The 109,999-nt window shown below is 70.8% G+C and carries 106 protein-coding genes, 10 pseudogenes and 1 riboswitch (2 of these 117 running past the window's edge); of the genes and pseudogenes, 56 read left to right on the top strand and 60 right to left on the bottom strand.

All coding sequences use genetic code 11. The features are described 5' to 3' along the window. Window positions 1-321 carry the 5' end (the start) of a TetR/AcrR family transcriptional regulator gene (locus tag ACYUED_RS42965; protein WP_491289813.1) on the bottom strand. It extends 360 nt beyond the left edge of the window, so 321 of the gene's 681 nt are visible here — the first part of the coding sequence; it begins with the start codon at window positions 319-321; its stop codon lies off the left edge, out of view. Between the two features lie 98 nt (window positions 322-419). On the opposite strand from ACYUED_RS42965, the gene ACYUED_RS42960 reads away from it, so the two are divergent. Beyond that, a complete protein-coding gene (locus ACYUED_RS42960; protein WP_491289812.1) occupies window positions 420-983 on the top strand; it encodes an NAD(P)H-dependent oxidoreductase in 564 nt (187 codons plus the stop codon). 153 nt (window positions 984-1,136) lie between these two features. Here ACYUED_RS42960 and ACYUED_RS42955 read toward each other — a convergent pair whose 3' ends face one another. Then, window positions 1,137-2,039: a LysR family transcriptional regulator gene (locus ACYUED_RS42955; RefSeq protein WP_491289811.1), complete on the bottom strand. Its 903-nt coding sequence runs from the start codon at window positions 2,037-2,039 to the stop codon at window positions 1,137-1,139. 114 nt (window positions 2,040-2,153) lie between these two features. On the opposite strand from ACYUED_RS42955, the gene ACYUED_RS42950 reads away from it, so the two are divergent. Then, a complete protein-coding gene (locus ACYUED_RS42950; protein ID WP_491289810.1) occupies window positions 2,154-2,381 on the top strand; it encodes a hypothetical protein in 228 nt (75 codons plus the stop codon). A 287-nt stretch (window positions 2,382-2,668) separates the two neighbouring features. On the opposite strand, the gene ACYUED_RS42945 is transcribed toward ACYUED_RS42950, so the two are convergent. Beyond that, window positions 2,669-3,649 (bottom strand): ArsR/SmtB family transcription factor, encoded by a 981-nt coding sequence (locus tag ACYUED_RS42945; protein ID WP_491289809.1) that lies wholly within the window; start codon window positions 3,647-3,649, stop codon window positions 2,669-2,671. Between the two features lie 56 nt (window positions 3,650-3,705). Between ACYUED_RS42945 and ACYUED_RS42940 the strand changes: the two genes are divergently transcribed. Beyond that, window positions 3,706-4,989 carry an MFS transporter gene (locus tag ACYUED_RS42940; RefSeq protein ID WP_491289808.1) on the top strand — a complete coding sequence of 428 codons (1,284 nt, stop codon included), beginning with the start codon at window positions 3,706-3,708 and terminating at the stop codon, window positions 4,987-4,989. 194 nt (window positions 4,990-5,183) lie between these two features. Here the strand turns inward: ACYUED_RS42940 and ACYUED_RS42935 are convergent, their stop codons facing one another. Next, on the bottom strand, window positions 5,184-5,309 hold the full coding sequence (locus ACYUED_RS42935; protein WP_491289807.1) for a hypothetical protein: 126 nt from the start codon (window positions 5,307-5,309) through the stop codon (window positions 5,184-5,186). Between the two features lie 62 nt (window positions 5,310-5,371). Next, window positions 5,372-5,911: a 2'-5' RNA ligase family protein gene (locus ACYUED_RS42930; RefSeq protein WP_491289806.1), complete on the bottom strand. Its 540-nt coding sequence runs from the start codon at window positions 5,909-5,911 to the stop codon at window positions 5,372-5,374. Window positions 5,912-6,019: 108 nt separating this feature from the next. On the opposite strand from ACYUED_RS42930, the pseudogene ACYUED_RS42925 reads away from it, so the two are divergent. The 5 genes and pseudogenes from ACYUED_RS42925 to ACYUED_RS42905 all read left to right on the top strand — a co-directional run. Further along, window positions 6,020-6,118, top strand: a pseudogene (locus tag ACYUED_RS42925) (site-specific integrase); the annotation flags it as partial. Between the two features lie 226 nt (window positions 6,119-6,344). Further along, window positions 6,345-6,479 carry a hypothetical protein gene (locus ACYUED_RS42920; RefSeq protein WP_491289805.1) on the top strand — a complete coding sequence of 45 codons (135 nt, stop codon included), beginning with the start codon at window positions 6,345-6,347 and terminating at the stop codon, window positions 6,477-6,479. Beyond that, window positions 6,476-7,666 carry a CaiB/BaiF CoA transferase family protein gene (locus ACYUED_RS42915; protein ID WP_491289804.1) on the top strand — a complete coding sequence of 397 codons (1,191 nt, stop codon included), beginning with the start codon at window positions 6,476-6,478 and terminating at the stop codon, window positions 7,664-7,666. The genes ACYUED_RS42920 and ACYUED_RS42915 overlap by 4 nt, the downstream gene beginning before the upstream one ends. A gap of 11 nt (window positions 7,667-7,677) precedes the next feature. Further along, window positions 7,678-7,914: pseudogene (locus ACYUED_RS42910) on the top strand (acyl-CoA dehydrogenase family protein); the annotation flags it as partial. Further along, window positions 7,907-8,653 (top strand): GntR family transcriptional regulator, encoded by a 747-nt coding sequence (locus ACYUED_RS42905; RefSeq protein ID WP_491289803.1) that lies wholly within the window; start codon window positions 7,907-7,909, stop codon window positions 8,651-8,653. The pseudogene ACYUED_RS42910 and the gene ACYUED_RS42905, both read left to right, overlap by 8 nt. Window positions 8,654-8,790: 137 nt before the next feature. Here ACYUED_RS42905 and ACYUED_RS42900 read toward each other — a convergent pair whose 3' ends face one another. Continuing rightward, window positions 8,791-9,498, bottom strand: a complete 708-nt coding sequence (locus ACYUED_RS42900) for an SDR family oxidoreductase (RefSeq protein ID WP_491289802.1) — start codon at window positions 9,496-9,498, stop codon at window positions 8,791-8,793. Window positions 9,499-9,599: 101 nt separating this feature from the next. Here ACYUED_RS42900 and ACYUED_RS42895 point away from each other — a divergent pair, with 101 nt between their 5' ends. After that, window positions 9,600-10,439 (top strand): helix-turn-helix transcriptional regulator, encoded by an 840-nt coding sequence (locus ACYUED_RS42895; RefSeq protein WP_491289801.1) that lies wholly within the window; start codon window positions 9,600-9,602, stop codon window positions 10,437-10,439. Between the two features lie 210 nt (window positions 10,440-10,649). Here ACYUED_RS42895 and ACYUED_RS42890 read toward each other — a convergent pair whose 3' ends face one another. From ACYUED_RS42890 to ACYUED_RS42875, 4 genes and pseudogenes are all read right to left on the bottom strand, one after another. Beyond that, complete coding sequence (locus ACYUED_RS42890; protein WP_491289800.1) at window positions 10,650-11,612, bottom strand: class I SAM-dependent methyltransferase; 963 nt, start codon at window positions 11,610-11,612, stop codon at window positions 10,650-10,652. 88 nt (window positions 11,613-11,700) lie between these two features. Beyond that, window positions 11,701-12,340 (bottom strand): annotated as a pseudogene (locus tag ACYUED_RS42885) (alpha/beta hydrolase); the annotation flags it as partial. A gap of 29 nt (window positions 12,341-12,369) precedes the next feature. Continuing rightward, complete coding sequence (locus tag ACYUED_RS42880; RefSeq protein ID WP_491289799.1) at window positions 12,370-13,254, bottom strand: fructosamine kinase family protein; 885 nt, start codon at window positions 13,252-13,254, stop codon at window positions 12,370-12,372. Between the two features lie 36 nt (window positions 13,255-13,290). Further along, complete coding sequence (locus ACYUED_RS42875) at window positions 13,291-14,379, bottom strand: hypothetical protein (RefSeq protein ID WP_491289798.1); 1,089 nt, start codon at window positions 14,377-14,379, stop codon at window positions 13,291-13,293. A 93-nt stretch (window positions 14,380-14,472) separates the two neighbouring features. Between ACYUED_RS42875 and argG the strand changes: the two genes are divergently transcribed. Then, window positions 14,473-15,927: an argininosuccinate synthase gene (argG, locus tag ACYUED_RS42870; protein WP_491289797.1), complete on the top strand. Its 1,455-nt coding sequence runs from the start codon at window positions 14,473-14,475 to the stop codon at window positions 15,925-15,927. 93 nt (window positions 15,928-16,020) lie between these two features. Here the strand turns inward: argG and ACYUED_RS42865 are convergent, their stop codons facing one another. The 3 genes from ACYUED_RS42865 to ACYUED_RS42855 all read right to left on the bottom strand — a co-directional run bounded on the left by ACYUED_RS42865 (window position 16,021) and on the right by ACYUED_RS42855 (window position 18,051). Further along, on the bottom strand, window positions 16,021-16,671 hold the full coding sequence (locus tag ACYUED_RS42865) for a phosphoribosyltransferase (RefSeq protein WP_491289796.1): 651 nt from the start codon (window positions 16,669-16,671) through the stop codon (window positions 16,021-16,023). A 104-nt stretch (window positions 16,672-16,775) separates the two neighbouring features. Further along, window positions 16,776-17,201 carry a CBS domain-containing protein gene (locus ACYUED_RS42860; RefSeq protein ID WP_491289795.1) on the bottom strand — a complete coding sequence of 142 codons (426 nt, stop codon included), beginning with the start codon at window positions 17,199-17,201 and terminating at the stop codon, window positions 16,776-16,778. A 325-nt stretch (window positions 17,202-17,526) separates the two neighbouring features. Next, a complete protein-coding gene (locus tag ACYUED_RS42855; protein ID WP_491289794.1) occupies window positions 17,527-18,051 on the bottom strand; it encodes an NUDIX hydrolase in 525 nt (174 codons plus the stop codon). 88 nt (window positions 18,052-18,139) lie between these two features. Here ACYUED_RS42855 and ACYUED_RS42850 point away from each other — a divergent pair, with 88 nt between their 5' ends. Beyond that, a complete protein-coding gene (locus tag ACYUED_RS42850) occupies window positions 18,140-18,838 on the top strand; it encodes an acyltransferase (protein WP_491289793.1) in 699 nt (232 codons plus the stop codon). A gap of 54 nt (window positions 18,839-18,892) precedes the next feature. Here the strand turns inward: ACYUED_RS42850 and ACYUED_RS42845 are convergent, their stop codons facing one another. The 4 genes from ACYUED_RS42845 to ACYUED_RS42830 form a co-directional block, all read right to left on the bottom strand. Next, complete coding sequence (locus ACYUED_RS42845; RefSeq protein WP_491289792.1) at window positions 18,893-19,399, bottom strand: MarR family winged helix-turn-helix transcriptional regulator; 507 nt, start codon at window positions 19,397-19,399, stop codon at window positions 18,893-18,895. Window positions 19,400-19,477: 78 nt separating this feature from the next. Further along, window positions 19,478-21,100 carry an MFS transporter gene (locus tag ACYUED_RS42840; protein WP_491289791.1) on the bottom strand — a complete coding sequence of 541 codons (1,623 nt, stop codon included), beginning with the start codon at window positions 21,098-21,100 and terminating at the stop codon, window positions 19,478-19,480. A 21-nt stretch (window positions 21,101-21,121) separates the two neighbouring features. After that, the gene (locus ACYUED_RS42835) at window positions 21,122-21,667 is read right to left on the bottom strand and encodes a hypothetical protein (RefSeq protein WP_491289790.1); all 546 of its coding nucleotides are present in this window, start codon (window positions 21,665-21,667) and stop codon (window positions 21,122-21,124) included. 125 nt (window positions 21,668-21,792) lie between these two features. Beyond that, entirely contained in the window at window positions 21,793-22,446 is a 654-nt protein-coding gene (locus ACYUED_RS42830) for a TetR/AcrR family transcriptional regulator (protein ID WP_491289789.1), read from the bottom strand. Between the two features lie 463 nt (window positions 22,447-22,909). On the opposite strand from ACYUED_RS42830, the gene ACYUED_RS42825 reads away from it, so the two are divergent. Next, on the top strand, window positions 22,910-23,389 hold the full coding sequence (locus ACYUED_RS42825; RefSeq protein ID WP_491294697.1) for an ATP-binding protein: 480 nt from the start codon (window positions 22,910-22,912) through the stop codon (window positions 23,387-23,389). 91 nt (window positions 23,390-23,480) lie between these two features. Here ACYUED_RS42825 and ACYUED_RS42820 read toward each other — a convergent pair whose 3' ends face one another. The 8 genes and pseudogenes from ACYUED_RS42820 to ACYUED_RS42785 all read right to left on the bottom strand — a co-directional run bounded on the left by ACYUED_RS42820 (window position 23,481) and on the right by ACYUED_RS42785 (window position 28,722). Beyond that, the gene (locus ACYUED_RS42820) at window positions 23,481-24,104 is read right to left on the bottom strand and encodes a PadR family transcriptional regulator (protein ID WP_491289788.1); all 624 of its coding nucleotides are present in this window, start codon (window positions 24,102-24,104) and stop codon (window positions 23,481-23,483) included. A gap of 24 nt (window positions 24,105-24,128) precedes the next feature. Continuing rightward, a complete protein-coding gene (locus ACYUED_RS42815) occupies window positions 24,129-24,938 on the bottom strand; it encodes an SGNH/GDSL hydrolase family protein (protein ID WP_491289787.1) in 810 nt (269 codons plus the stop codon). Between the two features lie 125 nt (window positions 24,939-25,063). After that, window positions 25,064-25,843: an SDR family NAD(P)-dependent oxidoreductase gene (locus tag ACYUED_RS42810; protein WP_491289786.1), complete on the bottom strand. Its 780-nt coding sequence runs from the start codon at window positions 25,841-25,843 to the stop codon at window positions 25,064-25,066. Window positions 25,844-25,924: 81 nt separating this feature from the next. Continuing rightward, a pseudogene (locus ACYUED_RS42805) lies at window positions 25,925-26,185 on the bottom strand (oxidoreductase); the annotation flags it as partial. A gap of 222 nt (window positions 26,186-26,407) precedes the next feature. Next, window positions 26,408-27,073, bottom strand: coding sequence for an SDR family NAD(P)-dependent oxidoreductase (locus ACYUED_RS42800; RefSeq protein WP_491289785.1), 666 nt, complete (start codon window positions 27,071-27,073; stop codon window positions 26,408-26,410). A gap of 49 nt (window positions 27,074-27,122) precedes the next feature. Then, window positions 27,123-27,551, bottom strand: coding sequence for a cytidine/deoxycytidylate deaminase family protein (locus tag ACYUED_RS42795; RefSeq protein ID WP_491289784.1), 429 nt, complete (start codon window positions 27,549-27,551; stop codon window positions 27,123-27,125). 21 nt (window positions 27,552-27,572) lie between these two features. Beyond that, window positions 27,573-27,674, bottom strand: a pseudogene (locus ACYUED_RS42790) (transposase); the annotation flags it as partial. A gap of 112 nt (window positions 27,675-27,786) precedes the next feature. Beyond that, a complete protein-coding gene (locus ACYUED_RS42785; protein ID WP_491289783.1) occupies window positions 27,787-28,722 on the bottom strand; it encodes a LysR family transcriptional regulator in 936 nt (311 codons plus the stop codon). 143 nt (window positions 28,723-28,865) lie between these two features. Between ACYUED_RS42785 and ACYUED_RS42780 the strand changes: the two genes are divergently transcribed. Together ACYUED_RS42780 and ACYUED_RS42775 are read left to right on the top strand one after the other, a co-directional pair. Continuing rightward, complete coding sequence (locus ACYUED_RS42780; protein WP_491289782.1) at window positions 28,866-30,107, top strand: MFS transporter; 1,242 nt, start codon at window positions 28,866-28,868, stop codon at window positions 30,105-30,107. A 92-nt stretch (window positions 30,108-30,199) separates the two neighbouring features. After that, window positions 30,200-30,799 carry a cysteine hydrolase family protein gene (locus ACYUED_RS42775; RefSeq protein WP_491289781.1) on the top strand — a complete coding sequence of 200 codons (600 nt, stop codon included), beginning with the start codon at window positions 30,200-30,202 and terminating at the stop codon, window positions 30,797-30,799. Window positions 30,800-31,261: 462 nt separating this feature from the next. Here the strand turns inward: ACYUED_RS42775 and ACYUED_RS42770 are convergent, their stop codons facing one another. Continuing rightward, window positions 31,262-32,281, bottom strand: coding sequence for an aldo/keto reductase (locus ACYUED_RS42770; protein WP_491289780.1), 1,020 nt, complete (start codon window positions 32,279-32,281; stop codon window positions 31,262-31,264). 188 nt (window positions 32,282-32,469) lie between these two features. Between ACYUED_RS42770 and ACYUED_RS42765 the strand changes: the two genes are divergently transcribed. Next, window positions 32,470-33,060 carry a TetR/AcrR family transcriptional regulator gene (locus ACYUED_RS42765; RefSeq protein WP_491289779.1) on the top strand — a complete coding sequence of 197 codons (591 nt, stop codon included), beginning with the start codon at window positions 32,470-32,472 and terminating at the stop codon, window positions 33,058-33,060. Window positions 33,061-33,450: 390 nt separating this feature from the next. Continuing rightward, window positions 33,451-35,598 (top strand): RNA polymerase recycling motor ATPase HelR, encoded by a 2,148-nt coding sequence (helR, locus tag ACYUED_RS42760; protein ID WP_491289778.1) that lies wholly within the window; start codon window positions 33,451-33,453, stop codon window positions 35,596-35,598. A gap of 3 nt (window positions 35,599-35,601) precedes the next feature. On the opposite strand, the gene ACYUED_RS42755 is transcribed toward helR, so the two are convergent. Continuing rightward, window positions 35,602-36,228, bottom strand: coding sequence for a TetR/AcrR family transcriptional regulator (locus ACYUED_RS42755; RefSeq protein ID WP_491289777.1), 627 nt, complete (start codon window positions 36,226-36,228; stop codon window positions 35,602-35,604). A gap of 87 nt (window positions 36,229-36,315) precedes the next feature. Between ACYUED_RS42755 and ACYUED_RS42750 the strand changes: the two genes are divergently transcribed. Continuing rightward, window positions 36,316-37,248: an SDR family oxidoreductase gene (locus ACYUED_RS42750; protein ID WP_491289776.1), complete on the top strand. Its 933-nt coding sequence runs from the start codon at window positions 36,316-36,318 to the stop codon at window positions 37,246-37,248. Between the two features lie 286 nt (window positions 37,249-37,534). Here the strand turns inward: ACYUED_RS42750 and ACYUED_RS42745 are convergent, their stop codons facing one another. The 3 genes from ACYUED_RS42745 to ACYUED_RS42735 are packed head-to-tail and all read right to left on the bottom strand — an operon-like array spanning window position 37,535 to window position 40,090. After that, window positions 37,535-38,767, bottom strand: coding sequence for a beta-ketoacyl-[acyl-carrier-protein] synthase family protein (locus tag ACYUED_RS42745; protein WP_491289775.1), 1,233 nt, complete (start codon window positions 38,765-38,767; stop codon window positions 37,535-37,537). Next, window positions 38,764-39,024, bottom strand: a complete 261-nt coding sequence (locus ACYUED_RS42740) for an acyl carrier protein (RefSeq protein ID WP_266530577.1) — start codon at window positions 39,022-39,024, stop codon at window positions 38,764-38,766. Before ACYUED_RS42740 ends, ACYUED_RS42745 begins: the two co-directional genes overlap by 4 nt. A gap of 46 nt (window positions 39,025-39,070) precedes the next feature. Continuing rightward, window positions 39,071-40,090, bottom strand: coding sequence for a 3-oxoacyl-ACP synthase III family protein (locus ACYUED_RS42735; RefSeq protein ID WP_491289774.1), 1,020 nt, complete (start codon window positions 40,088-40,090; stop codon window positions 39,071-39,073). 185 nt (window positions 40,091-40,275) lie between these two features. Here ACYUED_RS42735 and ACYUED_RS42730 point away from each other — a divergent pair, with 185 nt between their 5' ends. The 5 genes from ACYUED_RS42730 to ACYUED_RS42710 all read left to right on the top strand — a co-directional run bounded on the left by ACYUED_RS42730 (window position 40,276) and on the right by ACYUED_RS42710 (window position 45,450). Then, the gene (locus ACYUED_RS42730) at window positions 40,276-41,211 is read left to right on the top strand and encodes an alpha/beta fold hydrolase (RefSeq protein ID WP_491289773.1); all 936 of its coding nucleotides are present in this window, start codon (window positions 40,276-40,278) and stop codon (window positions 41,209-41,211) included. Further along, window positions 41,205-41,588 carry an AMP-binding protein gene (locus ACYUED_RS42725; RefSeq protein ID WP_491289772.1) on the top strand — a complete coding sequence of 128 codons (384 nt, stop codon included), beginning with the start codon at window positions 41,205-41,207 and terminating at the stop codon, window positions 41,586-41,588. The genes ACYUED_RS42730 and ACYUED_RS42725 overlap by 7 nt, the downstream gene beginning before the upstream one ends. Then, on the top strand, window positions 41,531-43,051 hold the full coding sequence (locus ACYUED_RS42720; RefSeq protein WP_491289771.1) for a purine-cytosine permease family protein: 1,521 nt from the start codon (window positions 41,531-41,533) through the stop codon (window positions 43,049-43,051). Before ACYUED_RS42725 ends, ACYUED_RS42720 begins: the two co-directional genes overlap by 58 nt. 340 nt (window positions 43,052-43,391) lie before the next feature. Continuing rightward, window positions 43,392-44,399: an esterase/lipase family protein gene (locus tag ACYUED_RS42715; protein WP_491289770.1), complete on the top strand. Its 1,008-nt coding sequence runs from the start codon at window positions 43,392-43,394 to the stop codon at window positions 44,397-44,399. Between the two features lie 154 nt (window positions 44,400-44,553). Next, complete coding sequence (locus ACYUED_RS42710) at window positions 44,554-45,450, top strand: LysR family transcriptional regulator (protein ID WP_491289769.1); 897 nt, start codon at window positions 44,554-44,556, stop codon at window positions 45,448-45,450. Window positions 45,451-45,533: 83 nt separating this feature from the next. On the opposite strand, the gene ACYUED_RS42705 is transcribed toward ACYUED_RS42710, so the two are convergent. Beyond that, window positions 45,534-46,310: an oxidoreductase gene (locus ACYUED_RS42705; protein WP_491289768.1), complete on the bottom strand. Its 777-nt coding sequence runs from the start codon at window positions 46,308-46,310 to the stop codon at window positions 45,534-45,536. Window positions 46,311-46,775: 465 nt separating this feature from the next. Here ACYUED_RS42705 and ACYUED_RS42700 point away from each other — a divergent pair, with 465 nt between their 5' ends. Continuing rightward, window positions 46,776-47,819: a ferritin-like domain-containing protein gene (locus ACYUED_RS42700; protein WP_491289767.1), complete on the top strand. Its 1,044-nt coding sequence runs from the start codon at window positions 46,776-46,778 to the stop codon at window positions 47,817-47,819. A 195-nt stretch (window positions 47,820-48,014) separates the two neighbouring features. On the opposite strand, the pseudogene ACYUED_RS42695 reads toward ACYUED_RS42700, so the two are convergent. Then, window positions 48,015-48,539: pseudogene (locus tag ACYUED_RS42695) on the bottom strand (methyltransferase family protein); the annotation flags it as partial. Between the two features lie 210 nt (window positions 48,540-48,749). On the opposite strand from ACYUED_RS42695, the gene ACYUED_RS42690 reads away from it, so the two are divergent. Beyond that, window positions 48,750-49,994 carry an alpha/beta hydrolase family protein gene (locus ACYUED_RS42690; protein ID WP_491289766.1) on the top strand — a complete coding sequence of 415 codons (1,245 nt, stop codon included), beginning with the start codon at window positions 48,750-48,752 and terminating at the stop codon, window positions 49,992-49,994. A gap of 42 nt (window positions 49,995-50,036) precedes the next feature. On the opposite strand, the gene ACYUED_RS42685 is transcribed toward ACYUED_RS42690, so the two are convergent. Beyond that, on the bottom strand, window positions 50,037-52,712 hold the full coding sequence (locus ACYUED_RS42685; protein ID WP_491289765.1) for a discoidin domain-containing protein: 2,676 nt from the start codon (window positions 52,710-52,712) through the stop codon (window positions 50,037-50,039). A gap of 91 nt (window positions 52,713-52,803) precedes the next feature. Here ACYUED_RS42685 and ACYUED_RS42680 point away from each other — a divergent pair, with 91 nt between their 5' ends. The 3 genes from ACYUED_RS42680 to ACYUED_RS42670 all read left to right on the top strand — a co-directional run bounded on the left by ACYUED_RS42680 (window position 52,804) and on the right by ACYUED_RS42670 (window position 56,420). Further along, the gene (locus ACYUED_RS42680; RefSeq protein ID WP_491289764.1) at window positions 52,804-53,853 is read left to right on the top strand and encodes a LacI family DNA-binding transcriptional regulator; all 1,050 of its coding nucleotides are present in this window, start codon (window positions 52,804-52,806) and stop codon (window positions 53,851-53,853) included. Window positions 53,854-54,199: 346 nt separating this feature from the next. After that, entirely contained in the window at window positions 54,200-54,778 is a 579-nt protein-coding gene (locus tag ACYUED_RS42675) for an IS607 family transposase (RefSeq protein ID WP_491289763.1), read from the top strand. Further along, a complete protein-coding gene (locus ACYUED_RS42670; RefSeq protein WP_491289762.1) occupies window positions 54,771-56,420 on the top strand; it encodes a nuclease/transposase family protein in 1,650 nt (549 codons plus the stop codon). Before ACYUED_RS42675 ends, ACYUED_RS42670 begins: the two co-directional genes overlap by 8 nt. A 196-nt stretch (window positions 56,421-56,616) precedes the next feature. On the opposite strand, the gene gap is transcribed toward ACYUED_RS42670, so the two are convergent. From gap to ACYUED_RS42650, 4 genes are all read right to left on the bottom strand, one after another. Next, window positions 56,617-57,615, bottom strand: coding sequence for a type I glyceraldehyde-3-phosphate dehydrogenase (gene gap / locus ACYUED_RS42665; protein ID WP_491289761.1), 999 nt, complete (start codon window positions 57,613-57,615; stop codon window positions 56,617-56,619). A gap of 132 nt (window positions 57,616-57,747) precedes the next feature. Beyond that, window positions 57,748-58,704 carry a GlxA family transcriptional regulator gene (locus tag ACYUED_RS42660; protein WP_266592115.1) on the bottom strand — a complete coding sequence of 319 codons (957 nt, stop codon included), beginning with the start codon at window positions 58,702-58,704 and terminating at the stop codon, window positions 57,748-57,750. 134 nt (window positions 58,705-58,838) lie between these two features. After that, window positions 58,839-59,567 (bottom strand): SDR family oxidoreductase, encoded by a 729-nt coding sequence (locus ACYUED_RS42655; protein WP_491289760.1) that lies wholly within the window; start codon window positions 59,565-59,567, stop codon window positions 58,839-58,841. Window positions 59,568-59,665: 98 nt separating this feature from the next. Further along, window positions 59,666-60,334: a nitroreductase gene (locus ACYUED_RS42650; RefSeq protein ID WP_491289759.1), complete on the bottom strand. Its 669-nt coding sequence runs from the start codon at window positions 60,332-60,334 to the stop codon at window positions 59,666-59,668. 147 nt (window positions 60,335-60,481) lie between these two features. On the opposite strand from ACYUED_RS42650, the gene ACYUED_RS42645 reads away from it, so the two are divergent. Then, window positions 60,482-61,132 carry an FMN-dependent NADH-azoreductase gene (locus ACYUED_RS42645; protein WP_491289758.1) on the top strand — a complete coding sequence of 217 codons (651 nt, stop codon included), beginning with the start codon at window positions 60,482-60,484 and terminating at the stop codon, window positions 61,130-61,132. Window positions 61,133-61,192: 60 nt separating this feature from the next. Here ACYUED_RS42645 and ACYUED_RS42640 read toward each other — a convergent pair whose 3' ends face one another. From ACYUED_RS42640 to ACYUED_RS42600, 9 genes are all read right to left on the bottom strand, one after another. Next, window positions 61,193-61,678 (bottom strand): MarR family winged helix-turn-helix transcriptional regulator, encoded by a 486-nt coding sequence (locus ACYUED_RS42640; protein WP_491289757.1) that lies wholly within the window; start codon window positions 61,676-61,678, stop codon window positions 61,193-61,195. A 235-nt stretch (window positions 61,679-61,913) separates the two neighbouring features. Continuing rightward, complete coding sequence (locus tag ACYUED_RS42635; RefSeq protein WP_491289756.1) at window positions 61,914-64,250, bottom strand: glycosyl hydrolase family 95 catalytic domain-containing protein; 2,337 nt, start codon at window positions 64,248-64,250, stop codon at window positions 61,914-61,916. Between the two features lie 96 nt (window positions 64,251-64,346). Continuing rightward, window positions 64,347-65,111: a sugar phosphate isomerase/epimerase family protein gene (locus ACYUED_RS42630; protein WP_491289755.1), complete on the bottom strand. Its 765-nt coding sequence runs from the start codon at window positions 65,109-65,111 to the stop codon at window positions 64,347-64,349. Continuing rightward, window positions 65,108-67,051, bottom strand: coding sequence for a DUF2264 domain-containing protein (locus tag ACYUED_RS42625; RefSeq protein WP_491289754.1), 1,944 nt, complete (start codon window positions 67,049-67,051; stop codon window positions 65,108-65,110). Before ACYUED_RS42625 ends, ACYUED_RS42630 begins: the two co-directional genes overlap by 4 nt. Before the next feature lie 56 nt (window positions 67,052-67,107). Next, complete coding sequence (locus ACYUED_RS42620; protein WP_491294696.1) at window positions 67,108-68,088, bottom strand: hydroxyacid dehydrogenase; 981 nt, start codon at window positions 68,086-68,088, stop codon at window positions 67,108-67,110. Window positions 68,089-68,135: 47 nt separating this feature from the next. Then, window positions 68,136-69,032 (bottom strand): carbohydrate ABC transporter permease, encoded by an 897-nt coding sequence (locus ACYUED_RS42615; RefSeq protein ID WP_491289753.1) that lies wholly within the window; start codon window positions 69,030-69,032, stop codon window positions 68,136-68,138. After that, window positions 69,029-70,006, bottom strand: a complete 978-nt coding sequence (locus tag ACYUED_RS42610) for a carbohydrate ABC transporter permease (RefSeq protein ID WP_491289752.1) — start codon at window positions 70,004-70,006, stop codon at window positions 69,029-69,031. Before ACYUED_RS42610 ends, ACYUED_RS42615 begins: the two co-directional genes overlap by 4 nt. A 9-nt stretch (window positions 70,007-70,015) precedes the next feature. After that, window positions 70,016-71,329 (bottom strand): ABC transporter substrate-binding protein, encoded by a 1,314-nt coding sequence (locus ACYUED_RS42605; protein WP_491289751.1) that lies wholly within the window; start codon window positions 71,327-71,329, stop codon window positions 70,016-70,018. 137 nt (window positions 71,330-71,466) lie between these two features. Beyond that, window positions 71,467-72,555, bottom strand: a complete 1,089-nt coding sequence (locus tag ACYUED_RS42600; RefSeq protein WP_491289750.1) for a LacI family DNA-binding transcriptional regulator — start codon at window positions 72,553-72,555, stop codon at window positions 71,467-71,469. Window positions 72,556-72,880: 325 nt separating this feature from the next. Between ACYUED_RS42600 and ACYUED_RS42595 the strand changes: the two are divergent. Next, a pseudogene (locus ACYUED_RS42595) lies at window positions 72,881-73,123 on the top strand (Rieske 2Fe-2S domain-containing protein); the annotation flags it as partial. A gap of 218 nt (window positions 73,124-73,341) precedes the next feature. Here the strand turns inward: ACYUED_RS42595 and ACYUED_RS42590 are convergent. The 3 genes from ACYUED_RS42590 to ACYUED_RS42580 all read right to left on the bottom strand — a co-directional run bounded on the left by ACYUED_RS42590 (window position 73,342) and on the right by ACYUED_RS42580 (window position 75,546). After that, the gene (locus ACYUED_RS42590) at window positions 73,342-74,151 is read right to left on the bottom strand and encodes an SAM-dependent methyltransferase (RefSeq protein WP_491289749.1); all 810 of its coding nucleotides are present in this window, start codon (window positions 74,149-74,151) and stop codon (window positions 73,342-73,344) included. Window positions 74,152-74,430: 279 nt separating this feature from the next. Beyond that, window positions 74,431-74,676 (bottom strand): DUF397 domain-containing protein, encoded by a 246-nt coding sequence (locus tag ACYUED_RS42585; protein ID WP_491289748.1) that lies wholly within the window; start codon window positions 74,674-74,676, stop codon window positions 74,431-74,433. A gap of 3 nt (window positions 74,677-74,679) precedes the next feature. Then, entirely contained in the window at window positions 74,680-75,546 is an 867-nt protein-coding gene (locus ACYUED_RS42580) for a Sco1979 family transcriptional regulator (RefSeq protein WP_491289747.1), read from the bottom strand. A 474-nt stretch (window positions 75,547-76,020) separates the two neighbouring features. Between ACYUED_RS42580 and ACYUED_RS42575 the strand changes: the two genes are divergently transcribed. The 6 genes from ACYUED_RS42575 (at window position 76,021) to ACYUED_RS42550 (ending at window position 80,015) form a co-directional block, all read left to right on the top strand. Continuing rightward, complete coding sequence (locus tag ACYUED_RS42575) at window positions 76,021-76,575, top strand: ATP-binding protein (RefSeq protein ID WP_491289746.1); 555 nt, start codon at window positions 76,021-76,023, stop codon at window positions 76,573-76,575. Next, complete coding sequence (locus ACYUED_RS42570; RefSeq protein ID WP_491289745.1) at window positions 76,572-77,174, top strand: DUF6624 domain-containing protein; 603 nt, start codon at window positions 76,572-76,574, stop codon at window positions 77,172-77,174. The genes ACYUED_RS42575 and ACYUED_RS42570 overlap by 4 nt, the downstream gene beginning before the upstream one ends. 103 nt (window positions 77,175-77,277) lie before the next feature. Further along, window positions 77,278-77,772 carry a peptidylprolyl isomerase gene (locus ACYUED_RS42565; RefSeq protein WP_491289744.1) on the top strand — a complete coding sequence of 165 codons (495 nt, stop codon included), beginning with the start codon at window positions 77,278-77,280 and terminating at the stop codon, window positions 77,770-77,772. 194 nt (window positions 77,773-77,966) lie between these two features. Beyond that, a complete protein-coding gene (locus ACYUED_RS42560) occupies window positions 77,967-78,803 on the top strand; it encodes a class I SAM-dependent methyltransferase (protein WP_491289743.1) in 837 nt (278 codons plus the stop codon). A 101-nt stretch (window positions 78,804-78,904) separates the two neighbouring features. Then, window positions 78,905-79,342 (top strand): glutaredoxin domain-containing protein, encoded by a 438-nt coding sequence (locus ACYUED_RS42555; protein WP_491289742.1) that lies wholly within the window; start codon window positions 78,905-78,907, stop codon window positions 79,340-79,342. An 82-nt stretch (window positions 79,343-79,424) separates the two neighbouring features. Next, the gene (locus ACYUED_RS42550; RefSeq protein WP_491289741.1) at window positions 79,425-80,015 is read left to right on the top strand and encodes a histidine phosphatase family protein; all 591 of its coding nucleotides are present in this window, start codon (window positions 79,425-79,427) and stop codon (window positions 80,013-80,015) included. A 125-nt stretch (window positions 80,016-80,140) separates the two neighbouring features. Here ACYUED_RS42550 and ACYUED_RS42545 read toward each other — a convergent pair whose 3' ends face one another. Further along, complete coding sequence (locus tag ACYUED_RS42545; protein ID WP_491289740.1) at window positions 80,141-80,362, bottom strand: CbtB domain-containing protein; 222 nt, start codon at window positions 80,360-80,362, stop codon at window positions 80,141-80,143. A 35-nt stretch (window positions 80,363-80,397) separates the two neighbouring features. Continuing rightward, a riboswitch (cobalamin riboswitch) is annotated at window positions 80,398-80,559 on the bottom strand. Window positions 80,560-80,696: 137 nt separating this feature from the next. Here ACYUED_RS42545 and ACYUED_RS42540 point away from each other — a divergent pair. The 4 genes from ACYUED_RS42540 to ACYUED_RS42525 all read left to right on the top strand — a co-directional run bounded on the left by ACYUED_RS42540 (window position 80,697) and on the right by ACYUED_RS42525 (window position 86,461). Next, complete coding sequence (locus ACYUED_RS42540; RefSeq protein WP_491289739.1) at window positions 80,697-82,511, top strand: methylmalonyl-CoA mutase family protein; 1,815 nt, start codon at window positions 80,697-80,699, stop codon at window positions 82,509-82,511. Further along, entirely contained in the window at window positions 82,511-84,685 is a 2,175-nt protein-coding gene (gene scpA / locus ACYUED_RS42535) for a methylmalonyl-CoA mutase (protein ID WP_491289738.1), read from the top strand. The genes ACYUED_RS42540 and scpA overlap by 1 nt, the downstream gene beginning before the upstream one ends. Further along, the gene (meaB, locus tag ACYUED_RS42530) at window positions 84,682-85,665 is read left to right on the top strand and encodes a methylmalonyl Co-A mutase-associated GTPase MeaB (protein WP_491289737.1); all 984 of its coding nucleotides are present in this window, start codon (window positions 84,682-84,684) and stop codon (window positions 85,663-85,665) included. The genes scpA and meaB overlap by 4 nt, the downstream gene beginning before the upstream one ends. Window positions 85,666-85,834: 169 nt before the next feature. Continuing rightward, window positions 85,835-86,461, top strand: a complete 627-nt coding sequence (locus ACYUED_RS42525) for a precorrin-8X methylmutase (protein WP_491289736.1) — start codon at window positions 85,835-85,837, stop codon at window positions 86,459-86,461. Window positions 86,462-86,632: 171 nt separating this feature from the next. Here ACYUED_RS42525 and ACYUED_RS42520 read toward each other — a convergent pair. Both ACYUED_RS42520 and ACYUED_RS42515 read right to left on the bottom strand, forming a co-directional pair. After that, window positions 86,633-86,799: pseudogene (locus ACYUED_RS42520) on the bottom strand (HoxN/HupN/NixA family nickel/cobalt transporter); the annotation flags it as partial. 128 nt (window positions 86,800-86,927) lie between these two features. Next, a complete protein-coding gene (locus ACYUED_RS42515; protein ID WP_491289735.1) occupies window positions 86,928-87,134 on the bottom strand; it encodes a hypothetical protein in 207 nt (68 codons plus the stop codon). 180 nt (window positions 87,135-87,314) lie between these two features. Here ACYUED_RS42515 and ACYUED_RS42510 point away from each other — a divergent pair, with 180 nt between their 5' ends. The 13 genes and pseudogenes from ACYUED_RS42510 to ACYUED_RS42450 all read left to right on the top strand — a co-directional run bounded on the left by ACYUED_RS42510 (window position 87,315) and on the right by ACYUED_RS42450 (window position 96,912). Continuing rightward, window positions 87,315-87,785 carry a hypothetical protein gene (locus ACYUED_RS42510; protein ID WP_491289734.1) on the top strand — a complete coding sequence of 157 codons (471 nt, stop codon included), beginning with the start codon at window positions 87,315-87,317 and terminating at the stop codon, window positions 87,783-87,785. An 11-nt stretch (window positions 87,786-87,796) separates the two neighbouring features. Next, window positions 87,797-87,967 (top strand): annotated as a pseudogene (locus ACYUED_RS42505) (response regulator); the annotation flags it as partial. Window positions 87,968-88,054: 87 nt separating this feature from the next. Then, window positions 88,055-88,411, top strand: coding sequence for a PRC-barrel domain-containing protein (locus ACYUED_RS42500; RefSeq protein WP_491294694.1), 357 nt, complete (start codon window positions 88,055-88,057; stop codon window positions 88,409-88,411). A 34-nt stretch (window positions 88,412-88,445) separates the two neighbouring features. Continuing rightward, complete coding sequence (locus ACYUED_RS42495; RefSeq protein WP_491289733.1) at window positions 88,446-88,619, top strand: hypothetical protein; 174 nt, start codon at window positions 88,446-88,448, stop codon at window positions 88,617-88,619. 105 nt (window positions 88,620-88,724) lie between these two features. Next, window positions 88,725-89,432: a DUF899 domain-containing protein gene (locus ACYUED_RS42490; protein WP_491289732.1), complete on the top strand. Its 708-nt coding sequence runs from the start codon at window positions 88,725-88,727 to the stop codon at window positions 89,430-89,432. Window positions 89,433-89,814: 382 nt separating this feature from the next. Beyond that, window positions 89,815-90,681 carry an alpha/beta fold hydrolase gene (locus ACYUED_RS42485; protein ID WP_491289731.1) on the top strand — a complete coding sequence of 289 codons (867 nt, stop codon included), beginning with the start codon at window positions 89,815-89,817 and terminating at the stop codon, window positions 90,679-90,681. 97 nt (window positions 90,682-90,778) lie between these two features. Beyond that, complete coding sequence (locus ACYUED_RS42480) at window positions 90,779-91,117, top strand: hypothetical protein (protein WP_491289730.1); 339 nt, start codon at window positions 90,779-90,781, stop codon at window positions 91,115-91,117. Next, on the top strand, window positions 91,114-92,925 hold the full coding sequence (locus tag ACYUED_RS42475) for an MOSC domain-containing protein (RefSeq protein ID WP_491289729.1): 1,812 nt from the start codon (window positions 91,114-91,116) through the stop codon (window positions 92,923-92,925). The genes ACYUED_RS42480 and ACYUED_RS42475 overlap by 4 nt, the downstream gene beginning before the upstream one ends. A 143-nt stretch (window positions 92,926-93,068) precedes the next feature. Then, complete coding sequence (locus ACYUED_RS42470) at window positions 93,069-93,737, top strand: DedA family protein (RefSeq protein WP_491289728.1); 669 nt, start codon at window positions 93,069-93,071, stop codon at window positions 93,735-93,737. Continuing rightward, window positions 93,734-94,165, top strand: coding sequence for a phosphatase PAP2 family protein (locus ACYUED_RS42465; protein WP_491289727.1), 432 nt, complete (start codon window positions 93,734-93,736; stop codon window positions 94,163-94,165). The genes ACYUED_RS42470 and ACYUED_RS42465 overlap by 4 nt, the downstream gene beginning before the upstream one ends. 26 nt (window positions 94,166-94,191) lie before the next feature. Further along, the gene (locus tag ACYUED_RS42460; RefSeq protein ID WP_491289726.1) at window positions 94,192-94,923 is read left to right on the top strand and encodes a phosphatase PAP2 family protein; all 732 of its coding nucleotides are present in this window, start codon (window positions 94,192-94,194) and stop codon (window positions 94,921-94,923) included. Further along, the gene (locus ACYUED_RS42455) at window positions 94,877-95,539 is read left to right on the top strand and encodes a response regulator transcription factor (RefSeq protein WP_491289725.1); all 663 of its coding nucleotides are present in this window, start codon (window positions 94,877-94,879) and stop codon (window positions 95,537-95,539) included. Before ACYUED_RS42460 ends, ACYUED_RS42455 begins: the two co-directional genes overlap by 47 nt. Further along, entirely contained in the window at window positions 95,536-96,912 is a 1,377-nt protein-coding gene (locus ACYUED_RS42450; protein ID WP_491289724.1) for a sensor histidine kinase, read from the top strand. The genes ACYUED_RS42455 and ACYUED_RS42450 overlap by 4 nt, the downstream gene beginning before the upstream one ends. 67 nt (window positions 96,913-96,979) lie before the next feature. On the opposite strand, the gene ACYUED_RS42445 is transcribed toward ACYUED_RS42450, so the two are convergent. The 6 genes from ACYUED_RS42445 to ACYUED_RS42420 form a co-directional block, all read right to left on the bottom strand. Beyond that, window positions 96,980-97,648 (bottom strand): response regulator, encoded by a 669-nt coding sequence (locus tag ACYUED_RS42445; protein ID WP_491289723.1) that lies wholly within the window; start codon window positions 97,646-97,648, stop codon window positions 96,980-96,982. Then, window positions 97,645-98,901, bottom strand: a complete 1,257-nt coding sequence (locus ACYUED_RS42440) for a sensor histidine kinase (protein WP_491294693.1) — start codon at window positions 98,899-98,901, stop codon at window positions 97,645-97,647. The genes ACYUED_RS42445 and ACYUED_RS42440 overlap by 4 nt, the downstream gene beginning before the upstream one ends. A gap of 58 nt (window positions 98,902-98,959) precedes the next feature. Beyond that, window positions 98,960-99,805: an ABC transporter permease gene (locus tag ACYUED_RS42435; RefSeq protein WP_491289722.1), complete on the bottom strand. Its 846-nt coding sequence runs from the start codon at window positions 99,803-99,805 to the stop codon at window positions 98,960-98,962. Further along, window positions 99,802-100,749 carry an ABC transporter ATP-binding protein gene (locus tag ACYUED_RS42430; protein WP_491289721.1) on the bottom strand — a complete coding sequence of 316 codons (948 nt, stop codon included), beginning with the start codon at window positions 100,747-100,749 and terminating at the stop codon, window positions 99,802-99,804. The genes ACYUED_RS42435 and ACYUED_RS42430 overlap by 4 nt, the downstream gene beginning before the upstream one ends. Before the next feature lie 504 nt (window positions 100,750-101,253). Continuing rightward, a complete protein-coding gene (locus ACYUED_RS42425; protein ID WP_491294692.1) occupies window positions 101,254-102,786 on the bottom strand; it encodes an MFS transporter in 1,533 nt (510 codons plus the stop codon). A gap of 257 nt (window positions 102,787-103,043) precedes the next feature. Then, window positions 103,044-105,341 carry an eCIS core domain-containing protein gene (locus ACYUED_RS42420; RefSeq protein ID WP_491289720.1) on the bottom strand — a complete coding sequence of 766 codons (2,298 nt, stop codon included), beginning with the start codon at window positions 105,339-105,341 and terminating at the stop codon, window positions 103,044-103,046. Window positions 105,342-105,736: 395 nt separating this feature from the next. On the opposite strand from ACYUED_RS42420, the gene ACYUED_RS42415 reads away from it, so the two are divergent. Then, on the top strand, window positions 105,737-106,735 hold the full coding sequence (locus ACYUED_RS42415) for an ABC transporter ATP-binding protein (RefSeq protein WP_491289719.1): 999 nt from the start codon (window positions 105,737-105,739) through the stop codon (window positions 106,733-106,735). A gap of 177 nt (window positions 106,736-106,912) precedes the next feature. Beyond that, window positions 106,913-107,062: a hypothetical protein gene (locus ACYUED_RS42410; RefSeq protein WP_491289718.1), complete on the top strand. Its 150-nt coding sequence runs from the start codon at window positions 106,913-106,915 to the stop codon at window positions 107,060-107,062. 26 nt (window positions 107,063-107,088) lie between these two features. On the opposite strand, the gene ACYUED_RS42405 is transcribed toward ACYUED_RS42410, so the two are convergent. Continuing rightward, window positions 107,089-107,739 carry a class I SAM-dependent DNA methyltransferase gene (locus ACYUED_RS42405; protein WP_491289717.1) on the bottom strand — a complete coding sequence of 217 codons (651 nt, stop codon included), beginning with the start codon at window positions 107,737-107,739 and terminating at the stop codon, window positions 107,089-107,091. Between the two features lie 127 nt (window positions 107,740-107,866). Here ACYUED_RS42405 and ACYUED_RS42400 point away from each other — a divergent pair, with 127 nt between their 5' ends. Both ACYUED_RS42400 and ACYUED_RS42395 read left to right on the top strand, forming a co-directional pair. Beyond that, window positions 107,867-108,685 (top strand): SDR family oxidoreductase, encoded by an 819-nt coding sequence (locus ACYUED_RS42400; RefSeq protein WP_491289716.1) that lies wholly within the window; start codon window positions 107,867-107,869, stop codon window positions 108,683-108,685. Window positions 108,686-108,741: 56 nt separating this feature from the next. Beyond that, window positions 108,742-108,940, top strand: a pseudogene (locus tag ACYUED_RS42395) (aminoglycoside phosphotransferase); the annotation flags it as partial. A gap of 45 nt (window positions 108,941-108,985) precedes the next feature. On the opposite strand, the gene ACYUED_RS42390 reads toward ACYUED_RS42395, so the two are convergent. Continuing rightward, a protein-coding gene (locus ACYUED_RS42390; RefSeq protein ID WP_491289715.1) for a YihY/virulence factor BrkB family protein crosses the window boundary here: on the bottom strand, window positions 108,986-109,999 show its 3' portion. 90 nt of this gene lie beyond the right edge of the window; only the last 1,014 of its 1,104 coding nucleotides appear in the window; its start codon lies off the right edge, out of view; its stop codon occupies window positions 108,986-108,988.

Raw genomic sequence — 109,999 nt, 5'->3', positions numbered from 1 at the left:
GAAGTCGGCCTGCAGCGTCCTCGACGAATGGTCGAGCAGCGCCATCAGCAGGCCGGTGCGGTCGCCGAAGCGCCGGAAGACGGTCCCCTTGCCCACCTGCGCCGCGGCGGCCACCGCTTCCATGGTGACCCCCGCCACCCCGTGCTCCGCGATCAGCCGTGCGGCCGCCTCCAGCAGCTTCGCGCGGTTCCGGGCGGCGTCGGCACGCAGGCACGGCTCGTCCTCGGCCGAGCCGAGCTGCAGCAACTCGGGCTCGCCGACGGGCTCTTCGGGCCTCGGAAAGGGCGGCAGGACGGCAGGCATGAAGACAGCGTAAAGCATCGGGAACAAAACTGGACCGCGGTCCGGTTAGGATGCTAGAAACTAAACGGACCCTGGTCCGGATCGTAACGGCAACGTTTCAGCATTTGGGAGTTCGCATGTCTGTTCGCATCCTTGCGCTCGTCGGCAGCCTTCGCGCCGGTTCGACCAACCGCCAGCTGGCCGAGGCGGCCGTCAAGTTCGCTCCCGAGGGCGCGGACGTGGAGATCTTCGAGGGCCTCGCCGAGATCCCGTTCTACAACGAGGACATCGACGTCGAGGGCAGTGTCCCGGCCGCCGCCGCCAAGCTGCGTGAGGCCGCGCAGGCGTCCGACGCCTTCCTCTTGTTCTCCCCCGAGTACAACGGCACCATCCCGGCCGTTCTGAAGAACGCCATCGACTGGCTGTCCCGCCCCTACGGCGCCGGCGCCTTCGGCGGCAAGCCGGTCGCCGTGGCCGGTACCGCCTTCGGCCAGTTCGGCGGCGTGTGGGCGCAGGACGAGACCCGCAAGGCCGTGGGTATCGCCGGCGGCAAGGTGCTGGAGGACGTCAAGCTCTCCATCCCCGGCTCGCTGACCCGCTTCGCCGAGACCCACCCCGCCGACGACACCGAGGTCGCCGCGCAGCTGACCGAGGTGGTCGCCCGCCTGCACGGCCACGCGGACGCGGCTGCCGCCGCCTGACCAGCAGTAGCAGTAGCAGTAGCAGCACGAACGACCGCTGAAAGGGGCCGGAGCCGACCAGCTCCGGCCCCTTCTGCATGCCCGACCGCCCCCCTTGCCCGGGCGCGTGGTCATCGCCCCTGCGTCTCAGGACACTCGGGCCGCTCAGGTAGTTCAGGCCACCGCCGTCGGCGCCAGTTCGCGCAGTTCGTGCAGGGCGGCCGCCACCGCGGGCCGTTCCCGGCCGCCGCGACGGGTGCAGGTGAGCAGTTTGCGGTGCGGGTTGCCCGTGCAGGGCACGCGGGTGATCGGCAGATGCGGGGTGAGCTGGGCCAGCCGGGGGATCAGCGCGACGCCGAGCCGGCCTGCGACCAGGTGCGCGGTGACGTTCCAGTCCAGCGCGTGATGGAGGATGCCGGGGCTGAATCCGGCCTCTCCGCACGCGGACATCACGTGCGGGCGACAGGGGCTGCCCGCCACGGGCGCGATCCAGTCCTCGTGCGCCGCATCGGAGAGGTCGACGCGCTCACGCCCGGCCAACGGGTGGTCGGCGGGGACGACAAGGTCGAACGGATCGTCCAGGAGCGGCTGCTGGTCGAAGCGGGCGTCGCTCAGAGGCGGGTTGTGCGGGGTGGCCTCGACGACGGCGAGGTCGCTCTCGCCCTCGAAGAGCAGGTCGAAGCTCTCCGGCACCCCGGCCTCCTGGATGCGGACGGACAGCCGCGGATGACGCTCGTGCAGCCGCACGGCCATCGGGGCGAGCAGCACCGAGACGGCCACCGGGAAGCCGCTCACGCGCAGCGGTCCGGCGGGGGCATGTTCGGCACGCAGGTCGAATTCGGCCTGTTCCCAGAGGGCCTGGATGGCGTCGGCGTGCGCGAGCAGGCTCTCGGCGGCCGGGGTGAGCCGTACCCCGCGGCCCTGCGGTTCGAGGAGGCCGACGCCGAGCTCTCGGGCGAGCTGGCGGATCTGCTGGGAGGCCGCGGAGGTGGTGAAGTGCAGGGCGCGGGCGGCCGCGGTGACCGTGCCGTAGTGGGCCACCGCCCTCAGGACGTGCAGTCGGCGCAGGTCAATCATGAAGCCCAGGCTTCAAGGTGAGGTCCATAAAGTCAACCTGGACGTGAACGGATCCCGGGTTGCACCCTGGCTGTGTCGCGACGGTCAACCAGTCAGCACGTACGAGGAGTTGCCATGATCAGCACGACCGGCGCCATCTGCCCGCACTGTGGCTGGCCGGACGCTGCCGAGCCGTTCCAGGTGGTGTCCCGGCACAGCACCGCCACGGGCCACACCGTGTGGACCCGTTGCGGCTGCGGTTCGCTGCAGGTCCGCGTGGTGGACGGCCGCGGGATGCGCGTCGTCTCCCGCAGCCGGCCCACGCAGCCCCAGTCCAGCCCGGCCAGCCCGGCCAGCCGCTGAACGGACGGAGCCGCGAAGCTCTCGATCCACGCCGCCGGACCGCCGAGGCGCGGCCCTGGGATCACCATGCCGAGAGCCGGCTCGGTGCAGCCGGCATCGCTGTCTCGGCACCGCCGTAGAACTCCATGATGTGCACGCCCACTCGCATGCCGTCCCCGTCCGCCGGGACCTTCGGCATCTCCGTCCGCCGGGACCTTCGCCACTACCGTCCGCCCGGACCTTCGCCATCTCCGTCCGCCGGGACCTTCGCCGTCTCCCGTGACGCGGGCCTTCGAGCCCTCTGGAGGTCAGGCGCCGACGGCCAGTCGGTCGCCGAGCGGACTGCGGCGGTACAGCACGCGGCGGCCGTCGCGGGCTCGCGTGACGAGGCCGGTCGTGTGCAACACCTTCAGGTGCTGGGAGACGGCGCTGGGCGTCACGCCGAGCAGGCGGGCGATCTCGACGGTGGGGAGGGGCTCGGCGAGCAGGCGCAGGACCGTCGTGCGGGGTGCGCCGAGCAGCGCGGAGAGCGCCGAGGTGTCGGGGTCGGGTGTCGGCTCCCACAGGGTGGCGGCGCCCCGGCCCGGGTAGGCCAGCATCGGGGGCTCGTCGGCGCTGAGCGGAGGCGCGGGCTTGTGTGCGAATAGGGACGGCACCAGGCGCAGTCCCCGCCCGGAACCGTCCACCTGATGCCGGCCGATCATCCTGTCGACGCGCAGCACCCCGTCCTGCCAGCGCACGTTGCGGTGCAGGTCGGAGAAGAGGAGCCGGGCGCCGCCCGTGGCCAGTTGCCGGGCACGGTGGGTGATGTCGGCCTCCAGCACGAGCCGCATCCGCGGCCAGTGCGGCAACAGGGTCAACTCCCAGTAGCGAAGCAGGAGTTCACATGTCTCCTCCAGCAGCTCGGCGACCGGTGCGGCACCGGGGGCGGCGATCTGCCGCAGCGCGTCCGGGAGGGGGCGCGGTGCGTGTGCCGCGTACAGGTCACGTCGTACGACGTCTTCGGGCGTGGCGCGTACGACGGCCAGCTGGTCCTCGATCGTGGGCGCGAAGGTCGTCGGCCGTGGCGTGAGGAAGTCGGGCAGGGCCAGGCTCTCGCCGACCAGGGCCGTCAACAGGCGCGCGTCGGCGGGGTCGAGGCGGGCCAGGACCGACCGGCGCCAGGGAACGTGCAGCGGGAAGAGCGCGGGTGCGCGCAGGGCCCGCAGGCTGCCCATGACCTCGCGCAGCGGCGAGATCGCGAACCGGGTGTCCGCGAGGTCCTCGACGTCGAGCAGGAAGCTGATCATTAAGCCTCCGGCTACATCCTTTGGCAACCGCCCGTCGATGCCATGGACTTCGACGCATGACGGAACGACACGACGTCCGGCAGCGTACCGCCGACCGACGGCCTCTTGCGCTGCTGGCACTGACCTGCGGGGTGGCCGTGGGCAACGTCTACTTCCCGCAGGCGATCAGCCCGTTGGTGGCCGACGGCCTCGGCGTCTCCCCCGGTTCGGCCGCGTCGGTGGTGACCGCGACGCAGTTCGGCTACGCGGCCGGGATCTTCCTGCTCGTCCCGCTCGGCGACCGGTTGTGCCCGCGCCGGCTGATCGTCACCCTGCTGACGCTGACCGGCCTCGGCCTGCTCGCCGCGAGCAGCGCACGAGCCCTGCTGCCACTCGCCGCCGCGAGTCTCCTCGTCGGTGCGAGCACAGTGGTCGCACCGCTGGCGGGCCCGCTGGCGTCCGGCCTGGTGCCCGCCGAGCGCCGCGGGGTGGTCGGCGGCACCCTGCTGAGCGGTTCCATCGCCGGCATGCTGCTCTCCCGCACGTTCGGCAGCGCCCTCGGCGACTGGCTCGGCTGGCGGGCCCCGTACGTGCTGTCGGCGGTGCTCTCCCTGACGGCCGCCGCCCTCCTGGCCCGCGCCCTCCCGACGACTTCCCCGTCCGTCACGCACCGCTATCCGGCCCTGCTCGCCGCACCTCTGCGCCTGCTGCGCACCGAACCCGAGCTGCGCCGCTCCTGCCTGTACCAGGCCGCGGTGTTCGCAGGCTTCTCCGCGGTGTGGACCGGCGTGACGCTCCTGCTCACGGGTCCGGCGTACGGCATGAGCGCGCGGTCCGCGGGGCTGCTCGCGCTCGTGAACGCGGCGACCATGCTGTGCACGCCGGCCGCGGGGCGGTTGGCGGACCGGCGGGGGCCGGACGCGGTGAACCTCGGCTGCTTCCTTGTGGTCGGCGTCTCGGCGCCGGTCCTGGCGCTGGGCGGGCTGGGCGGTGCGGCCGGGCTGACGGCGCTGGTCGTCGGCACCCTGCTGCTGGACGTGGGGATGCAGTCCGGGATGGTCGCCAACCAGGTGAGGATCTTCGCGCTCCGGGCCGACGTCCGCAGCCGGCTCAACACCGCTTACATGACCTGCGTCTACCTGGGCGGCACCGCGGGGTCCTGGCTGGGGGCCCGCGCGTATGCCGGTTTCGGCTGGTCCGGCGTGTGCGCGCTGGTCGCCACGCTGACGGTCGCGGCCCTCGCGCGCCATCTGTGGGCAACCGTTCCTCACCGTCAAGACCAAGGTCGTCCAACGGAGCGACCGCTTCCCGTCACCTCTGGAACGGTGACCGGATGCAGACCCTTCACCGACAACTGCTGAAGGGGATGCCCTGCCTGGGCGTGCGGGTGACCGACCTCGGACCGGGTACCGCGGTGGTCTCACAGCACGGCGGACGGGTCCGGGCCCCTCTTGGGCCCGGGGCGGACCTGCTCACCACGGACCAGGGCGGATATGCGGTGACAGCGGCGGCAAGGACACCTGGCTGGTGGCGCGGAACAAGGCGCTCGGCCGGTTCACGAGCGTCCGGCTCGGCTGCAGCGGTACGAGGAGGGCGGCTTCGAGATCACGGGCAGGTATCCGGTGACGCGCGAGGCGGCCACGGGGCGGGTGGTCGAGTTCGACTGCGTGATGGTGCGCACGAAGGCCGCCCCCGAGACGGACTGACCCCCGCCACGCCGGGCGTCCGGTTGGTTCCGGTCGGCTACCGAAGGGCGAAGGACGCCCGATGTTGCCAGCCGGTGCCGCTGTAGACCACGAGATCGACCGTGGGCACGCGCGCCGCGAAAGGGAGACCTGGACGGAGGCCCGTTTCGATCTCGTCCAGTACTGCGTCGTCCTGTCCCTGGGCGACCGTCAGATGCGGGTGGGGGTCGTACTTCCCGCCGTACGGCGGGGCCTGCGGCCACCGGTCGACGACCGCCTCGGTGAGCCTGCGGAAGGGAGCGGCCGGCGCGGGTGCGAGATAGAGCACCCCGGGGAACCGTCCGCACTCCTCGAACCGCACGTCGAAGGACGGATGCCGCCCGAAGACCTCGTCCAGGGCGGCGCACGTCCCGTCGTCGACGAGGGACGCGTGCAGGAAGGGGAAAAGGACCGTGACGTGCGCCGGGACACCGGCTCGGGCCGCGGGGTCGAAGCGGTCGCGCCAGACCCGGACCGAGGCTTCTGCCTCCGGTACGGGCACGACCAGCGCCGTCTGCCCCGTAGCGAAGCCCTCGGAATCGTCGTCTGCGTCTGCCATGCCATGGGTCTATCAGCCGGAACGGTGCGGGCGCGACCCGGCATCACACATCACTTGCACGCGCGCTATACATGCCTCAGCCGGTAACCTCCCCCGATGGCCGGTACGCGCCGCCGGGGCGCCCCGCGCGAGGACTTCGTGATGGAGACCGTGTACTGGGACGCCGGCACCGCCCGCCTCCTGCCCCGGCTGATCAAGGGCCGCACTGTTGCGTACAAAGCACGAACAGAGCACGTACAAAGCTTCGGAATTGTGCGGAGCCCGAGGCGGGCGCGCAAGGACCTCGTCGACGACCTCGTCAAGAACACCCGCGATTAGACCCAGGTCACATAGCCGGATCAGGCGTTGACAGGATCTTGTATTTGGCCGTACAAATCTGCGCAGAGGACATGTCCGCCGTACGAAGAGCAGGCAGCGAACCCCAGGGGGACCGTTGACAGCCGCCCGCGCCCTCGCCCAATGGGCCCACGATTACCGTGCGACGCTGGACGATCCGGTGCTCGCGGAGCGGGCCCTGGCCAACACCGTCGCCGTGCCTTTGGCCGCCCGTACGGACAAGGAGGTATGACGGTGCATCAGCTCCCCCTGTCCGGCATCACGGTGGTCAGCCTGGAACAGGCCGTGGCCGCCCCCTACGCCACCCGGCAGCTCGCCGATCTCGGCGCTCGGGTGATCAAGGTGGAGCGGCCCGGCGAGGGCGACTTCGCGCGCCGCTACGACACGAGCGTGTACGGCCACTCCAGCTATTTCGTCTGGCTCAACCGCTCCAAGGAATCCCTCACCCTGGACTTCAAGGACCCGCGCGGCCGGGACATCCTGGACCAACTCCTCGCCGGCGCCGACGTGTTCGTACAGAATCTGGCGCCGGGAGCCGCCGACCGCCTGGGCCTCGGCGTCGACACGCTCACCGAGCGCCACCCGCGGCTGATCCCGTGCACGATCTCCGGATACGGCACCACCGGGCCGTGGGCCGACCGCAAGTCCTACGACCTGCTGGTGCAGTGCCAGACCGGCCTGGTCTCCCTCACCGGCACCGCGGACGGGACCGCCCGCGTGGGGATCTCCGTCGCCGACATCGCCGCCGGGATGTACGCCTACACCGGCGTGCTCACCGCCCTGTACACACGGGCCACCACCGGCCGGACGCATCCCGTCGAGGTCTCCCTGTTCGAGGCGCTGGCGGAGTGGATGGGCCAGCCCGCGAACTACACGCGGTACGGCGGCAGTCAGCCCGCCCGCCTCGGCACCCAGCACGCGACCATCGCACCGTACGGCGCCTTCACGACGGCCGACGGCAAGCAGGTTCTCTTCTCCGTCCAGAACGAGCGCGAGTGGGCCATCCTCTGCGCGGACTTCCTGGGACGACCGGCGTTGACCGGTGACCCACGCTTCGCGACGGGCACGGACCGGGTCGTGCACCGCGAGGAGGTCAACGCGATCGTGGCCGAACGCGTCGCCCGCTCGGATGCCGAGGAGATCCTCAAGGACCTGGAGGAGATCGGCATCGCCTGCGCGGGGGTCAACGACGTCGCCGCGTTCCTGGACCACCCGGTGCTGGCCGCCCGCGAGCGCTGGCGCGAGGTGGCCGTGCCCGGTGCGACGGTGCAGGCGCTGCTGCCGCCGGCCGACCTCGCGGGGGTGCCCGCCCGCATGGATCCCGTGCCGGACGTGGGCGAGCACACGGACTCGATCCTCACCGGCCTCGGCCTGTCCCCCGGCGACATCGAGGCGCTGCGTGCCGACGCCGTCATCTGACCAGACGAAGTGGTGACCCTTCCGATGACATGGAGGCGGGCATGGCCAAACTGTTCGCGGCCGAGAGGGCGATGGAGATCGCGCTCAACGCCCCACGGATCCACGGCGGTTACGGCTATTCGACGGAGTTCGACGTGGAGCGGTACGTCCGGGACGCACCGTTGATGATCGTCGGCGAGGGTACGAACGAGATCCAACGGAACGTGATCGCGGCGCAGCCGGTGGCCCGAGGCGGTCTCGATGCCTGAGCAGCGGCAGCGGGAGAGCACCTACGTCCGGCTCGCCCGGGAGCTGCGGACGGCGATCCTGCGGCACGACTATCCCGACGGCGTCCGGCTGCCCACGGAGGCGGAGCTCGCCGAGACGTACGAGGTGAGCCGGCAGACCGTGCGCCGGGCGTTCCAGGACCTCGTCACCGAGGGGCTGGTGCACCGGGTGCCGGGACGCGGGACGTTCGCCACGCCCCGCGAGGAGCAGTACCTGCGGCAGTTCGGCTCGGTGGACGACCTGTTGGGGCTGTCCGTCGACACCCGTATGGACGTCGTCACGCCTCTGCATCGCCGGGTCGACGTCGACGCGGCGGGGCGACTCGGCCTCAACACCGACCGGGTGCACAAGCTGGCCTTCCTCCGGCTGCACCACGACGTGGCGTTCTGCCACACCTGCGTCTGGCTGCCGCCCGCCGTCGGCCAACTGCTGGAGGCGGTCGACGAGTTGACGCTGCCGGGCTCCCCCAGCGCCTTCACCGTCATCGGGCTGCTCGACCAACGGCTGCCCGAACCGATCGCCGAGGCGGAACAGAGCATCACCGTCGCCGAGGCAACCCCGGAGATCGCCAAGCACCTCGGCTGCGAACCCGGCCGGGCAGTGCTGCGCATCGACCGCGTGTACCAGACCGTGGGCGGACAGCCCGTCGAGCTGGCCATCAGCCACTTCCTGCCCGAGCACTACTCGTACCGCGTACGGCTGCGGCGCAGCGGCCAGTGATGCCACGACCTGCCTGTCAGAGGAGATCAAAACCCGCAAGGGCCTAGGCAGTTCGGGGCTGTTCAGCCAAGTCGGCTTTCGACTCCGGCGGCTTTCGACCCAGGCGGCAGGTGCACCCCGGCCGGCTCAGCTCCGACTCACCAGGGCAGCGGACCACCCGCGTCGAAGAAGCCGCCGGTCGGGCCGTCGGGTGCGACCTGGGCCATGCGCACGATGATCTCGGCGGCCTGCTCGACGGTCTGGGTACCCGTGTTGCCGTTCAGGTCGGTCTTCGTGAAGCCGGGCTCGACGGCGTTGATGCGCATGCCGGGGAACGCCTTCGCGAACTGCACGGTGATCATGTTCACCGCGGTCTTGGACGTCGGATAGGCGATGCCCGGGTAGAAGTGCCCGGGGTGTTCCGGGTCGGAAAGGTGCGTCAGCGAGGCCAGGCCGCTGCTGACGTTGACCACGACCGGTGCGGCCGAACGCCGTAGCAGGGGCAGGAAGGCGTGGGTGACGCGGATGACGCCGAAGACGTTCGTCTCGAAGGTGTTCCGCATCTGGTCGGCGGTCACGGTCTCGGCCGTGGGCACGCGGTTGCCCTCGTCCCTGGTCTCGATGCCGGCGTTGTTGATCAGTACGTCGAGGCCGCCGTCGGCCTCGACGGTCTTGGCCGCGGCCTCGACCGTGGCGTCGTCGGTGACGTCGAGGAGGACGAAGCGCGCACCCAGCTGCTCGGCGGCCCGGCGGCCGCGCTCGGCGTCACGGGCCCCCACGTAGACGGTGTGACCTGCGGCGACGAGTCGACGGGCGGTCTCGTGGCCGATGCCCTTGTTGGCTCCGGTGATCAGTGTTGTCGTCATGCCTCCAGGCTCCGGCGCGGCGGCACCATCAGCCAGGAGACCCTTCTTCCTGGGACTGCGGGTACCAGGCACGGGCACGGCCCACGGTGTTCACTGAGGGGATGACGACGACGGAACTCGGACAGGCGCTGCGGCGCTGGCGCGACCGGGTCTCCCCGGCGGCGGCGGGGCTGCCCACCGGCGGCCACCGGCGCGCGGCCGGTCTGCGGCGCGAGGAGCTGGCCCTGCTGGCCGGGATCTCGGTCGACTACATCACCCGCCTCGAACAGGGCCGGGCGGCCAACCCCTCCGGGCAGGTCGTCGAGGCGCTGGCCCGGGCGCTGCGGCTGTCGGGGGACGAGCGGGGGTATCTGTACGGGCTGGCGGAGCTGGTGCCACCGGGTCCCGAGATGGTGCCCGGGCACATCACGCCCAGCGTCCAGCGGCTGCTCGACCGGCTGGTGGACACGCCCGTCGCGGTGTCCGACGCGGCGATGACGCTGCTGGTGGCCAACCCGATGTACGGGGCTCTGATGGGTGACCCGTCCGGTCTGCGCGGTTTCGAACGCAACGGCGTGTGGCGCAACTTCCTCGGCTGGCCGACCCGGGTGCGGCACACCCCGGACGAATGGCGGGCCTTCCAGGTCGGCATGGTCTCCGAGCTGCGGACGACCGCCGCCAGGTATCCGGCCGATCGTCAACTGCGGCGCCTGATCGCGGAGTTGCGCGCCAAGAGCGAGCGGTTCGCCGAGTTGTGGGAGTCGGGTGTCGTCGGCCGCCTGGAAGCTGCTCGCAAGCAGGTCGAGCATCCACAGGTGGGTCTGATCACGCTGGACTGCGACACACTCCGCGTGGAGAACAACGACCTGCACATCATCGTCTACTCGGCAGAACCGGGTACCGAGGCCGCCGAGAAGCTGGAGCTGCTCTCGGTGGTCGGCACCCAGAGTCTGGTCGAGTAGCGCGGACCGGCACGACTGTCGGGGCTTCCCCTTCGTCTCGTCGAGCTTCGGAAGCAGCCCGCGGTCGAACGGTCCGCCCAGGCCGCGAAACGTCGGGCCGAGCAGCGGGTGGAGCGGTTCCTCGAAGCGGCCCACCCGCTCACTGCGGACGAGATCCGGGGCTACTGCGCCAACGGCTTCACCGGCGACCGACGCCTGTCACGCTGCCCCTCAGCGTGTCGCGCGCCCAGGGGCTGCCGCTCGCCCGGGGGCGCCCTGGGCGCCGGACGCGAGAGCCCGTCGTATCGCCCGGGTGACGATCGGGGGCAGCAGGTCCACGCCGATGCGGCGGGCCCGGGACCGCGGTCGGCGGGTCTTGGCAGCGGGAGCATGAGCGGCCGTCGTCGAGGACTTCGGCCGTTCGGGTCCCGTGTAGTACCGGGAGTGCGGGAAGGGCGGCGACTGCATCCCCTTGTGGGCGCGGGTGCGGACCAGGCGGTGGCCCGCGGCCTCCTGGACGCTCAGACCGATGTCCGTACGGTCCCTCAGCATCATCAGCAGCTCTTCCTGGACGGGCTCCGGGTCGCCCCAGGTGCCGTACAGCTTCTGGGTGCTCAGGCAGATGGGACGCAGTCCGCGGTTGAGCACCGCCTCCCAGGTGGCGACCGAGACGCCGGGAGTGTGCTCGGAGCGGAAGTCGTCGAGGACGACGATGCCGTCGGGGAGCAGCAGGTCGCGGGCCGCTCCTATGTCGTCGTGGACGTGTTCGTACAGGTGCGAGGCGTCTATGTGGACGAAGCGGCAGCTGTCGGCGCCGACCTCCTTGGAGATCACGGAGGTGGGCGCCTCGATCACCGTGGGCAGGTTGCCGTGGAAGGCCAGGTAGTTGCGTTCGAAGGCCTGCCGGGTGAGCGAGGAGTACGACTTCGCCGTCTCGGCGCGGTTGGCGCCGTCCGGTGCCTCGCCCCCGAACAGGTCGCAGACCGTGAACTCCTCGCCGTCCTGCCGGTGGTGACCGAGCAGGATCGCACTCTTGCCCATGTAGGCGCCGAGCTCCACCAGGTCGCCCCCGAAGCCGCGTGTCTCCTGCCGTTCGAGGAACCAGGTGAACAGGGTCTGGTCCAGCGGCGGAAACCAGCCGGGGACGTCTTTCAGCTCGCCGGGATTCTTGTCGGTTGCTTGTGCAGTCGCCATGAATCGAGTGTGCTCACTGGGAACCGAACAAACTGTCGCTCGGCTGAACGTCCAGTGAACACCTCGGCGTGCCCGGGCGCCCGCGCGGTTAAACTCGCAGGCCATGCAGCATGTCGGTCACACGGCTGAGGTCCTCGGGCCCAGGTGTCCCGCGTCGGGGATGCTGCGGACGGTGAACCGGTTGTCCGGGGTGAGGGCGTCGGCCTCCGCGATCATGCGGTCCTGGAGCTGGGTGGCGACGGTCCTGTCCCTGCCGAACCGCAGATAGGTGCGGGGGATCCGGCCCCATGTCTCCGCCCTGCCCACGGCCCGGCTGTCGTAGGCGGTCATCGGCTCGTCCGGCTGCATGCCCTCCAGCACCCGCAGGAACGCGAGGTCCGAGTAGTTGGCTGGTTGGCGCAGATCATCTCCTTGAACACCGCGAGGTCCCGGAGCGGTCGGAGGTACGCCAGTTGAGGCGCGGCACGCCCAACTTCCCGGGATCTCCGACGAGTTGGTCCAGCGCAGTCATGGCGTGCTGTCCTTCGGGCGAGGCGGCGCAGGCGTTCAGGGAGGGCATGCTGCGGCTGGGCCAGAACGCGGCCATGTAGCAGATGTGCGCGAGGAGTTCGGGCACGGCGTTGCCGACCCTGCTCACCGAGACGCCTCCCATGCTGTGCCCGACCAGCACCACGGGCAGCCAGGCGGGCAGCGCGGCGTACGACGCCGGTGACGAGCCGCTCGTGGTCGAGTCCGTTCGCTTTCCTCACCGGTCACTTCACGCCAGGGCCACTCGGGCCGCCGTGAGGGCCTGTTCGGCGAAGCCGCGGCCGAAGAGCACGGCATGCACCAGCAGCGGGAACAGCTGATGCAGAGCGATCCGGTCCGCCCATCCGTCCGCGAGGGGTGCCACCTGCTGGTAGCCGTCGAGTACGTGCTCCAGGTGCGGACAGCCGAAGAGGTGGAGCATCGCCAGATCGGTCTCCCGGTGCCCGCCGTGCGCGGCCGGGTCGATCAGCCAGGCCTCCCCGTCGGCCCCCCAGAGCACGTTGCCGTTCCACAGGTCTCCGTGCAGCCGGGCGGGCGGTTCGGCGGGCCCCGCAAGTTCGGGCAGCCGCTCGCACACCCGCTCGACCGCGGCCGTCTCGGCGGGGCGGATCGTGCCCCGGTCGACCGCACCGCGCAGATACGGCAGCACACGCTGCTCGGCGTACCAGTGCGGCCAGTCGGTGCCGGGAACGTTGCGCATCGGGGCGCGCCCGATGTACGCCTCGACCGGGCCACCGGGCGGTGGCGCGCCGAACGCCGGTGCGCCCGCGGCGTGCAGGGCGGCCAGTCCACGCCCGAACCGTACCGCCGAGGGGGCCGTGGGCCTGCCCGGCAGAACCAGGTCCGTCACCAGCCAACGCGCGTCGTGTCCATGGACGTTCGGAACGGCGACCGTGCCGGCATCGGTCAGCCAGCACAGTCCCGCCGCCTCGGCCCGTACCGCGCCGGCCGCGTCCGCCCGCTTGACGATCACGGACTGCCCGCCGTCCAGGCCGACTTCGGCGAGGGCACCGGACAACCGGCGCTCGCTGCGCACCGAACGGCCGGTGATCCGGGCCGCGGCCGCGCCGGGCCCGCCGTCGCTGTCCTGTGTGGAAGGGGAGCTGATGTGCACGGCCACCAGCCTAGGTCCGCCCCGGCGTGACGGGATTCAGTCCAGGTCCTCGTCGCCGCTGTCGCCGTTCGCGGCATACGGATGGACGGACCGCTCGTCGTCGAAGGGGATGAACCAGTCCTGGACGGTGCCGTTGCCGCTGCCGTCCACGGCCGGGGCGTACAGCCACTCGTGGTCCATGTCCTCGGACACGCCGTCGGCGAAGACCTGGAGGGCCGTCTCGACCTCGTCGCTCAGCAGCTCGTAGAGATCGGCTGTCGCCTCCGCCTGGGCGACGAGGAACTTCAGCAGCAGTTCCTCGGCCAGGCAGGTCGGCCGGCCGAAGTCCGGCTGGGTGAGGCGGCCGGTCATGGTCACGGCGGTGACGGTCAGACGGCGCACGAACAGGACGGTGTACTGCAGCCCGAACTGCGGGGGCAGTTCGTCGAGGATCATGAACGGCGCGTCGGTCTCGGCGACCGTGGGGCCGTCCTCCTCCAGACCCGCGAGGTCCGTGAACAGTTCGTCGACCAGAAGATCGATGGCGTACACGAGAGCACCCGCGGCCACTTCCGCCGCCTCACGGCTGACGATCCGCTGCTCCTCGTCGTCGGAGTGGCCGAACGACTCGAGCGGGAAGGCCCGCAGACTCGGCGCGAGCGCGCGGAGCCTGCGCCGCATGTCCTCGGCGTCGGCCGCCTCGTCGACATGGCCGGTGCCGCCGGAGGGCTCGGCCGCGGCGTGCCGGCGGGCGCGTTCCGCGGGATCCGCCGGCGGGGCGTCCGGGCCGTCGGCCGCGTCGAGGCTCTCCTGCAGCAGTTCGGGGTGCAGGTCCACCCCGCAGCGGGTGATCTCCCAGTCGGCGAGCGGCTCGGTCCGTTCCAGCAGCTCCGCGACCACCTCGCGCGCGGCATCCTCGGCGAATTCCAGTGCCGGAGCGTCGATGAAGAGCTTGAGCAGGGCGCCGCCGGGGTGGACGGCGATGACGTCGTCGACCAGATCGACTTCCATCCCGTCGGGTCCCTCGATGGCCGCGATCGAATCGAGGCCCTTGCGCAGCAGGAAGACGACGCCCTCCCGTTGAAGAACGTCGAGCTCCGGGGCGCCCTTGGGAAGGTCCATGTCCACAGTCACCGCGTATGTCACACGATCATGGTGCCCGAACGGCGGCACCTCGGGGACAGGAACCCTGACGGAACCCTCTTTGCATGACCATGCGAGATGATGCATACTCTTCCTATGTCCAAGGTCCTCACCTCCCTTCCCGCCGGCGAACGCGTCGGCATCGCCTTCTCCGGCGGTCTCGACACCTCCGTGGCGGTCGCATGGATGCGCGACAAGGGCGCCGTCCCGTGCACCTACACCGCCGACATCGGTCAGTACGACGAGCCCGACATCGCCTCGGTGCCCGGTCGTGCGAAGACCTACGGTGCCGAGATCGCCCGCCTGGTCGACTGCCGTGCGGCACTGGTCGAGGAGGGCCTGGCGGCGCTCACCTGCGGGGCGTTCCACATCCGCTCCGGCGGGCGCGCCTACTTCAACACCACTCCGCTCGGCCGCGCCGTCACCGGCACGCTGCTGGTGCGGGCGATGCTCGAGGACGACGTCCAGATCTGGGGCGACGGCTCGACCTTCAAGGGCAACGACATCGAGCGGTTCTACCGCTACGGCCTGCTCGCCAACCCGCACCTGCGCATCTACAAGCCCTGGCTGGACGCGAACTTCGTGACCGAGCTCGGCGGCCGCAAGGAAATGTCGGAGTGGCTGCTCACGCACGGCCTGCCCTACCGCGACAGCACGGAGAAGGCGTACTCCACCGACGCCAACATCTGGGGCGCCACCCACGAGGCCAAGACCCTGGAGCACCTCGACACGGGCGTCGAGACCGTTGAGCCGATCATGGGCGTGCGGTTCTGGGACCCCGAGGTCGAGATCGTCACGGAGGACGTGACGATCGGCTTCGACCAGGGCCGCCCGGTGACGATCAACGGCAAGGAGTTCGCCTGCGCCGTCGATCTGGTGATGGAGGCCAACGCCATCGGCGGCCGCCACGGCCTGGGCATGTCCGACCAGATCGAGAACCGGATCATCGAGGCCAAGAGCCGCGGCATCTACGAGGCGCCCGGCATGGCCCTGCTGCACAACGCGTACGAGCGCCTCGTCAACGCCATCCACAACGAGGACACCCTCGCCCAGTACCACAACGAGGGACGGCGGCTTGGCCGCCTCATGTACGAGGGCCGCTGGCTGGACCCGCAGGCGCTGATGATCCGTGAGTCGCTGCAGCGCTGGGTCGGCGCGGCCGTCACCGGCGAGGTGACCCTGCGGCTGCGGCGCGGTGAGGACTACTCGCTCCTCGACACGACGGGCCCGGCGTTCAGCTACCACCCGGACAAGCTGTCGATGGAGCGGACCGAGGACTCCGCCTTCGGCCCGGTGGACCGGATCGGCCAGCTCACCATGCGCAACCTGGACATCGCCGACTCCCGCGCCAAGCTGGAGCAGTACGTCGGTCTCGGCCTGATCGGCACCGGCAGCCCCACCATCGGTGCCTCGCAGGCGGCCGCGACCGGGCTGATCGGCACCATGCCGGAGCTGCCGGAGGGCGGCGCCGAGGCGATCGCCTCCCGCGGCGAGGTGTCCGAGGCGGACGCGCTGCTGGACCGCGCCGCGATGGAGTCCGGCACGGACTGAGCCCTGAGCCGTACGGCACGAAGTGATCGTCGACGGGGATGCGCCACTTTCCGGTGGTGCGTCCCCATCGTCATTTCGGCCAGGTCAGGCACTTCAGTGTTCGGCCGTCATGCGCAGCGCTGCGAGCACGTCCGCGTCCGTCAGCTGCCCGAACTCCTCGTAGCACAGGCCCACGGATGTGAAGCCGGGCGGCCGGTGCAGGCAGAGCACCTCGTCGGCCTCGGCGCTCATTTGTTCCGCCGCCTGCGGTGAGCCGACCGGCACGGCCAGCACCACGCGGCGGGGCGACTGACGCCGTACACAGCGAAGGGCTGCGCGGGCCGTCGAGCCGGTCGCCAGCCCGTCGTCCACGACGATGACCGTCCGGCCGCTCAGATCGAGGGCGGGACGGCCCTGCCGGTAGAGGTGTTCGCGGCGGCGGAGCTCCTCGCGTTCCCTCTTCACCACGGGGGCGAGCGACGTCTCGCTGAGGCCCAGGTAGTCGAGGGTGCGCCGGTCGAAGAGCGGATCCTCCTCACCCACGATCGCGCCGGCGCCGAACTCCTCGTGGTCCGGAACGCCGATCTTCCGTACGACCAGCACGTCGAGCGGGGCGCCGAGCACGCGCGCCACCTCGTGGGCCACGGCGACGCCTCCGCGGGGCAGCGCCAGGACGAGGGGGTCGGTCAGGGCGCCCTTCTCCTGCTGGATCCGCAGCCGCTCGGCCAGTTCCCGCCCGGCCTGCCCGCGGTCATGGAACTGCATCGCGGTCGCCACTCCTTCCCACCAAGACGGCCCCCTCCTCCGGTGCCCCGCGTACCCCTCACGCGCCGGTCGACGCCCGGGGCGATTGACCCCGTGGGCCCCCCTCAGTGGTTGGGTGCCGCCTTGCCGATGTCCGTCAGCGCGGGGTGCGGATTCTCCGTCGCGGCCAGGTCGCCGAGGCTGATCACCCCGACCGGACAGCCGCCGCGCTCGACGACCGGGAGGCGGCGCACGGCGTGCCGGCGCATCAGCTCGATGGCCCGGTCGGTCGTGTCGTCGGGCGTCAGGGTCGCCACGGGCGGTGGCGTGCACACGGATCCGACGGTCGTCACGGCGGGGTCGCGGCCCTCGGCGAGAGCACGGATCACGATGTCACGGTCGGTGAGCACGCCGAACAGATCGACGTCGTAGGCCACCAGCACGTCTCCGACGTCCTGCTCACGCATCACTCGGGCCGCGCGAGCCACCGTGGTCATGGGCTCGACGGCGGCCGCGCCGGACGACATCACGTCGCGTACTTTCCGGGTCATGGTTCCTCCCAGGTCCTGGATCGGCGAGCTTGGGCACGTCGCCCGCGTAGCCCGCAGCGGGCCCGGTAAACCGGCCACGGGTCATGGCTGATCCAGTGCTCCGCAGGCAACGTCTGCCCGTAAAGGAGTGAGCGGCGTCCCGTGCGTGCTCCGGGGTCCCCCGGCCGCAGGCTGGAGGAGCCGCCGGGTGCGGGCCCTCGTACTGGACGTACCTGGGTCTGTGCCCGGTGCGGCGAGTGGGGCCATCTCCACGCCCCTTGCGGCAGTGGGGGAGCGTGCCGGGCGTCGCGACGGGGCAGACGCCCAACCTATGCCGTCAAGATCCTCACGATCCATGGCCCCGTCGCCGCAGCCGGTCCGTGCACTGCCGCATCAGGAGCCGGTCGTCGCAGAACCAGCCCTGCCAGGGCTCGTCGAGCGGCAGCCACGCCGCGGGCTGGCCCTCTTCGGGCGTCAACTTCGGTCCTCGGTCCAGGACTTCGAGAAAGGTCACACCCACGGTGGCCGACCAGTCGGGGTGATAGGAGCGGACCGTGACGGCCGCCGGCGCCTCAAGGAGCTCGGCCCGGACGCCGGTCTCCTCCTGCAGCTCCCGGCGCGCCGCTTCCCGCGGCGTCTCGCCGGGGTCCACCTTGCCCCCGGGCGGCACCCATCCCCGCCAGCGGTGCCGCACCAGCAGGACCTGCGTCAGCGTGCTGTCGAAGCACCACACCTCGGCGGCCAACGGCGGGTTCAGCGCCGCCTGCGGGTGCAGCAGCCGCTCCAGGGCGTTGTCGTACACGGCGTGTGCCTGCCGCGCATCCCGCACTGCGGCTTCGAGGGTGCGGGTTTCAATGCGGTGCGGTGTCATCTGCCGGAGAGTACGGCGAGCCTCTGACAGTCGTGCTTCCCGCTACGGCCCCTTCCCGGCGGGCGTCCGGCTGCCTACCGTTCGGCTCATGGACCTGGATCACCAACAGGATGCGCCTGTACGGCATTTCGACCACTGCCCGTGGCTGTTCGCCGAGGACGCGAACGAGGCGCAGCGGCACGCCCAGTGGTCGCGGCAGCGGGCGGTCGGCGGGGACAGCGGGATCGGCGAACGGTGCTACGTCGCCCATTCCGCGGCGGTGTTCCCGGACCGGCTGCGCCTCGGCGACGACTCGTACATCGCCGCGCACGCCTATGTCACCGGGGAGTTGACCACCGGCGCGGACTGCACGCTGAACCCGTTCACCACGGTGCGGGGCACGGTCGTGCTGGGCGACGGCGTACGGATCGGCGCACACACGTCACTGCTCGGCTTCAACCATTCGACGAAACCCGCCTGCAACGTGCTGGACGTGGCGCACCCCTTGTGGCTGTGCGGCCGACAGCTCGGTGCGGGCTCCGGGGGCGACGGCTACCGTACGGCCGAGATCCGGGCCTGGGCCGAGCGTCAGCTGGCCGCCGCCCTGCCCCGCTGGCACGACGGCCGGGGGTTCGGCTTCGGACCCACGGGCCCCGGCCCCGAGCCGGGCCTTCAAGGCACCGAGATGTGGCTCGCCATCATCTGGTATCTCGCCGACCTGCTGGGCCGCTCCGACGACCTCGGCTACCGGCCACGCGGCGTCCACCGCCCCGAGCCGGCACGCACAGGCCTCGGCCGGCACGCCTAGCTCCCCCAACGGCCTGTTCCCGCAGGCCTGTCGCCTGTTACCTGCTGCCTGTCGCTACCGGCGCCGCCATGGCAGCACCGCCGCGTCGGTCTCGGCGCTCTCGGCGCGGTGCAGGGCGTCGCTGATGGCTTCACCGATCTCCGCGAACTGCCGTACCTGTTCCGGGGTGAGCGCGTCGAACACGGCCCGGCGCACGGCGGCCACATGTCCCGGGGCCGCCCGCTCCAGCAGAGCCCTGCCTCCGTCGGTGAGGACGGCGAGCTGGCCGCGGCCGTCGTCAGGGTCCTCCCTGCGGTCCACCAGGCCGACCTCGCGCAGCCGGCTCACGGCGTGGGTGAGCCGGCTGCGGGTGATCTTGAGCCGTTGGGCCAGCTCGGACATGCCGAGAACGCCGTCGGGCGTGGACGAGAGGTGGGCGAGCAGGCTGTAGTCGGCGTGTGTCATACCGGCGTCACGCCGCAGCTGCCGGTTCAGATGGTCGGCGAGCAGGGTGGAGAAGTCGACGTAGGCCAGCCAGGCCCGTCGTTCGTCGGCGTTGAGCCAGCGCGGCGTCGTGGACATGGGCACACTCTACCGAGCTTTAGTTTGAACTTTCAATCACTTGACCCTGGACCCGATGCCCCACGGTTCGCCCGGCGATTAGTGGGCGTCCGTGAACTCCGGCTCCCGGTCCACCTCCACCGACACCGACGGCTCCGCGGTACCGGACTCGCCGGTCCGGCGGCCGGGCAGCACCGCGAGGACGATCAGTGTTCCGGCGGCCATGATGATCCCGCCGATCAGACTGGTGCGGGCGACGCCGTGGGCGAACGACTCGTGCACGGCTTCGACCAGGGCCTGCGCCTGCTGCGCCCCGCCGCTGGGGTTCTTCGCGACCTCTTCGGCGACCGCCAGACCGCCGCCCACCGAGTCCTTGGCGGCGTCCAGCGCGGCGGCCGGGAGGTGGCCGCCGATCATCTCAGTCAGCTTGTCGCGGTAGGCGGTGCCGAGCAGCGAGCCGAGGATCGCGATGCCCAGGGAGCCGCCGAGCTCCAGCGCGGTGTCGTTGGCTCCACCGCCGACACCCAACTCGCCCTCCGGGAAGGAACCCATGATCGTGTCGGTGGCCGGGGACACGCTCAGGCCGATCGCGAAGCCGAGGAGCGCCATCGTCGGCAGGAAGTCGGTGTACGTCGAGTTCTTGTCGATCTGGGTGAGCAGGAGGACGCCGAACGTGCCGATCACCATGCCGGCGGCCACCATCGGCTTCATCCCCAGCTTCGGCGTCAGTCGGCCGGTGATCGCGGCGCCGACGAAGACGGCACCGGCCAGCGGCAGCAGCCGTATCCCGGTCTCCAGGGCGTCGTAGCCGAGGACGAACTGCAGGAACTGCGTGGCGTAGTAGATCGCGCCGAAGGTGCCGAAGAAGAAGAACAGCACCGCCAGCATGGAGCCGCTGAAGGGACGCAGCCGGAACCTGCGGACGTCCAGCATGGGGTGCGGGTGGCGCAACTCCCAGGCGACGAAGGCGGCCAGGCCCAGCCCTGCGACCACGGCGGCGGCGGCGATCGGGCCGGCGCCCCATCCGAAGTGCGGGCCCTCGATGGTCGCGTAGACCAGGCTGCCGACGGAGACGATGGAGAGCAGACCGCCCACGTAGTCGATCCGGCCCATCGTCGCCGCCCTGGAGGGCGGGACCAGCGCCAGGGCGCCGATGACCGCGGCGACGGCGATGGGGACGTTGATCAGGAAGGTGGAGCCCCAGGCGTGGTCCCCCAGCAGGTACCCGGCGACCAGGGGGCCCACGGCGATCGCGAGCCCGGAGGTGGCGGTCCAGGCCGTGATGGCCTTGGCGCGCTCACTCCTGGGGAAGATCGCGACGAGCAGTGACAGCGTGGCCGGCATCACCACCGCGGCACCGACACCCATGATCGCCCGGGCCGTGATGACCAGGCCGGTCTGAGGGACCAGACTGCCCATCACGGAACCCCCGGCGAAGATCACCAGACCGGCGACGAGTGCGCCGCGGCGGCTGTACTTGTCGCCGATCGAGCCCAGGAGCAGCATCAGCGCCGCGTACGGGACGGTGTAGCCGTCGATGACCCACTGCAGGTCGCTGCTGCTCAGACCGAGGTCCTTCGTCATGGCCGGCGCCGCCACGATCAGCGATGTGTTCGCCATGACCACGATCAGCAGGCTCAGACACAGGACCAGCAGGGCCCACCAGCGCCGCGCGTAGGGCCCGGCCATCTTCTCTACGGGGGTGTTGGCAAGGGAGGGCATCGGAGGCTCCTAGGGGACGAGTTAATTGCCCATCGATGTGCAGACTAGTTTGTTGCCCATCGATGTGCAAATATCACCGGAGCCCCCGACCGCACCCTCGGTGACATCGCCAAGGCCGGCGGATTCGCACGTCGCACGGTCCACGTCCACTTCGCCGGCCGCTCCGCGCCCGTGGAGGGAATCGCCGCGCACGCGGCGAAGGCGATACGTCGCGCCGCCGCCGTCACCCGCGGTCCGGCCTCCGGCGCCGCGACCGCCCTGGCCCGCTTCCTCCTCACGCCGTGGCCGGCTGGCGACCGCTGTCGCGTCCTCACAGACACACCCGCCCCGCTGAAGGAAGAGCTCGTGTACCCGCCGCATGGCCTCCGGCACGAAGAGCAGCGGCATGATCCGGAACAGCACGGTCAACCACTGGATCCAGGGCACGCGCGCCGGCAGCTCCGGCGCGGTGAGTTCGCCGTCGGGCCCGTGCAGCAGGGCGGTGATCAGCCAGTGGCCGAGCACGACCAGGACGATCGCCCACGCGCGCAGGAAGTCGACGTGACGGTCTCGGCTCATGCGTCGCACGCTTCCGCGGCCCCGCCGTCGGGACGGCGAGAAGTCCGGGCCGCAACCGATCCCTGCCCGGTATGAGATCACTCGGAACCGGACCTCCGGACCTCACCTCTGCCGGGCCCTCACCGCTGTGGGGCTCACGCCTCCCGGACGGGCTCCGCGGGCGGCACGGTCGCCGCGGCCTCCTCGACCACCGCGGTCGCCCGCTTCTGCGGCACTCCGGCCGCGATGAGCGCGGCCACGGCCGTACGGGTCCCGTCGTCCTCCAGCGCCCCGGTGTTCACTTCCTCCAGCAGCGCGACCGTCATCCCCTCAAGTCCCGCGCTCAGCACGGCAGGCGGCAGATGGGAGTGAAAGACGCCGTCACGCTGTCCTCGCGTCAGGATGGCCGTGGCGACCTCACGGGCCGGGGCCAGCACCTCGGTCACGCGCTCCGCACCGAGGTCACGCCGCGCCAGCCCCAGCAGCATCCGATAGCGGTCGCCCACCGGCCACAGGGAGAGCACGAAGTACGCGAGCGCCCTCTCGGCCGGCTCCTCGGGCCGCGCCCCGCGCACGAGCGCCTCCCGCAGCGTCTCGGACGCCTCTTCGGTGAGTGCCTCCAGCAGGGCCGCGCGGCCGGGGAAATGGCCGAAGAGCGTGCGCCGTACGACACCTGCGGCGCGCGCGAGTTCCTCCAGGGTGACGTCGGGATTGCGCCCGAGCTCCTGCCGGGCCGTGGCCAGGATGCGTGCCCTGTTCGACCGCGAGTTGCGGCGCAGCGGCTCACGGGCGGCGGCGGGCTTGGTCACGAATCCACCTCGGCGGACGTGTCGGCGGGACGGCTGAGCAGGAGGAACGGCTGGCCCATTTTGGCACGGCACCTCGCAGCCGGTTCCGGTTCCGGGCGCCGGGCTCGACCGCTGGGGAGGCGCCGGCCGCCCGCCGAAGCGCGCACGTCAGCCATTCCGTCCGAGAACGAACAGCTGCCCGGACGGTCACCCGGAGGTGGCACGGTGACCGGTACTCGCGTCCCGGAGTCCCGAGGCCCCCGACCCACACCAGCCTTGAGCTGCTTGCTTCTTGACGGCTCGACACGGCCCGGTCTTCTGTCACGGCGCCTCGACGCGAGCGGGGCCATGCAGCCGTCCCTCGTTACCGACGGTCCAGATATGGCCAGATCCAGCCGCGCATCGTGTGCGGCGTGACAAACATCTGCCACTGTGCGCTTCTTCCAGTGTCGAGTGTTTTCTGTGTCATTCGGGAGGGATGCGTGTGCTGAGACGGGAGACGTTCCGGCTTCCCCGCCATCCGGCTTCGGTCGGCTTTGCCCGGTACCAGGTGCGGCAACATCTGGCCGCCTGGGGGTACGGCACGGGTGAGGACATGACGGAGAGGGTCGTCCTGCTGGCCTCCGAGCTGGCGGCCAACGTCGTCCGTCACGGGCCCATCCTTGAGCGCGAGTTCGAGATGGCGGTGACGGCGCGGGCCGACGGCTCCTGCTTCATAGCCGTCTCCGACGAGAGTTCCGCGCAGCCCGTCCTGCACGAGGTGCCGACGGCGGACGACGAGAAGGGGCGCGGTCTGCATCTCGTCGACCAGCTCGCCCAGACCTGGGGAGTACGGCCCCGGGGGCGGCAGGGCAAGACCGTCTGGGCGGTGGTACGTCATCCGGGTTCGCGCACCGCCGCCGGCATGCCGTCACCGAGATCGGTGAGTGCGACGATCCGGACACCGCAGACGCGGCGCAGGTAGCGCATCATCCCCTGCGAGGTGCGATGCCAGGACAGCTGCGTCATGCCGTCCTGGCGTAGCTGCGCAAGTTGCACACAATCCGGTCAAGAGGTCAACCGGTCAAGAGGTCATCGGCGGAGACGGGCCGGTCCACCGCCGGGCCGCCGCGTGCCGAGGAACGCCGTTCGAGCCGATCGAGGACCGTCTCGCCCCACTGGAGGTTCGCCTGCTCCAGGGCGATCCCGCCCAGCAGGGTGAGGTAGGGACCGATGCGCTCGGCAGTGGCGAGGTAGTCCTCCTCGCTGCGGCCGTCCAGCATGCGCTCCTGCATGCGCCGGTAGCGGGCCAGCTTGGCGGTGGCCCGCTCGTGGCGCTCGGCGACCGCGGCCCGTACGGCGTCGAACTCCGCGATGTCTCCGATGTCGACGCACTGGACCTTGACCATCAGCTCGTCGCGCAGGGCCAGCGGTTTGACCGGGGTCTCGCCGACGTAGTCGCGCAGCACCCGGAGGCCGGTCTCGGTGAGCGAGAAGAGCCGCTTGTTGGGGCGGCGCTCCTGCTGGACGACCCGGGCGGAGACGAGCCCCTCGCTCTCCATGCGCTCCAGCTCGCGATAGAGCTGCTGGGGGGTGGCCATCCAGAAGTTGGCGACCGAGGCCTCGAAGCCTTTCGCGAGGTCGTATCCGGAGGCCTCGCCCTCCAGAAGCGCGGCCATCACCGCGTTACGCAGAGCCATTCGCCCAATTTATCAGCTTGTTGATTAGTCAAGAGGGCGACTATCAAGGCCAGTGAACGCGGTCACCGGCAGCAACGCGGGCCGCTTGGCCTGGCGCCCGTCGCCGGACGAGCGGCCGCGTACCCGCCGCACGACCCAGGGGCCCAGGAAGCCACCGACCCAGCGCAGTTCGGCACCGACGACTCGCAGGCCGGTGCGCGCCGTCGCGTCGGGAGGCAGGGGTCGCGTCCAGCTGTCGTCGCTGCCCGGCAGGTCCAGGGCGTGGGCGACCGCGGCCGCGATGAGGGCGTGGCCGCGCGGGCTGGCGTGCAGCCGGTCTGCGCTCCACATCCGGCCGTCGGTCACCGCCGGGTGGGGCGCCGAGTCGACCACCACGACACCGTGCCGCTGGGCCGCCTCCCGGATGCGGGCGTTCAGCGCGACGACGCGTGGTGCGAGCGGCCGGGCCGAAGGGGCGATCCGGCCGATGTCGGGGAAGGTGAGCGTCGCGACGCGAGCGCCCTGCCCGGTGAGCGCGGCGAACATGGCCTCCAGGTGACCGGCGACCTCGTCCGCGTCGAACCGGGGTCGCAGCACGTCATTGAGGCCGGCGACGACCGTGGCGAGGTCGGGCCGCAGTGCCAGGGCGGGCGCCAGTTGCCCGGCACGCACCTGCCGGGCCGGCCGCCCCCGCACGGCGAGGTTGGCGTACAGCAGGCCCGGGCTCTCCTCGGCGAGGTGCTCGGCGAGCCGGTCCGCCCAGCCGCGCAGGCCCCGGACGTCGTCGCCGTCGCCGACCCCTTCGGTCTGGCTGTCGCCCAGGGCGACGTATCGCAGATATCCGCTGTCTGCCACGAGCACCGTCCGCCTTTCGCCCTGCCGGCGCCACGCCGACAAGGGAAGACTAATTGCTTATTCGCATTGTTGACTATACCCAGGCACCCGACCGAGGTGAACGCGGTGCTCGGCTCACGGTTGCGTCAGTGCACGGACAATCCGCCGTCCACGAAGACGGCCTGCCCCGTGACGTACGCGGAGGCGCGGCTTGCCAGGAACACGGCTGCGCCCGCGAAGTCCTCGGCCAGGCCGTTGCGCCCGACCATCGTGCGGGCGGCCAGCGCCGCGACCTTCTCGGGATCGGACGACAGGCGCTCGTTGAGCGGTGTCATCACGAAACCGGGCACGAGCGTGTTGCAGGTGACGCCGTGCGGCGACCAGGCCTCGGCCTGGGACCGGGCCAGCGACTCCAGCGCCCCTTTGGACACCCCGTAGGCGCCGCTCTGGACGAAGGCCCGGTGCGCCTGTTGGGAGGTGATGTGGATGATGCGTCCGAAGCCCCGTTCGGCCATGCCGGGTCCGAAGCGCTGTCCCAGCAGATAGGGCGCCTCCAGGTTCACCGCCATCGTGGTGTCCCAGACCTCCTCGCCCAACGCCCCCATCGGCGGCCGCAGGTTGACGCCCGCGCTGTTGACGAGGATGTCGGGTTCCCCGAAGGCCTCGGCCGCCTTCTCGGCCGCCGCCCGCACGCCGTCGCGAGTGCCGAGGTCGCCGCTCACCCAGGCCGCCCGGCAGCCGTCGGCCGTCAACTCCTCCACCGTGGCGGCCAGTTCCGCCTCCTTGCGCGCCACCACCACGACGCTCGCCCCGGCATGGGCGAGGGCCCCGGCGATCGCCCGCCCGATGCCGGAACTGCCGCCGGTCACCACGGCGACACGGCCGTCCAGCGAGAACAATGCGGAGAGGTACGTCTGCGAGGTCATCTCCGCACCCTAGACACAGCACCCGGCGTGGCGCGGCCCAGGGCGCCCGGCGTGCACGACCGTCACGGCCGACCCGGTGTCTCAGGCGCCGGTGTAGCCGAGTTGGCGCCTCATGTACGGGGTCATGAGGGCCTTCGCCTTGGCCAGCACGGAGGTTCGGCTGCCGAGAACCGCGCTCTCGCCGCCCGGCACCGGCAGCAGGGTCAGCCCGTCGGCCGGGCCGAAGGGCACGATGAGCGGGGTGCGGTGGATCGGGCGGTAGAAGCGCGGCTGCTTGCGATGCCTGCCGGAACTGTTGAGATGGGTGCGGATGTTCCAGGCGGCGAGGTAGGCCTGGGCCAGGCGGTCCCCTCCCGCCCGTCGCGGACGAGGAAGAGCGTGATCGTCCGCCTGGAGCGGCCGGGCACGCTCCCACCGCAACTGCTCCTCCACGGGATGGGCCGCTCCCTCGCTCCACTGGGCGCTCGACTGGGCGCTCGGCGGAGTCCATTCCGAGACCGCGGGCCTTCTCACCGCAGCAGGGGGTGCCTCGTCCCGCGGACGCGACGCGTAGCGGCTCCCTCGTCAGGAGTCGAGGTCGTCGGCGAAGTGCCGGAAGCCGTGCCGGTTGTGGTGCATCTCCCAGAGCGTGTCCGCGAGGACGGCCGGATCCTTCCTGGGGTGCCCGGGGATGATCGCGCCGGGGATGATCAGCTGGCCGACGTGGATGCCCTCGCCGGCCAGCGTGTCGTGCAGAAGATGGCCGTACGCGCTCTCCGCGGCGAAGGCGATGGACGTGCCGGCCCGGTCGGCGTGCGGGACGACGGCGCTGCCGCCGTTGACGAACAGGACGGTTCCTCGGCCCAGCGCGCGCATGCCGGGCAGCACCTGCTGGACGGCTGCCACGGGCCCGTAGACGGAGAACTCGATCGGTGCGACGAGGTCGGTGTGGGTGGTCTCCAGCACCGGACGCATGAAGTCGCCCTGTGGGACCGGGCTGTACTGCAGGACCTCGATCGGGCCGAGCTCCGTGTGCACCGCGTCGAGGGCGGCCACGAGGGACTTCGGGTCGCGTACGTCGGCGGCGTAGCCGCGTGCCGTGACGCCGGCGTCGGCCAGGTCGGCGGCGAGGGCGTTCGTCCGCTGGTGATTGCGGGAGACGAGCGCCACGTCGAAGCCCTCACGGCCGAAGCGGCGGGCGACCGCGGCGCCCAGACCCGGTCCGGCTCCGATGACGGCGATGGTGGTCATGGCTCTTCCTTTGTCCGGACGGTCACTTCTGGGTCGGGCTCGAGGGTGGTCACGGCGCCGAGTTGGTGATCAACGCACTGTAGACCGCCATGGCAAGGGCGCCGCCGAGGTGCCGGCATGTGTTCAGGACACCACGTGCGACACCGGCCCGCTGCCCCGGTACCTTGAGGGCTGGGAAGTAGTCGAGAAGGACCTGGCGGCAGCGGCCGCATGGCGGCACGACGCCTCGGGCGCGGTCACCCACGGCGACGATGGTGTCCAGGTCATAGGCGCCCTGGGGTGCAGCAGCGCCGATGAGGACCAGCTCCGCGCAGGGGCCTCCGGTGAAGTGGTAGGCGTTCACCGCGGTGAAGATCCGGCCGTCCCGGGCGCGGGCCGCAGCCGCCATGGTGCGGTTGTCGCCCCGGCAGCGTGTGGCCGCGACGTGCGCCGCTGCCCGGATCAGCTCGCGGTCGACGCGGTCGGTCCGCGTGGTCATCTTCTCTGCCTCCATGCGGTTTCAGGGGAGGTTGGCCCTGTCGACGACGGCGCGCAGGAGCGGGTCGTCAGCGTGGCGGTTTCGCCAGATGATGGAGCCGCGGATCATGCTGCCCCGCTCCTTCAGCTCGCGGTATGGAGGCACACGGGGGAGATCAGGAGTGTGCCGATGGCCACGTCTGCCCCTGAGCCGCCGTCCGTCGATCCGGCCACGGTGATCGAAGCCGCGGCGTCGTTCAGCGCGGAATCACCCAGCCCGGCCTCCAGGTCCCGGCGGCGTCGTGGCCGGCCGTCGTGGCGGCGAGGTGGGCGCGGAGGGTGGCCAGCGCTGGGTGGGGGTTGTCGCGGTGCCAGAGGAGCGAGTGCGGGTAGACGGGCGTCGGGTCGGTCACCGGGATGCGGCGCAGGCCGTGGTCGGCGGGCCAGATGAGGCGGGTGGGCTCGCCCATGAAGGTGGCCAGGGCCGGGGTGTCGGCGATGGTGTCGAGGAGCGCGTCGGAGCCGAAGTTGGGGCCGGTCGCCTCGATGGTGAGGCCGAACTCGGCGACGAGGTCGTCGTAGTAGGCGCCCCACTCGGTACCGGGAGCGATGCCGGGCATCCAGATCCGGTGCCCGGTGAGCTGGGCGACGGTCACGGACCGGGCGCCCGCCAGTGTGTGGGCGGGGCCGGTGAGGAGTTGGAGCGGCTCGTCGAGCACCCGGACGGAGGCGATGTCCTCGGGAAGAGGTCGGCCGGGCGCGGCGACGGCGCGGAAGGACGCGTCTATGGCACCGGAGCGGATGGCGGTGATGGCCGTCTCGATGTCGAACAGCATCATCACGTCGAGGTCGATGTCGGGGTGCACGCGGTGGAAGCCGCGCATCAGGCCCGACTGCGCGCTGCGCGAGGCGATGATGTCGACGCGCAGTGGACGGCGGCCGGTGCGCACGGACGCGACCGCGCGCTCGGCGACGCGCAGCAGGTCGCGCGCGTGGGGCAGGAACGCCTGCCCGTCGATGGTCGGCTCGGCGCCACGCGGCGTTCGAGTGAACAGCCGCACGCCAAGGTCGCGCTCCAGCGCGGCGATGCGCTTGGACACAGCCTGCTGGGTGATCGACAGGTCGGCGGCGGCTTTCTGAAACTGGCCCGCTCCCGCGACGGCGACGAAGGTACGTACGGCTTCGAGGTCCACGCCGACCCACCTTAGTGAACAACGGATGGTTGTGGATAGCTGGTGCATCAGTTGTTTGACCTGCTGTTATCCAGCCCGCTTAGCTCTCACGGGTCAACGTCGGTTTGTTCGGATGGGTCAGTAAGGGGAGCGCGCTGAGCAAGATGGGCAGGAGACCGTTGGGCCGGCAGTTCGGCTGGCTGTGGGCGGCATACGCGGTGAGCGCGTATGGATCCGGGCTGGGATTCGGGGCATTGCCGCTGATCGCCGTGTTGGCCTTGCATGCCAGCCCCGCTGAGGTGTCCGCGCTGTCTGCCGTGGGACCTGCGGTGGGCGCGCTGATCGCGGTGCCTCTCGGGCCGTGGGTGGAGTTCCGGCGTAAGCGCCCGGTCATGATCATGATGGACTTGGCCCGGTTTGCGGCCATGGCGACGATTCCGGTCGCCTACGCCTTCGGATGGCTCAGGTTCGTCCAGCTGCTCGTGGTCTCGGCCGTGGTCGCCGCAGCCAAGATCGCCTTCAACGCGGCCAGCGGCGCCTACCTCAAGGCCCTCGTGCGGCCGGACGACCTGCTCGTCGCCAACGCGCGGTTCGAGTCCACGAACTGGAGCTCCATCGCGGTGGGGCCACCGCTCGGCGGGGCGGCGATCGGCCTGTTCGGGCCGGTCACCACCGTGGTGGCCGACGCGCTCAGCTACCTCCTCTCCGCGCTGGGCATCACCGCGATCCGCGGCCGGGAAGAAGCGCCGCGAACGACCGACAAGAGCCCGGTCCGGGCGGGCGCACCACTCGACGGGTGGCGGCACCTCATGGGGCACCCCGGTCTGCGGGCGCTCTACCTCAACAACCTGCTCGTCGGCGGTCTGATCATGGCCACCGAGCCGCTGCTGGCCGTGCTCCTGCTTCGCCAGCTCGGGTTCCCGCCCTGGCAGTACGGCCTCGCCTTCGCCGCCCCCTGCCTCGGCGGACTCATCGGCTCCCGGCTGGCCCTGCGCGTCGTGGCCCGCTACGGCAGGCACCGGGTCTTCCGGACCGTCGGCACCCTGCGCGCCATCTGGCTGATCGGCCTGGCCTTCGTCCGTCCCGGCATCGTCGGCCTCGTCACCGTGATGGCCGTCGAGCTGGCAATCATCATCAACATGAGCCTGTACAGCCCGGTGCTCGCCACATACCGGCTCGAACACACCCCCAAGCACCTCGTCGCCCGCACCCTGTCGGCCTGGTCGATCGGCCAGCAGGCGTCCATCGCCGTCCTCACCGCACTCGCCGGGCTGCTCGCCGACGTCACCAGCCCACGCACCGCTCTCACAGTCGCAGGACTGCTCATCCTGACCACACCGCTCCTGCTTCCCCGACAGGACCAGACGTCGCAGCACGAGCCGGAACTGTCCCGCAGTCACTCATGAGGCACCACAACTTGCCACCCGCAGGCCGCAGCCGGTCCGCCGGTGCGTGTCCGCGTCGACCTGGCACACCACCGTTTGAGGAGAACACTCGCGTGAGCACTGCCCCTGCGCTTGACCCCACCCACACCGCTCTTCTCGTCATGGACTACCAGCCCGCGATCCTGGCCTTTGTGCCCGAAGGCGAGGCCCGAAACGCGCTGCTCGGTCGTGTGAAGGGGGCCATCGCCGACGTTCGGGCAAACGGCGGCACCATCGCCTACGTACGCGTCGGCTTCACCGATGCCGACTGGGACGCGATCCCGGCGGTCAACAAGTCCTTCGCCCCGCTGGCCCAACACCGCGTCATGCACCACGAGGACCCTGCCACCGCCCTCCACGAGCTTCTGGCTCCCCAGGACGGCGACATCATCGTGCGCAAGCTCCGCTACGGCGGCATGTCCACCACTGACCTCGACCAGCAGTTGCGCGAGCGCGGCATCACCACTCTGGTCGTCTCCGGCATCAGCACCAGCGGCGCCGTCCTGTCCACCGTCATCGACGCGGCCGACCGCGACTACCAGCTCTACGTCCTGTCCGACGGCGTCGCCGACCCGGACACCGAAGTCCACAACGTCCTGCTCCACAGAGTCTTCCCCTCACGGGCTCACATCATCGACACCGCTGAGCTGCACGGCCTGCTCCAGACCGACTGACCCGAACCACGAGCCAGTCCCCCTGCGGCCGCCGCGCCCACCCGGTGTGGCGGCCCGCCCGCACCTCCGTGCCGGACCAGCGGCAGCCCGGAGCTCGCACCGGCCGCCTACCGCCCCCTCGCCAAAGGCTTCGACGGCGCTGGGCCACCGCCCCCGCCCGGCCTTCGCACCGCGCAGTCACTGCTCCGAGTGCGACCACGGCGCCTTCAGCGTCATAGTCCGCCGGGCCGGGCCGGGAGCCTGGCGGTACCGACGTCGACACGCACCCGACACAGACGATGACGACCAAGTCCCCTACCCCTGCCGGGTGTTGAGGCGCGGATCAGGATCAGGCCCACTTGCCGATGAGCTCGTCGGCGACCCACTGTGCGATGTCGGCGGGACAGGGCGCCGAGAGGCCGAGGACGATGTGCCGGAAACCGGGTCGATCGCCTCGCCGATCGCAGCCCTTCGCTCAGCCGCTCAACGCCGCCGGAGCAACGGGTCGAGCAGTGCGGGCGGAGTGTCGAACTTCTCGTGCGCGGCAAGGTCGGTGCCGGGTGCGACGACCGCATCGATCGCGTCCAGTACGTCGGCGGGGAGCACGGTGTCCGCGGCGGCGAGTTGCGCGTGGAGGTGGTCCGTCGTGCGGGGGCCGATGAGCGCGCTCGTCACGGCGGGGTGCGCGGTCACGAACCCGAGGGCGAGCTGGATCATGGTCAGGCCGGCGCCGTCGGCGATCTCGGCCAACCGCTCGACGGCATCGAGCCTGGCCCGGTTGGCGGGGACGGCGGTGTCGAAGCGTTGCGGCATGAACGTCGAGCGACTGGTGGTGATCTCCTGGCCCGCCCGAATCGCGCCCGACAGCCAGCCGGAGGCCAGCGGGCTCCACACCAGCACACCGAGCCCGTACTCCTGGGTCACGGGCAGTACATGGGCCTCGATCCCGCGCTGCACCATCGAGTAGCTGGGCTGTTCGGTGACGTAACGGCTCAGGTGGTGCTCGCGTGCGGCCCACTGGGCCTGCACGATGCGGTACGCGGGGAAGGTCGAGGAGCCGAAGTAGCGGATCTTTCCCGCGCGTTGCAGGTCGGTCAGGGCCGACAGCGTCTCCTCGTCGCTGGTGGTGGGGTCCCACCGGTGGATCTGGTAGAGATCGACATGGTCGACACCGAGACGGCGCAGGCTGTTGTCCAGTTCGGTGACCAGCCAACGGCGTGAACTGCCTTGGTGGTTGCGCTCGTTGCCCATCGGCATGCTCGCCTTTGTGGCCAGCACGATGTCGTCGCGGCGGCCGGCGATGGCTTTGCCGACCATCTCCTCCGACTCGCCGCCGCTGTACATGTCAGCGGTGTCGATGAGGTTGATCCCGCCTTCGAGGGCGGCGTCGACGATGGCGGTGGCCTCGCCCTGTGTGGTGCGCCCTATCGCACCGAAGTTCATCGCGCCGAGCGCGAGCGAGCTGACCTGCACACCGGTGCGGCCCAAGGTGCGGTACTGCATGACTGTGTTCCTCCATCGCGGATGAAGCGTGGTGACTGTGCGTGCGGTGACAGTGCGCGGTGACAGTGCGCGCGCAAGTGGTTTCCGGGCCCCCTGCTCTGGCATCATGAGCAAACGGAACCTCGTTCCGGAAACGATACGGAACACTGTTCCGCTTTACAAGCCCAGGCAGTGGAGGCAGCGGCGCGATGAACGACAGCGGCGAGGGCGCGGGGCAGACCGCCCGGTCCAAGCGGGCGGACGCCCGGCGCAACAAGGAGACTCTGCTCGACGCGGCCGCCGCGGTCTTCGTGGCGTCCGGCGTGGAAGCACCGGTACGCGACATCGCGGCCGAGGCCGGTGTCGGGCTGGGCACGATCTACCGCCACTTCCCGACCAGAGCGGACCTCATCATCGCCGTCTACCGGCACCAGGTGGACGCCTGCGCCGAGGCCGGTCCCGCCCTGCTGGCGAGCGGTCCGACCCCCCACGCCGCACTGGGGAAATGGATCAGCCTCTTCGTGGACTTCCTGGTCACCAAGCACGGACTCGCCGCCGTGCTTCGGTCCGACAACGCCGGCTTCGACACGCTGCACGCCTACTTCCTCGACCGCCTCGTGCCCGTGTGCACCCAACTCCTCGACGCGGCAGCCGAGTCGGGAGAGATTGGGTCAGACCTGGAGGCCTACGAGCTCATGCGCGGCGTCGGAAACCTCTGCGTGGGCGCGGACAGCGATCCGCACTACGACGCACGCCGACTGGTCGAACTCCTCATCGCGGGGCTACGCCGGCCGCAGTGACCCGGTCGCCGAGGACGGCGGACCGCGACCCGGCGGCAACCGGTCGGCGACCGTCGCCACTGCCGCGTCGGTCGCATCGGGCACGTCAGGCGTATCGGGCGGTGAAAAAAGCAAAGGCAAGGAGTTCTCCACTCCTTGCCACTCTCAACGTATAGCGCACCGGGGGGCTTGCGGCAAGGCCCCCGTCATGGCGCAGAATCGCAGGCCGAGGCCAGAACCTGCGGAAACGGGAGATCCAAGAAGTGCGTGTTTTGTTGTCGGTTCATGGGGCGCACGGTGATGTCGGGCCCCGGGCGGGACTCGCGCCGCGGAGGCGCGCACCCGGCGCCGAGGTGCGGCTGTGCGCGTCGCCGGATCCCGCGAAAACGACCTCAGATCGGACCCGATGACATGAACCCCCTCACCACCAGTGCGTTCGATCTTCCCGACCGCCTCTCCGCCAAGGCCGACCCGACGCTGACCGGCCGCGACGAGTTGCACTTCGCAGCCATCGCCCAGTGCCTCGAGCAGACGATCGCCGAACTGTCCGACCGCCTCGACGCCGAGCTCAGGGCGCCCGCCGGTATGGGCCAGGAGGCGATGGACCGGGACATCGAGGTCCACCGGCTGAACAGTCGGCTGCGTACCCTGCGGCGCTTCGGCCTGGACCTGTGTCTCGGGCACATGGTCCCGTCGGACGACCCCGATCCGGTGTACGTCGGACGACTGGGCCTGACCGACAGCGAGGGCCGCCGGCTGCTGATCGACTGGCGTTCCCCGGCGGCTGCGCCCTTCTTCGCGGCGACCCACGCCAGTCCGATGGGGCTGGCCAGCCGCCGCCGGTATCGCTGGACCCGCGGTCGGATCAGCGACTACTGGGACGAGGTGTTCACCGCCGACGGGCTCGAAGGGCACGCCGCGCTCGACGACCAGTCCGCCTTCGTCGCCAGCCTGGGCGCCAACCGGTCGTCCCGGATGCGGGACGTGCTCGCCACCATCCAGGCGGACCAGGACGCCATCATCCGGGCGGGATCGCGCGGCGCCCTCGTCGTCGACGGCGGCCCGGGCACCGGCAAGACGGTCGTCGCCCTGCACCGCACCGCCCACCTCCTGTACGCCGACCCGCGTCTCGGCCACCGTCGCGGCGGTGTGCTGTTCGTCGGTCCGCACCGTCCCTACCTGGCCTATGTCTCCGACGTCCTGCCCAGCCTCGGCGAGGAGGGTGTGCAGACCTGCATCCTGCGGGACCTCGTCCCCGAAGGGGCCTCGGCGGCGGTCGAGGCCGACCCGGACGTGGCCCGCCTGAAGTCGTCCGCGGGCATGGTGAAAGCGATCGAGAAGGCCGTCAGGTTCTACGAGGAACCGCCCACCGAGCCCTTGACGGTCACGGTCGACCTGACCGACATCCCGCTGAGCGCGAACGACTGGGCCGAGGCCTTCGACGCACCGGAACCGGGCACCCCGCACAACGAGGCGCGCGACCAGGTCTGGGAGAAGCTGGTCGAGATCCTGCGAGACAAGTACAACGGCGACGTCCCGCCCGACGTGTTCCGCAGGGTGCTGCGGCGGGACGAGGGGCTGAACGCGGCGCTCGGCCGTGCGTGGCCGATGCTGGACGCCGCCGACGTCGTGGGAGACCTGTGGTCGGTGCCCGCCTATCTGCGGATGTGCGCTCCCTGGCTCGGCCCCGACGACGTACGGAAGCTGCAGCGCGCGGAAGCCCGGGCGTGGACGGCGTCGGACCTGCCCCTGCTCGATGCGGCACGGCAGCGGCTCGGCGACTCGCGGGCGTCCCTGCGCAAGCGCCGGCACGAGGCGTCGGTCGCCGCCGAACGCGCCTACCGGGCCCAGGTCACCGAGAACCTGCTCAGGACCGATGACGACTGGCAGGGCATGCTGATGTCGATGCTGACCGGGCAGGACCTGCAGAACAGCCTGGTCGACGCGGACACGCCGCCCGACACCGACCCCGACCTGCTCGCCGGCCCGTTCGCACACATCGTCGTCGACGAGGCTCAGGAACTGACCGACGCGGAGTGGCAGATGCTGCTCCTGCGCTGCCCGTCCCGGAGCTTCACCATCGTCGGGGACCGCGCCCAGGCCAGGCACGGGTTCACCGAGTCGTGGCAGGAGCGCCTGGAGCGGGTCGGATTCGACCGGATCGACGTGGCCTCGCTGAGCATCAACTACCGTACGCCGGAAGAGGTCATGGCCGAGGCCAAGCCGGTCATCCGGGCCGCGCTGCCGGACGCCAACGTGCCGACCTCCATCCGCAGCAACAACATCCCCGTCCTGCACGGATCCGCTGCGGATCTGGAGTCCATCCTCGGCACCTGGCTCGCCTCGGAAACCGAGGGGATCGCCTGCGTCATCGGCGACCCCACGTTCCGGGCGACGTACCGCGTGCGGTCTCTGTCCCCCGAGTTGTCGAAGGGGCTCGAGTTCGACCTGGTCGTCCTCGTCGACCCGGAGGCGTTCGGCGACGGTGTCGAAGGCGCGGTCGACCGCTATGTCGCGATGACCCGGGCGACCCGACAACTGGTCGTCCTCACGAGCTAGCAGCTAGCTGTATTGAGCCGGAGCACCGTTCGCCCCGTCGCGCAGACCTTGCCCGCCGGGGCACCGGCCTCCCGCCGTCACGGACTTGAGCTCGTCCAGGGATTCCCGTACCACCTGGGCCATGGTGCGTTCCTCGGCCGCCGCGATCCAGCGCTCGAAGCCGACCTTGAAAACGGCGACCCCCGCTTCGGCGGTCAGGCTCGCCGCCGGCTCCGTGACGCCGCGTCCGCGCAGTGCGTCGGCGAGCGCGGCGGACAGCGAGGCGAGCTTGATCAGCTCGCGCTCCTGGAGTTCCGCGTGCGCCGCGACGACGGCGTATCGCTGCCGGGCGAACTCGCGGCGGTCCACGAACACCTCGGAGACCGCCTCGAGTCCCGCCGCCATGGCACCGATAGGCGCCGCGGCCTCGGGCGCCTCGGCGACCGCGTTCACGAACAGCTCCTGCAATGCGCTCGAACCGCCGAACAGCACCTCGCGCTTGTCGGCGTAGTGCCGGAAGAAGGTCCGCTCGGTGAGGCCGGCCAGTTTGGCGATCTCCGCCACCGTCGTCTGCTCGTAGCCGCGCTCGCTGTAGAGCTCCAACGCCGCTTTCGCCAGACGTTCGCGCGCGTTCGGCTCCCATCTACCCATGGGCAGATCCTACGTGATGACAGCAACTGACATCACGTGTTAGCTTCGATGACAGTCACTGACATCGACAATCCGGGGAGCTTTCCCATGCGCATTTTCGTGACCGGCGCGTCCGGCTGGATCGGCTCCGCCCTCGTTCCCGAACTCATCGACGCGGGACACCATGTCGTGGGGCTCGCCCGCTCCGACGCCTCCGCCGCCGCACTCACCGCCGCCGGGGCGGAAGCGGTCCGCGGCACGCTCGACGACCTCGACGTCCTGGGCGGCGCCGCCGCCGCGTCGGACGGGGTGATCCACCTGGCTTTCAAGCACGACATAGCGTTCACCGGCGACTTCCAGGGCGCCGTCGAGGCCGACCGCCGCGCCGTCGACGCTCTCGGGGACGCGCTGGCGGGCAGCGACCGCCCCTTCGTCCTCGCCTCGGGCCTGGCCGGCCTCAAGCCGGGGCAGGTGGCGACCGAGCGGGACGTGGCCACGGCCGACGGCTCGCCGGTCACCCGGCGTGCGGCCACCGCCATGGCGGTACTCGCACTCGCCTCGCGCGGCGTGCGCTCATCCGTGGTGCGGCTCTCTCCGACCTGCCACGGCGACGGAGACAACGGCTTCATGGCGACCCTGGTCGCCATAGCCCGCGCCAAGGGGGTCTCCGCCCACGTCGGCGACGGCGCCAACCGCTGGCCGGCCGTCCACCGCCTCGACGCGGCACGGCTGTTCCGGCTGGCGTTCGAGAAGGCTCCCGCGGGGACGGTGCTGCACGGTGTCGCGGAGGAAGGCGTCGCGCTCAGGGACGTGGCCGAGGTCATCGGCCGCCATCTCGATGTGCCGGTGACGTCCGTGGCTCCCGACGACGCGGCCGAGCACTTCTCCTGGCTGGGCGGCTTCCTCGGGCTCGACTGCCTGGCGTCGAACACCGTGACCCGCGAACTGCTGGACTGGCAGCCGACCCACCCCGGCCTCCTCGAAGACCTCGACAAGGGCCATTACTTCGACACCTCTGCCACCCCGGTGCTCGGCGCCTGACAAGCCGACTCGCGTCATCGCCCTCGAAGGACGCCCGCCCGGAGGGCCGCCAACCGGCTGCTACGGCCCTGCAGTCGGACCGAAACCGGCGCGCGCCTCGGACGAGTCCCGCGCCGGGAAGTGTGCCGCAGTCCTCCGCGGCGGTGTGCGTGTCGCCGTCGAGGGCGGCGCGCAGGCCCCGGCGGCGGCCCAGCAGCCGGGAGAGCGGGCGCCCTGCCGGCAACCCGGGCCGACACGATTTCGTTGCCGGCCGCTCGTCGGGCACACCGGCGATCCTTCGCAGTGATCACGCCGCCGTGAAGGCAAGGACGACGTTGTGGCCGCCGAAGCCGAAGGAATGGCTGACGGCCGCGCGTACGTCCTGGCGGCGGGGCTGTTTGGTGACGCAGTCGATGTCGAACTCGGGCGCGGGAGCCTGGAGGTTGGCGATCGGCGGTACACGTCGGTGCTGGATGGTCAGGACCGTGAGGGCGGCCTCGATCGCGCCCGCGGCGCCGAGGGTGTGGCCGAGGACGCCCTTGGGCGCGGTGACACTGGGGCGGTGCGGCAGGGCGCGGGCGATCAACGTGGCTTCGGTGGCGTCGTTGATCGGGGTGGACGTGCCATGGGAGTTGACGTGATCCACGTCATGAGGGGCGAGGTCCGCCTCGTCGAGGGCGGTGCGCAGAGCCGCCTCCGCTCCCTCGGCACCCTCCGGCGGAGCGGTCGGGTGGTGTGCGTCGGAGGTGCTCCCGCACCCGGCGAGCAGGGCACGGGGGCGGGCCCCTCGGGCGGCGGCGTCCTCGGCGCGTTCCAGGATCAGGACGCCGGCACCCTCGGCCATCACGAAGCCGTCCCGGTCGGCGGCGAAGGGGCGGGACGCCTCGGCGACCGCGTGACTCCGTTCCGACAGCGCGCCCATACGCCAGAAGCCGGCCGTGGTCAGGCGGCTGACGGCGGCTTCGACGCCCCCTGCCACCGCGATGTCGCACAGGCCGGCGCCGAGCAGGACGCGGGCCAGCGAGATCGCGGTGGCGCCGGAGGCGCAGGCGGTGGCCGGCGCCAGGCTCACCCCACGGGCGTGGAGGTCGATGGACACCTCACCGGCCACCAGGTTCGGAATGATCATGGGGATGGAGAGGGGTGAGGCCTGGTCGGGTCCGCGCCGTTCGAGCCGCAGGTGCTGCTCCTCCCACTTCTCGGTACCGCCCATGCCGCAGCCGATGATCGTGGCCACCCGGGCTCCCTGCCACCTCGCCGGGTCCAGGCCCGCATCGCGTACGGCCTCCCGGGCGGCGAGGACACCGAGCTTGGCGATCCGGCCCATGCGCCAGGACTTGCGCCCGACACACCGGTCGATGTCGTCCTCCAGGAGCGGGAGACGGCAGGAGAAGTCCACCGCCAGTCCCTCCAGGGCCGCGTCGGGTGCGGCGAGGGAGCGTCCGGCGCACACCGCCTCCCAGGTGGCCTCGACCCCCTGCCCTCCCGGGGTGATCAGGCCGAGGCCGGTGACGGCGATCGGCTGCTTCGACCGGCTCACCGGGCCTCCGCCCCGGCCGCGCGCAGCTCGTCGAGATAGGCGGTCACCTCGGCGAGTGTCGTGCTCCGGTTGGCGCGCTCGCCCTCGGCCTTCACGCCGAGGTTCTCTTCGAGGACCAGGACGAACTCGGCCAGCGCGAGGGAGTCCAACTCAAGCTGTTCCAGGGTGACTTCCGGTGTCAGCTCATCCTCGGGGATACGGAAGGTGGAGGTGAGCGCGGCGCAGACGACGCCGTAGGTGTCGGTCGTGGTGTGCATGGGGTGTTCCTTGCGTAGGGGGCGGGCCCTGGGGGCGGCTGCGACGTCAGGCGGGCTCGGGCTGCCACTCGACGAGGGCGATTCCGGCGGAGGCTCCGCTGGCGAGTCCGAGGAGGGCCACCTGCGCGCCCGGGTGCAACCTGCCTTCCCGTGCGGCCTCGACGAGTTGCAGGGGCAGGCTCGCGGTGGCGACGTTGCCGTAGCGGGGGAAGGTGGCCACGACCCGGTCGCGGGCGATGCCGGTGGAGTCGAGGATGGCGCCGGTGAAGGGGACGGATGCCTGGTGTACGCAGACGAGGTCGAGGTCGCCGGGTTTGCGGCCCCACTCGGCCAGCGCGTCGATGACGTCCTTCTCCATTCCCTGGAACGAGGCGGCGAGCGCCTGGGAGTCGAAGCGGAGGGAGATCACCGGGCTGGTGGGCGAGTAGTAGGGGTTGGTCGCCGTGGCCGCCCGCCAGCCGGCCGAGTTGCTGGAGAAACGGATGCCCAGCAGCCCTGGCCGGTCGCTCCCCTCCAGCAGCAGCGCGGCACCCAGATCGCCGAGAGTGAGGGCGGGCAGGAGCAGGGCGAGTTCGTCGCGGTCGCGTGCCGGGAGGCGGGAGAGCATGCTGCCCCGCTCTCCGGTGACGATGAGCACGCGGTGGTAGCGGCCGGCTCGGATCAGGGCGTCGGCGATCTCCAGGGCGTTGAGGACGCCGTTGCAGGCGTTCTGGACGTCGAAGACCGGTGCCGTGACGCCGAGTTTGTCAGCCACGACGTGGGCGGTGGCGGGCTCCTCCATGTCCTCGCTCGCGGAAGCGAAGACGAGCAGGTCCACGGCGTCGGGGCCGAGGCCGCACTCGTCGAGAAGGCTCCGGGCGGCTGCCGACGCCAGGTCGGAGGGCCAGGCATCGGCAGCCGCCACCCGGCGCTCCTCGAAGCCGTACATCTGGCGCAGCAGCCCGGGCATCAGGCGGAGGCCGGGGTGTCGGGAGCGGACCTCGTCCTCGATCTCCGCGCCGGTCTGACGGTCCGGGGGAACATGGACGGCGACGCGACGGATCGTGCTGTAGCGGGGCTCTGTCATGGAAGTGGTGTTTGTTCTCCTGCCGGGTTCCGGGCGTGACGGTGCAGGCCAGTGAAGGGAGTTGGGACGGCGCACCGCAAACGGGAGCCGGTTCGGATGCGCCCATTGGAGTGATCATGGTCGGCGGCTTCATCCCTCGGAGTTACGCGCGGCGCGAGGAGGAGCCCCCAGCGGACACTGCCCCCGTGTCGTTGACCGAGGCCGAACTCCCTTATCCCGATTACGACTTCCCCCCCCACTGGTTCGAACACGGGGGCGTGCGTCAGCACTACCTCGACGAAGGGACGGGTGCGCCGCTGCTCATGCTGCACGGCAATCCCACCTGGAGTTACATGTGGCGCAACCTGGTACGGGACCTGCGTTCCGACCACCGGTGCATCGTCCCCGACCACATCGGTATGGGCCGCTCCGACCGCCCCGACGAGTCCGCCTACTCCTACACCGCCCCCAGTCGCCTGGCGGATCTGGAGCGGCTGGTGGAGCACGTGGTGACCGAGCGGGGCCTGCCGGACCGGGGCTGGACCCTGATCGGGCACGACTGGGGCGGAATCATCGGCATGGCGTGGGCGCGCCGGCGACCCGACTGGCTCGCCCGCATCGTCATGCTCAACTCCGCGGCCTTCCCGATGCCGCTGGGCTACCGCCTGCCGTGGTACCTGCGCCTGATCCGCAGCGGAGGCAGCACACCGGCCCGGCTGGTGCACCGCACCAACGCCTTCGCCGTGGCCGCCTCCCGTCTGGGGGTCGCCTCGGCACTGCCCCGGCCGGTACGCCGCGCCTATGTGAGCCCCTATCGCGGCCTGCACCGGCGGCTGGCGGTGCTGCGTTTCATCCAGGACATTCCGCTGACCGCCGCCGACCCGGCGTGGCCGCTGATCGACGTGGGCCCCGTCGAGGCACCGCAGTTGACGTCCCTGCCCATGCTGGTGTGCTGGGGCGGCCGGGACCGGGTCTTCGACCAGCGCTTCCTCGCGGAATGGCTTCGGCGCTTCCCCTCCGCCGAGGCGCATCTGTTTCCGCGTGCCGGTCACTTCGTACAGGAGGACGCGCGCGAGGAAGTCGCGGCGTACGTAAGGGAGTTCCTCGGTCGGCACACGGAAGGGACGGGAGCGTCGTGGTGACGGCCGTGACAGGCACACAGGTCGGGCTGCTGGGGCAGCTCTCGCAGGCGCAGCGGTCCCGGCCCACCGCGGTCGCCCTCGACACGTTCCGCGGCCGGCGCCGGGAACGGATCACGTACGCCGGCCTGTACACCCGATGTCTGCGTACCGCGGACGCTTTGGCCGCAGCGGGCATCGGCCGGGGCACGCGCGCGGTGGTCATGACCCGTCGCCCACCGGACCTGATCGCCACGGTGTACGCGCTGTCCGCACTCGGAGCCTGCGCCGTGCTGATCGACCCCGGACATTCGCGCCCCGCAGTTACCGGCGCTGGCCCCCGATGGTCGTGGCGACGACCGCGCTCGGCGGGATCGCCTACATGGCCGACTTCTCCATAGGCGCCGGCATCGGCCTGGCGCACGGCACGGGCAACGCCCTCCTGGCCATCGCCGTCGCCGCGGTCGTCATCTTCATCACCGGCTTCCCGCTCGCGTACTACGGCGCCCGCTACAACATCGACCTGGACCTGATCACCCGCGGCTCCGGCTTCGGCTACTACGGGTCGGTCCTCACCAGCGTCATCTTCGCCAGCTTCACCTTCATCTTCTTCGCCCTCGAAGGCTCGATCATGGCCCAGGGCCTCAAGCTCGGCCTCGGGCTGCCGCTGTGGCTGGGCTACGCCATCTCCACCCTGATGGTGATCCCGCTGGTGATCTACGGTATGAAGGCGCTCAGCAAGCTCCAGGTGTGGACGACGCCGATCTGGCTGCTGCTCATGGTCGCCCCGCTGGTCTACCTGATCTCCACCGACCCGGGCACCGTCGACCACTTCCTCGCCTACACGGGCACCGACGGCGAAGGCGGCGTCAACACCGCGTCCGTGCTGCTGGGCGCCGGCGTCTGTCTCTCGCTCATCGCCCAGATCGGCGAGCAGATCGACTACCTGCGCTTCATGCCGCCCAAGACCGAGGCCAGCAAGCGCACTTGGTGGACCGCGGTGGTCATGGCCGGCCCCGGCTGGGTGGTGCTCGGCGCGCTGAAGCAGGCCATCGGTGTCTTTCTCGCCGTCTACATCCTCGCCAAGGTCGGTCCGACGGCGGCGCCCGAGCCGATCCAGCAGTTCCGCGGCGCTTTCGACGCGATGATGCCGTCCTGGATGGTCGTCCCGCTCGCCGTGGCGCTCGTCGTGATCAGCCAGATCAAGATCAACGTCACGAACGCGTACTCCGGTTCACTGGCGTGGACCAACTCCTTCACCCGCGTCACCGGGCGCTACCCCGGCCGCATGGTCTTCGTGCTGGTCAACCTGGGCTTCGCGCTGGCTCTGATGGAGGCCGACATGTTCAGCTTCCTCAACAGCATCCTCGGCTTCTACTCGAACTGTGCGATCGCCTGGGTCGTCACCGTGGCCACCGACATCGGCGTCAACAAGTACCTGCTGAAGCTCTCCCCGCTCCAGCCCGAGTTCCGCCGCGGCATGCTCCACGCGGTCAACCCGGTCGGTGTCGTCGCCTTCGTGGCCGCTTCCGGCCTCTCGATCGCCATGTACTTCCACGCACTCGGCGACAGCCTGCAGCCGTACTCCCCGGTCGCCGCGGCCGTCATCGCCTTCGTCCTCACCCCGCTGATGGCCGTCGTCACCAAGGGCAGGTACTACCTCCGCCGCGCCGACGACGGCATCGAGGAGCCGCTGCTCGACGCGGAGGGCAACCCCAGCGCCACGACGTACGACTGCCACGTCTGCCAGCAGCCCTACGAGCGGCCCGACGTGACCGCCTGCGCCACCCACGACGCGGTGGTCTGCTCCCTGTGCCTGAGCACCGACAAGATCGGAGACCACGTACTGCCTGCCACCGCGTAGCAGGCGGGGACACGCGGGGTGCCCATCCACCCCGCTCGTCCCCGGGCGGGCACGCGCGCCGACGCCAAGGTGGCGTGCGTGCCCGGCACCTGGCCGGCATTCGGGCCGTCAGTCCGCGACGAGACCCCGGTGCAGCACCTCCCAAGCACGGCATCGCGCCTGCTCTCGTCTCCCCCTCATCTCCGCCTCCTCCGGTGGCCGGGGCCGTCCGCTCGCCCGGCTGACCGCGCGTGCGCCGAACGGGCGCACGTGGCGTGCCGTGCGCGAGCACGGCGTGACAGCTGTCCAAGCTGGGCCCGCTCCGAGCCCGCTGACGACCCGTCACCAGGAGGTGCGCACGATGATGCGCCGAATCCTCAAGTCCGCAGGGACCGCCCTGGCAGCGGCGGCCTGTCTGGCCGCTGCCGTCCCCGCCGCAGCAGCCGCACCCCTCAGACCGCGGCCCGTCGCCGCCGAGGCCCCATCAGCCCTGCGCGCCGACCAGGCCGACCAGTTCGGGTACCTGGGGGCGGTCAGCACAGGCCTGGCCGCGCTCGCCTCGGTGCCCGACCCCGACCGCTCGCCCGCCGGCACCAACGACTTCACCTGCAAGCCGTCCGCCGCGCACCCCTACCCGGTGGTGCTGGTCCACGGCACCTTCGCGAACGCCTTCGACAGCTGGAGCGGACTCGCCCCGGTGCTGAAGAACGCCGGTTACTGCGTCTTCGCCCTCAACTACGGCGAGAGCACACCGCACGCCCTGATGAAGGCGACCCGCCACATCCCCGACTCGGCCAAACAACTCGCCGCCTACGTCGGCAAGGTGCTGGCCGCCACGGGTGCGTCGAAGGTCGACCTGGTCGGACACAGCCAGGGCGGCGGAGTGACGCCCGAGTGGTACCTGCGCTTCGAGAACGGCGCCGCGAAGGTGCACCATCTGGTGGGCATCAACCCCAGCAATCACGGCACCAACGCATCCGGCCTGGCCAACCTGGTCAACACGGGACTGGACGTGGCGGGGAAGGTGGGCAAGCCGCTCGGCCTGGACAGCCCCGCGGCCAAGGATCAGACCATCGGCTCCCCGGTGCTCCGGCAGCTGTACGCCAACGGAGACACCGAGCCCGGCGTCACCTACACCACCATCGTCAGCCGCACCGACCTGGTCGTGACCCCGTACACCAACCAGTTCCTCAAGGCCGGATCCGGCGCGACCGTGCACAACATCCTGCTGCAGAACGTATGTCCGCTGGACCTCACGGGTCATGTCGGCAGCACCTACGACCCCAACGTGAACCGGCTCGTCCTCAACGCCCTCGACCCGGCGCACGCCGAACCGGTGCCCTGCGCAGTCATGCCGGTTCCGCTCTGACCGGCCCTCATACCGGTTCCGCTGGTGGTCGCCGCACAGCCCGCGGACAGGAGCAGATCGGCTCCGGCCTTGCCCGGGGGAATCTTCGCCGGCGGAACCGGGTTGCTTACGACGATCAGCACGGGGTCGGACCGCAGGGAGGGGACGGGAGCCGATGAGCCTTCGCCAGTACGAGTACGCCCTGGCCGTCGCCGAGGAGGGCTCGGTGACGGCAGCGGCGGAACTGCTGCGTGTCGCTCAGCCGTCGGTGTCCCAGCAGATCCGCGGCCTGGAGCGGGAACTCGGCGTGGAACTGTTCGCCCGCACCCCGACCGGGCTGGTGCCCACCGTGGTCGGCCGGGCGTTCCTGCGGGAGGCGGAGGTCGCGGTGAGCGCCTCGCGGCGGGCGAGGGCGACGGCGCGGGCCGGTGCCGACGAGCTGGTGGGCGAGCTGGTCGTCTCGGCGCAGATGGGCTTTGGCACACGGCAACTGCCGGGCGCGCTCGGCACGCTGCGTCGTCGCTTCCCGCGGCTGGAGGTCACTGTCTTCGAGGAGCCGAGCTCCGCCGAGCTGGATCGGCTGTGCCGCCGGGGCGTGCTGGATCTCGCCCTGATGGCGGCGTGCGAGCGGAGCCCCGCCCACGCCCATCACCTCGGCGACGAGGAGTTCGTCGTGGTGCTGGGCGCCGGGCATCGGCAACTGGCCGCGGACCGGGTCGAGTTGCGCGAACTGGAGGGGGAGCCGTGGGTGCGGTTCGACCGCGACAGCGCGCTGGACGGCGTGCTGCTGAACGTGCTGCGGGACAACGGTCTGACCCCGACCACGGCCGCCCGTGTGTCCCAGACGGCGACGGCTGTGCGCTGGGCGGCCCAAGGGCTGGGGATGACGCTCGTTCCGGCCTCCGCCGTGCCCCACGGTCACGAGCACCTCGTTCGCCCGGTGTTCCCGGCCGTGTCCCAGCCCGTCATCGCCGTCGTCCGGCAAGGCGCGGGCCCGGCGGAAACGGCCCTGCTCGAACTCCTGCGTGCGGAAAGCTGGTCCGAGTCCGCTTCCTTCTCACCGGTGTCCTGAAGGGTGGGAGGGAGGCGAAGCGTGCGCCACCGAATTCCCTTTTTCCGAAAGTCGCGTTCGGGAATTCCGTCGGCGCATCGGCGTCACCCTCTGGGGAATTCGCCGCCGTCCACAATGAGGTTGCTCCCCGTCAGCCAGCTCGCCCGGTCGGACGCGAGGAACAGCACCGCGTCGGCGATGTCGTCGGGCCGGCCGTCGCGCCCCAGCGGCGGAGTGTCGCCGGCGTTGGTCCGGCCCGGCGCCGCGTTCAGATTCGCCCACTGCTCCCGTGTTGCTTCGCCGCCGGGGGTGGCGGTTCGGCCCGGACTCACGGTGTTGACCCGGATTCCGAACGGAGCCAGCTCCGAGGCCATTCCCCGGCTGTAGTTCTCCAGCGCCGCCTTCGCCGCCGTGTAGTGCAGGAACTGTCCCACCGGTGTGAGGACCGCGGCCGAGGAGATGTGCACGATCATCCCCGAACGGCGTTCCCGCATACCCGGCACCAGCAGCGAGTCCAGGCGCACCGACGCGAGGTAGTTGAGGTCCAGCGCGTCCTGCCATTCCTCCTCGGGGATGGCCGAGGCGTCTTGGTGAGGTCGCGCCCCGCCCGCGTTGTGGACCAGGATGTCCACCCCGCCCAGCGCTTTCAGCGCGGCCGCGGCGAGCGCCTCCGCTCCTGCCCGTGTCCGCACGTCGGCGTCCACGAAGGTGGCTCCCTCCGGCACCGTGCTCGTCTCCGACCTGGCGGTCGTGAGCACTTCGGCGCCGGCGTCCAGGAGTTGGCGCACAACGGCCGCGCCGATCCCGCGGGACCCACCTGTGACCAGGGCCCGCTTTCCCGCGAGTTCACGCGTTCCCGATCCATTCTCGATCGCGCTCATGCCACCGGTCCTCTCCATCGCGTGTTCGTCCGCTCGACGGAAGAATCATCGGCGTGCGCACTGCGCGAATCTTCGGAGAATTCGCGTGTGAGCACCTCGTCGAGCTGTTTCACGGTAGGTGCGGAAAGGAATCAGGGGCAAAGACGAAATGTCAGCAGGCGCTATAGGGAGTTCCTATGGCACCCCGCCCTCGGCCCCTTCGCCGGTGGCCCGGCGGTCCTCACCCGCTGGACTGACAGGGTGGTCGATACGTCGCCCGGGCCCGTGCGCGCCAGGAACGGCGGTCATGGCTGCTAGCTTCCACAACTGTCGGAAAGGTCCCGTTCGTCCGAAGACGTGGCGGGGCCATTGCTATGAGCTGAGGCGAAATTGACTGGTACGAGGGATGATTCGGACAGGCCGACGGTTGCCCCGTTCAAGCGCAGGAGCTTCCTGGCGTCGGCTGCCTTGGCGGCCGGTGCGCCGGTGACGGCCGCCGGGCCGGTGCAGGCAGCAGTGCAGTCGGCGAGCGGGCCGGCTGCCGCGCTCGGCCAACAGTCGGTGGCGCGTCTGCTGGCCGTGCCCGAGGAGAGCCGCCGGGACGACTGGCTCAGATCGGCCCTCCAGGTCGCCGTGGCGCTCGAACTCGCCACCATCCCGCCCTACTTGTGCGGCTGGTGGTCCATCAGAGATCGCGGCAGCGAGGCCGCGCGGCTGATCCGGCGCATCGTCGGCGACGAGATGTTCCACCTGGGCGTGGTCTGCAACCTGCTCGTGGCCGTCGGCGGGCAGCCGCGGATCAGGGAAGCCGCGCCCACCTACCCCGGCCCGCTGCCCGGCGGTGTGCACGCCGGGCTGACCGTCTATCTGTCGGGCCTGACCAAGACGTACGTGCACGACGTGATGATGGGCATCGAAGCCCCGCACCGTCCGCTCGCCCGGAGGGTGGACACCTCGCCGACCGTCGGCACCTTCTACAGCGGCATCCTCAAGACGTTCCGGAGTGTGGCGCCGGAACTGTCGGCGCGCGGACAGCTGTCCACGCGCATCGGCTCCGACGTGCTGGAGCCGGTGGAGACTCCCGACGACGTCGAGCGCGCCATCGAGATCATCAAGGAGCAGGGCGAGGGCACCTCCAGTTCTCCCGCCACGGCCTTCGACGACGACTACCCGGCGCACTACTACGCGTTCGGCGAGATCTACCACGGCCGACGGCTGCGCGACAACGACGGCGACTGGGAGTTCAACGGCGCGCCCGTGCCCTTCCCCGACACCCGCCCCATGGCACCGGTTCCGGAAGGCGGCTGGCCCAACCCGCCGGGAGAGGTGCGGCGGCTCCTGGAGAGCTTCGACACCACCTACAACAGCCTCCTCCACACCCTTGAGACGGCCTGGGCCGGCGGCGGCCACCGCTCCCTCCACGCGGCCATCCACATCATGCGCGGGCTGGAGACGCCCGCGGTGGAGCTGATGGAACGCCCGATCCCCGACGCACCGGGCAACTACGGCCCGCAGTTCCACGCCTTCTGACACCTCGGGGCGAGGGGCACCAGGCCCCGGCGTGGGGCGGCTGAGCAATCCGCCGCCCCACCGAACCGGGCCAACGCGGCTACTGCTGCTCATGGCCGACCGGGCGGGGCCCGCCCGGGTGGGGCGCAGTCTTGGGATCAGGGCCGGGACCCGGGCGCGGTAGGAGTCGTAGGACGCGCCGAGCTGGTGCGCCATGAGCCCGTCCTCGACGTGTGCCCGGCGCAGCAGCCATGGGACGGCGACCGCCAGGAACGCTGTCCAGACGCCGAATCCGCAGGCCGACGTGGCGCCGAGGATCAGGCCGAGCAGTCCCGTGCAGTTGGGGTGGCGGACGAGCCGGTAGGGGCCGTCCGTGCGCAGTTCGTGGTGCTCCTGGACCGTCGGGACGCTGGACCACATCGTGCCCAGGATCCAGCGGGCCCACAGCAGCAAAGCGGTGGAGGCGACGGCGAGCAGCCCGCCCAAAAGCGCGAGCTCGGGCTGCCAGTACCGGAGATGGCGCCAGAAGCCCCCGGAGTGTCCGACCAGCGTGAAGAGGACGTAGACGCCTGCGATCAGCAGGACCCGGTGAGGCAATGTGCGACGCAGTCCACGCACCCAGCCGTGCAGGCCCGCCTGGCCCTTCGCGCCGAAGTGGACGGCACCCGCGATCCAGGCCACGACAAAGACCAGGAAGCAGACGCCGGTGAGAGCGACAAGTGCCGAGCGGAGAGGGGCCATGCCTCCAGCGTGCTCCGAGGAGTAGTGGATCACCACCACCCACGGGTCGATGGAGCGGTCTCCACCCCGGGATGGAGGCGGTGGGGGCAATCCCCCAGAAGCGTCGACCGGTTTGCCGGATGGTGGGCGGCCAGGTCGGGCCGCGAGTCTGTACGTGATCGCTCAACCCGTACAGACAGCAGAACACGTACAGACCAAAGGGGTTCAGTCATGCAGACCCGCCGCTCTGTCATCCTGTCGGCCGCTGCCGCCGTCGCCGTGTCCGCCGTCCCGGCACGTGCCGCTTCCGCCGCTTCCGCCGCGTCGCGCAAGGCCGGGCCGGTGCGGCTGTCGTTGCCCGCGCCCAGCGGACCGCACCCGGTGGGGACGGTCTCGCTGCGGCTGGTCGATGCGTCGCGGACCGATCCCTGGATCACCTCGCAGCCGTACCGGGAACTCATGATCGGCATCCGTTATCCGGCGCGAGCCGTCGGCGGCCACCCGGCCGCCCCGCAGATGCTGCCGGGCGAGGCCGCCGGATTCGCCGCCTTGAACGGTTTCACCGATGTGCCCGGCGACCGGGTCGACTGGTCGGCCACGCGCACCCATGCCCACGAAGGCGCCCCGGTCGATCGGGGCATGGGCCCGCTCCCCGTCGTCTGCTACTCGCCGGGTGCCGGTGACCCGCGTTCTCTGGGCACCACTCTCTGCGACGACCTCGCCTCCCGGGGGTATGTCGTGGTGACCGTCGATCACACCTACGACGCCTCTGCCGTCCAGTTTCCCGGCGGCCGTGTCGAAAGCTCCGTGCTGCCGGCGGAGTTCGACAAGGCGTACCCGGACCCCGGGCGCATCAAGGCGCTGTTGCAGAAGACGCTCGCCGTACGGGTGGCCGACATCCGCTTCGTCGTCGACGAACTGCCCTGTGCGCTCCCCAGGGCGCTGCGCGGCATGCTGGACCTCGGCCGCATCGGCATGTTCGGCCAGTCGGCAGGTGGCTTCACCGCCTTGCAGGCCATGCACGACGATCCGCGCATCGCGGCGGCGGCCGATCTCGACGGGGTTCTCGCGTACGTCCAGGACGACGACACCGCCGGCAACCTCTCCACCGTTGCCACCGACGGCGTCGACCGCCCCTTCCTGCTGATCGGCAAGGACGGCAACGACCTGAGCACGGTGCCGTCCTGGGACGCGCTGTGGCGGCACAGTCGCGGCTGGCATCGGGGCCTGAGCCTGCGAGGTGCGGAACACGCGACGTACACCGACGCAGAGGCGCTCGTCCCGCAGATCGCCCGTCGGCTGGGACTCCCGCGGAAGACCGTCGTCGAGAACATCGGCACGATCCTGCCGAGGCATGCGATCGCCGCCGAACGCGCCTACCTCGCCGCCTTCTTCGACCGCTGGCTGCGCGGCCGGGACGACAACGGCCTGTTGGACGGGCCGTCGGGTCGATATCCAGAGGCGCGTTTCTTCTGACTCCCCGGCTGGCTCCCCGGCGCCGGCACGGCGCGGCGAGCGTCATGGCCGGATCGTCAGCCAGTCGAGGGACGCGACGCGAGGGCCTCCCTTCGCGACGAGGCAGAGAGTGTGGACACCCGTCAGGCGGTGGGGCAGGGTGACCGACTGCTCCTGCCAGGTGGTGGCGCCGGTCGCGTGCACAGGGAGGGTCGCGGCCACCGGGCCGCGCGGGGTGTCGAGCCGGAGTTGGAGCGCGCAGCCGGTGGTGCAGGTGGAGGCGAGCCGTACGGTGAGACGGTCGCCGTGCACGGCCGCGCGACGGAAGGCGATCCAGTCGCCGGAGCCCAGCATCCCGGTGGTGGCCGTGGTGCGTGCCGCCGCCCCGTGCATGGAGGTCGCCTGTTCGGCCTGGAGCGTGGCGGAGGCATCGGGCCCGTCGCCGTACAGGCGCAGGTCGTTGACCACCCAGGGGACGGGGCCGCTCGCGGTGAGGGTGATGCGGACGAACCGGGCCGTCCGGGCCGGGAAGGCCGCGTCCTGGGTGAAGGACCGGCCGGAGACCCGGGCGAGGCTCCCGCCCCAGTGTGTGCCGTCGCGGCTCACCGATACCGAGAAGCCGTACGGCTGTCCGCTGGTGTCGCGGTCCGCGTCGAGCGAGAGTCGGTCGACGGTCTTCGGCTCGCCCAGGTCGACCGTCAGAGACTGGCCGGGGGCCTGGGCGGCGGCGGCCGTCCAGCGAGTGTTGATGTCTCCGTCGACGGCGGCGAAGGCGTCGGAGCCGTCGCTCGCGGCCGCGGTCCAGGTGCCGTGCCGGACGCGCTGTCGGCAGCCGGGGAGGTCGCAGCCCGTCGACCAGATCGCCGCGCCGTGTTCGTAGGCACCGATGTCGGGAGCCGTGCCGCGGACTTCGGTGGTGATGCCGTCGATCGTCTCGCCGGCGTCGATCGCGGGTGAGCCGTCGGTGAGCCACAGTTCACCGTTGACGGCATCCGTGTAACCGGCCTTGTCGGTGATGAGGTTGGAGCGGACCACCGGCCGCGGGTCACCGGTCCCGGTCGCACTGACCGGCATCGGTCCGACGATGTTGCTGAAGTACGAGCCCGATGCGTCGGTGGCGCCGCTGAGCAGCGTGGAGTTCCCGTTGATCCCCACGCCGTAGCTGGAGTTGTGGTCGCGGTTGGCGATGCTCGGGCCGGTGTGGCCGTTGAAGAAGGTGCCTCGGCTGCCGGTGTTCCAGGCGACGTTGTGGTGCAGGAGGAAGTGGCCCGAGTAGTTGTCGACGTAGAAGCCGACCTGGCCGTCGGCGTCGTGCGAGGTGTTGTGGTCGACGGAGGTGCCGGTGCCGTCCAGGCTGCAGCAGACGTACAGGGGTGAGCCGTCGCGGGAGGTGCGCATCGCCTCGGACAGGTCGTTGTAGGCGATGCGGTTGCCGTGGAACTCGGTGCCGTTGAGTTGCCAGGCCGTGTCGACGGAGGCGCGTCCCGTGCGGCGGACCGTGTTGTGCGTGACCGTGTGGTCGTTGCCGTTGATCTCGATGCCGGGTGTGTAGCTGCCCATCCAGCCGACGTCGTGGATGTAGTTGCCGGTGATCGTGTTGCCGGTGCCGCGCACCAGGACGCCGTCGCCGGCGGACTGCGCGATCTCGCTGTTCTCCAGGGTGTTGCCGGTGCCGAGGATCTGCACGCCGGAGTCGAGGATGCGGGAGGCGACGATGTGCCCCTCGGAGGGCGGGATCGCGAGGTCGCCGTCCGGCGGCATGGGGAGCGTGGAGAACTCCGAGATGTACGTGGCATGCAGTGCGTCGATCACAACTCCCGTACTTGTCCTGCCCGTTCGCAGGGAGGTTCCCCACAGGTCCAGGCCGCGGACGGTGACGTACGAGGCGCCGGACAGATCCACTCCCCACAGGCGGTGTTTGGCGGTCACCGTGTGTCCGGCCATGCCGCCCTTGGGCGCGACGAGGTAGAGCCGGTGGGCGGTTGTGTCGTAGTACCACTCACCCGGCTTGTCGAGGGCGGCCTTGGAGCCCACGAGGTAGTAGTTGCGATAGTTCTGGTTGCCCATGCACAGGGGCGGGCAACGGTAGTTGCCGCCCTTGAAGTCCAGCTCGCCGGGCGAGCCGGCGGTGACCGTGCCGGTCTGCTGGGCCCAGGGGTTGGAGCCCGCCCACAGGTGCACGGTCGCACCGGTCCAGTCCGCGTCCGGCAGGTCGGTGTCGTCGATGTGCTGGTCGGTGGAGGTGGGGTCGGCCTCGGCCCAGGTGGTGTTGAGCGGATCGGAGCCGGAGTTTGGCCAACGACCCTCCGCCGCACGGCCGTTGTCCAGGAACACCGCGTTGAAGGCGGGGTCGGGCGGCAGGTTCGTGTCGGCGGCGACCAGTCCGCCGCGGGCCTCCTTCCAACCGGTCACCGGCTCGGTCCCGTCGACGGTCACCGGGCCGTCGCCGTACGCGGCGAGGGTGATCGGGGCGTCCTTCGTGCCGGAGGGCGGGGTCACCTGTTCGCGGTAGGTGCCGCGGTGGATGAGGCAGGTGTCGCCCGGGCGAACGCGGGAGAGGCAGTCTCCGATGGCGCGCAGGGGCTTCGCCGAGGAGCCGTCCGCGTGGTCACCTCCCCAGGGGGCGACATGGTAGACGCGGACCTGGCCCGCTGCCTGCGCCTGTACCGGGAAGGCCAACAGCGCCGTCACCGTGGCCAGTACCGACAGATGCCTCCGGCCCGGACGCCGTCTCTCCATCGAGAACCACCTTCCACCTCTACGCCGGAGGGTTGGATTGCGATAGTTTTCGCAATCTGCGACCGTTCCGGAAACGTAGGAGATTGATCCGATGACGTCAACGGTTCGGACAGGATCCGGCGAAGCGAGGCGGCGCACACTGGCCGAAATAGCCGATGAGGCAAGGGTGTCTGTCTCCACCGTCTCCAAGGTGCTCCACAACAGATCCGATGTATCGGCCGAGACTCGGGCCAAGGTGCAGCGCCTGCTGGAGAAGCACGGCTATCTCGCGCGGCCGCGCGCCGCGGCCACCGCGGCACCGCCCGGCGGGCTGATCGATCTCGTCATCAACGAGTTGGACAGCCCCTGGGCGGTGGAGCTGATCCGGGGCGCCGAGGACGTGCTGCACGAGGCGGGCATGGGGCTGGTGGTCTCGGCGACCCACGGGCGGCAGAAGCGGGCGCGGCAGTGGCTGGACTCGCTTGCCGCGCGCCCCACCCGCGGCGCGATCCTGGTCGTACCCGAACTCACTCCGGAGCAGCAGGCCGACCTCGCCGGTCTCGGGATCCCGTACGCCCTCGTCGCGCCGGTCGACGAGCCCGCGCCCGGCATTCCGTGGGTGGGGGCGACCAACTGGCCCGGCGGGCTTGCCGCGACACGCCACCTCATCGAACTCGGCCACCGGCGCATCGCCGTGATCAGCGGTCCGCAGCGGCGGCTGACCTCGCGTGCCCGCGTGGACGGCTACCGTTCGGCGCTGACGGAGGCCGGACTCCCCTTCGACCCGGAGCTGGTCCGCTACGGCGACTTCACCCACTCGCTCGCCCATCAACACGCCCTGGATCTCCTGGCGTTGGCCGACCGTCCCACGGCGATCTTCGCGGGCAGCGACCATCAGGCGCTGGGCACCTACCGGGCGGCGGCCGAGCGCGGGTTGCGCATTCCGGACGACGTCAGCGTGGTCGGCTTCGACGACCTGCCGTTCGCGGACTGGGTGACGCCTCGTCTGACGACCATGCGGACGCCCGTCGCCGACATGACGGCGCTGGCCGCCCGCATGGTGCTGCGGCTGCTGTCGGGACAGGAACCGGAGACGACGCGGGTGGAGGTCGCCACGGAGCTGGTGGTGCGGGAGAGCAGCGGGCCGCCACCCGCCGGCTAGGGCAACTCCGGTTCTGCAACCGGGAATTCGGTGGCACGTGCCGGGATCGCCCGCTACTTTGTCGCATGCCCGCAGGCACGTGCGAGGAGCGTGCCCTGGCCAAGGAGCAGGGGACATGGTCGGTCGTTCGCGCACGCGTTGACGTCCTGGTCCGTGATGGGCCGGTCATCGCGTGCTGCCTGTGATGCTGCGGCACAGCGAGCCTTTCCCTGCCCGAACCGCCGGCGCGCCTGTCGAGCGCCCGGGGACGGGCCTCGTTGCCGGCAGTCCAAGGGGTTGCCAACTGCTGGCAGCGGAGGGTTGTTGAGTGTGCGTAACCATGAGGGAGTGGTGGCGTTATCAGCATATGAACCTGACGGAGTGGGCGCGGGCGCAGGGGGTGAACCCGCATACGGCATATCGCTGGTTTCATGAGGGCGCCTTGCCGGTGCCCGCGCGCCGGGTGGGGCCGCGCACGATCCTGGTGAACATCGAAGCGAACACCTCACCCTCGGTGACCGGTGGTGTAGGTCTGTATGCCCGCGTCTCCTCGCACGATCAGAAGCCGGACCTGGAGCGGCAGACCGCTCGCCTGTCGGCATGGGCGGCGGAGGCGGGACAGAAGGTTGTGCGGATCGAGTCCGAGATCGCCTCGGGTATGAACGGCTGCCGCGCGAAGGTGAAGCGGCTGCCGGCCGATCCGGCGGTGACCACGGTCGTGGTCGAGCACAAGGACCGCCTCGGGCGGATGAACGTGGAGCTGATCGAGGCCGCCCTGTCCGCGACCGGCCGCCGACTCGTCGTCCTCGATGACGGCGAAGTCGAAGACGACCTGGTCCGGGACATGGTGGAGGTACTGACGTCGTTCTGCGCCCGCCTGTACGGCCGTCGGTCGGCGAAGAACCGGGCGAGGAAGGCTCTCGAAGCGGCGGCCGGCGATGAGTGAGCCGAAGAAGAAGAAGAAGCTCCGCACCATCGACGCACCGTTCGTCGCGCCCGGGCCGTCCGGGGTGGCGATACGCGACCGCCTCAAGCACCTCACCGACGTGGACGACAAGGTGTTGCGGCTGGTCGGTGAACACCTCGGACGCCTCGCCTCGCTGGACCTCAAGAACCGCTGCGCCGACGGCCTGGACCACGACAGCGACACGTGGGCCGCCCGCAAGCAGGGCCTGACGGCCGACTCCTCGTCCCGGTGGGCCGGTTCGATCACGAAGGCCACTCACGATCAGTGGGCACTGTCCCGCCGCTGTCAGCTCGCCCACATCCAAGGGCTTGAGGCCGGTGTGCGGACGCTGATGCACCGACTGGCCCAGCCGATCGGGGAGAAAGGCACCAAGCGGGCACCCGGCGGATACCGCAGTCGGGGCGAGTGGTGCCACAAGTCCCGCCGTCTGGCGACCCTGGAACACCGCCTCGATGTCGCCCGCGTGGAGCGTGAGGCCGGTGTCGTGCACGTCGTGCGCGGCGGCCGGCGCCTGCTGGGCAACCGCAACAACCTCCAGGATGCGCAGCTCAGCGAGGCCCAGTGGCGCCGGCGCTGGGAAGCCGAACGCTGGTTCCTCGCTGCTGACGGCGAGTCCGGCAAGCGGTACGGGAACGAGACGATCCGCGTCACCCCCGATGGCGAGGTCTCCATCAAGCTGCCCGCACCACTGGCCCATCTGGCCAACGGCAAGTTCGGCCGGTACGTCCTCTCCTGCAGGGTCCAGTTCCAGCACCGGGGCGCGCAGTGGCGCGACCGCGTCGAAGCCAACCGTGCTGTCGCCTACCGCATCCACCTCGATGTGGAGCGCGGGCGCTGGTACATCACCGCCTCGTGGACGAAGCCCGTGGTGAAGACGGTCCCGTTGGAGACAGCCCGCGCCCAGGGCATGGTCGGCGTCGATACGAACGCTGACCACTTCGCCGCCTACCGGCTCGACCGCAACGGCAACCCGGTCGGCGACCCGAAGCGGTTCTTCTACGACCTGTCCGGCACCGCCGACCACCGCGACGCGCAGATCCGGCACGCCATCAGCCGGCTGCTGCACTGGGCCAACCGGTGCGGCGTCAAAGCCATCGGTCTGGAGAACCTGGACTTCACCGCCGAGAAGACCCGCGAGAAGCACGGCCGCAAGAAGCGGTTCCGGCAGCTCATCTCCGGCATCCCGACAGGCAAGCTCAAGGCCCGTCTGGTGTCCATGGCCGCCGAGCACGGCCTGTCGATCGTCGCGGTCGACCCGGCGTACACGTCGATGTGGGGCGACCAGCATTGGCGTAAGCCCCTGGCCGGCAAGACTCGCAAGATGTCCCGGCACGACGCCGCGAGCGTCGCGATCGGCAGGCGCGCCCTCGGGCACCCGATCCGGCGACGGACGGCACCGCCCCCGCAGCACCAGAGCGATGCTGTGGGGCATCGGACCGCCCAGGCCGGACCAGGCGCACGAGGGCATGAGGGAACCCGCCCACCCGTCACGGAGCGTGCACACGATGCACGCAGCCGGACGGGGACACAGCGAACGCGGGAGACCAGCGCATCCAACACCGTTCGGGATGCGCGCAGTTCCAGGAGCTGGCAGCAAATGTCACTCCTGGACACTGTTTAGGAACGGTCACCGTGCCGTCCGTCTCCTGCGCCGTATCCGATTCCGGTCGGCCTGTTCCGCCGGGCCACGTACCGGCCTGCTGGTGACAGCGGCGGGCATGCTGCTGTCCCCCGTGCTCATGGCCCTGTCTCCGCTCGCCCGCCTTGGACGGGTGTTGCCGGCCCGATGACGACGGTCGGCTCACCGTCCGCCCGGCTCAGCGGGCGGCGAGGAGTTCCAGCGTGTCGATCACTCGGTTGGAGAAGCCCCACTCGTTGTCGTACCAGGCGACGACCTTGACGTGGCGGCCGTCGACACGGGTGAGGGCCGAGTCGAAGATCGACGAGGCCGGGTTGCCGGTGATGTCGGACGACACCAGCGGGTCGTCGGAGTACTCGAGGACACCGGCCAACGGGCCGTCCGCAGCGGCACGGTAGGCCGCCAGCACGTCCTCACGCGTCACGTCGCGGGCGACGGTCGTGTTGAGCTCGACGATCGAGCCCACCGGAACCGGTACCCGGATCGAGTCGCCCGACAGCTTGCCGTCGAGGCCGGGCAGCACGTGGCCGATCGCCTTGGCGGCGCCGGTCGTGGTCGGCACGATGTTGACGCCGGCGGCCCGGGCACGGCGGGGGTCGCGGTGCGGGCCGTCCTGGAGGTTCTGTTCCTGCGTGTAGGCGTGCACCGTGGTCATGAAGCCGTGCTCGATGCCGGCGAGTTCGTCGAGGACCGAGGCGAGTGGCGCGAGCGCGTTGGTGGTGCAGGAGGCGTTCGAGACGATCGTGTGCAGTTCCGGGTCGTAGGCGTCGGTGTTGACCCCGTAGGCGAGGGTCACGTCGGCGCCGTCCGACGGCGCGCTGACGAGGACCTTCTTCGCGCCCGCGTCGAGGTGGGCTCGGGCGGCCTTGGCCGACGTGAAGCGGCCGGTCGCCTCCAGCACGAGGTCGACGCCGAGTTCGGCCCACGGCAGCTGCGCCGGCTCGCGCTCGGCGAGCACCGTGATGCGTCGGCCGTCGACGACGAGGGTGTTCCCGTCGACGCTCACCGGGCGGCCGAGCCGGCCCGCCGTGGAGTCGTAGGCGAGGAGCCGGGCGAGGGTGGCGGGCTCGGTGAGGTCGTTGACGGCGACGATCTCCAGGTCGCTGTCGCGCTCCAGCAGGGCGCGCAGCACATTGCGGCCGATGCGACCGAATCCGTTGATGGCGATGCGAGTCATGAATGCCCCTTGATGTCTGTGCGTCAGGCCTTGATGACACCAGCCTCGCGCGCGGGCTCCGGCCGTGGCCGTGGCGTGAGCGCCATGGTTCGCAAGGATCGCGCCAGGCCGCCGGAGCGTCCTGAGGGCGGGCTACTCGCCCTGGGTGAAGGTGCGCCGGTACTCGCTCGGCGTGGTGGCGAGGATGCGCTGGAAGTGCAGCCGCAGATTCGCTCCGGTGCCGAGGCCCACGTCGTTCGCGATCTGCTCGACGCTCCGCTCGGAACGCTCCAGCAGCTCCCGGGCCAGGTCGATGCGGGCGCGCATGACCCACTGCATCGGCGTGTATCCGGTGTCCTCGACGAAGCGCCGCGAGAAGGTGCGTGGCGAGACGGCGGCGTGCTCGGCGAGGGTTTCGAGACCGAGGGGTTCGTCGAGCCGGTGCAGGGCCCACTCACGCGTGGCGGCGAACCGCTCGCCGAGCGGCTCGGGCACGCTGCGAGGTACGTACTGCGCCTGGCCGCCGCTGCGGTAGGGGGCCGCGACCAGGCGCCGGGCCGCGTGGTTCGAGGCGGCCACGCCGAGGTCGCGGCGCAGGATGTGCAGGCACAGGTCGATGCCGGAGGCGGCACCGGCCGAGGTCAGCACGCTGCCCGCGTCGACGAACAGGACGTTCTCGTCGACCTGGACGAGCGGGTGCCTGTCCGCCAGCGCCTTCGTGTAATGCCAGTGCGTCGTGGCGCGTCGGCCGTCGAGCAGGCCCGTGGCGGCGAGCGCGAAGGCGCCCGTGGAGATGGCCGCGAGCCGCGCGCCCCGGTCGTGGGCGGCGATCAGCGCGTCGACGACGGCCCACGGCGGGTCCTCACGGTCCGGGAACCGGTAGCCGGGCACGAACACGATGTCGGCCCACGCGAGCGCGTCGAGGCCGTCGGCGACGTGGTACGCCAGGCCGTCACCGCCGGTCACGAGCCCGGGGGCCGCACCGCACACCCGCACCTCGTACGGCATGCTCGCGCGGGTCGTGAACACCTGCGCCGGGATGCCGACATCGAGCGGCTTGGCCCCTTCGAGCACGAGGACGGCGACGCGATGGAGGCGGGAGGACGGCACGGGGACCAGGGTACGAGGGGCACGGGGCCGACCTGATCATCCGGCTCCCCGGGAGGGATGTCGCACGACGGGCGCCAGCGGTCCGGCCGGGGCCCGGAGCGACCGCGCCGGTCACCGGCACCGCGGTCCGCGCGTCAGGAGAGCCAGTCGGTGTAGCGGGTGGGGGCGAGGTGGGCTTCCTTGTCGGTGAGGACGTCGCCCTTGACGACGGCGAACATGCCGGCGATGGGGTCGGTGACGACCGTACGGCTGTCGCCCTTGCGGGTCAGGGTGAGACGGCCCAGCTCGTCGAGACTGAAGACGTCGGGGCCGCCGATGTTGCGGATGCCGTTCAGCGGGGCGCCGGCGGCGACCTCCGCCACCGCCGCGGCCACGTCCTTGGCGGCGATCGGCTGGATCGGCGTGGCGGGCAGCCGGACGGTGTCGCCTTCCGTGGTCCAGGACAGGACGGCGTCCATGAACTCCATGAACTGCGTCGCCCGGACGATCGAGTAGGGGACCGGGCCGTCCGCGAGGATGTGCTCCTGGAGCGCCTTGGCGCGGTAGTAGTCCAGCTCCGGCACCTGGTCCGTGCCGACGATCGAGAGGATGACGAAGTGGCGGACGCCGCCCTTGTGCGCCGCGGCCAGGAGGTTGTCCATCGAGGTCTGGAAGAACGCCGGGGAGGCTTCGTCGAAGGTCGGCGAGTTCGTCAGGTTGACGACGACGTCGGCTCCCGCCGTCGCCGCGTCCAGTCCCTGGCCGGTGATGACGTCGACTCCGGTGGACTTCGAGTGCGGGACCGCCTCGTGTCCGGCGGCCTTCAGGTCCTTGACGACCTGTGAACCGATCAGTCCGGTACCGCCGATGACCGCGAACTTCATGACATGCCTTTCGTCGGGGATATGTGCGCAATATGGCACAAGAACACTTGTGGGGCGCGGCAGGAAGCAGGCCGCATACGGACCGGGAGGCGGGGCCCTCAGCAGCCGTCGACGAACGTGACGGTCTCGTCGAGCGGCGCCCGTCCCGTACGGGCGTCCTGGACCGTGACGTCCTCGAACCCGATGGACATGCCGCAGAAGAGCAGGAGTTCGTCGGGCGGTGAGACAACCTCCGCGACGCTTCGGTGGAACTTCGCCCAGGCCATCTGCGGGCAGCTGTGCAGCCCTTCGGCCCGCAGCAGCACCATGACGGTCTGCAGCCACATGCCGGCATCGGCCCACTGCGGCGCGCCCATGGTGCGGTCGATGTAGCAGAACAGGGCTGCGGGCGCGCCGAAGCAGTCCCAGTTCGCGGAGGCGGCTCGCTGACGCGCCTCCAGGTCCTCGCGCGAAATGCCGAGTGAGCCGTAGCGCTGCTCGCCGAAGGCGGACCGGCGCTCGCGATAGGGGGACTTCAGTGTGGGCGGGTACTGCTCGTACTCCGGCTCGTCCCAGGGTTCGCCCGTGGCCAGGCGTTCGCCGGCACGCTTCTTGACCTCGGCGAGAGGCTGGCCGGTCAGCACATAGGCGCGCCACGGCTGGATGTTCGATCCGGACGGCGACCAGGCCGCGGCCGCCAGGACACGCTCCAGCGTCTCCCTCGGAACCTCCCGGTCGGTGAATCCGCGCACCGCCCGGCGGCTCGTGACCGCCTCGTAGACGTCCATGATCCCCTGCTCCCTCGTCCGCTCGACACATGCCGCTTCGGTTGCGATCAAGATCGTATCACTCGATACCTTCTCGTGTTTAACTATTGCTGAGAACGACCCATCAGCCCTCGGCTCCCGCCCGGGCTCGGCACTCTGGAGAAAACGATGGCCACGCTGCTGCACCTCGACTCGTCCGTGTTCCGGGGCGAGGTGTCCTCATCCCGTTCGGTCACGGCCGCCTTCCGCGAGGCCTGGAAGGAACAGCATCCGCAGGGCACGGTGATCTACCGCGACCTCGCCGCCGACCCCGTCCCGCACATCACGGCCGCAGCCTGGTCGGCCGGTTACGCCGCCCCGTCGGAGCGCACCCCGGAGCAGTCCGCCGCGTTCGCCGCGCGCCTGAATCTCATCGAGGAACTGGAGCAGGCCGACCTCGTCCTGATCGGCGCGCCCATGTACAACTTCTCGATCCCGTCGACCCTCAAGGCATGGCTGGACAGCGTGCTTCTGCTCGGCCGCACCGCGGGCGAGCACCCCTCGGCGCAGGGCACCCCGGCCGTGGTCGTCGCCAGCCGCGGCGGCTCCTACGCGCCGGGCACCCCGCGCGAGGGCTTCGACTTCGTACAGAACTACCTGGGGGCGGTCCTCAGGGACACCCTCGGCCTGGACGTGGAGTTCATCGTCCCGGAGCTCACCATGGCGTCCCGCAACCCGGCGATGTCCGAACTGCTCCCGCTCTACGAGGCTTCGCGCGAGCGCGCCTTCGAGCAGGCGAACGCCAAGGCGAAGGAACTCGCGGAGCGCCTCGCCGCATAACCGGCGGACGGCATCAGACGCAGCGCGCCCGCGGGTCGGCCAACCGATACGTGGGCGCGCTCACGCCTCTTCGTCCGCAGGGTGGGCGATCCGGGTCAGCAGCTCGGCCAGTTTCTCCGCATCGCCCAACCCGAGGCCGGCGACCAGGCGCTCGGACTGTGGTCGCGCCGCCGCATGGGCCGCATCGAAGAGTTCGAGCCCCTGAGGCGTGACCTCCACCGCCCGCACCCGCCGGTCCCCGGGAACGGACTTGCGCACAGCGAGCCCCTTGCGCTCCAGGTCGTCGACGACCCGCATGATTCCGGCCTTGTCCGTCCCCGTCGCCGCCGCCAAGTCCCGCTGCACCGTGGGCCCTTGGTCGACCAGCACGATCAGTACGGCGAAGTGCCGCAGCTCGATGCCGAGCGGCCGGAGCGCCTCCCCCATCACCGCGGCAGCCCGCCAGTGCGCCCGGCGCAGCAGCAGACCGAGCGCGAAGGGCGATGCGTCCCCGGGGCGGTCGGTCGCGCGCGGGGTGGTGGTTCTGGGGGGACCGTCGGCGCTCATGGGGCCAGGTTACCGCTGTCCATGCTACCGAAACGGTATCGATCGATACCACATGAGGAATCCCTGGGATCCCTCCCTCGCCATGCGGTGATGTCGGGGTTACCGGTCAGGATGTCCTCGGTGGTCTGCCACCGTCGGGGCTGAAAGTCGAGCACGTCTTCGGCCCGGTGCAGGAGGTCGCGGGTGGAGGTGATGACGAGGTCGGCTTTTCCAGTTCGCCACCGCGTGATCGTGCTCAGGCGACCGGCAGCCCCCAGCGGGGCGCGTCCCCGTTCGGCCGTACGGGTGTCACGGTCAGGTTCGGCCGGTCGCCCCTGGTGGTGATCAGCGCCGACTCCCCCTTGCGGAGGGTGATATCGATCGCGCCGCTGCCGACGTCGGTGTACCGGACGGGGCGGCCCCGTCGGTCCCGTACGTCGAGCGGTCCCGCGATGCCGTGCCGTACGACGCAGGGAGCGCCCGCCTCGCCGGCCACCTCCACCCAGCGGGTGGCACCGCCTCGGCGGTGCGCGCTCAGCAGGAAGGCGCCCTGGGTACGGAAGTTGTGCACGGTCAGGTCCGCCCAGGCGGCGGGCAGCGCGGGGAACACCCTGATGACGCCGCCCCAGGACTGGCAGATCATGTCGTGCAGGGACTGGGCCGCCGAGAGGGGGGTCTCGATGACGGGGCCCGACTCCAGGTACATGGTGTTGGGCTTGATGAAACGAGTCATGAGTTCGCCGAGGTAGTTCAGTGCGTCCTCGCCCTTGCCGAGCAGCGCCGACATCGAGGCGGCGCCCGTGAAGGTGTAGCCCTGGAGGGCGCCCTCGAAGCCCACCCAGTGCGCCAGCGACTTCTCGATCAGGGCGCGTTCGTCGGGGGTGCGGCCGGTGACCTCGTACAGCGGGTAGACGGCGAGGAGATGCGAGTAGTGGCGGTGCGACTTCGCGAAGGGGATGTCGGCGCCGATCATGAAGCCGTTGGCGTCCCTCGGATACGGCGTGCGCCTCGCCAGCACCTCCTGCCAGCGGGGCACCAACGGGTCGTCGATGCCGAGGAGTTCGGCGGATTCGATGAGGGTGCGGCAGCCCCAGGTTAGGAGCATCAGGTCGTAGTTGCAGTCGCGTGAGTCGCCGCCGTACTCCGGGGAGAAGGTGGCGGGCAGGTGCAGTTTGCCGTCCGGGCCGGGCTCGGTGAAGTGCAGGTAGTAGTTGATCGCCTTGCGGAGGAGGGGGAAGAGGACGTCCCGGAGGATCGACTGGTCCATGGTGTGGCGGTAGCTGAGCCAGACGTTGTGCAACGCCCAGGTGAGGTCGCCGACTTCGGGGGTCGGCGGGTCCTGGCCGGGGATGCCGACGCCGTAGCCGGTGAGGGTGCCGGCCGCGCCGTTCACCAGATGGGGGTCGGTGGTCCGCGGGATGCCGATCGAGTCGGCACGGTACGGCGCCGCCACCTCCTTGGCCAGGTTGTCCCGGAATTCGCTCAACGCCCGGGTGATGGCGTCGAGTTCGAGGTGGTTGGAGCCGTGGATGAGCCAGTACTCCAGCTGGGCGTTGAGGTTCCACCAGGTGTTGGGCCACGGGGTCGGCTCCAGCCAGGGGCCGCTGGTCGCCATCACGGGTGCGTCGCGGCGGGCCGCGGAGGCGGCCTTGTACAGCTGGATCCAGTAGAAGCGCTGGATACGGGCGTCGGGGAGGGACAGAAAGCTCTTGCGGTAGTAGGCGTGCCACCAGGCGCGGTGGGTCACCGCCAGTGCGGAGTACGGGAGTCGGGCCGTGGTGCGGACCGTCTTGAGCGCCCGGTTCAGGGCCGTGGTCTGCGGGTGGGAGTACGCCACGTGCACGTACAGCGTCCGCGACCTGCCCCTGGTCCGCTCCCGCCACGCGGTGACGTGTTGTCCGCCGGCCAGCAGAGGCTGCACCGCGGCGCTCATGCCGTCGTGGTCGGCGACCTGCGCGGGCGGGTTGCCCCGATAGCCGTCCGGAAGTGGTTTGAAGGCGGCGCGCGGGCTGATGGCCTCGGCCGGGTGGAACACCCAGCGGAATCCGCGCTCGCCCTCGCTCGGTGTCACCTCCACGGCGAGGACGGAACGGTCGTTGTGGACCAGAGCACGCAGGGTCAGGGCGCCCTTGTCGGTGGTGAGCGTGCCGGTCAACTCGGCGTCGTGCAGCGACAGTCGCCAGTCGAGGCCGGTGATGGCACCCACCGGCTCCAGGGTGAAGTGTCCGATCGGCAGCCGGGCCAGGCCGAAGAGCGAGCCGAACTCGGGGCGGTGGTCCTGCACTTCGGAGTGCTGGACGTTGAAGCGCACCGCGGTGGATGCCACGCCGGGCTCGGCGTAGATGCCGGAGCCGAGGAAGCCGTTGCCGAGGAACGGGCCTTCGTACCAGTCCGTCGGCATCCGTTGCCAGACCATGTCGGCGTCGTCGAGCACGCTCCGCCAGGGGTCGTGGAGTGAAGCGGTGGCCTCGTCGGCGTGGCCGGCCGCGCTCGCCGGGGTGGTCAGGCCGGTGGTCAGCAGCGCGCCGCCGAGGGCGGATCCGGTGGCGAGGACGGTACGTCTGGACGGGTCGGGCACGGAGGGGCAGGACACGTTGCCTCCAGGTAGACTCAGCGATTCATCGGACCTATCCCGCGTCCAACATAGGGATGAGGGTGTGGCACGTCAGTGGGATGCGAGAGGTCCGATCTATGGATATCGGGCTGCGAGTGACCGGAGAGTCCGGGCTTCGCGCCCGAGCACCTTCTCGTCGTTGTCGGGGACGAACTCCAGGAGGACGTCCAGGGGTCGGCCCTGCCCACGCAGGTGGTCGAGGGCCGCCCGCCACAGTGCGGCCCGAAAGGAGAGCGGGTGCCGGGTGGTTGCGGGCCACCAGGAGAAGGCGTGCACCGCGGCGACTCGGTCGATCAGGGCGTCGAGGCCGACCAGCGCGTCCACGTCGCGTACGTCGAGCGGCGGTTGCCAATAGGTGCGGACATCGGGGCGGCCGATCTCGTCGAGCAACTGGAGGGTACGGTCGGCGCCGTCGGTCAGGGTGTTGCGGTGGAACTCGTACGCGAGGCGGATGCCCGCGCCGGCCGCGAGCGCCGCCGTGCGACGGGTGTCCGCGATGACCGCCGCCCTCCCCTCGGGCGACGTCTCCTCGGTGCCCGTGGCGCCCGCCCAGATCCGGATGCGGGGCGCACCGAGCCGCACGGCCGAGCGGAGGACGCCGTCGAAGGCGGTCGGGTCGGTGTGTCCGGCCCGGTAGTAGGAGCCGTACGAGGCGACCGCCAGGCCCGCTTTCTCGGTGGCGGCGCGGACATCGGCGGCGACGGCTTCGTCTCCGGCGGGTACGTGGATGTCGGCTCCCCATTCGACGCACTCCAGGCCCGCGTCGGCCGCGGCCTCGATGACGCCGGCCGCGTCGAGGTGGCGCAGGGTGCCGGAGCACAGCCCCAGACGGAGCGTCATGACGGCACCTCGGTGACGGAGGGACCGTTGTGGGTGCCGAAGTCGATGACCGTACGGGCCCCGTCGGCCCAGCGGATCGTGACGGCGAGACCTCTCGCCTCGGCGGTGGCCTGTCCTGCGAGGGGAGCCGGGTCCGGTTCGCCCGTGAGGGAGGCCAGCGCGACGAACACCGTGCCGGAGTCCGACTCGCCGACGGTTCCCGTGAGTTCGGGGACCAGGGCCCAGGGGCCGTAGGCGGTGCCCTGGGGTGCGCGGACCGTGCGCTGCGCGGGCCAGCCGTGCAGGCCGAGCAACTGACCTGTCACCTCTGCCCCGTTGAGCTGTGACTCCGGTGTCTGTTCTGCTTCGGCCGCGGGCTCGGGTGACAGGGCGACGGCCCAGCCGGTGTGGTGGATCGTCGTTCCCGGCGGGACGCCGACCGTGCGGTGGACGCGTACTTCCACTCTGCCGCGGGCCAGCGTGAGGCTCTCGATGCGGGCCGAGGGCAGGACGGGACCGTCGTCGGGGAAGACGGGCCGGTGCCAGGAGGCGAGCCAGTCGGGGCCGGCCGCCAGGGGATTGATGCGCACGCGGGCAGTGTGGGTGCCGCGCGCCTGGAGCGCGATGTGGTTGTCGGGGACGTTGGCGGCACTGGTGGGGCCGGTGCGGGTGGAGTACGCGAGACGGGCGTAGAGCGGGTTGCCGGGCGCACGCTCCGGCTCGCGGGAGTCGAGCTTGTGACTGCCGTGGTTGTGCAGGCGGGTGAGGCCGTCCGCGCCGGTGGTCTGGATGAGCAGCCCGGGCGCGGGAAGGGCGAGCGTGCGGTCGGGCCCCTCGACGGGTGCCCTCTCCTCGGTGGCCGTCCACACCGGATGCCCGGGCGGGAGCAGCAGGGCGAGGAAGCCCTTGGAGGCCCAGTACGGGGAGCCGGGCCCGGAGTAGTTCTGGAGGGTCGCCGCGTGCGGGCCGTACCAGCCGAGGCCGAGGACGCCGTCCGCGCCAAGCGCGCCGCGGTCGAGGAAGTGCCGCAGCGACCCGCTGAGGATGCGGCGGGTGGCGCCGGGGGCGAGCGGGGTTTCGCCGGTGAGGGCGCCGAGGGCCACGGCGGTGCCGGCGGCGAAGCGGTAGGTCAGGGAGCGTCCGTGGTGGATCGGGGCGCCGTTGGCGTCGAAGAGCATGGCGAAGCCTTCGAGGAACTCCCGTAGCCGCGGGCCCAGTTGGCCGAGCAGAGTCCGGTCCGTGGCGAGGTGGGCGTGCAGCAGCGGGTAGAAGTGCAGGGCCCAGCCGTTGTAGTGGTCGAAGGAGCGGCCGTCGCCGTCGGAGTACCAGCCCTGCCCCCGGTACCAGCCGTTCAGCAGGACGAGCCCGCGCTCGATCGCGTGCTGTGTCTCGGCGTCGCCCCGCCCCACGGCTTCGAGGAAGCCCGCGACGGTCAGCGGGAAGAGGTACCAGTTGTTGGGGGCGGGCGTGTGCCGCAGCGCGCCGCGCAACCAGTGCTCGACGCGGTCCTGGTCGGCGGCGGGCATGGTGTCCCAGGTCCAGGGCACGGTGAGGCGCAGGGCCAGCGCCACGGACGCGGATTCCACCATGGGCTGGCCCTGGATCCCGTGGTGTCCGATCTCCGGCCAGGACTCGGCGTCGTCGCGCCCGGGGGTGCCGGTGCCGCGCGAGAGGCCGGCGGTGTACCGCTCCAGGAAGCTGTGCGGGTCCTTGCCGGACGCTCCGGCCGTGCGGAACGCGGCCAGCAGGAACGTACGCGCGAAGCCTTCCAGGCCGTCCGAGCGCACCCCGGACCTGGACGGCGGGCCGGGCAGGTCGATCAGGGCGTGGCCGGGGGTGGCGTAGCGGAGGGCCGCGGTCAGCAGCCCGTCGGCGGCGGCCTCCCAGTGGGCGCGGGTGTAGCCGGTGCGGGGGCTGAGGGTGCGGTCGTCCGCGGGGAGGGCGAGGGGACGGTCGGGCATGGCGGGGCCACGTCTCCTGTTCGTTGTGGCGGTCTTCATCAGCGGCTGCGGCGGTGTCAGGCGAGGCGGGCCAGGGTTTCGGGCCGTACGGGATGGGCGAAGGGCCGCCCGCGGACGTACGACTCGACCTCGGCCAGCGCCAGGTCGGCGAGGCGTCGCAGCTCTCCGCCCTTCGAGCCGGCGATGTGCGGGGTGATGACGACGTTGGAGCAGTCGAACAGCGGTGAGTCGGCGGGCAGTACCTCCGGCTCGGTGACGTCGAGGATCGCGTTCAGGCGTCCGGACAGCACCTCCGCTGTGAGGGCCGGCTGGTCCACGACGGCACCGCGCGCGGTGTTGATCAGTGTGCCGCCGGCGCGCAGCCGGGCCAGCAGTTCGCGGCTGACCAGCCCGCGGGTCTCGGGCAGCAGCGGCGTGTGCACGCTGACGACGTCGCTCTGCGCGAACAGCTCCGGCAGGCCGGCCGGCTCCGCTCCGAGCGCGCGCACCTCGCCGTCCGAGACGTAGGGGTCGTACAGCAGCACGTTCAGTTCGTGGTGGCGCAGCAGGTCGATGACGCGGCGTCCGATGATCGAGGCGCTCAGGATGCCCACGGTGCGGCGGTAGTTGCCGGCGTCGGGGTGGCGTGCGTACCAGTCGACGCGGCGGCGTTCGGTGCGGTAGGCGCGGGCGGTGTCGAGGACGCGTTTGTTGGCCAGCAGGATCATGGCGAGGGTGTACTCGGCGACCGGCACGGCGTTGGCCGCGGCGGCGGAGGACACCGCGAGGCCGCGTTCCCAGCAGGCGGGGGTGATGTGGTGGCGTACCGTCCCGGCGGTGTGGACGACCGCGCGCAGCCGGGGCGCCGAGTCCAGCACCGCCTGGTCGACGGGCGGGCAGCCCCAGCCGGTGATCAGCAGTTCGGCGTCGGCGAGCGCACGCTGTGCGACGGGGGTGGCGAGATCGTCCAGGACCAGCTGCGGGTCGATGTCGGTGAGGGCGGCCAGCCGGGCCCGTACGTCCGGGTCGAGGACCTGTCGTGCGGTCCTGTACGCCATGGCGAGCACGGTGCGCGGGCGGTGCCGGAACTGGTCGTCGGGGTCAGTCACTTGACGCTCCCTGCGGTCAGGCCGGACTTCCAGTAGCGCTGCAGCGTGAGGAAGGCGACGATCAGCGGGACGACGGCGAGCAGCGAGCCGATGACCACGAGCGGGTAGTACTCGGGTGAGACGGTTGCGGAGCTGTTCCAGGTGTAGAGGCCGAGGCTGAGCGGATACAGGTGCTGGTTGGAGAGCATCACCATCGGCAGGAAGAAGTTGTTCCAGATGGCGGTGAGCTGGAAGAGGAAGACGGTGACGAAGCCGGGGCCGAGCATGCGCAGGCTGACCCGGACGTACGTCTGCAGTTCGCCCGCGCCGTCCACCCGGGAGGCCTCCAGCACCTCGTCGGGCACGTATCCGCTGCTGAGCAGGCGGGCGAGGTAGACGCCGAACGGGTTGAACAGGAGGGGGACGAAGACCGCCCAGAAGGTGTTGACCAGGCCGATGCCGGAGGCCACCAGGTAGAGCGGGAGGGCCAGGACGGTCGGCGGGACCATCACGCCGGTCAGGACGAGCCCGAACAGTTTCTCCTTGTGCGGGAACTCGTACTTGTCGAAGGCGTAGCCGGCGGCGACGCTGATCAGCGAGCCGATGAGGGCGCCGAGGGCCGCGTACAGCAGGCTGTTGAGGTACCAGCGGCCGTAGACGCCGTCCTCCATGGTGAACAGGTCGGTGAGGTTGTGCCAGAGGGAGAAGTTCCCCAGGGAGAGGATGTCGCTGCCGAAGAGCGCGTCGGCGTTCTTGGTGGAGGCGAGCAGCAGCCACAGGCCGGGCAGCACCGCGTAGAGGGCCGCGAGGACGACGACGGTGTTGGCGACGGCACGGCTGGTCAGCTTGCTCGTTCTCGCCGAACCGCGTCTGATCGGCGGGTTGTCGGCGGTGGTCAGCTGGTTCGCGGTCATCGCGTGCTCCCTTCCCGGCGGCCCGCCCAGCGTGTGGCGGCGAACGACAGCGCGCAGGTGACGATCAGGAGGATGACGGAAGCCGCGGAGGCCAGGCCGTAGTTGTTACGGCGGAACGCGGCGTCGTAGATGTACATGTTCGGTGTGAAGCGGGAGTTGACCATCGGGGTGGCCTGGTTCATCAGCATGGGCTCGGTGAACAGCTGCAGCGCACCGATCAGCGCGAACATGCACACCATCACGACCGAGCCCTTGATGATGGGCACCTTCACCATGAGGGCGGTACGGATGCCGCCGGCGCCGTCGATCCGCGCCGCCTCGATCACCTCGCGGGGCAGGGCCTGCAGGGCGGCGTAGAAGATCACCATGTTGTAGCCGAGGCCGCTCCACAGGGCGATGTTGACGATCGACGGCAGGACGCTGTGCAGTCCGAGGAAGTCGATGGTGATGTCGGCCTGGGCGAAGAGCTTGATGACCGGGCTGAGGCCCGGGGTGTAGAGGTACAGCCAGATCACGGCGGCGATGATGCCGGGCACGGCGTGCGGCACGTACAGCAGCATCTGGGCGGTGCGCCGCAGCCGGATCAGTCCGGAGTCGAGGAGCAGGGCGAGCGCGAGGGCGCCGGCCACGACGACGGGTACGAAGATGACGCAGTAGAGGGCGATGACGCCGAACCCGGAGACGAAGCTCGGGTCGGTCAGCACCGCCAGGTAGCTGCGCAGTCCGGTGAAGACGGTGGTGCCGCCGCCGAAGCCGAGGCCCTTGTGGTCCTCGGAGAAGAGGCTGAGACCGATGGCGTAGCCGACGGGGACGAGGAACACGGCGACGAGCAGTGCCGTGAACGGAGCCAGGAGCGTGAGGCAGGCGAGCGCCTGCTGCCGGCGTCCGGCCTTGCGGGGGCGGGCCCCGCTCGCGGTCCGCGGTGCCGTCTGCGTCCGCTTTCGCGTTTTCCCTGGAGAGATCACTGTGCTCACGGGTGCACCTCAGTGGGTAGTGACCGACAGGCCGAGGCTCTTGAGGTCGGGCAGCGTCCGGCGTTGTCCTTCGCGGAGCGCGCCGATGATGGTGCCGCTGCCTGCGCCGGCCTTCGCGAAGCCGTCCTCGACGGAGGTGATGGTGGAGGTCATGCGTGGCCCCCACTTCCAGCGGGGCGAGATCAGCTCGGCCTGCTGCTGGAAGAGGCCGAAGATGTCCTGGCCGGAGTAGTAGCCGGTGTCCATCTCCTTGCGGGCGACGGGGACGAGGGAGGGCACGGCCGGGTAGGCGCTGCTGATGCCGCTGGAGAGCTTGGCGCGCAGGGCGTCCGGGCTGGTGACCATCCAGGTGATGAAGTCCAGCGCCTCCCTGGGGTGCCCGCTGTCCTTGGTGACGGCGAAGGTCGAGCCGCCCTGCGTGCCGAGCGACGGCTTGGCCGGATCCCACTGCGGCAGCGGCGCGATGGCCCACTTGCCCTTGCCTGTGGGTGTGGAGTTCATCAGCGAACCGGCCGCCCAGGCGCCGGCCGTGTAGCCGACGGTCTCGCCGCTCTGCAGGTGAGCCCGCCACTGCTGGCTGTCCACCGGCTCGACGCGGACCAGGTCCTCATCCACCAGGTGCTGCCAGTAGCCGGCGACCTCGCGGGTGGGGGCGTCGGCCATCGAGATGCGCCAGGTGTCGTCGGAGGTCCGGTACCACTGGGCGCCGGCCTGCCAGGCGAACCCGGCCATGTGCAGGGAGCCGTTGGTGAAGAAGCTGGCGATACGCGAGCGGGGCTGCGCCTTCTTCAGTTTGCGGGCCGAACTCTCGAACTCCGCCCAGGTCTTGGGGACCTGGATGCCGTACTTGGTGAACACGTCCTTGCGGTAGAAGAACATCATCGGCTCGATGTCCACCGGCACGGCGTAGGTGTGCCCGTCGAGGGTGGTGAGGTCCAGCGCCTGCGGGAGGATCTTGCGGCGCACCTGGTCGGGCAGCAGCCTGGTGAGGTCGCGCGGTACGCCGTCGATGGCGAAGCCGGGCAGCTGGGGGTATTCGATGGTGGCGACGTCGGGGGCGTTGCCGGCGCGGGCCGCGTTGCTGAGCTTGGCGTAGCCGCCCTGGGCTCCGGAGGGGACCTGCTGGAAGTCGACCCTGACCTTGTTCTGCACGCGGTTGTACTCGTCGACGACCTGCTGGGTGCCCCGCAGCGCCGACCAGAAGGTGAGGTGGACCTGCTGTCCGGCCTGGGCTGTGCCACTGCCACCGGAGGCGGAGCAGGCCGTGAGCAGCATGGCGAGGATCGTGAACAGCACCGGTACGGCGTTGCGGGTATGTCGCATGGGCCCTCCCGCTTCTTTGCTGGGTTACGGGCATCCTGGGCGCCAAGCGAAAAACACGTCAAGAGATCGAACAGAAGAAACTCAAGCAGTCAAACGAACATCCGTGTGAAGATCGGGTCTCGCCCCTCCGGTCGGATTCAGACCGCCGGTGGTGCGGTGGACGCCCGCACCACGAGGTCGGGCAGCAGCTCCAGATGGCGCGTGGCGCCGGGGCGCAGCCCGCCCCGCGCCATGTCGAGCCGTCGCAGCAGCAGATCGACTCCGGTGCGGCCGAGCTCCGCCTTGGGCGGCGCGACGGCGGTCAGCGGGACCGACCCCATGTCGGCGACGACATCGTTGTACGCGACCACCGAACACCGTCCCGGGACGGAGATCCCCGCGGCCTGCAGCCCCCGCACCAGCACCAGCGCGTCCATGTCGCTGTGGATCAGCACCGCCGTGGCACCGCACCGGGCGACCGTCTCGGCCAGGTCGACCGCGCGCGGGTCGGCGACGAGCGGGTCGGGGCCCGCGGTGGGCGAACTGAGAATCGCGCGACACCCGTCGGCCAGGCCCCGAGCAGCCGTCTGCCCGGCGAACTCCGCGCGGATGACGCGCGCGGTGGGGCTGTCGTCGCGCGCCGCCAGCACGATCCGCCGGTGACCGAGGTCGACCAGGTGCCCGAGGGCCAGATGGACGCCGTAGGCATGGTCCGTGCGCACGCAGTCCACCTGGTAGATCGCGCTGGTCCGGGCGGGCCGCCGTTCGACGAGGACGGCGGGAACGTCCAGGCCGGACAGCCACGACTGGTCCGCGTCCGCCTCCTCCTGCGTGCGCCAGTGCGGCGAAAGGAGCAGTCCGCGGGCCCCGTCGCCCAGCGCCTGCCGCACGGCCTCGCGCTCCGCCCCGCCATGGCCGGCGGTGATGTGCAGGGCGAGCCGCAGGCCGGCCTTCTCCGCTGCCTCCCGCGCGCCCTGGACGGCCTCGGTGAGATAGGTGTTGCTCTCGGGCACGATCATGGCGACGGCGTCGTTCCCGGAGGCGGCCTCCTCGGGCATCGGACGCAACGAACGCGCCACCCCGTGCCCGCGGCGCACCTCCCCGCGCTGAGCGAGTTCCTCGACGTCGCGGCGCACGGTCACCACGGAGACGCCGAGTTCGTCGGCGAGATCCGTGATGCGTGCGACCCCCCTCTCCCGCACCACCTCCGCGATCCGGGCCTGCCGTGTCTGAGCCGACTCCCGCATGTCCCCACCGCTCCCGGTCCGCGTCGGCCGCCCGCCAGGGCACGGCCGCGCGGCACCTCACACGTTCGCTTTTCGCACGATCGGTTTCGTGCGACGAACTCCATGATAGCGATCAATCGATCACGATGGGGCGAGGCCGCGGTCCTCCCCTGGGCTCCTCTGGTCCTCCCTGTTCGGACGCGCCAGGCAGGGCGCGGCCGGCCGAGGGCCGCCAGGACGGACGGAGCCGCGTCCCGCCGGATCGGGGGATCGGGGGATCGACGCGGACGCTGCCCGGCACGCCGCGGGACTGTCCGCGCCTCTGTCCCACGTGCCAAGGGAAGGGATGACCGAGTCCGAACCCGCCAAAACTGGGAGCGATCGCCTCTCCAGGCATCGCGAGCCGCGTCCCGGCACGGCCGACCTCCGGCGTGTCGGGGCGCACCCGGATCACTGGTATCCCGTCGCACTGTCCCGAAGCGTGCGCAGCGGGCGGGCGTTCGCGACCGCGTTCGCCGGTGAGCGCATCGCGCTCTACCGCGGGCAGAGCGGTGCCGTCTACGCACTGGAGGGCCGGCGCGCCCACCGGCCGGGCAACGGCAGCCCGATGTGCGACGGGCAGGCGTCGGCGCCCCGCCATCGCGCGGAAGAGCCCGGCTCCCCCGCCGGCCCGGAAACCTCCGCTTCCTCCGCTTCCTCCGCTGCGCGGCCGAACGAATGAGGTGTTCGGGGGCCGGGACGGCGGCTCCCGGCCCGCGGCTTACGGTTCAGGGATACGGGTGACTGTCAGGGGTTGCGGGTGACGGTTCAGGGCTTGTGGGCCACGCCGCCGTAGATGTCCGTGGGTTCGGGTGCGGTGTCGGATTCGGGGCGCCACAGCGGGCAGGAGACGATCCCCGGCTCCAGCAGTTCGAGACCCTCGTAGTAGGCGGCGAGTTGTTGCGGACTGCGCAGTACGTACGGGATGGCGCCGGTGTCGTCGTAGCCCTGCTGGGCGTCCTTGAGCGAGGCGTCCGTGTCCGTGCTGTCGTAGTGGACGAAGTAGCTGCCCGACGGCAGGGCGGCGTGGAGGCGGCGGACGATGGACTTGGCCTCGTCGTAGTCCTGGATGTGGCCGAGGATGCCCATGAGCATCAGCGCCACCGGCTTGTCGAAGTCCAGGACCTTTTCGGCCCGTTCGATGATCTTCTCGGGCTCGTGCAGGTCGGCGTCGACGAAATCGGTCACGCCCTCGGGCGAACTGGTGAGCAGGGCCTGGGCGTGACGCAGCACCAGGGGGTCGTTGTCGACGTAGACGATGCGGGACTCGGGTGCGATGCGCTGGGCGACCTGGTGGGTGTTGTCGTAGGTCGGCAGGCCGGTGCCGATGTCGAGGAACTGGCGGATGCCGAGTTCGCCCGCCACGAGCGTCACGGCGCGGATCAGGTAGTGGCGGGAACCGCGGGCCATGGTCTCGATGTTGGGAGCGACCTCACGGTAGGCGTCGCCCGCGATCCGGTCGACCTCGTAGTTGTCCTTTCCGCCCATCCAGTAGTTCCAGATGCGAGCCGAGTGCGGCACCGAGGTGTCGATCTTGGACAGCGCGTCCTGGTCGGAGGTCGACTGGCTGTCTGCCATGGGAGATTCTCCTGCCGTGCGTCACGGGGTACGTAACCAACCTAACGACAACTTCTGCGTGTGGGACCGGAGTTCACAACACGAAAGCGCCCGTACGCGTGGATCCGGGCCACCCGGGAACTCCCGTGCGCCGGCGCGCAGTTGGCGCGCTCGTGGCGGAATGCGCACTGCGCGCACCACCTCCTGCACGGCGATGAGCCTCCTCGGTGTGGGCGGTACACCCGCACGGCGGGAGCCGTCGTGCGGGTGGTTCGGTCGTCGGCTCGTGGTGGTGGGCGCTCAGGCGACGAGGAAGTCCGCCTGCCCGGCCTTGGCACCCTCCAGGAAGGCGATCATCTCGTTGCGCGTGTAGACGAGTGCGGGCCCGTCGGGGTCCGTCGACTGGCGGAAGGCGACGCTGCCGTCGGGCAGTCGCTTCGCCTCCACGCAGCTGCCGCCGTTGGTACCGCTCCAGGGCTTGTGCCAGCCCTCGCTTCCCAGGTCGACGGCGGGCATTCCGCTGTAGATACGGCCGTTGGATCCCATGGATCACAGCTCCTTACGCAGTTCAGCCAGGATGTCCCTGGTTCGTGCGACCGGCTCCGCCTGAACGGCCATCCGGTCCAGTACTTCGAGATAGGTGACAACCTCCTCCGGCCGGTCGACGTACACGGCGCCGGTGAGGTTCTCGGCGTAGACGACGTCGGGCAGCTCGGAGAATCCGAAGCGGAAGTGGTGGAAGGGACCGAAGGCGCCCGGGTGGGCTCCCACGGACACGGGCATGATCTGGATCCGGACCTTGGGCATCGCCAGGGTCTCGATCAGCTGGTCGATCTGTGCCCGCATCACCTCGGTCCCGCCGACGGGCCGGCGCAGCACCGTCTCGTCCAGGATGGCCCAGACGGTCGGGGCGTCCGGCTTGGCGAGGAGGTCCTGGCGCTTGAGGCGCAGGGACACCCGGCGGCTGATCTCCTCCTTCGACTCGTTGGGGAAGCCGACGTGCATGAGCGCGGTGGTGTAGTCGTGCGTCTGCAACAGGCCGGGGACGTAGTGGGGTTCGTAGAGGCGGATGACACTGGCTTCGCTCTCCAGGCTCACGTAGGCCTTGAACCACTCGGGCAGCACGTCGCGGTACTTGTACCACCACCCCGGCTGGTTGGCCTCCCTGGCCAGGGTCAGGAAGTCGTCGATCTCCGCCGCCGGGACACCGTAGGTGTGCAGGAGTTCCCGCACGTACGGGATGCGCAGGCCTACTTCGGCCTTCTCTATCCGGCGGACCGTCAGAGGGGTCACGTCGATGACCCGCGCCGCGTCCTCGAACGACACTCCGGCCTGCTCGCGCAGAGTCCGCAGACGCTTGCCGAGAACGATCCGCAGGACGGTCGGCGCGCTGCCGCCCGAGCGGTTATCGCTCACGTCCAACCTCCTGAACGGCCGTCACAGCGTGCAGTGTGCCACGCTTGCGACGACTCGGACAGAACGTTGCCGATAGTTCTGAAATTATCGGAACGAAGGTTGCGGGCTGTGTTTGTTGGCGGCCATAGTGATCCTGTGACCTGTCGCACAGTGCGCTTGGGCGGTGCCCAACTTCTTTGGACACCAAGGGAACTGATGTCCCGTTCTCTGGTCGCTCCGCGCACCGCCGAACCGGACCGCATGCAGGCCCAGGCGCAGGCCCAAGCCCCAGCCACCAGCTGTGACAAGGCATCCGTCATGCGTCGGCGCCGCTCCACGCCGGCCGCGGCTCTCTTCCTGCCGACCCACTCGCCGACTCACCCCCCTGCACGCCTGCGACCGGACGACCCCGACACCCCACGGTCGGATCGTCGCCGCGGCGGTTGCCCGTTGAAGCAGCCACCCCACAACCGGGCTGCGTACGAAGGAGGTTCGATGACGGCATCCAGGGCACAGCGCCACGCGCCGTCGCCCTCGCCTGCACACGACGGGGACAGAACGGTCGCCGACCTTCCGACCGGTCACGTCCTGCTCGCCAAGACGGGTGCGAAGCTCGCCGGGACAGGTGTGCCTACGAGTGCGAACGAACTCCTCCGCTCCACCTTTCCGGCCGATCCGTCCTGGGCCGCCGCGGTACGGCGCACGGTCACCGAACGTCTGGCCGAGCTACTGCCGCATCCCGAGCAACTCGACAACGCGGCCATGGCGACCGGCGAACTCTTCGCCAATGCCGTCAGACACGCGAGCCGTGGCCCCGGCGACACCGTCGCGGTCGTCATCGAGTGCACCGAGCACACGCTGCGCGTGGTCGTGGCCGACCGCTCGCCTGTGCTGCCGCGGCCGCGGGCGGTGGACGAGGCGGCCGAGTCGGGACGCGGACTGGCCATCGTGAGCGCGCTGACCGACGGCTGGGGCACGGCGCCACCCGAACCGGGCACCCCGGGGAAGAGGGTGTGGTTCACGATCAAACGACTGGGAGCGGCCCCGTGAAGGGCACGGCGGGCCGCCTGGACGGCGGCGGAAACGGTGTCTCCAGTCACTCCGGTCACTCCGGCGGCAGGTCGACGGCGACCACGGCGGTGCCCGCGTCTCCGGCGACGGCCTCGGCGCTGGCCGCCGAGTTGTTGCGCAGGGCGGACCGGGACAGGGAGTTGATGCGCCAGAGCGGGGCGGAACCCACGCCGGAGCGCACACGCCGTATCGCCCGGTGCCACCAGGACAACGCCGAGGCACTCGCGACGATCGTCCGCCGCTACGGCTGGCCCAACGCCGATCTGGTCGGCTCGCCCGCGTCGACCGCGGCCCTGATGATCCTGCTGCACGCCTCCGATCTCGGCTTCCGGCTCAGGTGCCGCGATCTGATCGCCCAGGACACCGCGGACGGACGTACGCCGGCGATCCACCTCGCCTACATCGCCGACCAGTGCGCCGTCGACCTCGGCCAGCCGCAGTACTACGGCACGCGGATCAATCCGGCGACGCTGCACCCCTACCCCATCCGCCATCCGCAGAGTGTCGACGAGCGCCGCCACGATGTCGGTCTGGGCCCGCTCGGGGAGCAACTGCAGGCGCTGCGCATACAGGGCTGACACCGCGGACCGGGCATGCGGGCAGGTCGAGCGTGACCGGCGGTCACACCTCCTGGCCCGCCCCGGTTCGACCTGGCCGCGCCTGTTGTGCAGAATCGTGGCCATGAGTGAGAACGTGTTTTTCAAGGTTTCGGCCAATGGCGAGGACCTCGGTCGCATCGTCTTCAAGCTGTACGACGACGTCGTGCCCAAGACCGCGCGCAATTTCCGTGAGCTGGCGACCGGTCAGCACGGCTTCGGTTACAAGGGTTCGCCCTTCCACCGGGTGATCCCGGAGTTCATGCTGCAGGGCGGTGACTTCACCAACGGCAACGGCACCGGCGGCAAGAGCATCTACGGTGAGACCTTCGCCGACGAGAACTTCCAGCTGAAGCACGACCGGCCGTTCCTGCTCAGCATGGCCAACGCGGGTCCGGGCACCAATGGCTCGCAGTTCTTCGTCACCACCGTGGTGACCCCGTGGCTGGACGGCAAGCACGTCGTCTTCGGCGAGGTCGTCGAGGGAGAGGACGTCGTCAAGGCCGTCGAGGCCCTCGGCAACCGCTCGGGCTCCACGGCCAAGAAGATCGTCATCGAGGACAGCGGCGTCGTCGCCTAGGGACCGTGGTGGCGGTCTGGTCGTCACGGATGACCAGACCGCCCATCGCCCGGACCGCTTCATTGCCCGCACCGCTCCGTTGCCCGGCGGCCTCCCGTTGCCCCGCAAGCAGGACAGCCACCTGGCAAAAGGGGCGGTTCTCGCGGTTCTCCGCAGGTCGACGCCCGTGCTGTGTAATGAGAACCATGCCTGACATGAGCGACACGAACGGCCCCAAGCACCGGGTGCGGCTCGGCGCCGTTCAGGAGACGCTGTTCATTCCACTGGCCGCGCGGGCCCGGGAGTCCGCCAGGAAGCGGCCGCTGCTGCGGGATCCGAAGGCCGTCGAGATGATCGGCGCGATCGACTACGCGAGTGACAAGTACGGGCCCGGCCCGGGGTCGGCGATCACGGTACTGCGTACGGCGATCGTCGACACGTGGGTGCGGGCCTTCCTGTCCGAGCACCCGGCGGGGACGGTCGTCGAAATCGGCACGGGGCTCAACACCCGGTTCGAGCGAGTCGACAACGGCACCGTGCACTGGATCGACCTCGACCTGCCGGACACGATCGAACTGCGCCGGAGGTTCTTCACGGACACCGGGCGCCGCCGGATGATCGCCGCCTCGGTCCTGGACGAGGACTGGCTGCGCACGGTCGAGGAGGGTCCCGGGCCCTACTTCTTCGTCGCCGAGGGCGTGCTCGTCTACCTCCCCGAGGAGGAGGCCGCCCAGGTGCTGACGCGCATCGCGCGACGCTTCCCGGACGCGCTCGTCGCCGTCGACACGTATCCCAGGAGCCTCCTGGAGAAGCAGCACCAGCAGGCGGTGAAGAAGAACATGGAGGCCCGCTGGTCGTGGGCCTGCGACGACCCACGCTCGCTGGAGAGGTACGGGCTGCGAGCGATCGAGGTCACCTCCGTCACCCGGCCGCCCCACGCGCTGCGCACTCGGCTCCCGCTGCGATTTTGGGCTTTCCTCCCGCTCGCCGACCGGCTGCTGCGCGGCCTGTTCAACATCACGCTCTTCCGGGCAGATTCGGGCCACGCGTGAACGCGGTGCGGTGAACGACGCCTCAAGTGATGTACACGGTGGCCGTCCGGACGATCGGCCGGCGTTCGCCGGACGTCGGCTCGTCGATAGCCTTGGTCCTCATGACGCGCGCTTGGATCCTCCCGATGCTCTTCGTGCTCTGCGGCTCCTTCGTTGCGGCAGCTCTGCTCGTCGCGGGAGCACCGGCCGCAGCCGCGGCGCTCCTGGTCGTGTTCGTGCTGTTCGCAGGTATCAACTCACCGCTGCTCTTCCCGAAGCCGGTCGGTGCGATGGAGGCACAACGCCGCAGCGCGGTCGACGGCCGGCCGGTCGTCTTCTGGCGGCCGGGCTGCACGTACTGCATCCGCCTGCGCCTGAGGTTGGGCCGTAGCGCCCGCCAGTTGCACTGGGTCGACATCTGGCGGGATCCGGCCGGGGCGACAGCGGTGAGGGCGGCCAACGACGGCAACGAGACCGTGCCGACCGTCGTCGTTGCGGGCCGGCCGCACACCAATCCCGATCCTGAGTGGGTACGCGCACAGCTCTCCCGCTCCGCGTGATCACCGGAGTCCCTACGGGCGCCCCGTCGTCCCGCGGTCCGTCGCCCCGCAGCAGCCGAACAGGCAGAACAGGAGTTACGGCGTGACCAGCCGCGTCACCTTCGTCTCACCCGCCATGAACCGATCCGTGCGAGAGGGCCGGTTCGACGACGGCAGCCCGCTTGACGCCGGTGGCGCAGCTCGCGCCCGGTCGGCCTCCGGCACGCTGTCCGCGGCCGACCGGGTCCTGGTCTCCCCCACGGTGCGCTGCCGGGAGACTGCCTCGGCCCTCGGTCTCGCCGCCGTGGAGGCGCCCGAGCTGGGCGGCATGGACGTGGGCCGCTGGCGGGGCCGGACGCTCGGCGAGGTCAGTGCCGAAGAACCTGACCAGGTGGCCCACTGGCTGGCGGACCCTGCCGCGGCGCCGCACGGCGGGGAGACCGTGCAGGGCCTCTGCGAACGCGTGGGCCGGTGGCTGAAGGCGACCGCGCAGACCGACGGCCGGACGCTCGCCGTGGTGGAGCCGGAAATCGTGCGGGCCGCGGTGGTCGGGGTCCTCGCGGTGCATGAGGCCACGTTCTGGCGGCTCGACGTGCCTCCCCTGACGGCGACCGAGATCAGCGGACGCTCCGGGCGCTGGAACCTGCGACTCGGGCAGACGCTCGTAGCACGGGAGCCCGAGGGCGGACACTGACGCGGACAGGGGTGCCGGGAAAACGCGTGAGGGCCCCCGGTGGTCCGGGGGCCCTCACGGCGGTGGGTCGTTCAATCACTCAGTGGGGTACGGGAGTTGCCTGCCCACATTGTGCGGTGTCCTCGTCAGTGGCAGGGGAAGCCGAGGAGGTGACGCGCGTCGTGCACCCACTCGTGCACGCCTTCGCCGGAGACGACGGAGGTGGCGCCCTGCTCGGCGCCGACGAAATAGAGCAGGACCAGCATCAGGACGCCGAAGAAGACCGCCCAGGGGGCTATCGCCGTCAGCGGCAGCTTGGCGGGTACGACAGGGGTGGCGGGTGTTGGCTGGGCGACGGTCTGCGCCATGGCAGAACCTCCTCGGGAGTACGCGTCCCATCTCAGTGGTGCACATGACGACAGCTGCGGGTCTGACTCGCGAGCCGTTCCGCCCACACAAGGGGGGTCGTCTCGTTCACAGTGGCGCGACCGTGCCGGACTCTCACCGGCTTCCGCTCTGTCGTCGTCAACAACCCCTTGACCGTACCGTCTGACGGGAACATGGCCAAGGGCGCATGACCTGGGGATGGTCGTCGGAACCCCGCCGGAGGGGGGTGGGAGACCGGGGTCACAAGGTGATGGAGGGCAAGGTCACAGCCGTGCCCTCTGCTGCTCCTTTGTCGATCTGTCCTAGCATCCGAGCATGACGGTCCTGCCTGACGACGGGCTCACGCTGGCCGCCGAGTTCCCTGACGCGAACCTTGAACAGTGGCACGGCCTGGTGGCCGGCGTCCTGCGCAAGTCGGGCAAGGAAGTCTCCGGCGCGGCGGCGGAAGACGCCCTGTCCACCGCGCTGGAGGACGGGCTGCGCACCCGCCCCCTCTACACCGCGCTCGATGCCGCGCCCGACCCCGGCTTCCCCGGCTTCGCGCCGTTCCTGCGCGCGAGCCGCGCCGAGGGGAACACCGCCGGCGGCTGGGACGTACGCCAGCGGCACACGGTCGCCGACAACGGCGCGGCACTCACGGACCTGGAGAACGGCGTCACCTCGCTCTGGCTGGTCCTGGGCGAGGGCGAAGGCGGCATCCCGGTGTCGTCGCTCGGCCGGGTCCTGGACGGGGTGTACCTCGACCTGGCGCCCGCCGTTCTCGACGCGGGCAGCGAAGTCGAGCCCGCCGCACGGGAGTTGCTGCGGATCTACGAGGAGCGGGGCGTCGCCAAGGAGGCGGTGCGCGGCAGTCTGGGCGCCGATCCGCTGGGGCACGAGGCTCGCACGGGCAGCGCGTCGGACTTCGCGCCGGTGGCCTCCCTCGCCCTGCGCTGTGCCGGGGAGTACCCGGGGCTGCGGGCCCTGACCGTGGACGCGCTGCCGTACCACGAGGCGGGCGGTTCAGCGGCGCAGGAGCTGGGCTCCTCGTTGGCGAGTGGTGTCGCCTATCTGCGTGAGCTGACCGAGGCGGGACTGAGCGTCGAACAGGCCTGCGCGCAGCTGGAGTTCCGCTACGCGGCGACGGCCGACCAGTTCCTGACCATCGCCAAGCTGCGGGCGGCGCGCCGGCTGTGGGCGCGGGTGGCCGAGGTGTGCGGGGCGCCGGGCGCCGGCGCGCAGCTGCAGCACGTGGTGACCTCGCCGGTGATGATGACGCGCCGCGACCCGTGGGTGAACATGCTGCGCGCGACGATCGCCACGCTGGCCGCCGGAGTCGGCGGCGCCGACGCCGTCACCGTGCTGCCCTTCGACCACGCGCTCGGTCTGCCGGACGCCTTCGCGCGCCGCATCGCCCGCAACACCTCGACGATCCTGGTCGAGGAATCGCATCTGTCCCGGGTGATCGACCCGGCGGGCGGCTCCTGGTACGTGGAGCGGCTCACCGACGAACTCGCCCACGCGGGCTGGGAGTTCTTCCGCCACATCGAGGGACTCGGCGGCCAGGCGGCCGCCCTGCGCTCGGGCCGCCTCGGTGCGGACCTGGCGGCCACGTGGGAGGCGCGCAGCGCGAAGCTCGCCAGGCGCCGCGAACCCATCACCGGCGTCAGCGAGTTCCCGCACCTCGGCGAGAAGCCCGTGGAGCGCGCCCCCGCGCTCCCGTCGCCGTCCGGTGGCCTGCCGCGCGTGCGGCGCGACGAGGCCTACGAGGCTCTGCGCGCCCGCTCCGACGCCCACCTGGCGGCGACCGGATCCCGGCCGCGTGTCTTCCTGGCCGCCATCGGCCCCGCCGCCGCCCACACCGCGCGCACGACCTTCGCCGCGAACCTCTTCCAGGCCGGCGGTATCGAGCCCGTCACCGAGGGCACGTTCGAGGACAGCGGCGCCACCGAGGTCTGCCTGTGCTCCAGCGACGCGCTGTACGAGGAACAGGCCGAGGGCGTCGCAGGGACCCTCAGGGCGGCGGGCGCACGGCACGTGTTCATCGCCGGCCGGCCCGGGCAGTACACCGACGTGGACTCCTACGTCTTCGCGGGCTGCGACGCCGTCGCCGTGCTCACCGCCACCCTCGACCGCATGGGAGTGTCCTGATGGGAATCCCCGACTTCACCGGCATCGAGCTGGGGACCCCGACCACCGACGGCGGCGCCGACGAGTGGCGTACGGCCGTGAAGAACGCCACGCAGGGGACCGAGCCCGTCTGGGAGACGCCGGAGGGCATCGCGGTCAAGCCGCTCTACACCGGCCGTGACCTGGAGGGCCTGGACTTCCTGGAGACGTATCCGGGCGTCGCGCCGTACCTGCGCGGCCCGTACCCGACGATGTACGTCAACCAGCCCTGGACGATCCGCCAGTACGCGGGCTTCTCCACCGCCGAGGAGTCCAACGCCTTCTACCGCCGCAACCTCGCGGCCGGCCAGAAGGGCCTGTCGATCGCCTTCGACCTTCCCACGCACCGGGGTTACGACAGCGACCACCCGCGCGTGACCGGCGACGTCGGCATGGCGGGTGTGGCCATCGACTCCATCTACGACATGCGGCAGCTGTTCGACGGCATCCCGCTGGACAAGATGACCGTGTCGATGACGATGAACGGCGCCGTGCTGCCGGTGCTGGCGCTGTACATCGTGGCGGCGGAGGAACAGGGCGTCGCGCCCGAGAAGTTGGCCGGGACCATCCAGAACGACATCCTCAAGGAGTTCATGGTCCGCAACACCTACATCTACCCGCCGAAGCCGTCGATGCGGATCATCTCCGACATCTTCGCCTTCACCTCGCAGCGGATGCCCCGCTACAACTCCATCTCCATCTCCGGGTATCACATCCAAGAGGCGGGCGCGACAGCCGACTTGGAGCTGGCGTACACGCTCGCGGACGGCGTGGAGTACATCCGTGCGGGCCGTGAGGCCGGCCTGGACGTCGACGCGTTCGCTCCCCGGCTCTCGTTCTTCTGGGCGATCGGCATGAACTTCTTCATGGAGATCGCCAAGCTGCGGGCGGCCCGGCTGCTGTGGGCGAAGCTGGTGAAGCAGTTCGACCCGCAGAGCGCCAAGTCCCTCTCGCTGCGGACCCATTCGCAGACCTCCGGCTGGTCGCTGACCGCACAGGACGTGTTCAACAACGTCACCCGTACCTGCGTCGAGGCGATGGCCGCGACGCAGGGCCACACCCAGTCGCTGCACACCAACGCCCTCGACGAGGCACTGGCGCTGCCCACCGACTTCTCCGCGCGCATCGCTCGCAACACCCAGCTGCTGATCCAGCAGGAGTCCGGCACGACCCGGGTCATCGACCCGTGGGGCGGCAGCGCCTACGTCGAGAAGCTGACGTACGACCTCGCGCGGCGCGCCTGGCAGCACATCCAGGAGGTGGAGGCGGCGGGCGGCATGGCCAAGGCCATCGACGCAGGCATCCCCAAGCTGCGCATCGAGGAGGCCGCGGCCCGCACCCAGGCCCGGATCGACTCCGGACGCCAGCCGGTCATCGGCGTCAACAAGTACCGCGTCGACAGCGACGAGGCGATCGACGTACTCAAGGTCGACAACTCCTCCGTACGCACCCAGCAGATCGAGAAGTTGCGGCGGCTGCGGGCGGAGCGGGACGAGCGGGTGTGCCAGGACGCGCTCGACGCCCTGACCCGGGCCGCCGGCGGCGAGGGCAACCTGCTGGAGCTGGCCGTGAACGCGGCCCGCGCGAAGGCCACGGTCGGTGAGATCTCCGACGCCCTGGAGAAGGTGTACGGACGGCACGCGGGACAGATCCGTACGATCTCCGGGGTGTACCGCAACGAAGCAGGCGAGTCCCCGTCCGTGGACCGCACCCGCACGCTCGTGTCCTCCTTCGAGGAGGCCGAGGGCCGACGCCCCCGCATCCTGGTCGCCAAGATGGGCCAGGACGGCCACGACCGCGGCCAGAAGGTGATCGCCACCGCGTTCGCCGACCTCGGCTTCGACGTCGATGTCGGCCCGCTGTTCCAGACCCCGGCCGAGGTCGCCCGCCAGGCCGTCGAGGCGGACGTGCACATCGTCGGCGTCTCGTCCCTGGCCGCCGGTCACCTCACCCTCGTTCCGGCACTGCGCGAGCAGCTCGCCGAGGAGGGCCGCGAGGACATCATGATCGTGGTGGGCGGGGTGATCCCGCCGCAGGACGTGCCGACGCTGCTGGACATGGGTGCGGCGGCCGTGTTCCCGCCCGGGACGGTGATTCCGGACGCGGCCCACGACCTGGTGCAGCGGCTCGCGACCGGTCTCGGGCACGACCTGTGATCGATGTCGACGCCTATGTGAAGGGAGTCCTCGTCGGGAAGCGGGCGTTCATCGCGCGCGCCATCACGCTCGTCGAGTCCACCCGGCCCCAACACCGGGTGCTGGCCCAGGAGTTGCTGACCGCGCTGCTCCCGCACAGCGGCCGGGCCCGGCGGATCGGCGTCAGTGGTGTCCCGGGCGTGGGCAAGTCGACGTTCATCGACGCGTTCGGCACGATGCTGACCTCGCTCGGACACCGGGTGGCCGTGCTCGCCGTGGACCCGTCCTCCAGCCGTACCGGCGGCTCGATCCTGGGCGACAAGACGCGCATGGAACGCCTGGCCGTCGACCCTTCCGCCTTCGTACGGCCCTCCCCCACCGCGGGCACGCTCGGCGGGGTCGCCAAGGCGACCCGTGAGTCGATCGTGGTGATGGAGGCGGCGGGTTACGACGTGGTGCTGGTGGAGACGGTCGGCGTCGGCCAGTCGGAGACCGCCGTCGCGAACATGGTCGACTCGTTCCTGCTGCTGACGCTGGCTCGCACCGGTGACCAGTTGCAGGGCATCAAGAAGGGCGTCCTGGAGCTGGCCGACGTGATCGCCGTCAACAAGGCGGACGGTCCGCACGAGCGCGACGCACAGGCCGCCGCACGGGAGTTGGCGGGCGCGCTGCGGCTGATGCACGGCAAGGACGCGTTCTGGGCTCCGCCGGTGCTGCACTGCAGCGCCCGCGAATCGACCGGCCTGGACACCGTCTGGGAGAGGCTCGAACAGCACCGGACCCTCCTCGACTCCACCGGCCGCCTCGCCGCCAAACGCCGCGACCAGCAGGTCGACTGGGCCTGGACGATGGTCCGCGACGAACTCCTCGGCCGCCTCCACTCGGACCCGGCCGTGCGAGCTCTCGCGCCGAGCCTGGAACAGCAGGTCAGGGACGGCAAGTTGACGGCGACACTCGCCGCCGAGCGCATCCTGGGTGCGTTCGGCGGACCGGAGGATTGACCGGACCCGGACCCGGGGCCCGGCCGACGGCCGGTGGGGCACGGCCCGTCGAGAGCCGGTCGGTATGCTCGCCGCCATGCGCCCGAGGGTCGGGAGATGGTGGCCATGGTCGCCGTCGCGCTCCGGCCGCGGCCCGCATGCATGACCGGTAAGAGAGAGTGGAAGCACGGTGTACGAGTACGAGAAGGACGGCGCGGCGATCTACCGCCAGTCCTTTGCCACCATCCGCGCGGAGGCGGACCTCGCGGGCCTGCCCGCCGACGTCAGCCAGGTCGCGGTCCGGATGATCCACGCCTGCGGGATGGTCGACCTCGTGCGGGACCTGTCCTGCACGCCCGGCGTGGTGGCCCGCGCCCGCGAGGCCCTGCGCGCCGGCGCACCGATCTTCACCGACGTCAGGATGGTGGCCAGCGGCGTGACCCGCAAGCGGCTGCCGGCCGACAACGACGTGCTGTGCACCCTCTCCGACCCCGGCGTCCCCGAGTTGGCCGCGAAGCTGGGCACGACGCGCAGTGCCGCCGCGCTGGACCTGTGGCTGAACCGGCTGGAGGGTGCGGTGGTCGCCATCGGCAACGCGCCCACCGCCCTGTTCCGCCTCCTGGAGCTGATCGAGGAGGGAGCGCCCCGCCCGGCCGCCGTCATCGGCGTTCCGGTCGGCTTCGTGGGCGCCGCCGAATCGAAGGACGCGCTCGCCGAGCATCCGTCCGGCCTCGAGCACCTGATCGTTCGCGGCCGACGCGGAGGCAGCGCCATCGCCGCCGCGGCCATCAACGCGATCGCGAGCGAGGTGGAGTGAGCACAAGGCCGCAGGGAGTCGGCGTCGGCATCGTGTCGGCTCTGCATCACCCCGACCCACGCGGCCGCACCTGGCAGGTGGGCGGCGCGGCTACTCGGCACCCTGTTCGGCGGGGGTGGGTCCCTGTGCCAGACCCGCCGTCCACCTCTCCTCGATCCGGCCGACCTTCCACACCCCGAGCGTGTACGCGGTGACGCCGATGCCGATCCCGAACGTCCTGGTACCCAGGCTGTAGTGCTCCGGTGCGACGATCACGACCAGCGTGAACCAGCCGATGACGTGCAGCGCCAGGACGAACGCGGCCATCCCGCCGACGCCCGCCCATTCCCTCGGGTCATGGAGGTACGGATGCGGTGCCACCGAACGCTTCCTGCCCCTGGCGTTCGGGGAGACGGGCGTGCTCCGTTGACCTGGCGGTCCGCCGGCCCCGTGGCTCGGGCGCTCACCGTGCACGGCGAAACGCGCTTCAGCTGCCGCCCGACTTGATCCATGGCCATTTCGCGAAGCAGACCGCGACAGGCGCGACGAGCATGGCCAGCATCCACAGACCCACGCTCGCCGGGGAGTAGAGGTAGTAGCGCCAGTGCTCCGGCAGGGGCGACGGCGCGAGCAGGAGCACGATCAGCGCAGCCCACGTGACCAGCACCGCCACTGCCATGCGTACTGCCACCATCCCGCGCTCCCTCGACCGCTGCGGCTCCTGGAGACGGATGATAGGGCAGGCCGGACGGGCGCATTGCGGCTGGTGGGGGCTTACGGCACTCCCTTGCCGTTCGGGTGACGTCGGCATGCGGGCGCCACCGACAGGCACTTCACTGGGACGGGGAGGGGGACCGAGTGCGAAGGAGACGCCATGGCTCGCTGGACGGCAGGTGCGGTGCTGGCGGTGGTCGTCGCCGCGAGTCTGACCGGCTGCTCGGACGACACCAGTCCGTCCTCCGCGGTCAGCAAGGCCGCATCGGCCGCGACGTCGCTCGCCTCGCGCGCCTCCGAGGCACTCGCGTCCGCGACCGCTGAGGCGGGTCGGAAGCTGGACGAGGTGAAGGGCGGCGTCGACGCCAAGGGCTCGGTGAAGCTGGGCACGCCCACGACGGACGGCGACGGGCGTACGACCGTGCGCGTGAGTGCCGACAACACCGCGTCCTCCGCCAAGTCCTTCACCGTCCAGGTCAACTTCGACGACGCCGGCGGCAACCTCCTCGACGTGGTGGTGGTCACGCTCTCCGACGTCCCGGCAGGCACGTCCGGTGAGGCGACGGCCCGCAGCACCCACAAGCTGTCGGGCGAGGTGAAGGCCGCGGTGGGCGCCGCGCTGCGATACTGAAGGACTGTTTCCCGGTCGTCGTCCTGACCACGTCGGCCGCCCCGGACGACGTCGCCGGCGCCTACCGGCACCACGCCAACGCCTACGTCACCAAGCCGGTCAACCTGGAGGAGTTCGAGGCGGCGGTCCGCAGCATCGACAGTTTCTACCTCGACATCGCCGTCAAGCCTCCGAGGCCGTAGCGGGCGAGCCGCTGAACGTCGTCGACGGGCACTGCTCGAGGACATCAGGAACGCGAGAGGGGGTACACCTCATGGCGGAGGTTCATGATGTTCGAGGCGGACGACATCCGTGAATGGCGTGGCCACGACGTGGTCGACCCCGACGGTCACAAGATCGGTGTCCTGGAAGCGGTGTACGTGGACACCGCGACCGACCTGCCCTTCTTCGCGACGGTCACGGTGGGTCTTCCCACCCGTCGCCGTCTGGTGTTCGTGCCGCTGTCCGGCGCGACCGTCGGACCGGGCTATCTCAAGATCACGCACCTCAAGGACGTGGCCAGGAAAGCACCCGCGATCGACACGGACGGTGAGCTGCCGGCCACCGACGAACCGGGAATCTTCGCGCACTACGAAATCGACTACGTGCCAGGGGCCGGCGGCGAACGCCGCCTCGCCCGCCGCTGAGCCACCGCAGCCACCGCAGCCGCCGGGAGAGCCGATGAGTCTCTTTCTGTTCCTCGTTCTCGTGGCCCTCGTCCTGGGCATCATCGGATTCGTCGCACACGGCCTGTTCTTTCTCTTCGTCGTCGGCGTCGTCGTTCTGCTCGCCGATCTCGCCTACGTCGCTCTGCGCTTCCGCCGCGGCGGAAGGAAGCACCGCGTCACACGCTGACCACGGCGACCGATGCGACAGGTCGTGTCGACCGATGAGTTCCCGGGCCCCGCGGGGTCCACCTCTCCACGAGCGACAGCTGCGCACGAACTCTGTGAGGGGACCATGACCACCCACGCACTTCCACCCGTCGTCGACGTCGCAACTTGGAAGGCCCGGCTCGATGAGCTGCGTGCCCGGGAGAAGGCCGCGACCCGTGAACTCGACGCCATCGCCGCCGAGCGCCGCCGCCTGCCGATGGTCGAGATGCCGGACTACACCCTTGAGGGCGAGGAGGGGCCGGTTCGGCTGGCGGACGTCTTCGCGGGCAAGAGGCAACTGATCGTCTACAACCACATGTGGTCCGCCGGCAAGGAATGGCAGTGCCCGGGCTGCACGGGGTTCACCTCGCAGTACACCCGCCTGGAGTTCCTGGACAACTACGATGCGCGATTCGTCATCGTCACCCAGGGCCCGATCGAAGAGGCACTCGCCTACAAGCAGCGCGTGGGCAACCGGATGACCTGGTACTCGACCGCCAACAGCTCGTTCGGGGCCGACGTGGGCGCACCGCCCGACGGCGGCTTCGCGGTCAACGTGTTCCTGCGCGACGGCGACACCGTCCATCGCACCTGGCACACCGACGGCCGGGGCACGGAGCAGCTCGGTCACAGCTTCGCCCTGATCGACCTCCTGCCGTACGGCCGCCAGGAGGAATGGCAGGACTCACCCGAGGGCTGGCCCCAGTCGCCGACGTACAGCCGCTGGGCGATGTCCAAGGACATCGCCGCGCTCTACGGCTCGGGCCCGGGCGCTGACGTCGGCTCCGGCTGAGCGGCCGGCTCACGCCGAGGCACCACCGGGTGCGATCTCCGCGTTGGACAGTCCGGCGCGGGCCATCTGCGCGATCCGGGCTTCCGGTAGGGGCAGTCAGCAGGTGGTCGTGGGCGGGCACTGCGTCCACGGGTCCCGCCGCCGATGGCTCCGCCCCTGGCGGATGCGGTCACGCCCCGGCAGCCGCAGGCTGCAACTGAGACGTGAACAGCGGCGGACCCGGCCGGCGGGTGGCGGCAGCCCACCCCCTCCCCATCAATCTAACCGCTAACTTTCATTTGACAGGTTAGAGGCTTGATGGTTGGCTGCAGTTGTAACCACTTATGACTCAGACAACAGTTAGAGGTCGGCGGTGACCGGCCCGACACCCAGCGGAGCTGACATGACGACCATCCATCACCGTTACGCGACCGTCCGCGGGCAGCGGCTGTTCTACCGGGAGGCGGGGCCGCAGGAGGCGCCGGTCGTGCTGCTGCTGCACGGCTTCCCCACCAGCTCGTACATGTTCCGGAACCTGATCCCGCTGCTGGCCGACCGGTACCACGTGATCGCCCCGGACCACCTGGGCTTCGGCCTGTCCGACGCGCCGCCGGCGGACGAGTTCGACTACACCTTCGACGCCCTCGCGGACCTGACGTCCGACCTCATCGGGCAGCTCGGCGTCACCCGCTACGCCGTGTACGTCCAGGACTACGGCGCACCCGTGGGCTGGCGGCTCGCGCTGAAGGACCCGACCGCGATCACGGCGGTCATCACCCAGAACGGGAACGGATACGAGGCGGGACTCGCGCCGGAGTTCTGGAAGCCGGTACGCGAGTTCTGGCAGGACCGCACCCCGCAGACCGAGGCGGCGGTGGGCCAGGCACTGACCCTGGATGCCATCCGCTGGCAGTACCTGCACGGCGTGCCGGACGAGAGCCTGGTCAGCCCCGACAACTGGTACCACGACTTCGCCCTGGTCTCCCGGCCCGGCAACGACCTGGTGCAGCTGGCCCTGTTCGCCGACTACGCCAACAACCTCCCGATGTATCCGAAGCTGCACGCCTACCTGCGGGACAGCCGGGTCCCGCTGCTGGCCGTCTGGGGCCGCAACGACGAGATCTTCCTCCCCGAGGGTGCGCTCGCCTTCGCCGACGACTCCCCCGGTGCCGAGATCAGCCTGCTCGACGGCGGCCACTTCCTGCTCGAAAGCCACCTCGACACCGCCGCCCGCACCATCCGCGGCTTCCTCGACAGGTCGCTGTCATGACCGGAGCACGGAGCGGAGCGGCGTGAGCGGCCGACCTGGCAGCCCCCTCCCGCCCGGGCCGTCGTACACCCGGACGGAACGCGAAAGGAGCGACACCATGGGCCTTTCCTGGCGGCAAGGACCGCTCGCACCGGGAGCGGTCGGCCGGTTCCTGGTTCCCGACCCGCTGCCCGAACGGATGCTGTTCGCCGAGCCATTGCGCCGTCGCATGCGGGTCCGATACGGCGGGACCTGGATCGCCGACAGCGAAGACGTCGTACTGCTGCACGGGAGTGAGGTCGGGCGCATCTCCGGAAGGGCGTCGTTCGAACCGGACAAGGTCGAAGTGTGTCCCGACGGCACCCGACTACGCCTGGAACCGGGGCAGAACGTGATCTCACACGGCGTCGACCGCGCCCTCACACTCGACGAAGCCGCTCTCGGCAGGCACCCGTGATCCCCCTCGCAGCCGCCCTCGCCGCCGAGGGGACACCCGGCGCGCCGAGCCTGCTGGCGGTCAACGTCGGCCTGCCCCAGAACGTGTCCTGGCAGGGCAGAACCGTCCGCACCGGCGTGTGGAAGCGCCCCGTGTCCGGCCCGGCCATGGTCCGCCGCCTCAACATCGACGGTGACGGCCAGGGCGACACCCAGGGACACGGCGGTGAGCAGCGGGCGGTGCTGGTGTACCAGATCCAGTCCTACCGGCACTGGCAACAGCACTTCGGACGCGACGACTTCGACTACGGCCAGTTCGGGGAGAACCTCACCGTCGACGGTCTGCCGGACGACGAGGTCTGCATCGGCGACCGCTACCGCATCGGCGAGGCGGAGTTCGAGGTCACCCAGCCACGGGTCACCTGCTACCGCGTGGGCCTGCGCCTCGGAGAGCCCCAGCTGCCGGCTCTGCTGGTCGGCCACCATCGCCCCGGCTTCTACATGCGTGTCGTCCGCGAAGGACGGATCGAGGCCGGCGACCGGATCGTCAGGACCCGGACCGGGCCCGGCGCGTTGACCGTGGCCGACACCGACGCGCTGCTCTACCTCCCCGGCCGCGACCCGGCCAAGCTGCGCCTGGCGACCCGGATCCCCGCCCTGAGCCCGGGATGGCAGGAGTCGTTCCGCGACTTGGTCAAGGCCGCCGAAACCAGCGGCCCCGACGACGGCATCAACGGCACCGTCGGCCAGGCGCCTTCACACGGTGAGCCCGCATGGCCGGGATTCCGGCCGTTGCAGGTGGCGGGGATCGTCCCCGAGAGCACAACGGTCTTCTCGATCCATCTGGCCGCCGCGGACGGCACCCCGCTCCCGGCCGCCCGGGCGGGGCAGTACCTGACCGTGCGGGTCCCCGAGGCCGGCCACCCCGCTCCTGTGCGGAGCTACTCACTGTCCTCGGGGCTCGAGGGCGACGGCTGCTACCGGATCAGCGTCAAACGGGAGCCCCACGGCACGGCGAGCGGCTATCTGACCTCCCGGCTGCGGCCGGGCGCGGTCCTCGAAGCGGCAGCACCGCGCGGCGAATTCACCCTCGACGAAGGGACCGGCCCGGTTCTCCTCGTCTCCGCCGGCATCGGTCTCACTCCGGTACTGGCCATGCTGCACGAGCTCGCGGCCAGTGGCAGCGACCGCGAGGTCTGGTGGATCCACACGGCCCGTAGCCCCCGGGAACATCCGCTGGCCGCCGAGGCACACGCCCTGGTCGCCTCGCTGCCGCGCGCCCGTGAGCACGTGTTCTACAGCGCCGCCACACCCGACGAGTACCGCCGTGCCCGCGCCGTCCCCGGACGCCTCACCAAGGACAAGCTGATCGCCCTGGCCGTCCCGGCCGACGCGACCGCCTATGTCTGCGGACCCGCATCGTTCATGGCCGACGTCAGCGCCGCCCTCACCGCGGCCGGGGTCAACTCCGCCGCCGTCCATACCGAGTTGTTCGGGGCGAAGCCCTCCATCACCCCGGGCCTGACGGCGCAGCACGAACAGCCGCCGCACCAGCCGCCCGGCCCGCCCGCAACCGGCCCGTCGGTGACCTTCGCCCGCAGCGGCATCACCACGCCGTTCCCCGCCTCCCGGGGCAGCGTGCTGGAACTCGCCGACGCCTGCGACGTCCCCACCCGCTGGAGCTGCCGTACCGGCGTCTGCCACACGTGTGTCACACCCCTGTTGTCCGGCGAGGTCTCCTACTCCCCCAGCCCGCTGGAGCTTCCCGACGACGGCCAGGTGCTCATCTGCTGCGCCCGGCCCGACACCGACATCGTCCTCGACATGTAAGGGCAGGCATTCCCTGATTTCGCGGCAACCGGAACGGATGCCTCTCCTCGATCGTCTACAGTTCCGTATGACGTCTACACGACTGTAGTCGGTCACAGGTTCGCCTGGCATGTCCGCAGGCCTGCCGGAGAGGGCTCCCGTCCATGACCACACCGATCCACCCCGCGTCGCAGCTGGCCGTCAACGTGCTGGACGCGCATTCCCTGCTCGCGGCCTTCGGCGTGCTGGGCGTCGGGGTGGTGCTGTTCGCCGAGACGGGACTGCTGATCGGGTTCTTCCTGCCGGGCGACTCGCTGTTGTTCACGGCGGGACTGCTGTGCACGGGCTCGGCGGAAGGGGGTGTGCACCTGTCCCTCGGACCGTTGCTGGTCGCGGCCGCGGCAGGTGCGCTGGCCGGGGCGCAGTGCGGATATCTGCTCGGCCGGAAGGCGGGCGGGACGTTGCTGGCCCGCAGCGGCTCGCGACGTCTGCACGAGGGTGCGAAACGCGCCGAGGAACTCTTGGAGCGGTACGGCTATGCGAAGGCCGTCGTGCTGGCCCGTTTCGTTCCGGTGGTGCGGACGGTGCTCAATCCGATGGCGGGTGCGCTGGAGGTGCCGGCGCGGACGTTCACGCTGTGGCAGGTCGTCGGCGGGCTCGTGTGGAGCGTCGGCCTCACCCTTGCCGGCTACGCGCTGGGCTCGTCGATCCCGAACGTGGATCGCTACCTGCTGCCGCTGGTGGCGCTGATCGTCGTCCTGTCGCTGATCCCCCTGCTGGCCGAGGTGTTCCGGGCGCGCCGGGACGCCAGGCCCGAAGGGGGCGGCAGGTGATCATGGCGTTCGGCGGGTCGCCGATCGACGGCTCCGCCTCGGTGCGCGAGGACCGGCCGCGCCGGAGTCTTCGGGTGCAGAAGCCGGAGGCGTGTCCGGCGTCCGGCGACTGGTCCTTCCTCGGCAACCCGGCGGCGACTGCGGCCGCCGCAGCTGCCTTGGCCCTGTTGTGCGTCTCGCCCCGGCTGGGGCTGATCGCGGTCGTGGCCGCTGCGGCGAGGGCGGTCTCCGGGGTGTGGGTCGGCGCACACGCTCCGCACGACCACATCTCCGGTCCGACGGTCGGTGGACTCGTCGCGCTGGGGTCCGTGCTCAGGCCGCGGCGGTGGTCGCCGACCGTGGGCGGTGGTCCGTCGGATCGGCCCAGCCGTCCGCGTCCGCTGCCGGCGGCCCCAAGAACCGGCCCGACGCAGCTCACGGCACCATGATCAGGCCCGGCGCAGCTGACGGCCGTATGAACCGCCGGGACGCAGCCGATCTGGCCGGCACCGTCGGGCTCGGCGCCTGGGTGGCGTTCGGCATCCTCACCGCGGTGGTGGCCGGCCGGGGCGGTGCGCCGCTGTGGACGGACTACGGCTTCCTGGTCTGGTCGCTCGGCCATCGCCCGGACGTGGCCGTGGCACTGGCCCGAGGGGTGACCTATACCGGCAGTGGCGCCATCCCCTACATCCTCGCCGTGGTGGCCGGGGTGACGGCGGGGCGAACCGTGCGGCACCGCATCTGGGCCGCCGCACTGGCCCTTGCCTGTCTGGGGGCCGGGCAGGCGGTGCGCTACGGGGTGATGACCGCCGTTCACCGGCCGCGCCCGGCGCATGCCGACTGGGCGGCGCAGGCGAGCGGTTGGGCGTTCCCCTCGGGGCACACCACCACGGCTGCCCTCACCGCGGGCCTGCTGATCGTCGCGGTCTCGCTGCGCGCCCCACGCGGCGCCACCTCGCTCAGGGTCGTCATCGGGTGCTGGGGCCTGCTGGTGGGCCTGTCCCGCTTCTATCTCGGCGTGCACTGGTTCACCGACGTCGTCGGTGGCTGGCTGTTCGCCACCGGGTGGCTCGGAGTGTGCCTGTGCGCGACGGCCCGATGGCTGCCCGCATCGTTCGTCTCGGCCATCACCCCCACGGCCGAAGATCCGACGGAGGACCATGCACCACAAGATCCTGGTCGTGGAGGACGATCACGCCCTGCGTGACGTACTGCGCCGCGGCCTGTCCGACGAGGACTTCGCGCCCGTGCTCGCCGCCGACGGTGCGACCGCCCTGCGGCTGGCCACCGACGACGTCGCCGCGGTCGTCCTGGACGTCGGCCTGCCCGACGCGGACGGCCGGGACGTCTGCCAGGCGCTGCGCGCGGGCGGGTTCGCCGCCCCGATCATCTTCCTGACGGCCCGCCACCACCTCACGGACCGGCTGTCCGGGTTCTCGGCCGGAGCCGACGACTATCTGCCCAAGCCGTTCCACCTCGCCGAACTCGTCGCGCGACTGCGGGCCGCACTCAAACGCGCGGGGCCACCGGCCGTGGTCACGGCCCGGGATCTGGTCCTCGACGCGACCCGGCACACCGCACGGGTGGGCGAGGCCCAGGTCGACCTGTCCCCGACCGAGTTCCGTCTGCTGGCCGCGCTCGTGGCCGCGGGCGGTGTCCTGGTGCGCCGCCGGGACCTGGTCAGGGCCGCCTGGCCGGACGGCGCACAGGTCAGCGACAACACCCTCGACCAGTACCTGAGCCGGCTGCGCCGCAAACTGCGCGAAGTGGGCAGCGACCTGAGCCTTACGACGGCGCGCGGCATCGGACACCGGCTGTCATGAACCGCCGGCTCCTGCGCCGCCTGGCTCCCCGCACCCTGCGCGGCCGGCTCTCCCTCGTCGCACTCACCACCGCCGCGCTCCTGATGACCGTCCTGACCGTGGCGTTCAACACCGTGATGGACCGGCACCTGCAACACCAGGCAGACGACGAACTGCGCAACCGCGCGGCCGCCGTCGCCACCACCATCGACACCGGCGGCCCCCGGGTGCGGGTCCTGGAGACCGCCAACGACAGCCTCCTCGACGCGAACGTGTGGATCTACGCCGGAACGCGGCTGCTGGAGAAGCCGCCGTCCACCACCGCCGACAGCACCATGACCCTGGCCGCCGACCGGCTCGCCGCACGACACGGACGAGGCTGCTCGACCGTAGACGCCGAGAGCCCCCGCGCCGTGCGCCTGTGCTCGGATCTCGTCGGCGGCCGTCACGACGCCGCCGTGGTCACGGCTCTGGACCTGGCGCCGTACCGGAGTTCGGCCGGCACCCTGCTGCTGGGTTCCCTGATCCTGGACGCGGTCATGCTCGCGTGCACCTACGCGCTCACCCGCCTGGCCGTCGGACGGGCGCTGCGCCCCGTGCGCACCATGACCGACCAGGCCACCCAGTGGAGTGCCGTCGGCTCCGACGAACGCTTCGGCGCCGCGCACCATCCGGCCGAACTCGCCGGCCTGGGCGACTCGTTGGACGCGCTGCTGGACCGCATCCGCACCGTGCTGCGCCATGAGCGGCAGCTGACCGGCGAGTTGTCCCACGAACTGCGCACCCCGCTCACCCGGATCATCATCGAGCTCGACTGGTGGCGTGCCCGGCCCCGCTCGGCCGACGAGACCCGTGCCACCCACGAGGTGATAGCCGACTCCGCCCAGTCCATGCGCACCATCTGCGACACGCTGCTGAACGACGCACGCGACGGCGCGTACAACGCCTCCACGGTGCCCGGCGCCACTGCGGTCGTTCCCGTCCTGCGCCGCCTTGTCGAGAACCTCGACGTACGCGAACAGGTCAAGAGCGTCATCGAGGTGGCGGATCCGGACCCGGAAGCGGGCGTCCCAGCGGCTCTCCTCGAACGCATCGTCAGCCCGCTGCTGGCCAACGCACTCCGCTACGCCCGCTCCACGGTGACCCTGTCGGTACGCCGGTTGCCCGGCAGCGTGCGCATCGACGTCGCCGACGACGGCCCCGGTGTACCGGAGACGTTCGTCGACGACCTCTTCCAGCCCGGCCGCCGTGCCGCCCCCGACGACGGGCACACCGGCGCGGGCCTCGGACTGCCGCTCGCGCGACGCCTGGCCCGTGCCGTCGGCGGCGAGGTGTCGCACGATCCCGGGCACACACCCGGAGCACGCTTCCGGGTCGACCTGCCGACCGGGTGAGGCCCGACCGTGCCACCGGATACCTGAACGCGTCCTGACTGCCGAAGGGCCTGCCTGGGCCGTCCGGTCATCCGGTGCCCGGTCGGGCCAGTCCGAAGTCGTAGGCGAAGATCACGGCCTGGATGCGGTCACGGGCGCCGATCTTGGCAAGGACCCGGCCGACGTGGGTCTTCACGGTGGACTCGGACACCACGAAGCGGGCCGCGATCTCGCCGTTGGTCCAGCCCTTGCCGATGGCCACGAGGATCTCCCGCTCGCGGTCGGTGAGCGAGGCCAGCCGCGGGTCCTCGCTCGCGTCGCTCCGGCCGGCGGGCACGTGTTCGGCGTACTCGTCCAGGATGCGGCGGGTGAGCGCCGGTGCGATGACGGCATCGCCCGCGGCGACCGCCCGGATACCGGCGAGGAGTTCCTCGGGGCGCGCGTCCTTCAGGAGGAAGCCGCTGGCTCCGGCGCGCAGGGCGGCGTGCACGTATTCGTCGACGTCGAAGGTGGTCAGTACGAGGACGCGGGAGCGGCCGCCGGCGGCGGTGATCCGGCGTGTCGCCTCGATGCCGTCCATGCCCGGCATCCGTACGTCCATCAGGACGACGTCGGGGCGCAGCTCGGCGGTCTTGCGCACGGCCTCGGCGCCGTGCGCGGCCTCGCCGACCACCTCCGTCTCGGGGATGGAGTCGAGCAGCACCCGGAAGCCGTAGCGCTGCAGCGGCTGGTCGTCCACGACGAGCACCGTGGTCACCGGGCACCTGCCTGGGGTGTCAGGTCGAGGGTGGCCTGCACGGTCCAGCCGCCGCCGGTCGCGGGGCCGGCGCTGATGTCGCCTCCGTAGAGCGCCGCGCGTTCTCGCATGCCCACCAGGCCGTGACCTTCCTCGTTGCATGGTCCGGGGCGTCCTGCCCGGCCGTTGTCCTGGACCCGGATGACCAGCCGGGCGTCCTCGACGATGACCGACAGTGTCACCCGTGTCCCGGCTCCGGCGTGCTTCAGGGTGTTGGTGAGGGCTTCCTGGACGATGCGGTAGACGGTCAGCTGCATGCCCCGGTCCAGGGCGTCCACCTCACCGACGGTCCGGTAGACGATCTCCAGGCCGGCCGTGCGCACCCCGTCGCACAGCGCCTCGATGTCCGCGAGGCCGGGCTGCGGGCTGAGCTCGGGCGTCGTGGCGGGAACGTCCGACGCCTCCCGCAGCACGCCGAGCACGCGTCGCAGCTCGCCCAGGGCCGTCCGGCCGGTGTCGCCGATGAGGTGCAGGGCTTCCTTGCCGCGTTCGGGAGCGGCGTCGGTGGCGTACGCGCCGGCGTCGGCGAGGGTGATGATGACGGACAGGTTGTGGCCGACGATGTCGTGCATCTCGCGAGCCACCCGGGCGCGTTCGGTGGCGGCCGCGAGTCTGCTGCGCTGGTCGCGTTCCGTCTCAAGGCGCGCCGCCCGCTCCCGCAACCCGGCGAGCTGGGCCCGCCGGATGCGCACCATCAGACCCAGTGCCAGGGCCGCGATCGACGTGCTGAGCAGGAAGAACAGCGCGTCCCAGACGGACACGGCCGACGAGATGCGCGCGGCGACGAGAACCATCCCCGCCGCCATCACCCCACAGGCGTACGGCAACTGCCGTGGATGCCCGTGCAGGGCCAGGCTGTACAGGGCGATGAACAGGGCGACGTCCGCACGCAGCGCGGCGCCCAGTGACCACTGCACGACGAACACGACCGCGACGGCGGTGAAGGCGGCCATGGGCCGGCGCCGCCGCCACAGTAGCGGCAGCACCAGGCCCGCCTGCAGAACCAGCATGGCCGCCAGGGGCAGCCGGGTGACGGCGAGCCGGAACCGGCGTGGGCCGTCGCCGTCCCCGGCACCCCCGTGCAGCAGGTCCGGCAGGCAGAACATCAGGAAGACCAGCGCCACCACCGCGGTGTCCAGCACCCAGGGGTGGGCCCGGTCCGCCTGCCGCAGCCGCTGGCCGCCCCGGGCCAGCCGGGCGACCAGCGGTCCCATCCCAGTGACGTCTTCGGTGGTGGTCGTCAACGTGGTCACCTGCCCATGGTGCAGCCGGTCAGACGTCGCTGCGCACCAGCCGGTACGCCGCACCCGCCAGAGCGAGCGCCGTCCAGCCGAGGAAGACCAGCAGCCCGGCCGTGGGCGACAGGGTGGTGCCGTCGTGGGTCAGGGCGAACATCGACTCGCCCGCGTTGCTCGGCAGGTAGGGGCTGATGTCGTCCTGCCAGGAGCTGGGCAGCAGGGAGATCAGCCCCGGGATCAGCATCAGGGCGGCGACGAGCACCGAGATGCCGCCGGCCACCGAGCGCAGCAGTGCGCCGAGGGCGGTGCCGATCACGCCGATCAGGCCGAGGTAGAGTCCGGCGCCCAGCAGGCTTCGCACAACTCCCTCGTGCGTCAGGCTCATCGCGGCGGGCGTGCCGGAGACGATGCCGCTGCCGAGCCCGAAGGCGACGAACGCGCCCAGGGTGCCGACCACCAGCGCGACCACACCGAACACGGCCGCCTTGGACCACAGCACGGGCAGTCGACGCGGTACGGCTGCGAGCGTCGAGCGGATCATGCCGGTCGAGTACTCCCCCGCCGTGACCAGCACGCCGAGCACGCCCAGCGCGAGTTGGGCGAAGTTGGTGCCGAAGAGGGACAGGCTCACGGCCGTCGAGTCGGCGAAGTGTTTGTCGATGGTGCCGGAGTCGATCCCCGACTTGTAGCGGCTCGCGGCGATCAGCCCGAAGGCGACGAGGAAGAGCAGGCCGAGGCCCAGGGTGATCCACGTCGAACGCAGCGACCACAACTTGGCCCACTCCGAGGACAGCACGCGCCGTCCTGTCACCCGGTAGGCGGGACGGGCCGGAGTGGCCGGGGCCGGGGGTGTCTCGACGGTCGAGGTGAGGGTGCTCATGCCGCGCTCCCTTCGGCCAGGGGAGCGTCGATGCCGGTCGTGGAGCCGTGGTACTCCACGGCGTCTCTGGTCAGGTTCATGAACGCCTCCTCCAACGACACGGTCCGTGCGGTCAGTTCGAACAGCGGGATCCCGTGCTCGGCCGCCTTCAGGCCGATCTCGCGGGCACTGAGTCCGGACACCTGAAGCTCCTCGGAGCCGGCGCGGCCCGTGATGTCGACGCCGGGGCCCGCGAGTACGTCCCGCAGCCGGGCCGGGTCCTGCGTGGCCACCTGCACGGTGTCGCCGCCCGCCTCGCGGACGAGGTCCCGCACCGTGGTGTCGGCCAGCAGCCGCCCGCGTCCCACGATGATGAGATGGTCCGCCACCAGGGCCATCTCGCTCATCAGATGGGACGACACGAACACGGTCCGGCCCTCGCCGGCGAGCGCCTTGAGCAGATTGCGGATCCAGAGCACACCCTCCGGGTCGAGCCCGTTGACGGGTTCGTCCAGCATCACCGTCTGCGGATCGCCCAGCAGCGCCGCCGCGATGCCGAGCCGCTGGCCCATGCCGAGGGAGAAGGCACCGGCCCGCTTCCCCGCCACGCTGCCGAGCCCCGCGAGGTCGATGACCTCATCGACCCGGCGACGGGGGATCCCGTGCGTCAGCGCGAGCGCCCTCAGGTGGTTGCAGGCCGAGCGGCCCGGATGGATCGACTTCGCCTCCAGCAGGGCACCGACCTCCTGGAGCGGTGCCCGGTGTCGGGCGTAGTGGTGACCGTTGACCGTCACGGAGCCGTTCGTCGGAGCGTCGAGCCCGACGATCATGCGCATGGTCGTGGACTTCCCCGCGCCGTTGGGGCCCAGGAAGCCGGTCACCGTGCCGGGCTCGACGGTGAAGTCCAGCCCGTCGACGGCCGTCTTCTCGCCGTACCTCTTGGTCAGCTGCTGTGCGTCGATCATTCGCGTTTCTTCCTGTCGGACACCGGCGCCGTCCGTGGCCCCTGACGCCTCACCGACCACGGTAGGAGGCGAAACGTCCCGATCCGGTCGTACCGCGGACTGATCCACACAGGTCGGGTCGTACCGCGGTACTACGTGCCGTTGCTTCCCCGCGCACCGTTCAGGTTGCGTTCAGGCTCGAAGTGCCATCGTGCGGATCACGACCGCAGAGCACCTCCTCGACGACCGCCCCCTCGGGGCCTCACTCGCCGACTGGATGGCACTCGGCCACACCCGCGGCGGCCTCGGCCTCGGTCTGTCCCCGGTCACCCTGGCCTGGACGGTCGCGATCACCGGGTTCGTGGGATACGTGGCCGTGTCACAGCGTGAAAGGGGGCTCACGCGTCGGCTTGAGGGGTTCTTCGACCACCGGGACGCCGTCACCCCCGCGACGTCTGCTCGTGCTCCACGGCGGCGAAGTCGTGTGAGACCTTGGGGAGTTGAGAAGCCGAGGAATTGAGGAGCTCACTGCTGGACGGGGTCCCGTGCCGGCTTCTCCTCGGCGGGGTCCTGTGCGCGGCCGCCAGGATGGCGCAGGGCGCACAGATAGCCGATACCGAGGGCGATGGCCATGCCGTAGAACACCCACTTGTTGGCCTCGGCGAAGTCCATGCGGACGGCGGCCATCGCGTCTCGCGTGGCCACCGCGGCCGGGCCGTCGCCGGTGGGCGTGCGGCTGTCCGCGTTGCCGGTGACGGTCTCGGCCACCGACCGGGCGACGGAGTTCGCCGTGCCGGACGGCACGCCGCGCGAGCTGAGGGTGTCCACGACGTTGTCGGTCATGGTGTGGGTCAGCAGGGTGCCGAAGACGGCCAGCCCCACGCTCGCCGCGTAGTTGCGTACCGTCTGGGTGATGCCCGTGACCTCGCCGTACGAGGCGTCGATCGCGCGGTTGACGGCGTCGGTCGAGGCCGGGGCGAGGATGAAGCCGATGCCCGCGCCGGCGAGTGCGGCGTAGGGCCACTGGTCGTGCATGGACAGGTCGGTCAGTTTGCCCGCCCACAGCGCGTACCCGACGGCGCCCACCACACAGCCGGTCTTCATCGCCGGGCGGGCGCCCCGCTTGTCCAGGATGCGACCGCCCCACTGGGAGGCGATGGCGAACCCCGCGAAGAAGTACAGCAGATACAGGGCTGCCTGGTCGGGCGAGGCGCTGAGGGAGATCTGGGCGTAGACCGAGGCGAAGAAGAACAGCGGGACGAACGCCAGCATGGCGAAGAACAGCACCAGCGCATCCACGGTGAAGGCCCGGTCGCGGAACACCGCGAGGTTGACCAGGGGATGCCGTGTGCGCAGTTCGTAGCGGCCGAAGAGGTACAGGACGGCGAGCCCGCCGACGATGCAGCCCCAGGTCGCCGCGCTGTCCCAGCCCCAGGCCGAGGCCTGCTGGAAGCCGAGCACGCTCAGCCCCATCCCGGCGGCGATCAGCAGCGCGCCCGTCACGTCCAGGGGTTCGTCGCGCCGGCGGTCGGAGATGCGGGCCAGCGCGGTCAGGATCAGGGCGACGATCGCGACGGGCACGTTGACCCAGAAGATCGCTCGCCACGTCCACGCGGTCAGCCAGCCGCCCAGCAGCGGTCCGATCGCGGTGAGGGCGCCGGTGAGTCCGAAGAACAGGGCCAGCGCGCGCCCCCGGCGCTCTACCGGGAACACGGCCACGACCACGGCGAGCGCGGCCGGGAAGAGCAGGGCGGCGCCCAGTCCCTGGGTCGCCCGGAAGACGACGAGCCAGGCCAACGCGTAGTCACCGGCGGGGACACAGCCGCACAGCACCGAGGACACGACGAAGAGGAGGGTTCCCGCCACCACGATGCGGCGCGGTCCCCACAGGTCGGCGAGACGTCCGCCGAGCGCGAAGAACGCGGCGAGGGACAACAGGTAGGCGTTGACCACCCATTGCATGCCGGAGGCGGAGAGTCCGAGTTCGGAGACGATGTCGGGCGCCGCGATCGACACGATCGTCTGGTCGATGAACGTCATCGCGACGGCGAACATCATGGCCGTCAGCGTGAGTGGCTGGGAGGCCGCGCGGCCTGCACCGAGCACTCTCTGGCTCTGCTCCAGATGCGACTTGCTCACTCACCCAGTCTGCGGCCGCCCGTGTGACGACGCATGCGGAGCGCGACGCCGGTGCGGAGGGTCACCGCTCGACCTCGTAGCGGAGGTGGATGACGCCCGGCGCCGGGACGGCCTCGTCGAGGCGCGGGCGCATGTGCTCGGGCTGGGCCCCGAGACACCCCGGCCAGGAACCGCGGTCAACGTCCCTTCTCGTAGCGCAACGTCTGCTGGGCGTTGAGCTGTTCGACGAGGGTGAAGACGGCGACGGCCAGCTGCTTCAGGTTGGCCGTCGGCACGTTGTCCTTCATACGGCGCAGTTCGGCGACGACCGCCTCCTGGTTGCCCTGGGGGCCGACGAGGTTCTGCTGGGTGCCGAGGGCGCCAAGGGACTTGTGGACGGCTCTGGCGCCGTCCTCGTCCACCACGTCCCGCTCGTCCACGGTCAGGTGGTCCCAGTTCTTGAGCAGGTCGGAGCCGGACGGCAGGGCGCTCAGCCAGGCGTTGCGGGTCAGTTCGATGGTGGTCCGGGTCCGGTCGTTGGCCAGACCCCGCTCGACCTCGTTGCCGAAGACCCGCTCGTCGCCACGGCCGGTCATCCCCGCCGCCCGCAGGACGAGAGCGACGAACTCGTCACGGTTGGCCTGGAAGTGGCCCGTCAGGTTCGGCGACAGCAGGCTGAAGGCGTGGGCGAAGTCCGTACGGGCCATCAAGGCCCCGGCGATCGACTTGGCGTTGGCACCCGGCGGCAGGTTCTGGCCCTGGATCAGGTACGCGGCAAGATGCATGACCAGGCCGGTGAGCGCTTTGGTGTCGGACCTCGACGGCTGGAAACCGAGTTGGGGCAGCAGCGCCGTGATCGCGGCGTCGGCACCGGCCCGGGCCGCGGGGAGCTCACCGAGACCGCCTGCCGACAGGTCGGCGGACGCCTGCGCGCGCCCCTTGACCCGCCCCGCCCCCAGCACGGGCACGCGCTCCATCACGCTCATCGGCTCGCGGTTCGCGAGATAGTCGATCAGTTTCGGCAGGCGCTCCAGGCGCGCCCCGAGCGTCGCCTGCGGGGCGAAGCTGAGGGGGTTTCCGTCCGGGTAGATCCGCAGGCGGGACTGGGGGGTCCCACCACCCGCGGTCACGTCCTCGGAGGGGATGTACGGCTCGCCGCGACGGCCGTCGAGGTAGCGGGCCATGGCGGTCAGGTCGTCCATGACCGTCCCGACCTCCGCGAGCGAGGTGAGCGGGTCGGTGATCCACTCCAGGTTGGAGCCGCCTGTGGGGCTGGCGTCCGCCGTCAGGTCGAACTTGCTGCCGGCCACGACGAGCCCGTCGACCCGCCCCTTGCCGAGGTTCTCGCCCGCCAGGGGCTCCTCGGACACCTGCCCCCTGACCATCAGGGTGGTCACCAGAGCCTGGCGCTCGGAGTCGGTCACGTCGAGATCGGCGAGGCGCTGCGCACCGGCCGCGGTCAACTGGTCGTCGTGGCCGAACCACTGGGCCCGCAGCGCATCGGCGTTGCCGTCGGCCACCTGCGCCTGCTCCTGCGGCTTGAGCCGCCGGTGGTACGGAGAGTGGGAGGAGAGAAAGATCTCCAGGATCCTGGCGTCGATCAGCTGCTGCCGTTCCTGGGACCGCTGTGCGCGGACAGCCTCCGAGTCGTCCTCCATCCTGCGCACGTTCCACTGCGCCTCGAACTCGAACCCGACCGCGCGCTGTACGTCGGGGGTCCCGGCCCCGCCCGTGTTCCGCGCTCCGCGGGAGAGCGAACCGGCCGGGTCCGTCCGCCCCTCGTCCCCCGTCCGGCGCGCGGATGGCGGCGGCGCCGCCATCACCCGCCTCGCGTTCGCCTCGGCCGCCCGCTCGAAGCGGTCGGACGGGTCGCTGACCCGCAGTCCGTCGCCGTGGTCGGTGCCGGAGACGGGGCCTTGCCGCTGCTGGATGACGTGCGTCAACTCGTGGGCGAGAGTGTGCTTGTCGACGCCCGTCGAACCTATGACGACGTTCTCTCCCGAGGTGTACGCGCGGGCGCCCAGCTCCTGCGCCGAACGCTGCGCGACGGCGCCCGTGTGCAGACGTACGCCGGAGAAGTCCGCGCCGAGGCGGGCCTCCATCTCGGTGCGCAGCGGCGCCTCCAGCGCCCGGCCCCCCGACCGGAGCACGGTGTGCGCGGCGGCACGCTGCACGGGTTCCTCGTGGGCGTGGTCCACGGCGGCGGCACGCTGGACCGGCTCCCCGTGGGTGTGGTCGGCGTGCGTGTGATCCTCGTCGTGACCGTGCTGATCCTCGCCGCGAGCGTGCCGTTCGGCGAGCATCGCGGCCACGGCTCGGTTGCCGACGGCGCGCTGGAGTGCGACGAGGCGCTGCGGAGAGAACGTCCCCGGGATGCGCGCGGGGCGGGCACCGTCCGAGGAGACCGGGGCCAGGCGGTCGTGGGCGGCGGGCGCGGAGTGCCGCGTCGACCGCTCCGGGTCACGGCGGTCCCGGCCGGGCTCCTGAACACGCATGGCTTCTCCGGTCGTTCCGCTGGTTGTGACAGCGAGGTCCGCGCCCAGGATCACGTCGGTCAGGGCATCACGGAAGGTCGCTGGGGGTAACAGCGGGGCAGACGTGCTGCCCCCGGACGGATCACGAGCCGCACCCGCCCACGCGCCTGCCGCTCAGCGCCACGTCGTCCACGCGCATGTCGTACGACAAGGGCGGCCCGGTCCTTACGAGAAGCGGGACATGGCGTACGGGCTCCGAGACGTGCGGTGTTGCCCCGGTCCGGCCCGATAGCGGCCGGTCCGTCACGCGCACTTGCCGATGCCTTGACGATCCGTTCCATGGGCGTTCAACAAGCCGTCCCCGCCCGCGCTGTGCGTGGTCCCTATGTTCCCTGAGAGATGCAGGAGAAGGGACTATGGACAGACGCCTCGCAGTCCGGACCCGTGGGATCGCCAAACGCTTCGGCGATGTCATCGCACTCGACGGCATCGACCTGGATGTGACGCAGGGTCAGATCCACGGCCTGGTCGGACCGAACGGCGCCGGCAAGACGACCTTGCTCGGCCTCCTGCTGGGCCTGGCCGTCGCCGACGGCGGCCGGCTGGAGATCCTGGGGACGCCGGTCGAACGGGCACTCGCGGTGCCCGACGGGGTCGCCGGTTTCGTGGACGCACCCGGTCTCTACCCCTCGCTCACGGCCCGGCAGAACCTCGCGGCACTGGCCGAACTCCGCGGCCACGACGCACGGACGGCGGGAGTCGACGACGTACTCGACGAGGTCGGGCTCACCGATGTCGCCGACGACCGGACCCGCGGATTCTCCCTCGGCATGCGGCAACGACTCGGTCTCGCGGCGGCGTTGCTCACCAGGCCCCGGCTGCTCGTGCTCGACGAACCCTCCAACGGCCTTGATCCGGTGGGCAAAAGACATGTGCACGGCGTCCTCACCCGGCTCGCCGCGGACGGAACCGGTGTCGTGCTCTCGAGCCACCGCATGGACGACCTCGAGGCGCTGTGCTCCGAGGTCACCATCCTCGCCACCGGACGGGTCGTCTTCTCCGGCCCGCTGAGCAAGCTGGCCGCCGAGAACCGTGAACTCGACTACCGGCTGCGCACCTCCGACCTGCCGGCCGCACGCCGGCTGGCCGCCGACACGGCCGGCGTCGGGGGACCGGTGAGTCCGTTGGGCTTGTTGCATGGAAGGGGCCACGGAACCAGGCCCGATGTCCGCCGGTTCGTGTGTTCATGGCCGCCCAGAACGCGATGCTGCAGTGCGCGCCGGGCCGCACGGACATCGCGTTCGCGGCGAACTCCGGTGCCTACAACGCCGGTATCGCGGCGGGCGCAGCGCTCGGAGGACTGGTCCTGCCGCTCGCCGGCGTGCGGGGCACCTTCCTCGCCGGTGGGCTGCTGACCGTCGGCGCCTGCGCGGTGCTCGTCGGCGACCGGCTGCTCGGTTGCGGAGGGGAGGCCGTCGAGTAGAGCCGCCGCCACCGGTCGGCTGAATCCACGGGCCGAGCGGCGTGTCCGGGCGGGCGTGGCCGCCCGCCCGCCACAGGGTGGTCGCTGCTGCCGTCGTAGAGGAGGAACCGTGAAGCGTCGTGTCATCGCCGTTCTGGCCGCCGCCGTCGCCGTCGCCGGGCTGATCCTGATCGCGGTGCCGGCCGCGGCTCAGGACGGCCGCGGCGATGTCGAGAGCAACGACTGGAACTTCCCGCTCACCAACATCGGCCTCCTGTAGCGCCGGGTCCGGCCGCGATCTCCGACCTACCGGCCAGCCTCCCGGCGCGCGAACAGGAACGCTTGTGGAGCTGCGCCATCCGGGTCGAGCAGCAGCTGGGCCTCGATCTCGAATCCGGCGTCACGCAGCCAGGTTGCCACCCGTTCCGGCCGTCGGCGGTGGACGTGGACCCTCATCGGGTGACCGCCGTAGCCCTCTGTCTTCCACCGCGACCCGTCGCCGACGTGGAACAGCAGTTGCAGCGGTCCGCCTGGACGCAGAGCCCGGTGGAAGTGCCGGAACACCGTGGGCACTTCGTCGTCGGGGACGTGGATCAGCGACTGCCAGGCGACCAGGCCGGTCACCGAGGCGGCCGGGAGACCCGGGTTGGTCATCGAGCCCACCTCGAACCGCAGGCCGGGGTGGTCGCGCCGGGCCTGGTCGATCATCCCCGGGGAGAGATCGACACCGAACGCGTCGACACCGAGCCGGTGCAGATGGGCGGTGACATGGCCGGGGCCGCAGCCGACATCGGCCACCGGCCCGCCACCCGCGGCGCGCACACTGTCGGCGAACAACGCCAGAGCGGTACGAAGGTACTGCTGTCCGGCGATGGCATCGCGCACCTGGTCGGCATAGCTGACCGCGACGGTGTCGTACGACGTTCGGGTGTCTGCCAACCAGTCGTCCGTGGTCATGACCGGCACGGTAGTCCAGCGTGACTGGCCTTCACCATCACTGCCCGCATGTCCGGGCCCCGGGCCAACTCCCTTCTGGGAAAAAGGCAGTTGCCCAGCAGATTCCGATCGTGGACGATCTCGGACTGTGACGACGAACAGCAGCCGAGGACACCTCGGCCAAGGAGACCCCGCTCCCGAGCCGCCCCATCCGTCGGTCCGCCCGCTCGCCCTGGTCACCGGTGCAGGTCGCACCGTCGGCATCGGCGCGGGCATCGCCCGCCGGCTGGCCGCCTCCGGCTGGGACATCGCCTTCACTTACTGGACCCCCTACGACGAGCGCATGGCCTGGGGCCGCGAGTCCGGCGCGACCGATGCGATCGCCGACGCCCTCAAAGAGAACGGTGCCGCCACCACGGCCGTCGAGGCGGACCTGGCCGACCCGGACACTCCGGCCCGCGTCTTCGACGAGGTCGAACGCACCTTGGGCAGCGTCACCGCCCTGGTGATGTGCCACTGCGAATCGGTCGCCTCCGGTCTGCTCGACACCACCGTCGAAAGCTTCGACCGGCACTTCACGGTCAATGCGCGCGCCACCTGGCTGCTGATCCGGGAGTACGGGCGGCGGTTCGCCGCCGACCCGGGCAGCGGCCGGATCATCAGCCTGACCAGCGACCACACCGTGGGCAACCTCCCCTACGGCGCGAGCAAGGGCGCTCTCGACCGCATCACCCTGGCCGCCGCACACGAACTCGCCCACCTCGGCATCACCGCCAACGTGATCAACCCGGGGCCGGTGGACACCGGTTGGATGACCGACGAAGGGCGCTCGCACGTGCTTCGCCAGACGCCCCTCAACCGGCTCGGCACCCCGCAGGACACCGCCCACCTCGTCGACTTCCTCTGCTCGCCGGAGGGCCAGTGGATCAACGGCCAACTCCTGAAGAGCAACGGCGGATTCGCCTGACACGGGTCGGACGATCACGCGAGACGGGCCGCCGCCGCCCCACTCCGTTGCTCCACATGACGGCCACCGAGATGGACATCACCGAGGACCTCATCCGGGATCTGCTGCGCGAGCAGCACCCCGACCTGGCGGATCGCCCCTTGAAGCTCGGAGCACTCGGCTGGGACAACCAACCCCTGGCGGCTCGGCGACGACCTCGCCGTCCGGTTGCCGTGGGCGACGCAGTCCGCGGACGCGCTGCTGCGCAAGGAACATCGAGGCACTCGGGTGTGGGAGGCGACAGGACGCCACCGGCGGTGGTCAGGGGCCGGCCAGGCGGCGCCGGTCCTCCTCGTCCCAGGTGCGGGTGTCGCGAGGGGCGACGTACGGCTCCTCCCCGGGCGGATGCCCGCCTGCGACGGCCCGCTGCCGCGCGGTCTCCGCGTCGAACTCCAGGCCGAGCAACAGGGCCAGATTGCCGATCCACAGCCAGACCAGGAAGACGATGACGCCCGCCATGGTGCCGTAAGTCTTGTTGTACGAGGCGAAGTTGGCGACGTAGAGCGCGAAGCCCGCGGAGGCGATCAGCCAGATCAGCAGGGCCAGGAAGCTGCCCGGGGTGATCCATTTGAAGCCGCGGACCTTGGCGTTGGGGCTCGCCCAGTAAAGGATCGCGATCATCACGGTGACCAGGACGACCAGCACGGGCCACTTGGCGATCGACCAGACGGTCAGAGCAGTGTCGCCGATGCCCAGCGCCTTGCCCGCCTGGCGGGCCAGACCGCCGGTGAAGACGACGATCAGCGCGCTGGCCACGGCCAGCACCATGAGCGCGACGGTGACTCCGACCCGGATGGGGAGGATCTTCCAGACCGGGCGCCCCTCGGGCATGTCGTAGACGGCGTTGGACGTGCGGATGAACGCCGCGACGTAGCCGGAGGCCGACCACACCGCCAGGACGAGGCCCACGGCGGCCATGGCCGAGCCGAGGCCACCGCCGCCCTGCAGCTGTTCGACCGCGCGCGTGAGGATGTCCCGGGCCGAGCCGGGGGTCAGCTGCCGGAGGTTGGTCAGAACCTTGTCGGTGGTCGATGCGCCGGACAGGCCCAGCAGGGAGACCAGGACCAGCAGGGCCGGGAACAGGGACAGGACGCCGTAGTACGTCAGGGCCGCCGCGCGGTCGGTCAGCTCGTCGTCCTTGAACTCCCGCAGGCTGCCTTTCAGTGCGGCGCCCCACGAACGTCGGGGCAGGTCGGTGGGCGTGTCCGGGGCACGCTGCTCCACCTGCGGGTCCGGTCCGAACCGCTCTTCGGGGGCATCCGCCCGCGGCTCGTC

The organism is Streptomyces sp. DF42 (genome assembly GCF_058267695.1).
This window is presented reverse-complemented; position numbering and strand designations above follow the sequence as displayed.

What these genes read in the sequence shown, in the direction of transcription:
- ACYUED_RS42425 (WP_491294692.1), bottom strand. Translation starts at nt 102,786, where the DNA reads ATGATGTTCGCCGTCGCGATGACGTTCATCGACCAGACGATCGTGTCG.
- ACYUED_RS42500 (WP_491294694.1), top strand. Translation starts at nt 88,055, where the DNA reads ATGTTCGAGGCGGACGACATCCGTGAATGGCGTGGCCACGACGTGGTC.
- ACYUED_RS42795 (WP_491289784.1), bottom strand. Translation starts at nt 27,551, where the DNA reads ATGACCACGCGGACCGACCGCGTCGACCGCGAGCTGATCCGGGCAGCG.
- ACYUED_RS42555 (WP_491289742.1), top strand. Translation starts at nt 78,905, where the DNA reads ATGACGCGCGCTTGGATCCTCCCGATGCTCTTCGTGCTCTGCGGCTCC.
- ACYUED_RS42890 (WP_491289800.1), bottom strand. Translation starts at nt 11,612, where the DNA reads ATGGCGACTGCACAAGCAACCGACAAGAATCCCGGCGAGCTGAAAGAC.
- ACYUED_RS42940 (WP_491289808.1), top strand. Translation starts at nt 3,706, where the DNA reads ATGACGGAACGACACGACGTCCGGCAGCGTACCGCCGACCGACGGCCT.
- ACYUED_RS42650 (WP_491289759.1), bottom strand. Translation starts at nt 60,334, where the DNA reads ATGGACGTCTACGAGGCGGTCACGAGCCGCCGGGCGGTGCGCGGATTC.
- ACYUED_RS42845 (WP_491289792.1), bottom strand. Translation starts at nt 19,399, where the DNA reads ATGTCCACGACGCCGCGCTGGCTCAACGCCGACGAACGACGGGCCTGG.
- ACYUED_RS42855 (WP_491289794.1), bottom strand. Translation starts at nt 18,051, where the DNA reads ATGACACCGCACCGCATTGAAACCCGCACCCTCGAAGCCGCAGTGCGG.
- ACYUED_RS42640 (WP_491289757.1), bottom strand. Translation starts at nt 61,678, where the DNA reads ATGAGCGCCGACGGTCCCCCCAGAACCACCACCCCGCGCGCGACCGAC.
- ACYUED_RS42930 (WP_491289806.1), bottom strand. Translation starts at nt 5,911, where the DNA reads ATGGCAGACGCAGACGACGATTCCGAGGGCTTCGCTACGGGGCAGACG.
- ACYUED_RS42565 (WP_491289744.1), top strand. Translation starts at nt 77,278, where the DNA reads ATGAGTGAGAACGTGTTTTTCAAGGTTTCGGCCAATGGCGAGGACCTC.
- ACYUED_RS42840 (WP_491289791.1), bottom strand. Translation starts at nt 21,100, where the DNA reads ATGCCCTCCCTTGCCAACACCCCCGTAGAGAAGATGGCCGGGCCCTAC.
- ACYUED_RS42435 (WP_491289722.1), bottom strand. Translation starts at nt 99,805, where the DNA reads ATGAGCACCCTCACCTCGACCGTCGAGACACCCCCGGCCCCGGCCACT.
- ACYUED_RS42750 (WP_491289776.1), top strand. Translation starts at nt 36,316, where the DNA reads ATGCGCATTTTCGTGACCGGCGCGTCCGGCTGGATCGGCTCCGCCCTC.
- ACYUED_RS42480 (WP_491289730.1), top strand. Translation starts at nt 90,779, where the DNA reads ATGGGCCTTTCCTGGCGGCAAGGACCGCTCGCACCGGGAGCGGTCGGC.
- ACYUED_RS42605 (WP_491289751.1), bottom strand. Translation starts at nt 71,329, where the DNA reads ATGCGACATACCCGCAACGCCGTACCGGTGCTGTTCACGATCCTCGCC.
- ACYUED_RS42675 (WP_491289763.1), top strand. Translation starts at nt 54,200, where the DNA reads ATGAACCTGACGGAGTGGGCGCGGGCGCAGGGGGTGAACCCGCATACG.
- ACYUED_RS42685 (WP_491289765.1), bottom strand. Translation starts at nt 52,712, where the DNA reads ATGGAGAGACGGCGTCCGGGCCGGAGGCATCTGTCGGTACTGGCCACG.
- ACYUED_RS42820 (WP_491289788.1), bottom strand. Translation starts at nt 24,104, where the DNA reads ATGGCTCTGCGTAACGCGGTGATGGCCGCGCTTCTGGAGGGCGAGGCC.
- ACYUED_RS42560 (WP_491289743.1), top strand. Translation starts at nt 77,967, where the DNA reads ATGAGCGACACGAACGGCCCCAAGCACCGGGTGCGGCTCGGCGCCGTT.
- ACYUED_RS42490 (WP_491289732.1), top strand. Translation starts at nt 88,725, where the DNA reads ATGACCACCCACGCACTTCCACCCGTCGTCGACGTCGCAACTTGGAAG.
- ACYUED_RS42710 (WP_491289769.1), top strand. Translation starts at nt 44,554, where the DNA reads ATGAGCCTTCGCCAGTACGAGTACGCCCTGGCCGTCGCCGAGGAGGGC.
- ACYUED_RS42485 (WP_491289731.1), top strand. Translation starts at nt 89,815, where the DNA reads ATGACGACCATCCATCACCGTTACGCGACCGTCCGCGGGCAGCGGCTG.
- ACYUED_RS42850 (WP_491289793.1), top strand. Translation starts at nt 18,140, where the DNA reads ATGGACCTGGATCACCAACAGGATGCGCCTGTACGGCATTTCGACCAC.
- ACYUED_RS42540 (WP_491289739.1), top strand. Translation starts at nt 80,697, where the DNA reads ATGACGGTCCTGCCTGACGACGGGCTCACGCTGGCCGCCGAGTTCCCT.
- ACYUED_RS42895 (WP_491289801.1), top strand. Translation starts at nt 9,600, where the DNA reads ATGACGACGACGGAACTCGGACAGGCGCTGCGGCGCTGGCGCGACCGG.
- ACYUED_RS42630 (WP_491289755.1), bottom strand. Translation starts at nt 65,111, where the DNA reads ATGACGCTCCGTCTGGGGCTGTGCTCCGGCACCCTGCGCCACCTCGAC.
- ACYUED_RS42440 (WP_491294693.1), bottom strand. Translation starts at nt 98,901, where the DNA reads ATGGGACCGCTGGTCGCCCGGCTGGCCCGGGGCGGCCAGCGGCTGCGG.
- ACYUED_RS42415 (WP_491289719.1), top strand. Translation starts at nt 105,737, where the DNA reads ATGGACAGACGCCTCGCAGTCCGGACCCGTGGGATCGCCAAACGCTTC.
- ACYUED_RS42915 (WP_491289804.1), top strand. Translation starts at nt 6,476, where the DNA reads ATGACGGTGCATCAGCTCCCCCTGTCCGGCATCACGGTGGTCAGCCTG.
- ACYUED_RS42670 (WP_491289762.1), top strand. Translation starts at nt 54,771, where the DNA reads ATGAGTGAGCCGAAGAAGAAGAAGAAGCTCCGCACCATCGACGCACCG.
- ACYUED_RS42720 (WP_491289771.1), top strand. Translation starts at nt 41,531, where the DNA reads ATGGTCGTGGCGACGACCGCGCTCGGCGGGATCGCCTACATGGCCGAC.
- ACYUED_RS42515 (WP_491289735.1), bottom strand. Translation starts at nt 87,134, where the DNA reads ATGGTGGCAGTACGCATGGCAGTGGCGGTGCTGGTCACGTGGGCTGCG.
- ACYUED_RS42645 (WP_491289758.1), top strand. Translation starts at nt 60,482, where the DNA reads ATGGCCACGCTGCTGCACCTCGACTCGTCCGTGTTCCGGGGCGAGGTG.
- ACYUED_RS42590 (WP_491289749.1), bottom strand. Translation starts at nt 74,151, where the DNA reads ATGGCAGACAGCCAGTCGACCTCCGACCAGGACGCGCTGTCCAAGATC.
- gap (WP_491289761.1), bottom strand. Translation starts at nt 57,615, where the DNA reads ATGACTCGCATCGCCATCAACGGATTCGGTCGCATCGGCCGCAATGTG.
- ACYUED_RS42575 (WP_491289746.1), top strand. Translation starts at nt 76,021, where the DNA reads ATGACGGCATCCAGGGCACAGCGCCACGCGCCGTCGCCCTCGCCTGCA.
- ACYUED_RS42705 (WP_491289768.1), bottom strand. Translation starts at nt 46,310, where the DNA reads ATGAGCGCGATCGAGAATGGATCGGGAACGCGTGAACTCGCGGGAAAG.
- ACYUED_RS42755 (WP_491289777.1), bottom strand. Translation starts at nt 36,228, where the DNA reads ATGGGTAGATGGGAGCCGAACGCGCGCGAACGTCTGGCGAAAGCGGCG.
- ACYUED_RS42780 (WP_491289782.1), top strand. Translation starts at nt 28,866, where the DNA reads ATGGGCAGGAGACCGTTGGGCCGGCAGTTCGGCTGGCTGTGGGCGGCA.
- ACYUED_RS42860 (WP_491289795.1), bottom strand. Translation starts at nt 17,201, where the DNA reads ATGACCCGGAAAGTACGCGACGTGATGTCGTCCGGCGCGGCCGCCGTC.
- ACYUED_RS42615 (WP_491289753.1), bottom strand. Translation starts at nt 69,032, where the DNA reads ATGACCGCGAACCAGCTGACCACCGCCGACAACCCGCCGATCAGACGC.
- ACYUED_RS42460 (WP_491289726.1), top strand. Translation starts at nt 94,192, where the DNA reads ATGAACCGCCGGGACGCAGCCGATCTGGCCGGCACCGTCGGGCTCGGC.
- ACYUED_RS42690 (WP_491289766.1), top strand. Translation starts at nt 48,750, where the DNA reads ATGCAGACCCGCCGCTCTGTCATCCTGTCGGCCGCTGCCGCCGTCGCC.
- ACYUED_RS42510 (WP_491289734.1), top strand. Translation starts at nt 87,315, where the DNA reads ATGGCTCGCTGGACGGCAGGTGCGGTGCTGGCGGTGGTCGTCGCCGCG.
- ACYUED_RS42770 (WP_491289780.1), bottom strand. Translation starts at nt 32,281, where the DNA reads ATGCAGTACCGCACCTTGGGCCGCACCGGTGTGCAGGTCAGCTCGCTC.
- ACYUED_RS42455 (WP_491289725.1), top strand. Translation starts at nt 94,877, where the DNA reads ATGCACCACAAGATCCTGGTCGTGGAGGACGATCACGCCCTGCGTGAC.
- ACYUED_RS42420 (WP_491289720.1), bottom strand. Translation starts at nt 105,341, where the DNA reads ATGCGTGTTCAGGAGCCCGGCCGGGACCGCCGTGACCCGGAGCGGTCG.
- ACYUED_RS42950 (WP_491289810.1), top strand. Translation starts at nt 2,154, where the DNA reads ATGATCAGCACGACCGGCGCCATCTGCCCGCACTGTGGCTGGCCGGAC.
- ACYUED_RS42600 (WP_491289750.1), bottom strand. Translation starts at nt 72,555, where the DNA reads ATGCGGGAGTCGGCTCAGACACGGCAGGCCCGGATCGCGGAGGTGGTG.
- ACYUED_RS42765 (WP_491289779.1), top strand. Translation starts at nt 32,470, where the DNA reads ATGAACGACAGCGGCGAGGGCGCGGGGCAGACCGCCCGGTCCAAGCGG.
- ACYUED_RS42945 (WP_491289809.1), bottom strand. Translation starts at nt 3,649, where the DNA reads ATGATCAGCTTCCTGCTCGACGTCGAGGACCTCGCGGACACCCGGTTC.
- ACYUED_RS42735 (WP_491289774.1), bottom strand. Translation starts at nt 40,090, where the DNA reads ATGACAGAGCCCCGCTACAGCACGATCCGTCGCGTCGCCGTCCATGTT.
- ACYUED_RS42625 (WP_491289754.1), bottom strand. Translation starts at nt 67,051, where the DNA reads ATGCCCGACCGTCCCCTCGCCCTCCCCGCGGACGACCGCACCCTCAGC.
- ACYUED_RS42470 (WP_491289728.1), top strand. Translation starts at nt 93,069, where the DNA reads ATGACCACACCGATCCACCCCGCGTCGCAGCTGGCCGTCAACGTGCTG.
- ACYUED_RS42620 (WP_491294696.1), bottom strand. Translation starts at nt 68,088, where the DNA reads ATGGCGTACAGGACCGCACGACAGGTCCTCGACCCGGACGTACGGGCC.
- ACYUED_RS42865 (WP_491289796.1), bottom strand. Translation starts at nt 16,671, where the DNA reads ATGCAGTTCCATGACCGCGGGCAGGCCGGGCGGGAACTGGCCGAGCGG.
- ACYUED_RS42740 (WP_266530577.1), bottom strand. Translation starts at nt 39,024, where the DNA reads ATGCACACCACGACCGACACCTACGGCGTCGTCTGCGCCGCGCTCACC.
- argG (WP_491289797.1), top strand. Translation starts at nt 14,473, where the DNA reads ATGTCCAAGGTCCTCACCTCCCTTCCCGCCGGCGAACGCGTCGGCATC.
- ACYUED_RS42900 (WP_491289802.1), bottom strand. Translation starts at nt 9,498, where the DNA reads ATGACGACAACACTGATCACCGGAGCCAACAAGGGCATCGGCCACGAG.
- ACYUED_RS42430 (WP_491289721.1), bottom strand. Translation starts at nt 100,749, where the DNA reads ATGATCGACGCACAGCAGCTGACCAAGAGGTACGGCGAGAAGACGGCC.
- ACYUED_RS42955 (WP_491289811.1), bottom strand. Translation starts at nt 2,039, where the DNA reads ATGATTGACCTGCGCCGACTGCACGTCCTGAGGGCGGTGGCCCACTAC.
- ACYUED_RS42405 (WP_491289717.1), bottom strand. Translation starts at nt 107,739, where the DNA reads ATGACCACGGACGACTGGTTGGCAGACACCCGAACGTCGTACGACACC.
- ACYUED_RS42800 (WP_491289785.1), bottom strand. Translation starts at nt 27,073, where the DNA reads ATGACCACCATCGCCGTCATCGGAGCCGGACCGGGTCTGGGCGCCGCG.
- ACYUED_RS42960 (WP_491289812.1), top strand. Translation starts at nt 420, where the DNA reads ATGTCTGTTCGCATCCTTGCGCTCGTCGGCAGCCTTCGCGCCGGTTCG.
- ACYUED_RS42495 (WP_491289733.1), top strand. Translation starts at nt 88,446, where the DNA reads ATGAGTCTCTTTCTGTTCCTCGTTCTCGTGGCCCTCGTCCTGGGCATC.
- ACYUED_RS42715 (WP_491289770.1), top strand. Translation starts at nt 43,392, where the DNA reads ATGATGCGCCGAATCCTCAAGTCCGCAGGGACCGCCCTGGCAGCGGCG.
- ACYUED_RS42680 (WP_491289764.1), top strand. Translation starts at nt 52,804, where the DNA reads ATGACGTCAACGGTTCGGACAGGATCCGGCGAAGCGAGGCGGCGCACA.
- scpA (WP_491289738.1), top strand. Translation starts at nt 82,511, where the DNA reads ATGGGAATCCCCGACTTCACCGGCATCGAGCTGGGGACCCCGACCACC.
- ACYUED_RS42810 (WP_491289786.1), bottom strand. Translation starts at nt 25,843, where the DNA reads ATGACCTCGCAGACGTACCTCTCCGCATTGTTCTCGCTGGACGGCCGT.
- ACYUED_RS42655 (WP_491289760.1), bottom strand. Translation starts at nt 59,567, where the DNA reads ATGAAGTTCGCGGTCATCGGCGGTACCGGACTGATCGGTTCACAGGTC.
- ACYUED_RS42905 (WP_491289803.1), top strand. Translation starts at nt 7,907, where the DNA reads ATGCCTGAGCAGCGGCAGCGGGAGAGCACCTACGTCCGGCTCGCCCGG.
- ACYUED_RS42585 (WP_491289748.1), bottom strand. Translation starts at nt 74,676, where the DNA reads ATGGGATCCAACGGCCGTATCTACAGCGGAATGCCCGCCGTCGACCTG.
- helR (WP_491289778.1), top strand. Translation starts at nt 33,451, where the DNA reads ATGAACCCCCTCACCACCAGTGCGTTCGATCTTCCCGACCGCCTCTCC.
- ACYUED_RS42545 (WP_491289740.1), bottom strand. Translation starts at nt 80,362, where the DNA reads ATGGCGCAGACCGTCGCCCAGCCAACACCCGCCACCCCTGTCGTACCC.
- ACYUED_RS42450 (WP_491289724.1), top strand. Translation starts at nt 95,536, where the DNA reads ATGAACCGCCGGCTCCTGCGCCGCCTGGCTCCCCGCACCCTGCGCGGC.